At 68.7% G+C, this 115343-nt stretch carries 104 protein-coding genes, 4 tRNA genes and 1 riboswitch; of the genes, 53 read left to right on the top strand and 55 right to left on the bottom strand.

Going from position 1 to position 115343, the window contains the following annotated elements; all coding sequences use genetic code 11:
• Positions 1–81: 81 nt before the first annotated feature.
• Genes AC792_RS06505 through AC792_RS06495 form a run of 3 tightly spaced genes read right to left on the bottom strand, consistent with a single transcriptional unit; the run spans position 82 to position 3317 of the window.
• On the bottom strand, positions 82–1434 hold the full coding sequence (locus AC792_RS06505; RefSeq protein WP_049829751.1) for an ABC transporter substrate-binding protein: 1353 nt from the start codon (positions 1432–1434) through the stop codon (positions 82–84).
• A gap of 51 nt (positions 1435–1485) precedes the next feature.
• Positions 1486–2343: a carbohydrate ABC transporter permease gene (locus AC792_RS06500; RefSeq protein ID WP_049829750.1), complete on the bottom strand. Its 858-nt coding sequence runs from the start codon at positions 2341–2343 to the stop codon at positions 1486–1488.
• The gene (locus AC792_RS06495) at positions 2343–3317 is read right to left on the bottom strand and encodes a carbohydrate ABC transporter permease (RefSeq protein WP_049829749.1); all 975 of its coding nucleotides are present in this window, start codon (positions 3315–3317) and stop codon (positions 2343–2345) included. Before AC792_RS06495 ends, AC792_RS06500 begins: the two co-directional genes overlap by 1 nt.
• A gap of 891 nt (positions 3318–4208) precedes the next feature.
• Here AC792_RS06495 and AC792_RS06490 point away from each other — a divergent pair.
• Positions 4209–4553 carry a histone-like nucleoid-structuring protein Lsr2 gene (locus AC792_RS06490; protein ID WP_049829748.1) on the top strand — a complete coding sequence of 115 codons (345 nt, stop codon included), beginning with the start codon at positions 4209–4211 and terminating at the stop codon, positions 4551–4553.
• 622 nt (positions 4554–5175) lie between these two features.
• Here the strand turns inward: AC792_RS06490 and AC792_RS06485 are convergent.
• Positions 5176–5724: a TetR/AcrR family transcriptional regulator gene (locus tag AC792_RS06485; protein ID WP_049829747.1), complete on the bottom strand. Its 549-nt coding sequence runs from the start codon at positions 5722–5724 to the stop codon at positions 5176–5178.
• Positions 5725–5893: 169 nt separating this feature from the next.
• Here AC792_RS06485 and AC792_RS06480 point away from each other — a divergent pair, with 169 nt between their 5' ends.
• The 3 genes from AC792_RS06480 (at position 5894) to AC792_RS06470 (ending at position 9034) form a co-directional block, all read left to right on the top strand.
• Positions 5894–6907, top strand: a complete 1014-nt coding sequence (locus tag AC792_RS06480) for an SDR family NAD(P)-dependent oxidoreductase (RefSeq protein ID WP_049829746.1) — start codon at positions 5894–5896, stop codon at positions 6905–6907.
• A gap of 43 nt (positions 6908–6950) precedes the next feature.
• Entirely contained in the window at positions 6951–7889 is a 939-nt protein-coding gene (locus AC792_RS06475; protein ID WP_049829745.1) for an alpha/beta hydrolase, read from the top strand.
• Positions 7890–8248: 359 nt separating this feature from the next.
• A complete protein-coding gene (locus AC792_RS06470; RefSeq protein WP_049829744.1) occupies positions 8249–9034 on the top strand; it encodes a hypothetical protein in 786 nt (261 codons plus the stop codon).
• A gap of 146 nt (positions 9035–9180) precedes the next feature.
• Here AC792_RS06470 and AC792_RS06465 read toward each other — a convergent pair whose 3' ends face one another.
• Positions 9181–9636 (bottom strand): VOC family protein, encoded by a 456-nt coding sequence (locus AC792_RS06465; RefSeq protein WP_049829743.1) that lies wholly within the window; start codon positions 9634–9636, stop codon positions 9181–9183.
• Positions 9637–9734: 98 nt separating this feature from the next.
• Between AC792_RS06465 and AC792_RS06460 the strand changes: the two genes are divergently transcribed.
• On the top strand, positions 9735–10727 hold the full coding sequence (locus AC792_RS06460; RefSeq protein ID WP_049829742.1) for a helix-turn-helix transcriptional regulator: 993 nt from the start codon (positions 9735–9737) through the stop codon (positions 10725–10727).
• Positions 10728–10818: 91 nt separating this feature from the next.
• Here AC792_RS06460 and AC792_RS06455 read toward each other — a convergent pair whose 3' ends face one another.
• Both AC792_RS06455 and AC792_RS06450 read right to left on the bottom strand, forming a co-directional pair.
• The gene (locus AC792_RS06455) at positions 10819–11103 is read right to left on the bottom strand and encodes a DUF427 domain-containing protein (protein WP_049829741.1); all 285 of its coding nucleotides are present in this window, start codon (positions 11101–11103) and stop codon (positions 10819–10821) included.
• Positions 11104–11281: 178 nt separating this feature from the next.
• Positions 11282–12268, bottom strand: a complete 987-nt coding sequence (locus AC792_RS06450) for a DMT family transporter (protein WP_235436429.1) — start codon at positions 12266–12268, stop codon at positions 11282–11284.
• Positions 12269–12393: 125 nt separating this feature from the next.
• On the opposite strand from AC792_RS06450, the gene AC792_RS06445 reads away from it, so the two are divergent.
• The 5 genes from AC792_RS06445 to AC792_RS06425 all read left to right on the top strand — a co-directional run bounded on the left by AC792_RS06445 (position 12394) and on the right by AC792_RS06425 (position 19334).
• The gene (locus AC792_RS06445) at positions 12394–12930 is read left to right on the top strand and encodes a CGNR zinc finger domain-containing protein (RefSeq protein WP_049829740.1); all 537 of its coding nucleotides are present in this window, start codon (positions 12394–12396) and stop codon (positions 12928–12930) included.
• A 230-nt stretch (positions 12931–13160) separates the two neighbouring features.
• Positions 13161–14501, top strand: coding sequence for an ABC transporter substrate-binding protein (locus tag AC792_RS06440; protein ID WP_152916066.1), 1341 nt, complete (start codon positions 13161–13163; stop codon positions 14499–14501).
• Positions 14498–15451, top strand: coding sequence for a carbohydrate ABC transporter permease (locus AC792_RS06435; protein ID WP_049829738.1), 954 nt, complete (start codon positions 14498–14500; stop codon positions 15449–15451). The genes AC792_RS06440 and AC792_RS06435 overlap by 4 nt, the downstream gene beginning before the upstream one ends.
• Positions 15448–16377 (top strand): carbohydrate ABC transporter permease, encoded by a 930-nt coding sequence (locus AC792_RS06430; protein ID WP_049829737.1) that lies wholly within the window; start codon positions 15448–15450, stop codon positions 16375–16377. The genes AC792_RS06435 and AC792_RS06430 overlap by 4 nt, the downstream gene beginning before the upstream one ends.
• Positions 16378–16433: 56 nt before the next feature.
• Positions 16434–19334: a glycoside hydrolase family 2 TIM barrel-domain containing protein gene (locus tag AC792_RS06425; RefSeq protein WP_082177527.1), complete on the top strand. Its 2901-nt coding sequence runs from the start codon at positions 16434–16436 to the stop codon at positions 19332–19334.
• Positions 19335–19408: 74 nt separating this feature from the next.
• Here the strand turns inward: AC792_RS06425 and AC792_RS06420 are convergent, their stop codons facing one another.
• Genes AC792_RS06420 through gcvP form a run of 4 tightly spaced genes read right to left on the bottom strand, consistent with a single transcriptional unit; the run spans position 19409 to position 25554 of the window.
• Complete coding sequence (locus tag AC792_RS06420; RefSeq protein WP_049829735.1) at positions 19409–20215, bottom strand: methylenetetrahydrofolate reductase; 807 nt, start codon at positions 20213–20215, stop codon at positions 19409–19411.
• Between the two features lie 6 nt (positions 20216–20221).
• Positions 20222–21595 (bottom strand): L-serine ammonia-lyase, encoded by a 1374-nt coding sequence (locus AC792_RS06415; protein WP_049829734.1) that lies wholly within the window; start codon positions 21593–21595, stop codon positions 20222–20224.
• Positions 21592–22722 carry a glycine cleavage system aminomethyltransferase GcvT gene (gene gcvT / locus AC792_RS06410; protein WP_049829733.1) on the bottom strand — a complete coding sequence of 377 codons (1131 nt, stop codon included), beginning with the start codon at positions 22720–22722 and terminating at the stop codon, positions 21592–21594. The genes AC792_RS06415 and gcvT overlap by 4 nt, the downstream gene beginning before the upstream one ends.
• Positions 22723–22737: 15 nt before the next feature.
• Positions 22738–25554 (bottom strand): aminomethyl-transferring glycine dehydrogenase, encoded by a 2817-nt coding sequence (gcvP, locus tag AC792_RS06405; RefSeq protein ID WP_049829732.1) that lies wholly within the window; start codon positions 25552–25554, stop codon positions 22738–22740.
• 207 nt (positions 25555–25761) lie between these two features.
• Positions 25762–25864, bottom strand: a riboswitch (glycine riboswitch).
• A gap of 225 nt (positions 25865–26089) precedes the next feature.
• Here gcvP and AC792_RS06400 point away from each other — a divergent pair.
• The 3 genes from AC792_RS06400 to AC792_RS06390 all read left to right on the top strand — a co-directional run bounded on the left by AC792_RS06400 (position 26090) and on the right by AC792_RS06390 (position 28929).
• Positions 26090–26815, top strand: a complete 726-nt coding sequence (locus tag AC792_RS06400) for a pullulanase X25 domain-containing protein (RefSeq protein WP_049829731.1) — start codon at positions 26090–26092, stop codon at positions 26813–26815.
• Positions 26816–26929: 114 nt separating this feature from the next.
• The gene (locus AC792_RS06395; RefSeq protein WP_049829730.1) at positions 26930–28006 is read left to right on the top strand and encodes an LLM class flavin-dependent oxidoreductase; all 1077 of its coding nucleotides are present in this window, start codon (positions 26930–26932) and stop codon (positions 28004–28006) included.
• 482 nt (positions 28007–28488) lie between these two features.
• A complete protein-coding gene (locus AC792_RS06390; protein ID WP_049829729.1) occupies positions 28489–28929 on the top strand; it encodes a hypothetical protein in 441 nt (146 codons plus the stop codon).
• Here the strand turns inward: AC792_RS06390 and AC792_RS06385 are convergent.
• The 6 genes from AC792_RS06385 to AC792_RS06360 all read right to left on the bottom strand — a co-directional run bounded on the left by AC792_RS06385 (position 28899) and on the right by AC792_RS06360 (position 34808).
• Positions 28899–29696 (bottom strand): response regulator transcription factor, encoded by a 798-nt coding sequence (locus AC792_RS06385; protein WP_049829728.1) that lies wholly within the window; start codon positions 29694–29696, stop codon positions 28899–28901. The two genes, AC792_RS06390 and AC792_RS06385, sit on opposite strands and share 31 nt — an antisense overlap.
• A gap of 129 nt (positions 29697–29825) precedes the next feature.
• The gene (locus AC792_RS06380; RefSeq protein WP_049829727.1) at positions 29826–31265 is read right to left on the bottom strand and encodes a phytoene desaturase family protein; all 1440 of its coding nucleotides are present in this window, start codon (positions 31263–31265) and stop codon (positions 29826–29828) included.
• Positions 31266–31328: 63 nt separating this feature from the next.
• Complete coding sequence (locus tag AC792_RS06375; protein WP_049829726.1) at positions 31329–32459, bottom strand: lipid II:glycine glycyltransferase FemX; 1131 nt, start codon at positions 32457–32459, stop codon at positions 31329–31331.
• On the bottom strand, positions 32456–33109 hold the full coding sequence (locus tag AC792_RS16920; protein WP_049829725.1) for a hypothetical protein: 654 nt from the start codon (positions 33107–33109) through the stop codon (positions 32456–32458). Before AC792_RS16920 ends, AC792_RS06375 begins: the two co-directional genes overlap by 4 nt.
• Positions 33106–34047: a glycosyltransferase 87 family protein gene (locus tag AC792_RS16915; RefSeq protein ID WP_049829724.1), complete on the bottom strand. Its 942-nt coding sequence runs from the start codon at positions 34045–34047 to the stop codon at positions 33106–33108. Before AC792_RS16915 ends, AC792_RS16920 begins: the two co-directional genes overlap by 4 nt.
• Positions 34048–34157: 110 nt before the next feature.
• Complete coding sequence (locus AC792_RS06360) at positions 34158–34808, bottom strand: MerR family transcriptional regulator (protein ID WP_049829723.1); 651 nt, start codon at positions 34806–34808, stop codon at positions 34158–34160.
• Positions 34809–34895: 87 nt separating this feature from the next.
• Between AC792_RS06360 and AC792_RS06355 the strand changes: the two genes are divergently transcribed.
• On the top strand, positions 34896–35396 hold the full coding sequence (locus tag AC792_RS06355) for a DUF2306 domain-containing protein (protein ID WP_049829722.1): 501 nt from the start codon (positions 34896–34898) through the stop codon (positions 35394–35396).
• Positions 35397–35405: 9 nt separating this feature from the next.
• Here the strand turns inward: AC792_RS06355 and AC792_RS06350 are convergent, their stop codons facing one another.
• The 5 genes from AC792_RS06350 to AC792_RS17260 all read right to left on the bottom strand — a co-directional run bounded on the left by AC792_RS06350 (position 35406) and on the right by AC792_RS17260 (position 40583).
• Positions 35406–37073, bottom strand: a complete 1668-nt coding sequence (locus tag AC792_RS06350) for a formate--tetrahydrofolate ligase (RefSeq protein WP_049829721.1) — start codon at positions 37071–37073, stop codon at positions 35406–35408.
• 25 nt (positions 37074–37098) lie between these two features.
• The gene (locus AC792_RS06345) at positions 37099–37869 is read right to left on the bottom strand and encodes a phosphatase (protein ID WP_049829720.1); all 771 of its coding nucleotides are present in this window, start codon (positions 37867–37869) and stop codon (positions 37099–37101) included.
• A 47-nt stretch (positions 37870–37916) separates the two neighbouring features.
• Positions 37917–39170: a D-inositol-3-phosphate glycosyltransferase gene (mshA, locus tag AC792_RS06340; RefSeq protein ID WP_049829719.1), complete on the bottom strand. Its 1254-nt coding sequence runs from the start codon at positions 39168–39170 to the stop codon at positions 37917–37919.
• 145 nt (positions 39171–39315) lie between these two features.
• Positions 39316–39651 (bottom strand): hypothetical protein, encoded by a 336-nt coding sequence (locus AC792_RS16910; RefSeq protein WP_152916064.1) that lies wholly within the window; start codon positions 39649–39651, stop codon positions 39316–39318.
• Positions 39652–39947: 296 nt separating this feature from the next.
• Positions 39948–40583, bottom strand: coding sequence for a hypothetical protein (locus AC792_RS17260; protein ID WP_082177523.1), 636 nt, complete (start codon positions 40581–40583; stop codon positions 39948–39950).
• 89 nt (positions 40584–40672) lie between these two features.
• Here AC792_RS17260 and AC792_RS16315 point away from each other — a divergent pair, with 89 nt between their 5' ends.
• A complete protein-coding gene (locus AC792_RS16315) occupies positions 40673–41185 on the top strand; it encodes a DUF418 domain-containing protein (RefSeq protein WP_082177522.1) in 513 nt (170 codons plus the stop codon).
• On the opposite strand, the gene AC792_RS06325 is transcribed toward AC792_RS16315, so the two are convergent.
• Together AC792_RS06325 and AC792_RS06320 are read right to left on the bottom strand one after the other, a co-directional pair.
• Positions 41182–41832 carry a histidine phosphatase family protein gene (locus AC792_RS06325; protein ID WP_235436428.1) on the bottom strand — a complete coding sequence of 217 codons (651 nt, stop codon included), beginning with the start codon at positions 41830–41832 and terminating at the stop codon, positions 41182–41184. The two genes, AC792_RS16315 and AC792_RS06325, sit on opposite strands and share 4 nt — an antisense overlap.
• Positions 41829–43274: a CCA tRNA nucleotidyltransferase gene (locus AC792_RS06320; protein WP_049829716.1), complete on the bottom strand. Its 1446-nt coding sequence runs from the start codon at positions 43272–43274 to the stop codon at positions 41829–41831. The genes AC792_RS06325 and AC792_RS06320 overlap by 4 nt, the downstream gene beginning before the upstream one ends.
• 180 nt (positions 43275–43454) lie before the next feature.
• Between AC792_RS06320 and AC792_RS06315 the strand changes: the two genes are divergently transcribed.
• From AC792_RS06315 to AC792_RS16905, 6 genes are all read left to right on the top strand, one after another.
• Entirely contained in the window at positions 43455–43934 is a 480-nt protein-coding gene (locus AC792_RS06315; protein WP_049829715.1) for an NUDIX hydrolase, read from the top strand.
• An 85-nt stretch (positions 43935–44019) separates the two neighbouring features.
• The gene (murJ, locus tag AC792_RS06310) at positions 44020–45747 is read left to right on the top strand and encodes a murein biosynthesis integral membrane protein MurJ (protein WP_049829714.1); all 1728 of its coding nucleotides are present in this window, start codon (positions 44020–44022) and stop codon (positions 45745–45747) included.
• A gap of 74 nt (positions 45748–45821) precedes the next feature.
• Positions 45822–47408 carry an ABC transporter substrate-binding protein gene (locus tag AC792_RS06305; protein ID WP_152916063.1) on the top strand — a complete coding sequence of 529 codons (1587 nt, stop codon included), beginning with the start codon at positions 45822–45824 and terminating at the stop codon, positions 47406–47408.
• Positions 47409–47620: 212 nt separating this feature from the next.
• Entirely contained in the window at positions 47621–48616 is a 996-nt protein-coding gene (gene trxB, locus AC792_RS06300; protein ID WP_200903379.1) for a thioredoxin-disulfide reductase, read from the top strand.
• Positions 48617–48636: 20 nt separating this feature from the next.
• Positions 48637–48966: a thioredoxin gene (gene trxA, locus AC792_RS06295; RefSeq protein WP_049829712.1), complete on the top strand. Its 330-nt coding sequence runs from the start codon at positions 48637–48639 to the stop codon at positions 48964–48966.
• A 160-nt stretch (positions 48967–49126) separates the two neighbouring features.
• The gene (locus AC792_RS16905; RefSeq protein WP_152916062.1) at positions 49127–49528 is read left to right on the top strand and encodes a hypothetical protein; all 402 of its coding nucleotides are present in this window, start codon (positions 49127–49129) and stop codon (positions 49526–49528) included.
• A 2590-nt stretch (positions 49529–52118) separates the two neighbouring features.
• On the opposite strand, the gene AC792_RS06290 is transcribed toward AC792_RS16905, so the two are convergent.
• From AC792_RS06290 to rpmH, 8 genes are all read right to left on the bottom strand, one after another.
• Positions 52119–53486, bottom strand: coding sequence for a ParB/RepB/Spo0J family partition protein (locus AC792_RS06290; protein ID WP_049829711.1), 1368 nt, complete (start codon positions 53484–53486; stop codon positions 52119–52121).
• A gap of 83 nt (positions 53487–53569) precedes the next feature.
• Entirely contained in the window at positions 53570–54445 is an 876-nt protein-coding gene (locus AC792_RS06285; RefSeq protein WP_082177521.1) for a ParA family protein, read from the bottom strand.
• 297 nt (positions 54446–54742) lie between these two features.
• Positions 54743–55408, bottom strand: coding sequence for a 16S rRNA (guanine(527)-N(7))-methyltransferase RsmG (gene rsmG / locus AC792_RS06280; RefSeq protein ID WP_049829710.1), 666 nt, complete (start codon positions 55406–55408; stop codon positions 54743–54745).
• Positions 55401–55961, bottom strand: coding sequence for a Jag family protein (locus AC792_RS06275; protein ID WP_049829709.1), 561 nt, complete (start codon positions 55959–55961; stop codon positions 55401–55403). Before AC792_RS06275 ends, rsmG begins: the two co-directional genes overlap by 8 nt.
• On the bottom strand, positions 55958–56920 hold the full coding sequence (yidC, locus tag AC792_RS06270; protein WP_049829708.1) for a membrane protein insertase YidC: 963 nt from the start codon (positions 56918–56920) through the stop codon (positions 55958–55960). Before yidC ends, AC792_RS06275 begins: the two co-directional genes overlap by 4 nt.
• A gap of 15 nt (positions 56921–56935) precedes the next feature.
• Complete coding sequence (gene yidD, locus AC792_RS06265) at positions 56936–57286, bottom strand: membrane protein insertion efficiency factor YidD (protein ID WP_049829707.1); 351 nt, start codon at positions 57284–57286, stop codon at positions 56936–56938.
• Positions 57270–57674, bottom strand: a complete 405-nt coding sequence (rnpA, locus tag AC792_RS06260) for a ribonuclease P protein component (protein ID WP_235436427.1) — start codon at positions 57672–57674, stop codon at positions 57270–57272. Before rnpA ends, yidD begins: the two co-directional genes overlap by 17 nt.
• 91 nt (positions 57675–57765) lie before the next feature.
• Positions 57766–57903, bottom strand: coding sequence for a 50S ribosomal protein L34 (rpmH, locus tag AC792_RS16310; protein WP_022892375.1), 138 nt, complete (start codon positions 57901–57903; stop codon positions 57766–57768).
• A gap of 460 nt (positions 57904–58363) precedes the next feature.
• Between rpmH and dnaA the strand changes: the two genes are divergently transcribed.
• The 12 genes from dnaA to AC792_RS06205 all read left to right on the top strand — a co-directional run bounded on the left by dnaA (position 58364) and on the right by AC792_RS06205 (position 71225).
• Complete coding sequence (dnaA, locus tag AC792_RS06255; protein ID WP_049829705.1) at positions 58364–59776, top strand: chromosomal replication initiator protein DnaA; 1413 nt, start codon at positions 58364–58366, stop codon at positions 59774–59776.
• A gap of 462 nt (positions 59777–60238) precedes the next feature.
• Positions 60239–61363 (top strand): DNA polymerase III subunit beta, encoded by a 1125-nt coding sequence (dnaN, locus tag AC792_RS06250; protein ID WP_049829704.1) that lies wholly within the window; start codon positions 60239–60241, stop codon positions 61361–61363.
• A gap of 64 nt (positions 61364–61427) precedes the next feature.
• Positions 61428–62324, top strand: coding sequence for a phosphogluconate dehydrogenase (NAD(+)-dependent, decarboxylating) (gnd, locus tag AC792_RS06245; protein ID WP_049829703.1), 897 nt, complete (start codon positions 61428–61430; stop codon positions 62322–62324).
• A gap of 10 nt (positions 62325–62334) precedes the next feature.
• A complete protein-coding gene (recF, locus tag AC792_RS06240) occupies positions 62335–63636 on the top strand; it encodes a DNA replication/repair protein RecF (protein ID WP_082177520.1) in 1302 nt (433 codons plus the stop codon).
• Entirely contained in the window at positions 63629–64195 is a 567-nt protein-coding gene (locus AC792_RS06235; protein WP_049829702.1) for a DUF721 domain-containing protein, read from the top strand. The genes recF and AC792_RS06235 overlap by 8 nt, the downstream gene beginning before the upstream one ends.
• A 267-nt stretch (positions 64196–64462) precedes the next feature.
• Positions 64463–66475, top strand: coding sequence for a DNA topoisomerase (ATP-hydrolyzing) subunit B (gene gyrB / locus AC792_RS06230; protein WP_152916067.1), 2013 nt, complete (start codon positions 64463–64465; stop codon positions 66473–66475).
• 131 nt (positions 66476–66606) lie between these two features.
• Positions 66607–69276 carry a DNA gyrase subunit A gene (gene gyrA, locus AC792_RS06225; RefSeq protein ID WP_049829700.1) on the top strand — a complete coding sequence of 890 codons (2670 nt, stop codon included), beginning with the start codon at positions 66607–66609 and terminating at the stop codon, positions 69274–69276.
• The gene (locus tag AC792_RS06220) at positions 69273–69809 is read left to right on the top strand and encodes a DUF3566 domain-containing protein (protein ID WP_049829699.1); all 537 of its coding nucleotides are present in this window, start codon (positions 69273–69275) and stop codon (positions 69807–69809) included. The genes gyrA and AC792_RS06220 overlap by 4 nt, the downstream gene beginning before the upstream one ends.
• A gap of 85 nt (positions 69810–69894) precedes the next feature.
• Positions 69895–69968: transfer RNA gene (locus tag AC792_RS06215), tRNA-Ile, on the top strand.
• A gap of 32 nt (positions 69969–70000) precedes the next feature.
• Positions 70001–70120, top strand: coding sequence for a DLW-39 family protein (locus tag AC792_RS17715; protein ID WP_235436422.1), 120 nt, complete (start codon positions 70001–70003; stop codon positions 70118–70120).
• 38 nt (positions 70121–70158) lie between these two features.
• Positions 70159–70231 (top strand) — tRNA-Ala (locus tag AC792_RS06210).
• Positions 70232–70307: 76 nt separating this feature from the next.
• Entirely contained in the window at positions 70308–71225 is a 918-nt protein-coding gene (locus AC792_RS06205) for a DMT family transporter (RefSeq protein WP_049829698.1), read from the top strand.
• A gap of 78 nt (positions 71226–71303) precedes the next feature.
• Here the strand turns inward: AC792_RS06205 and AC792_RS06200 are convergent, their stop codons facing one another.
• Positions 71304–72407: a hypothetical protein gene (locus tag AC792_RS06200; RefSeq protein WP_152916061.1), complete on the bottom strand. Its 1104-nt coding sequence runs from the start codon at positions 72405–72407 to the stop codon at positions 71304–71306.
• Positions 72408–72588: 181 nt separating this feature from the next.
• On the opposite strand from AC792_RS06200, the gene AC792_RS06195 reads away from it, so the two are divergent.
• Positions 72589–73131, top strand: coding sequence for a peptidylprolyl isomerase (locus AC792_RS06195; RefSeq protein ID WP_049829696.1), 543 nt, complete (start codon positions 72589–72591; stop codon positions 73129–73131).
• Positions 73132–73136: 5 nt separating this feature from the next.
• Positions 73137–74009 carry a rhomboid family intramembrane serine protease gene (locus tag AC792_RS06190; RefSeq protein WP_049829695.1) on the top strand — a complete coding sequence of 291 codons (873 nt, stop codon included), beginning with the start codon at positions 73137–73139 and terminating at the stop codon, positions 74007–74009.
• 294 nt (positions 74010–74303) lie between these two features.
• Here AC792_RS06190 and AC792_RS06185 read toward each other — a convergent pair whose 3' ends face one another.
• Positions 74304–74561 carry a cell division protein CrgA gene (locus tag AC792_RS06185; RefSeq protein ID WP_049829694.1) on the bottom strand — a complete coding sequence of 86 codons (258 nt, stop codon included), beginning with the start codon at positions 74559–74561 and terminating at the stop codon, positions 74304–74306.
• 218 nt (positions 74562–74779) lie between these two features.
• On the opposite strand from AC792_RS06185, the gene AC792_RS06180 reads away from it, so the two are divergent.
• From AC792_RS06180 to AC792_RS06175, 3 genes are read left to right on the top strand one after another with little or no spacing between them, the layout of a single operon-like run.
• Positions 74780–75574: a class E sortase gene (locus AC792_RS06180; RefSeq protein WP_200903378.1), complete on the top strand. Its 795-nt coding sequence runs from the start codon at positions 74780–74782 to the stop codon at positions 75572–75574.
• 5 nt (positions 75575–75579) lie between these two features.
• Entirely contained in the window at positions 75580–75747 is a 168-nt protein-coding gene (locus tag AC792_RS17435) for a hypothetical protein (protein ID WP_162838431.1), read from the top strand.
• Positions 75744–76388: an anthranilate synthase component II gene (locus tag AC792_RS06175; RefSeq protein WP_049829692.1), complete on the top strand. Its 645-nt coding sequence runs from the start codon at positions 75744–75746 to the stop codon at positions 76386–76388. Before AC792_RS17435 ends, AC792_RS06175 begins: the two co-directional genes overlap by 4 nt.
• 120 nt (positions 76389–76508) lie before the next feature.
• Here the strand turns inward: AC792_RS06175 and pknB are convergent, their stop codons facing one another.
• Genes pknB through AC792_RS06140 form a run of 7 tightly spaced genes read right to left on the bottom strand, consistent with a single transcriptional unit; the run spans position 76509 to position 86121 of the window.
• On the bottom strand, positions 76509–78563 hold the full coding sequence (gene pknB / locus AC792_RS06170; protein ID WP_082177518.1) for a Stk1 family PASTA domain-containing Ser/Thr kinase: 2055 nt from the start codon (positions 78561–78563) through the stop codon (positions 76509–76511).
• Between the two features lie 31 nt (positions 78564–78594).
• On the bottom strand, positions 78595–80391 hold the full coding sequence (locus AC792_RS06165) for a protein kinase domain-containing protein (RefSeq protein ID WP_082177517.1): 1797 nt from the start codon (positions 80389–80391) through the stop codon (positions 78595–78597).
• Positions 80388–81830, bottom strand: coding sequence for a peptidoglycan D,D-transpeptidase FtsI family protein (locus tag AC792_RS06160; RefSeq protein WP_049829691.1), 1443 nt, complete (start codon positions 81828–81830; stop codon positions 80388–80390). Before AC792_RS06160 ends, AC792_RS06165 begins: the two co-directional genes overlap by 4 nt.
• A complete protein-coding gene (locus AC792_RS06155; protein ID WP_049829690.1) occupies positions 81827–83251 on the bottom strand; it encodes an FtsW/RodA/SpoVE family cell cycle protein in 1425 nt (474 codons plus the stop codon). The genes AC792_RS06160 and AC792_RS06155 overlap by 4 nt, the downstream gene beginning before the upstream one ends.
• Positions 83244–84857, bottom strand: a complete 1614-nt coding sequence (locus tag AC792_RS06150; protein ID WP_082177525.1) for a protein phosphatase 2C domain-containing protein — start codon at positions 84855–84857, stop codon at positions 83244–83246. The genes AC792_RS06155 and AC792_RS06150 overlap by 8 nt, the downstream gene beginning before the upstream one ends.
• 44 nt (positions 84858–84901) lie before the next feature.
• Entirely contained in the window at positions 84902–85384 is a 483-nt protein-coding gene (locus AC792_RS06145) for an FHA domain-containing protein FhaB/FipA (protein WP_049829689.1), read from the bottom strand.
• Positions 85381–86121, bottom strand: coding sequence for an FhaA domain-containing protein (locus tag AC792_RS06140; protein ID WP_049829688.1), 741 nt, complete (start codon positions 86119–86121; stop codon positions 85381–85383). The genes AC792_RS06145 and AC792_RS06140 overlap by 4 nt, the downstream gene beginning before the upstream one ends.
• 317 nt (positions 86122–86438) lie before the next feature.
• Between AC792_RS06140 and AC792_RS06135 the strand changes: the two genes are divergently transcribed.
• Positions 86439–86521 (top strand) — tRNA-Leu (locus AC792_RS06135).
• A gap of 53 nt (positions 86522–86574) precedes the next feature.
• Here the strand turns inward: AC792_RS06135 and AC792_RS06130 are convergent.
• The 4 genes from AC792_RS06130 to AC792_RS06115 form a co-directional block, all read right to left on the bottom strand.
• A complete protein-coding gene (locus AC792_RS06130) occupies positions 86575–90006 on the bottom strand; it encodes an error-prone DNA polymerase (protein ID WP_049829687.1) in 3432 nt (1143 codons plus the stop codon).
• Between the two features lie 88 nt (positions 90007–90094).
• Positions 90095–91687, bottom strand: coding sequence for a DNA polymerase Y family protein (locus AC792_RS06125; RefSeq protein WP_326947805.1), 1593 nt, complete (start codon positions 91685–91687; stop codon positions 90095–90097).
• Positions 91684–92484, bottom strand: a complete 801-nt coding sequence (locus AC792_RS06120; protein WP_049829686.1) for a hypothetical protein — start codon at positions 92482–92484, stop codon at positions 91684–91686. The genes AC792_RS06125 and AC792_RS06120 overlap by 4 nt, the downstream gene beginning before the upstream one ends.
• A 148-nt stretch (positions 92485–92632) precedes the next feature.
• Positions 92633–93025 (bottom strand): DUF5997 family protein, encoded by a 393-nt coding sequence (locus AC792_RS06115; protein WP_049829685.1) that lies wholly within the window; start codon positions 93023–93025, stop codon positions 92633–92635.
• A gap of 54 nt (positions 93026–93079) precedes the next feature.
• Here AC792_RS06115 and AC792_RS06110 point away from each other — a divergent pair, with 54 nt between their 5' ends.
• Entirely contained in the window at positions 93080–93802 is a 723-nt protein-coding gene (locus AC792_RS06110) for a LysR substrate-binding domain-containing protein (protein ID WP_049829684.1), read from the top strand.
• A 57-nt stretch (positions 93803–93859) separates the two neighbouring features.
• Here the strand turns inward: AC792_RS06110 and AC792_RS06105 are convergent, their stop codons facing one another.
• Positions 93860–95260: a GntP family permease gene (locus tag AC792_RS06105; RefSeq protein ID WP_049829683.1), complete on the bottom strand. Its 1401-nt coding sequence runs from the start codon at positions 95258–95260 to the stop codon at positions 93860–93862.
• A gap of 42 nt (positions 95261–95302) precedes the next feature.
• Positions 95303–95821 carry a gluconokinase gene (locus AC792_RS06100; RefSeq protein WP_049829682.1) on the bottom strand — a complete coding sequence of 173 codons (519 nt, stop codon included), beginning with the start codon at positions 95819–95821 and terminating at the stop codon, positions 95303–95305.
• A gap of 151 nt (positions 95822–95972) precedes the next feature.
• Here AC792_RS06100 and AC792_RS06095 point away from each other — a divergent pair, with 151 nt between their 5' ends.
• Positions 95973–96692, top strand: coding sequence for a FadR/GntR family transcriptional regulator (locus tag AC792_RS06095; RefSeq protein WP_049829681.1), 720 nt, complete (start codon positions 95973–95975; stop codon positions 96690–96692).
• 174 nt (positions 96693–96866) lie between these two features.
• Here the strand turns inward: AC792_RS06095 and AC792_RS06090 are convergent, their stop codons facing one another.
• Positions 96867–97361: a Dps family protein gene (locus AC792_RS06090; RefSeq protein ID WP_049829753.1), complete on the bottom strand. Its 495-nt coding sequence runs from the start codon at positions 97359–97361 to the stop codon at positions 96867–96869.
• Between the two features lie 208 nt (positions 97362–97569).
• Between AC792_RS06090 and AC792_RS06085 the strand changes: the two genes are divergently transcribed.
• Positions 97570–98118: an SRPBCC family protein gene (locus AC792_RS06085; protein WP_049829680.1), complete on the top strand. Its 549-nt coding sequence runs from the start codon at positions 97570–97572 to the stop codon at positions 98116–98118.
• Positions 98119–98203: 85 nt separating this feature from the next.
• Here AC792_RS06085 and AC792_RS06080 read toward each other — a convergent pair whose 3' ends face one another.
• The 4 genes from AC792_RS06080 to AC792_RS06065 all read right to left on the bottom strand — a co-directional run bounded on the left by AC792_RS06080 (position 98204) and on the right by AC792_RS06065 (position 100135).
• On the bottom strand, positions 98204–98425 hold the full coding sequence (locus AC792_RS06080) for a hypothetical protein (protein WP_049829679.1): 222 nt from the start codon (positions 98423–98425) through the stop codon (positions 98204–98206).
• 117 nt (positions 98426–98542) lie between these two features.
• Entirely contained in the window at positions 98543–99340 is a 798-nt protein-coding gene (locus tag AC792_RS06075; protein ID WP_049829678.1) for an SDR family oxidoreductase, read from the bottom strand.
• Between the two features lie 105 nt (positions 99341–99445).
• Complete coding sequence (locus AC792_RS06070) at positions 99446–99889, bottom strand: Hsp20/alpha crystallin family protein (protein ID WP_049829677.1); 444 nt, start codon at positions 99887–99889, stop codon at positions 99446–99448.
• A gap of 172 nt (positions 99890–100061) precedes the next feature.
• Positions 100062–100135, bottom strand: a tRNA-Val gene (locus AC792_RS06065).
• Between the two features lie 183 nt (positions 100136–100318).
• On the opposite strand from AC792_RS06065, the gene AC792_RS06060 reads away from it, so the two are divergent.
• The 4 genes from AC792_RS06060 to AC792_RS06045 all read left to right on the top strand — a co-directional run bounded on the left by AC792_RS06060 (position 100319) and on the right by AC792_RS06045 (position 103941).
• A complete protein-coding gene (locus AC792_RS06060) occupies positions 100319–100564 on the top strand; it encodes a DUF2630 family protein (protein WP_049829676.1) in 246 nt (81 codons plus the stop codon).
• A complete protein-coding gene (locus AC792_RS06055) occupies positions 100561–101232 on the top strand; it encodes a haloacid dehalogenase type II (protein WP_152916059.1) in 672 nt (223 codons plus the stop codon). Before AC792_RS06060 ends, AC792_RS06055 begins: the two co-directional genes overlap by 4 nt.
• Before the next feature lie 174 nt (positions 101233–101406).
• Positions 101407–102834, top strand: a complete 1428-nt coding sequence (gene nhaA, locus AC792_RS06050) for a Na+/H+ antiporter NhaA (RefSeq protein ID WP_049829675.1) — start codon at positions 101407–101409, stop codon at positions 102832–102834.
• Between the two features lie 63 nt (positions 102835–102897).
• Positions 102898–103941, top strand: a complete 1044-nt coding sequence (locus tag AC792_RS06045; RefSeq protein ID WP_049829674.1) for an NAD(P)-dependent alcohol dehydrogenase — start codon at positions 102898–102900, stop codon at positions 103939–103941.
• A 139-nt stretch (positions 103942–104080) separates the two neighbouring features.
• Here the strand turns inward: AC792_RS06045 and AC792_RS06040 are convergent, their stop codons facing one another.
• Both AC792_RS06040 and AC792_RS17900 read right to left on the bottom strand, forming a co-directional pair.
• On the bottom strand, positions 104081–104350 hold the full coding sequence (locus AC792_RS06040) for a hypothetical protein (RefSeq protein WP_049829673.1): 270 nt from the start codon (positions 104348–104350) through the stop codon (positions 104081–104083).
• A gap of 30 nt (positions 104351–104380) precedes the next feature.
• Positions 104381–104512, bottom strand: coding sequence for a hypothetical protein (locus AC792_RS17900; protein WP_268753351.1), 132 nt, complete (start codon positions 104510–104512; stop codon positions 104381–104383).
• Between the two features lie 99 nt (positions 104513–104611).
• Here AC792_RS17900 and AC792_RS06035 point away from each other — a divergent pair, with 99 nt between their 5' ends.
• From AC792_RS06035 to AC792_RS06015, 5 genes are all read left to right on the top strand, one after another.
• Positions 104612–105106, top strand: a complete 495-nt coding sequence (locus AC792_RS06035) for an SRPBCC domain-containing protein (RefSeq protein WP_049829672.1) — start codon at positions 104612–104614, stop codon at positions 105104–105106.
• Positions 105107–105296: 190 nt separating this feature from the next.
• Entirely contained in the window at positions 105297–105761 is a 465-nt protein-coding gene (locus tag AC792_RS06030) for an SRPBCC family protein (RefSeq protein ID WP_049829671.1), read from the top strand.
• Positions 105762–105941: 180 nt separating this feature from the next.
• On the top strand, positions 105942–107306 hold the full coding sequence (locus tag AC792_RS06025) for an SLC13 family permease (protein ID WP_049829670.1): 1365 nt from the start codon (positions 105942–105944) through the stop codon (positions 107304–107306).
• A 49-nt stretch (positions 107307–107355) separates the two neighbouring features.
• Positions 107356–108585, top strand: coding sequence for a CaiB/BaiF CoA transferase family protein (locus AC792_RS06020; protein WP_049829669.1), 1230 nt, complete (start codon positions 107356–107358; stop codon positions 108583–108585).
• Positions 108582–110141, top strand: coding sequence for a carboxyl transferase domain-containing protein (locus AC792_RS06015; RefSeq protein WP_049829668.1), 1560 nt, complete (start codon positions 108582–108584; stop codon positions 110139–110141). The genes AC792_RS06020 and AC792_RS06015 overlap by 4 nt, the downstream gene beginning before the upstream one ends.
• Here AC792_RS06015 and AC792_RS06010 read toward each other — a convergent pair.
• Entirely contained in the window at positions 110090–111226 is a 1137-nt protein-coding gene (locus AC792_RS06010) for a GTP pyrophosphokinase (protein ID WP_049829667.1), read from the bottom strand. The genes AC792_RS06015 and AC792_RS06010 overlap by 52 nt on opposite strands.
• A 429-nt stretch (positions 111227–111655) precedes the next feature.
• Between AC792_RS06010 and AC792_RS06005 the strand changes: the two genes are divergently transcribed.
• Together AC792_RS06005 and AC792_RS06000 are read left to right on the top strand one after the other, a co-directional pair.
• On the top strand, positions 111656–113872 hold the full coding sequence (locus AC792_RS06005; RefSeq protein ID WP_160317618.1) for a beta-galactosidase: 2217 nt from the start codon (positions 111656–111658) through the stop codon (positions 113870–113872).
• A gap of 44 nt (positions 113873–113916) precedes the next feature.
• Positions 113917–115343 (top strand): DUF5107 domain-containing protein (locus AC792_RS06000; protein ID WP_235436420.1); only part of this gene is annotated, 1427 nt, incomplete at its 3' end.

Raw genomic sequence — 115343 nt, 5'->3', positions numbered from 1 at the left:
CGGCGGGGCGGTCCGGCCCCCCGGGCCGTCGGCGGCCGGAACCCGCCCCGGCCCGGCCGGTGCGGGCCGGGCCCTCGCGCGTCAGAGGTAGGGTTGCACGTTCTGCTCGTAGGACCGCTCGATCGCGCGGCTCGCGATGGCGAAGGCGGTGGCGGGGTCACCCTGCTGGAGGATGATGCTCTCCAGCGCCACGGTGAGCTCGCGGTCCCCGCCGGGCACGAAGACCCGTCCCCAGTCCTGCACGCGGGTGGTCCCCAACTGGTCCACGGCCGTGCGGAACTGCGGTGCCGTGCGGTAGACCTCCTGCATGGTCCCGCCCTCGAGCGCCGAGGTGCGCACGGGCATGTACCCGGTGTTGGAGGAGAAGTAGGAGGTGCTCTCCGTGCCGGTGAGGAACTTGAGGAACATCGCGGAGGCGAGCTGCTGCTCCGGTGTGCGGTCCGCGTTGATGGCGATCCCGGTACCACCGGTGGGGCAGGCCGGGCCCTCGGGGCCCTCGGGCAGGAAACCCGTACCCACTTCGAAGGACGAGGCCTCCAGGATGCCGCTCAGCGCACCGGTGGAGGCGATGGTGCAGCCCGTGAGGCCGGCACCGAAGTCGGCCACGTGGTCGCTCGCCGCCACCACGGCGATCTTCTCCTCGAAGATCATGGACTGCACGTACTCCGCGGCGGCGAGCGCTTCGGGGGTGTCCAGGGTCATGGTCCACCCGTCGGAGTAGGTGCCGCCGTGTCCCCACAGGAAGTTGTAGAACCACCAGGCACCCCAGGAGGTGCCCGCACCGAGGCCCAGCGGCGTCGTCGTCCCGGCCGCGAGCGCGGGTGCCCATTCCCTGAACTCGTCCCAGGTGGCGGGCGAGCGGTCCGGTAGGCCTGCGGCGGCCCAGGCGTCCTTGTTGTAGTAGAACAGCGGTGTAGAGCGCGCGTAGGGCACGGCCCAGTGGGAGGCGTCGAACGAGTAGTCGTTGTAGAGGGTCTCGTTGAAGTCGGCGGTGTCGAACTCGAGGTGCTGTGCCAGCTGGTCCAGCGGGAGGATCTGGCCGTTGACCATGTAGCGGAACCACCACACGTCACTGGCGATCACCACGTCGGGGCCGTTGGCGGTACCCGTGGTGGCCTGGAACTTCTGCGCCACCTCGTCGTAGTCCGCTCCCGCGGTGACGAGGGTGACCCTGATGCCGGTCTCGGCGGTGAAGCGCTTGATCAGCTCCTCCTCGACGGGGCGCGAGGCGCCGGGGTGGTTGCTCCACCAGGTGATCTCCTCGGCCGGGGTCACCGAGCCCCAGTCCGTGGAGTCCTCCGTGAGGGCACCACCGGAGACGTCCGAGCTGACGGTCGGTCCACCGCAGGCGGCGAGGGCTGCGGCACCGCCGACCATGGCGGCGAACTGGAGGAGCTGGCGGCGGTCGAGGGTGAGGTGCGGGCGCGGTGACATGGGGACTCCTGGGTCGGTCGGGGATGCCGGGTGGATCGGGGGAAAGATGGGTCAGCCGGTGACGGCGCCGGCGGTGAGGCCGGAGACGATGCGTTTCTGCAGCGCGAAGAAGGCGATGAGCACGGGGGCGGTGACCAGCACGGTGGCCGCCATGAGCACACCCCAGTTGGTGACGCCGTCGTTGTTCTGCAGGAGCGTGAGCCCCACGGGGAGCGTCATCATCTCGGCCCGGTCCACCACCAGCAGCGGCCAGAGGTACTCGTTCCACTCGCCCACGATCGAGACGAGGGCGACGGCGGCGATGGTGGGTGCCGAGATGGGCACGATGAACCGCCACAGGCGCGTCCAGTGCCCGGCGCCGTCGAGCGCCGCGGCCTCCAGGATGGACGCCGGGAGGGTGAGGAAGTGCTGGCGGAACAGGAAGGTGCCGAACGCGCTCGCCAGTCCGGGCACGATGATGCCCTGGTAGGTGTTGATCCAGCCGAGCGAGGCCACCAGCGTGTAGTTGGGGATGATCACGATCTGCTGCGGGACCAGCAGGGCGAAGATCACGATGCCGAACACGAGTTTCTTCAGCGGGAACTCCAGGAACACCAGGGCGTAGGCGGTCATGAGACCCAGGAGCATCTTCAGGCCCGCGCCGATCACCGTGGTGATGGCGCTGTTGAGGAAGAAGTTGCCGAACGGCACGGTGTCCAGCGCCTGCGCGTAGTTGGAGCCGTCCACCGTGGCGGGCAGCCACTGGATGGGCGAGGTGTAGATCTCGTCGCGCCCCTTGAATCCGGCGAGCACCATCCACACCAGGGGCAGGACCATGACGGCGACGGCGAGCAGGAGGGTGAGGTAGCCGCCCCAGGGGGTGGGCCGGCGTCGTGCGGTGGTGGGGAGGTGCGTGGTCGCGATGCCCATCAGTAGTGCACCTTCCGGTCGACGTACTTCAGCTGCACGAAGGTCATGAGCAGCAGGGCCAGGAAGAGGATGGTGGCGACGGCGGACGAGTAGCCGGCGCGGCCGCTCCGGAAGCCCTCCTCGTAGATCTGGTACATCATCGTGGTGGTGCCGCCGAGCGGGCCTCCGCGGGTCATGGCGTGGATGAGGTCGAAGGACTGCAGCGAGGTCAGCAGCGTGGTGATCGCGAGGAAGAACGTGGTGGGTCCGAGCAGCGGCAGCACGATCGAGCGGAACGAGCGCAGTGTCCCGGCGCCGTCGATGGACGCTGCCTCCACGAGGTCCCTGGGCACCGACTGCAGCGCGGCCAGGTAGATGAGGGCCACGTAGCCCACGTTCTTCCACAGGTACACCACGATGATCATCACGAGCGCCCACGCGGGGTCGGTGTACCAGTTGGGCGAGGTGACGCCGATCATGCGCAGGAGCGCCGAGGTGACCCCGAAGTTGGGGTCGAAGACGAAGAGCCAGAGGAGCCCGACGGCGACGCCGGAGAGCACGTAGGGTGCCACCACGATGGTGCGTGCGGCCCCGGTGAACTTCAGCCTGCGGTTGAGCAGGAGGGCCAGCAGCAGGCCGATCACCATGCCGCCGCCCACCGTGGCGAGGGTGAAGATCACGGTCACCGTGACGATCCGCGGCGTGGTGGGATCGGTGAACCAGTCCACGTAGTTGCCCAGCCCCACCGGCCTGGCGACGGGCGAGCCGATGTTCCACTGCAGGGTGGAGTACTGCAGCGACTGCAGCAGCGGCTTGTAGGTGAAGATCACCAGCAGTGCCACATTGGGCCCTGCGAACAGCAGGAACAGCAGCCAGGCCCTGTAGGGCCTGCGGCGCTTGCGCTGCACGGGAGCGGGCCGGGCCGGAGGCGCGGCCGACGCCGTGGCGGGAAGCACCTCGCCGGGAGTGGGGGCCGGCCGGGTCCCCGCGGTCACTCGGTTGCCGCCTGTCGCATGTCCTGCCTTCCGCTTCTCGCCTGCTCGAACGCTTTCGAGGCTAGGGGCGGGGGGGGGCGGGAAAGCACGGAAACGGGGGTTCGGACGGAGTTGTGCGGCAGTGTTCACCCGGCATTAAGAGCTGATACCTGCTGTTCTCCGAGATGTCGCCCCGGGTGAGTGGTGATCCGGTCGGCGGGTGATAGGGCGTCAAGCGGTGCCGTAGCGGGAGAACACGGTACCGGCTGTTCGTGCCCGCCGTGAGACACCTCTCGTGGACCTGTGCACCAGGACGCTCCTACGGACGACGGCGGGGTCCACGACGGTCACCCGGTCGAAGGGCACCCGTCCGGGCGGGTCGATCGCATGCCGGGCACCGGGAATCGCGGGGGCCGGACCGTGATCCGAGAAACAGGGAGACGTGCCCTCGGAGAGGGCGATGCTGTCCGGGTTCGCTGGCGCCGCGGGTGCCGCCGTCGACGTGAACTTCGGTTCCAGCGAGCCCTACGTCGACGATCTCCTGCAGCACGAGGGATCCATCGCACCCCGTCGAGAACCTGCCGACTGTCGAGGTTGTCGCGATGACCGGTGCATCCGTCGTTGAGTGGGTGGCTGGCCCGTGAAGTACCGGATCCGACCGCGCCCTCGACGTCCGCCACTCCCCTATTGGGTGGACAAGCCCTTTCGCCGGAGGTCGCATCATGTATTCGCCGAACCGGACAATCGTCATATGAGTAGGTTGCACGTGCATAGCGCCGTCGAATACACGTAATCTCCCGGAAAATGCGGAGCGTCATGTACTCGGTGAAGTTTTTCACTTAATGAATCTGCGCTAGAGTCGATAGTAGGGGATGAAAACAATGAAACCGCAAAGATTCGGAGTAAAACGCCATGGCGCAGAAGGTTCAAGTACATCTCGTCGATGACCTCAATGGTGAAGAAGCCCACGAGACGGTACGTTTCGGGCTCGACGGAACCAACTACGAGATCGATCTCACCACGGACAATGCGAACAACCTTCGCTCCACTTTGTCCGAGTACGTGGACAAGGCCCGGAAGTCGAACACCGGTGGACGCAGGAACCAGGGCGGACAGAAGACCACCGCCTCGGGCTCCGGCCGGTCCAAGGAAGAAACCCAGGCCATCCGCCAGTGGGCCCAGGACAACGGCCACAACCCCAGTTCGCGCGGCCGCATCACCCAGTCCATCATCGACGCCTACAACCAGGCTCACTGAGCAGCGCTCCGGCTACCGGTCCGCGGTGACCGGTAGTCGGAGGAGCACGGTCCACCGGTGTCACTGCAGGACGTGCGCGTCCTCGCAGCTCGCTGCCGCGGCTCGGTGACCTGATCAGAGCACCTGCAGATGCTCTGATCAGGTTTTTTCAATTCTGCGCCACCTTTGTGCCCGGGAATCCGGAGGACACCCGACTGATCATCGGGATGCTGCTCATGGAGGTCTTCCGTCGAGGCGTCGATGAAACAAGTACGGGTCGCCGGAGGAGGGATCACGGTGAAGCATTCCGCTGTACGGTGACAATTAATCTGGTGAGCGCCGCGTCGAGCGGATGCAATGGTGATATCACCACGGAGTCATCAGCACCACCGGCGCTGCCGCTCGGAAGTACATGGACCGGAGATGTCTTCCGAGGAGGTGTCGGATCCTGTACCGTCCGCGTCGCTTTCTCCGAGGACACGGACCGGATCGAGGAGAGCACCGCATCGCCCGGTGGAAAGGCATTTCGGACTCGATCCTGATGTGCGGCGATTCCTCGGTGCCCCTGCTCCTTCACGGGAGCTGTCCGATGAACGGTCGTGCCGCCCTCGGCGTCATTTCCTACTACGGCGCGACGTCCCGCTCAGAGCCGATCGTCGATGAGGTGCTGCAGGAGCGCTCCGTACCGGCGGATGATGTCATCCTCACCCTTCGCCAGCAGCTGATCGTCCCCCACGACCCACAGCGCGTACATCAGCCCGCCGACCACGGCCGCGGCCAACCGGGCACGGAGCTCCGCATCCTGCCCCGCCAGCCGGGACTCCAGCGGCGCGACGAACGTCGTCTCGTGCAGGTCTCGCAGCTGCTCGCCGACAGCCCCGGCATCACTGGCCCGCAGGAGCGTGAGGTAGAGGGGCCGCAGGTGCCCGTCCTCCTCGAGGACGTACCGGACGAAACGCTCGCCCAGATCGTCGGGATCCCCTTCGAGCAGGGGTTGGTAGTCGGGCATCGACGGCAGTGCCTCGAGGAACAGGGCCTGTTTCGTCCCGAAGTAGTGGATGGGGAGGGCCGCATCCACGCCGGCGGCGGACGCCACTGATCGCACGGATGCCCCTGCGTACCCCCGCTCGAGGAAGAGGGTCCGCGCTGCACGGAGGATCGCCGTGCGCGTCTCCATCCTGCCTTCGATCATGACCCAACCCTAGCTCCAGGTGCCGAGGGTACTGCTGACCTCCGACAGGATCCGCCGAGTCCGCCCGGTGAGAACGGATCTCCGGAGCATGCCTGGTCATTCAACAGTGTTGAATGTAGCCTGCTCGAACAGAACACTCTCGGAAAGCCCTCCGCCGGAAGGACCAGCAATGACGCAGTCACCCGTCACCCTGACCGCCCACAGCACCATCGAGCAGTGGCTCGGCCACGCGGAAGGAGGGCCCGCACTGCGCGGCTTCCTGGCTCAGATGGGTACCACCGAGGACGCCCTGGGACCGGCCAGATCCATGCCGCTGCAGCAGCTCGTGGTCCTGAGCCAGGGCGCCCTGCCGCAGAGCGCCGTGGACGGGCTCGTGCTGCAGGTCAACGGTGGTGTGATGCCGGACGCCGATTCCTCGGCGTGGCAGGAACGCATCGTCCCGGGCCGTTTCGACGGACGCACCGTGATCGTCACGGGGGCGGGATCGGGCATCGGCCGGGCCACGGCGTCACGGATCACCCGGGAGGGCGGACGCGTTCTCGCCGTCGACATCGCCGCCGACCGCGTCGAGGATCTCGCCGCGTCCCTGGAGGGATACCAGGTGGTCCCGATCGTGGCGGACCTCACCGACACCGCAGCTGTGGACCGGATCGTCTCCGGCGCCGAAGGGCGCATCGACGCGCTGGCCAACATCGCCGGCATCAACGACGACTTCAGCCCGCTGCATGAAGTGTCCGACGCCATGTGGTCCCGTGTCTTCGCGGTCAATGTGGACGGGCTCATGCGCCTCAGCCGCGCGGTCATCCCGGTCATGCTCGAGGCCGGCCGGGGCTCGATCGTCAACATCACCTCGGAGGCGGGCCTGCGGGGCTCGGCCTCCGGGGTCGCCTACACGGCGTCGAAGCACGCCGTCGTCGGTATCACCCGCAGTGCCGCGTTCATGTACGCGAAGGAAGGCCTGCGCATCAACGCCGTGGCCCCGGGTGGGGTCGCCACCGGCATCCCGATGGCCGGTGATCCGTCCGCCTACGGCTCCTCCCGCCTGGAGGCAGCGCGCGTGAACATCCCTAGCATCGCCGATCCCGCGCACCTCGCGTCCACGATCTCCTTCCTGCTGAGTGACGACGGCGTGAACATCAACGGCGCCATCCTGCCCTCCGACGGCGGCTGGTCGGCCGTATGATGCTCCGTCCCAGCCGAGACCCCTCCGGGCGAAGGACCCTCCGATGAGTGTCTTCCACCCCGACCTGTCAGCAGGACGATGGATCCCGAAGTTCTCCTTCGGGCCCCGGCTGGCGCGCCTCGCGAACAGGCCGCGAGAAGCGACCGCGGATGTCCCCGCGGATCTGCTGGTCGAGGACATCGCCGTTCCCGGGCCGGAGGGCGCCCCGGACGTCAACCTGCGCCTGATCAGGCCGAGGACGTCGAAGGGAGCAGCTCCCGCGCTCCTCTGGCTCCACGGGGGCGGCATGATCCTCGGGACCAACGCCCAGGACGACGCGACGAACTTCGCCTTCGCCCGCACCCTGGGGATCACGGTGGTGTCCGTCGAGTACCGGCTGTCCCCGCAGCACGTCGCGCCGGCCGCCCTCGAGGACGCCTACACCGCCCTGACCTGGTTGGTGGCCCACGCCGAGGAACGTGGGGTGGATCCTGACCGCATCGCCGTCGGAGGGCAGAGCGCGGGTGGCGGGATCGCTGCCGGACTCGCCCTGCTCGCCCACGACAGGGGTGAGGTGCACCCCGCGTTCCAACTCCTGGTCTACCCGATGATCGACGACCGCACCGTCACGCGAACCGACCTGGACACGCGCAACGTGCGCGTGTGGACCCCGGGCAGCAACCGCTTCGGATGGACGTCCTACCTGGGTCGGGCTCCCGGAAGTGCCGGGGTGTCCCCGTATGCCGCCCCCGCGCGGAGGGAGGACCTCTCCGGTCTGCCCCCGGCATGGATCGGGGTCGGTACCCTCGACCTCTTCCTCGACGAGGACACCACCTACGCCGCGAGACTGGAGGAAGCAGGCACTCCCTGCGAGCTGGTCATCGTCGAAGGCGCGTTCCACGGCTTCGACGCCCTCTTCGGGAAGAAACCCGTCTCGAAGGAATTCCGGGCGGCCCAGATCGCGGCTCTGCAGAACGCCCTCTTCGCAAACTCCGACAGGTGAGGGTGAACGCCTCCTGAAGCAGACACGACTGGTTCCAGCGGTCGGGATCGGCCACTCCGATCTCGTACGCACAGGTGGACACGGCCGTCGGCGAGCCGGAGCGAAGCCGGGGCCGAGTTCGCGGAGGGTGTCGGCGATGCGGTCGATGGGAGCTGCTCGAGGTCCCGTTCGACGTGCTCGTCGGGAAGTGCCACCTGGGAGTGTGTCATGTCCTCCGTCCTTCCAGGTGGTGTGCCGGTCGGACCCGCCGACCAGAACACCGAGCGGGACATGCGCACCTGTCCGCAGCACCGAAGCGGACACCGCCTTGTAGGGTGTGGCAGAGGCGCTTTCCGCCTCACAGAACTCTGGGGGTCTCCATGTCTCGTTCTTCGTCTCTGTCCGTCCTCGCCTTCGGCACATTCCTTCTGCTGACCGCCTGCAGTGGTGGTGATGAACCCGCCACCGACGCCGAATCGGCTCCTGCATCGGCGTCCGCCGAGGCCTCTGCCGAGGCGTCCACCGAGAGCGGGTCGACGCCGTCGGCCGAGGCGGAGGCCGGGACCGGGACCTACACCGACGAGGAACTGGCCGCGCTTCTCACGTCCATCACCGCTCCCGACGGGTCGGCACTGACCGTGGTCCCGGCAAGCCAGCTGGATCCGCTGATGGACCAGGGCATGCAGGCGCTCGACGGCGTGGCCGTCACCCCCGCCGAGTGCGACGTCTTCAACGAGACCTCACTCGCCCCTCCCGAAGGTGCCACGTACGCCGTGGGGGTGGCCCTCTCCGCCGACGGCGCTCCGGAGACCACGGTCACCGTGGTCAGCGTCGAGGGTGCCGAGGACCTGATGCGGACGCAGGCGGAGGAGTCGACGGAACTCCTCGAGACCTGCAGCTCCTACGAGATGGAGGTGGAGGGCGTGACGCTCACGGCACAGACCGAGCTGATCGACACCACCACGGAGGGCAACGAGTCGCAGGGGGCCCGATCCACGATCACGCTTCCCACCGGGGAGACCCTCCGGACGACGACGATCAGCGCCGCGAGCGGGGACTTCACCGTGACGGCGATGAACCAGCAGGCCGGTGCCGAAGGGGCCTCCGTGGACGGTGAGCTCGAGCAGCTCGTCAACGACGTGCTCGCAGCCGCCGACCAGGGCTGATCCGAGCACCACTCCGGCACTCGAGGTCCTGGGACACACAGGGGGCCCGGCGCGTACGCGACCACCTGTCGCGTGGTGGCGCCGGGCCTCGAGTGACGGTGCTGCTGCTGCGGGTCCGTGGACCCCGCGCCGCGGCAGGAGGGCACTCAGTCGGTGGTGACGCTGATGCTCCAGGTCACGCCGAAGCGGTCGGTGAGCATGCCGGAACCGGCGCTCCAGGCCGAGGCGGCCAGCGGTTCCACGATCACGGCGTCGACCACCAGTGCGTCCCAGTAGCCCTGGAGCTCGTCGAGGGAGTCCGAGCCGATCGAGACGAACAGTGCCTGGTCCGTCACGGTGGTGTTGTTCTCGCGGTGGGTCGAGCCGCCACCGGCGAGGGAGCCCTCGGTCCGCCCCGGGATGTCGTACCCCATCACCCGGAAGCCGTTCTCGGCGGCGACGAGCCCGAACACCACCCTGTCGGCACCGGGCAGGTCGGCCGGCATGCCGACGTCGGCATAGGTGTTCACGACGACGTGCCCGCCGAACACGGACCGGTAGAACTCCAGTGCCTGACGCGCATCGCCGCGGAAGTTGAGATGGGTGGTGGTCCGAACGGTCATGGTCACTCCTGGGTCGGGTCGGCCCCGGTGGCCGATGGCTCCACCCTCCCACCCGTCTAGGTCAGTTCTTGTCCTATACAGGATCTACGCTGGACAGCATGACGACGACCTCGCGACTGCTCGAGCTGTTGTCGCTGCTGCAGACACGCCGGGACTGGCCGGGGTCGCTCCTGGCCTCTCGCCTGGACACGAGCGGCCGCACGATCCGCCGGGACATCGACCGGTTGCGGGAGCTGGGGTACAGCATCCGGACCACCATGGGCCCGGACGGCGGTTACCGCCTGGATGCCGGCAGCGAACTGCCACCGCTGCTGTTCGACGACGACCAGGCGGTCGCCGTGGCCATCGCACTGCAGGCCGCCCCCGCCGTCGGCGCCGGGATCGAGGAAGCCGCGATCCGCGCCCTCGGTACCATCCGTCAGGTGATGCCCCCGCGGCTCCGCCACCGCCTCGACGCATTCGAGATCACCGCCATCGGCCGCACCGGGAGGTCGCCGCTGTCGGCCGCCTCGCTCGACGTCCTCATGATCCTCGCGACCACCCTCCGCGACCGGAGAATCCTCCGGTTCGACTACGCGGCCCGCGCCGCCGCCGACGCTGATACGGACCTGTCGCCGCGCCGCACGGAGCCGCACCACCTGGTCACCTCGTCCGGGCGGTGGTACCTCGTCGGGTGGGATCTCGACCGCGAGGACTGGCGGCTCTACAGCGTGGACCGCATCCGCCCGCGCACGCCCGACGGCCCGCGGTTCACCCCGCGCACCGTACCCGGCGGCGACGTCGACGCATTCGTGTCCGCGCGTTTCAAGGGCTCCGACGTCGACAGCTGGCCCTGCCGTGGGACCGTCCTCCTCCACCTCCCCGCGCGCGACGTCCTCCCCTTCGCGGGTGACGGGACGGTCACCGGCATCGACGAGCACACCTGCACCCTGGAGCTGGGTTCCTGGTCCTGGGGGGCACTCGCCGCGTCGTTCGGGAGGTTCGAGGTGGCCATGGAGGTGATCAGCCCTCCCGAACTCGGAGCCGCCTTCGCCACCCTCGCCGCGCGCTACGCGGCAACGAGCACGACGGCGCCGATCCGCCCCCTGTGATCCCCGACCGTCCGGTCGAAGGGCAGCTGCCCCGTGCGCACCGGACACGGGGAAGGGCGCCGTCCTGCGACGGCGCCCTTCCGCGGTGAACTCACTCGCTGATCGTGACGCCCTTCCAGAAGGCGTAGTGGCCGCGGATGTTCTCCGCCGCCTCCTTCGGCTCCGGGTAGCTCCAGGCGGCGTCGGTGTTCTGCTCGCCGTCGACCTCCAGGCTGAAGTAGCTCGCGGTCCCCTTCCAGGGGCACTGCGTCTGTGTCTGCGTCGGCGTGAAGAACTCCTCCGAGATGGAGTCGGACGGGAAGTAGTGGTTCCCCTCGACCATCACGGTGTGCTCGGACTCCGCGATGACCTGATCGTTCCAGATTGCTTTTGGCATGATTCCTCTTCCTCGTTGTCCTTCGGGCGCAGGGGCGCGGTGATCGGCCGGAGCGCCGACCCGGCGCAGCGGGCGTCGGTCCCTGGTGCAACCGCACCACTGACCCCGGCATTCCGGCCGGCGGCCCTCCCGTCGATGCGTCCGTCGGTCGACGTCGTCGTCGTGGCGTGGATGGCACTCACCGTGCTCCGCGGCGGCTCCTGCTCAGGGGCAGCTTGATGCGTCCGTGGCTGACGAGGACGGCGAGGACGACGACGACTCCCCCGACGATCTCGTTCCACGTGATGTGCTCCCCCAGGATCACGACCCCGAGGATCACCCCGGTGAGGGGCGTCAGGTAGGTGACGGTGGAGGCGGCCGTAGCACCCCAGGCGCTGATGACGTTGTTGTACCAGATGTAGGCCACCCCGGTTCCCACCATGCCGAGCAGGAGGATGCTCGTGACGACGGCGGGTGTCAGGTCCACGGGCCCCTGCCCGATGAAGGGCGCGAGGAGCGCGATGACCACGGCGCCGGCGCCGATCTGTCCGGCGGCCACGGTGGTGGAATCGTAGGTACCGGCGCGGAAGAAACGCCGGGTGTAGGTGAACCCGAGCCCGTAGCAGGCCGTCGCACCGAGGCAGGCCAGTTGTGCGGGCAGGTTCGCGCCCTGCAGATCCGCCAGGAGCCGCCAGGGACCGAGGACGACGACGATACCGGCGGCGGCGGCGAACAGGGCCAGTGTCTTCAGTCTCGTCAGGCGCTCCTCGGGCAGGACGGCCAGGGCGATGATCATGGTCGCGATCGGCGTCGTCGCGTTGTAGATGCTCGACAGCCCCGAGGGCAGGAACTGGGCCGCCCAGGAGAAGAGGAGGAAGGGCGCCACGCACAGCAGGATCCCCAGCGCGCCCAGGTGCAACCAGGTGCTCACGCCCGTGGGCCACCGGCGGCGCGTGATCGTCATGATGAGCGCCAGCAGGACCGCTCCTCCCAGGAGGCGACCCAGGACCACCTGCGCCGGGGAGAGTCCTTCGATCGCGATCTTGATGAACAGGAAGCTCGCTCCCCAGACCAGAGCGGCCCCGAGGTACTGCACGCCTACGGACAGGGGCGCCCTCGCCGGCTGGAGGGTTCCTCCTGCAGTCGTGTTCGATGCTGCTCGTCCGGGCACGGCGCGCTTCGTCACGGTTGCTCCTGTCATCGGACCTCGGATGGTGCGGAGGAAGGCGAAGCACGGGAACTCGTTCGTTTCGTCATGGTTCAAATGCCTCGTCGACCATGACGCTATTCGTCGTGACGTAAGCTGTCAACGTGTCTTTCGACCCTGACGTGAACGAGTGCCTGACCGCCGCCGCCTGGCTGGTGAACTCGGTGGGACCACCGGACCGGTTGCAGGAGGTGGCCGATCTCGAGCGCTTCCTCGACGAGCACCACTACACGGGACGCCTCGATCGCGACCGGGCCGAGCTGGAGTCCGTGCGCGCCTCCCGGACCGAGCTGCGCCGACTGCTCACCACTGAACGCGATGAAGCACCCGAGGTGATCAACACCGTGCTGCGTACCGGTGGAGCGGTACCCCAACTGGTCCGCCACGCACCGAGGGGGTGGCATCTCCACGCGGTCGATGCGACCGAACCGCTGGCGACCCGCCTGCTCGTGGAGACGGCACTGGCCATGAGTGCCGTGGTGATCTCCGGCGAGACCTCACGCATCAGCACCTGCGCGGCCTCCAGGTGCGAGAACGTCGTCGTCGACCTGACCCGCAACCGCACGAAACGCTTCTGCGGCGTGACCTGCGGCAACCGCGCCGCTGCGGCCGCCTACCGGCTGCGGCAGAGCACAGGCTGACGCTGATCGACCAGCAGCACTCGACCGACTTCATGTCCTGAGCGCGGGACGTCACCCGATCCATCGGGCGACCTTTCCCACCCATGACCCACCCACGCCAGGGTCCACTCGGCCCGGGCATCCCTCTCGCACGAAGCGATGCAGTGCGCTCCGACATTCACGGCCGAACATCAGGTGAATAGCGGAATTCTTCTGTTAGCGTCGTCACATCACGACGAAGTGAGAGGCGGATCATGGCTTTTTCTCGAAGACATTTCCTGACGGCAGGACTGGGAACTGCCGCGCTCGGCGCGCTCAGCGGCTGTGCCACTCCTGGTACCACCTCGATCAATTCGGCTCCGGTGATCGAGCCGGTGGCTGCAGGCGAGAAGATCACGCTGCAGTACTGGGCATGGCTGAAGGACCTGCAGAACGTCGCCGACGTCTGGAACCGCCAGAATCCGAACGTCCAGGTCGAAGCGGTCTGGATCCCCGGAGGTAACGCCGGCGGTTACCAGAAGCTCTACTCCGCCCTTGCCGCCGGTGGGGGCCCCGATATCGGTCAGGTCGAGATGCGCTCGCTGCCGGAGTTCATGCTCGTGAACGGTCTCGTCGATCTCTCCCGTTACGGGGCGCAGGACTTCGCCGACCGCTACGACCCGACGCTGTGGGGTCAGGTCAGCTACACCGGGGGCGTCTACGGGATCCCGCAGGACTCCGGACCGATGGCGTTCTTCTACCAGCCGGAGGTGCTCGACCAGGTAGGTGCAACTCCGCCGGCCTCCTGGGACGACTGGGCTGCGATCGCCACCGAACTGCGGGGGGTCGACTCGTACATCGACTGCTTCCCCCTCGCGGACGCCTCTGTCTTCTGCGCCTTCGCCACTCAGGCAGGCGCCCAGTGGCTGCGGACGGAGGAGGGCGGTTGGGTCATCAACATGACCGATCCCGCGACCCTGCAGGTGGCCGAGTTCTTCGACAGGGCCATCGATCAGGATCTCGTGCAGACCGGCTACGGCGCATACTCGCCGGCATGGTTCGCGGCAGCCGCGTCCGGGGGCATCGCCTCCTGCACCACGGGGAGCTGGGGGGACGCCCTCATCCAGGGCGTGAACGGCGGCTCCGGCAAGTGGAGAGTCGCGCCCATGCAGACCTGGAGCGGGACGGGTTACGGATCCAGCTTCCTCGGCGGATCGACCGCCGCGGTGTTCGCGAACAGCAAGCACCCGAGGGAGGCACTCGAGTTCGCGGTCTGGATGACCACGAGTCAGGAGGGCATCGATGCGATGATTGCCAACTCCGGCATCGGCTGGTCACCCGCCGTGGGGGAGATCGGAGCCTCCCGCCGGGGGCCGAGTGAGTTCTTCTCGGGCGAGAACTACAACGAGGAGATCCTGGTGCCCGCCGCGGCCGACCAGAACCCCGACTGGTCCTGGTGGCCGGTCACGCAGCAGTCGTTCAACATCCTCAGCGACGGTTTTCGTCAGAAGGCCGGTGGTCTGGCCCTCGTCGACGCGGTGGCGCAGGCCGAGCAGCAGATCATCACGGTCTTCGAGAACAAGGGTCTGAGTATCAGGAAGGAATCGGCATGAGCACCGCGGCAAGCACCCCATCCGCCGTCCGCTCCGACTCCCGTGGTGGAGTGAGGCGTACCAGCCGCTCCAACCCGATCAGACGCGCCCCATGGATCCTGCTGGCTCCCTTCCTGGCCCTGTTCATCTTCACCTTCCTGGTACCCATCGTCGTGGCGATCGGCTCCAGCCTCACCAGCGTCACCCGCTCCGGCCTCTTCGGCGAGGAGGGCGTCACGCAGAGCTTCGCCGGATTCGACAACTACGCCCAGGCTCTCTCCGACGGCAACTTCATCGCCTCGATCGGCCGGATGTTCCTCTTCGGGATCGTGCAGGTGCCGGTCATGATCGCCCTGTGCACCCTGCTGGCACTGATGCTCGAATCCGCATCCGCACGCTGGCCGGGCTTCTTCCGCGCCGCGTACTTCCTGCCGTACGGAGTGCCGGGGGTCATCGCGACCATCCTCTGGTCCTTCCTCTACGTGCCCGGTCTCAGCCCGATCATCGACGTGGCGAACCTCGTGGGTCTGCAGCCCGATTTCCTGGCCGCGAACACGGTGCTCTGGTCGATCGCGAACATCTCGCTCTGGAGCTATACGGGTTACAACATGCTGATCATCATCGCTCAGCTGAAGTCGATCCCGGTCGAGCTGTACGAGGCTGCCAGAGTGGACGGCGCATCCACCTTCCGCGTCGCGACGAGCATCCAGCTGCCCCTGATCCGCCCGGCTCTCGTGCTGACCACGATCTTCTCGATCATCGGCACGCTGCAGCTGTTCGCGGAGGCGCAGGTGCTCCAGACCGTCGCGCCGGCAATCGACAGCCAGTACACACCGAACCTCAGTGCCTACACGACGGCGTTCGCCTACAACGACTACAACGTCGCCGCTGCGCAGGCGGTACTGATCGCGGTCGTCGCGTTCGCACTCTCCTTCACCTTCCTCTCGCTCACGAATCGGAAGAGCTCATGACCGACACCCTCAGAACCAGGACCGACACCACCGCGACCGTCGACCCCGAGGTTCCGGTGAAGAACCGGAGGTCGGACCGCTCTGCCGGTCACAACCGCGGCACTCCGATCATCGTCACCGGGATCCTGGTGATCGTCGCGCTCTACTTCCTCGTCCCGGTCTACTGGGTGGTCGTCGCGGCGACCAAGAGCACCGAGGACCTGTTCACCACGCACGGCTTCTGGTTCGCGCCGACCTTCGCACTGTGGGACAACCTGGGTCAGGTACTCAGCTACGACGGCGGTATCTTCATCCGCTGGTTCCTCAACTCCGTGCTCTACGCGGGCGTCGGCGCACTGCTCGCGACCTACATCGCCGCGGCCGGTGGATACGCCCTCGCCAAGTACGAGTTCCGGGGCAGCAAGCTCGTTTTCGGTACCATCCTCGCTGGAGTGCTGGTGCCGGGGACGGCCACGGCGCTGCCGTTGTTCCTGCTGTTCAGCCAGATCGGCATCGCGAACACCTACTGGAGTGTCCTGATCCCCTCCTTGGTCTCGCCGTTCGGTCTGTTCCTCTGCCGGATCTACGCGCAGGCTACGGTGGACACGGCCATCATCGAGGCGGCCCGGATCGACGGCGCGAGCGAGTTGCGCATCTTCCACACGGTCGGGCTGCGGATCCTGACCCCCGCACTGGTCACGGTGTTCCTCTTCCAGCTCGTCGGGATCTGGAACAATTACTTCCTACCGCTGGTGATGCTCAGCGACACGGAGCTCTTCCCGATCACCCTCGGGTTGAACAACTGGCGCAGCCAGGTCGATCGGCTGCCCGAGTTCTACGAACTGACCACGGGCGGTGTTCTGCTGTCCATCATCCCGCTCGCCATCGCCATGATCGTCCTGCAGCGTTTCTGGCGAGGGGGTCTGACCGAAGGATCCGTCAAGTGACCCTTGTCTCCACCGGCACCCTGCCGGCCCGTTCCTGGCTGCGTTCGAGTGCGCCGATGCTGTCACTGGACGGTGACTGGAAGTTCCGGCTGCTCGCCGGTGATCCCCACGCACCTGGATCCTCCGCTGTGCTGCCCGTGGGCGAAGCGGCGGACGCGGTGGCGGACCCGGATTTCGACGACTCCGCGTGGGACACGCTCCCGGTACCGGCGCACTGGGTACTGCACGGCCACGGCGCACCGATCTACACGAACGTGCAGATGCCCTTCCCGATCGACCCGCCGCACGTACCCGACGACAATCCCACCGGTGACTACCGGCGCACCTTCACACTGCCCGAGTGGCCCGACTCGGCGGGGGTGGTGCGCTTCGCCGGGGTCGAGGCCCCGTTCGCCGGCTGGGGGGACGGCGCGCGCGTCGGCACCGGGGGCGGTAGCAGGCTCGCGCACGAGTACGACGTGACCGCGCTGGTCCGTCCCGGTGAGAATCTGATCGTGGTGCGGGTGAACCAGTGGTCGGCCGCCTCCTACGTGGAGGACCAGGACCAGTGGTGGCTGCCGGGGATCTTCCGCTCGGTGACGTTGCAGGCGCGGCCCGCGGGCGGGGTGGACGACGTCTGGCTGCGCGCCTCCTACGACGACGGCGGCGGGGTGCTCGGCACGGAACTGCCCGGCGGAACCTTCCCGGTCACCCTGCGCGTACCGGAGCTGGGCATCGACGTCACCTGGAGCTCGACCGGTGAGGTGGCGCCCGTCGAGATCGACGACGTCGAGCCGTGGTCGGCCGAGGTTCCACGGCTCTACGAGGTGACCGTCGCGAACGCCGTCGAGACGATCGAGCTGCGGATCGGCTTCCGCACCGTCGAGATCCGCGGCGACCGCTTCCTGGTGAACGGCCGCCAGGTCACGTTCCACGGCGTGAACCGGCACGAGACCCATCCCGATCGCGGCAGGGGGTTCGACGAGGACTTCGCCCGCGAGGACCTGATGCAGATGAAGCGGTTCAACGTGAACGCGATCCGCACCAGCCACTACCCGCCGCACCCGAGCCTGCTCGACCTCGCGGACGAACTGGGCTTCTGGGTGGTCCTCGAGTGCGACCTGGAGACGCATGCCTTCGAGAAGCGTGGCATCGCACACGAGGAATGGCGCGGCAACCCCAGCGACGATCCGGACTGGCGGGAGGCGTACCTCGAGCGTATCGAGCGCACCGTCGAGCGCGACAAGAACCACCCGTCGATCATCCTGTGGTCGCTCGGCAACGAGTCCGGCAGCGGAGCGAATCTCGCCGCGATGTCGGCGTGGGTGCACGAGCGCGATCCCGGGCGTCCGGTGCACTACGAGGGTGACTACACCGGTGCGTACACGGAGGTGTACTCGCGGATGTACTCCTCGATCGCCGAGACGCGCGCGATCGGTCGGGACGACGACCGATCGTTGCTGCTGGGGTGCTCGGCCGCCGAGTCGGCCCGCCAGCGCTCCAAACCGTTCCTCCTGTGCGAGTACGTGCACGCGATGGGTAACGGGCCGGGCGCCATCGACCAGTACGAGGGCCTGGTCGACGAGTATCCGCGCCTGCACGGCGGCTTCGTGTGGGAATGGCGTGATCACGGCCTGCGCACCAGGACCCCCGAGGGGGTCGAGTACTACGCCTACGGCGGCGACTTCGGAGAGATCGTGCACGACGCCAACTTCGTCATGGACGGCATGGTGCTCTCGGACGGCACCGCGACCCCGGGACTGCACGAGTGGAAGCACGTGGTCTCGCCCGTGCGGATCCGGTTCCACGGCGACGAGATCATGGTCGAGAACAAGCGGCACACGGCCGACGCCGGTGACCTCGAGTTCCGCTGGACGGTGACACACGACGGGCACCTGGGAAACTCCGGTGTGCTGGAAGACATCGGGCACCTGGACGCGGGCAGCATCGCCCGGGTCCCACGCCCGGACACCACGATCCAGGGGGAGACCTGGCTCACGGTGGAGGCCGTGCTCCGGGCGGAGGCGCCGTGGGCCCCGGCCGGACACGTGATCGTGGCCGAGCAGCTCGAGCTGGCGGCAGCTCCTGCCGTGTCCTGGCCACGATCGGGTCCCGCCGTCGAGGGCGTGACCCAGGGCCGGGTCACGGCCCTGGCCGGACTCCCCGTTTCCGGCCCACGCGCCGAGCTGTGGCGTGCGCCGACCGACAACGACGAAGGCGGGTCCGCCCTGCACGAGGGCGGCTTCGGTAGCTACGATCTGGCTGATCCGTGGTCGAATCGCGGCCTCGGCGCGCTCGCCCCCTCATCCGCGGATCTGTGGCGGCACGCGGGCCTGGACCGGTTGAGCGCACGCGTCGCGGAGATACTGCCCGCAGGGCGCAGGGTGGTCCACGCCGCTGCCGACTCCAAGCAGGCACTGCTCTCGCACGAACGGTGGAGCCGCGACGGTGACGCCCTGGTGCTGCGGGTGGACCTCGTCCCCACCGGGGACTGGCGGATGCACTGGCCGCGGATCGGCATCCGCTTCCAGTTGCCCGGCTCCGTGGACCACGCGGAATGGTTCGGTACGGGCGAGCGTGAATCGTACCCGGACAGCCGGCGTTCTGCGCTCGTGGGCCGTTACGCCGCCGACGTCGACGACCTCGTGGTGGACTATGCCCGCCCGCAGGAGAGCGGGCACCGCACCGAGTTACGGGAACTGACGATCTTCGAGGACGGATCGCCGTGGTTGCGCATCGAGACGGCACCGGATGCGCAGGGCCGCCGGCCCGGCTTCACCCTGCGCCGGCACACCGCCGAGCAGGTCGCGGCCGCCGCTCATCCGCACGAGCTGCCCGCATCCGATGCGGTGTACCTCTGGCTCGATGCCGCCCAGAACGGCCTCGGTTCACGCGCCTGCGGGCCCGACGTCTGGCCGGACCACATCCTGCGCCCCGAGGCGCGCAGCTTGGTGGTGCGCTTCGACCCGCTGCGGTGAGGCCCGCTGGCAACCTGCCCACATCCGACGGACGAGGCAGTGAACCGCTGGGGGCAGGGCACCGCTGGGGCGGCTCAGCGGGATCCACCCACCAGCCCCGACCCGGCGAGCCCCGCGAGGTCGTTGAAGCTGTACACGTGCAGGCCCGCATACCCCGCACCCTCGATCGCACGTACCAGCGGCGAAGGATCGTAGGCAGCACTCGAGAGCAGTTGCCGCACCGCCGACCCCGTCCGTGCTCCTCCGGCGGAGCGCCGGAGGAACCCGAGGGAGGAGCCCACCCCGATCCGGCCGGCCAGGGTGAGCAGCTTCGTCATGTGCACGGGACCCGGGACACCCGCCCAGACGGGCAGGGTCACGCCATCGGCCCGGAGCCGCGCCGGGAACCCGGCGAGGATCTCGGGCGAGAAGCACAGCTGAGTCACACACCACGAGGCGAGCTCCTGCTTGGAACGGAGATCCTCGGCCAGCACGTCCGGCGCCGTGTCCGGGTGCCCCTCGGGGTACGCGGCGACGCCGAGCCGGAGGGAACCCCCGCCCAGCTCGGCGAGATCCTCCAGCAGGCCCCCGCTCCAGGCATACGGTCCGGCCTGCTCGCCGGCCTCGCCGCCCACCACGAAGACGCCGGTGATCCCGGCGTCCCGGAAGCGGGACACGTACTCGGCGAGCTCCCGCCGGCTCGCCCCGGAGCGCGCCGCGCGGTGCGGGACGGCGGGCGACCCGGCGCCCACCAGCCCCACCGCCGTGTCCACGGTCCTGGCGGGGCCGTGCTGCGGGAGGCAGGTGACGGCGAGGACGGCGGAACCCGGCAACCGGTCGCGGAGGCGCGCGACGAGCCCCCCGGCCGGGACCACCTCGATGCTGACGGGCAGCTCAGCCACGCAGCGTCAGCATTCCACCACGTTCAGGGCCAGCCCGCCCCGTGCGGTCTCCTTGTACTTGTCCATCATGTCCGCACCGGTGTCGCGCATGGTCTTGATGGCAACGTCGAGCGAGACGTGGTGCTGCCCGTCCCCCCGTACCGCCATCCGGGCGGCGGTGATGGCCTTCATGGCTCCCACGGCGTTCCGCTCGATGCAGGGGATCTGCACCAGCCCGCCCACCGGGTCACAGGTGAGCCCGAGGTTGTGCTCGATCCCGATCTCCGCGGCGTTCTCCACCTGCTCGGGAGTGCCGCCGAGCACCTCGGCCAGTGCGCCGGCGGCCATCGCGCAGGCGGATCCCACCTCGCCCTGGCACCCCACCTCGGCCCCGGAGATGGAGGCGTTCTTCTTGAACAGGGACCCGACGGCCGTGGCGGCCAGGAGGAACCTGACCACCCCGGCCTCGTCGGCGCCCGGCACGAAGTCCACGTAGTACTTCAGGACCGCGGGGATGATCCCAGCCGCGCCGTTGGTGGGTGCCGTGACCACCCGGCCACCGGCTGCGTTCTCCTCGTTGACGGCCAGCGCGAAGAGCGTGACCCACTCCATCGTGCCGAGGCGGTCCTCGGGGTCGTCCGCCTTCTCCAGGAGCTGCCGCTGGCGTTCCGCCCGGCGTCGCACACTGAGGCCCCCGGGCAGGATGCCGCCCGTGGTGGTACCCCGGCGGATGGTGTCCTGCATGACGGACCAGATCTCCAGCAGTCCGGCGCGCACCTCGTCCTCACTGCGCCAGGCGAGCTCGTTCGCAAGCACCACATCGGAGAAGGAGCGCCCCGTGGTCCGGCAGATGTCCAGGAGCTGGTCCGCGGTGTCGAAGGGGTGCAGTACCGGAGCAGGATCCATGGCGATGGTCTCCGCACCGATCTGGTCCTCGTCGAGCACGAATCCGCCACCCACGGAGAAGTATTCCCGCTGCAGAATGCACTCGGATGATGCATCATATGCAGAGAAACGCATACCGTTCGTGTGGTAGTCCAGACGCTGACCGCGGTGCAGGATCACATCCGCCCCCGGGTCGAACGTGATCCGGGAGCGCCCTGCCAGCTCGAGGGAGCGGAGCTCGCCGATCGACGCGACACGGGCGTCCGCCGTCGTCGGATCCACCAGGTGGGGTTGCTCCCCCTCCAGCCCGAGCAGCACGGCCTTCACGGTGCCGTGCCCGTGACCGGTGACGCCGAGGGACCCGAAGAGGTCCACCTGGACGCGCTGCACCTCGTCGAACCGTCCGGAGGACCGGAGCAGCTCGGTGAAGAGGTACGCGGCGGTCATGGGTCCGCCGGTATGGGAGCTGGAGGGGCCGATGCCGATCTTGAAGAGGTCGAAGGCGCTGATGCTCACGCCGGGACGACCACGGGGACGCGCCGGTAGAACGGGGTGGGGATCACCGTGAACGGTTCGGGCCGCCCACGGAGGTCCACCTGCACCTCGGTACCGAGGTCCGCGTACGCGCTGTCCACGTAGGCGAGCGCCACGGGGTACCCGAGGGTGGGGCTCGGCAGACCGGAGGTCACCGTGCCCACCCGCGCACCGTCCACGACGACGTCGTACCCGGCGCGCGCCGACCGCCGCCCGGCGGCTCGCAGACCCACGAGGCGACGCGCGGGCTCCACGGTCTTGAGGGGTTCCAGGACGGAGCGGCCCACGAAGTCCTCGGTCTTCTTGACGCTGACCACGGGGCCGAGGCCGGCCTCGAACGGGTTGGTGTCCAGGCCGAGCTCGTTCCCGTAGAGCGGCATCCCCGCCTCGAGGCGCAGGGAGTCGCGCGCGGCGAGTCCGCAGGGCAGGAGTCCGTGACCGTCCCCCGCCTGCAATGCGGCCTCCCAGAGGCGTGCCGCGAAGCTGGTGCCCACGAAGATCTCGAAGCCGTCCTCACCGGTATACCCGGTGCGGGCCAGGAGCACGGGGATGTCCGCGAGCTCGATCTCCACCGCGGCGTAGTACCTCAGCTCCCGCACGCGATCGGCGTCCTCCGGGCGGGCGAGGCCGAGGAGCACGGCCTCCGCCGTCGGGCCCTGGACGGCGATCAGCGCGGTGGTCTCCGACTGGTCCTCCACGGCCACGTCGAAGCCCTCGGCACGCTGCCGCAGCTCCTCGGCCACCACGTCCGCGTTGGAGGCGTTGGGCACCACGAGGAACGAGTCCTCGGCGAGGCGGTAGGTGATGAGATCGTCGATCACACCCCCCTCGGGGGTGCAGATCAGCGAGTACTTGGCCTTGCCCACGGGGATCACCGCGAGGTTGCTCACCAGCGCGTGGTTGAGGAACTCCCCCGCCCGCGGTCCACTCACCAGCACCTCGCCCATGTGGGAGAGGTCGAAGAGACCTGCGGCCTTCCGGACGGTGTGGTGCTCCTCGAGCTCGCTGCGGTACTTCAGGGGCATCTGCCACCCGCCGAAGTCCGTGAAGGAGGCGCCGTGCGCCTGGTGCTCGCTGTACAGGGCGGTGTGCTTGCTCTGCTCACTCATGGGAAAGACGTGGTCCTAGTTCTCGAAGGCTTCGATGGGCGGGCAGGAGCAGATCAGGTTGCGGTCGCCGTGGGCGCCGTCGATCCTGCGCACCGGCGGGAAGTACTTGTCCTGCCGGAGGCTCCGCAGCGGGTACGCCGCGAGCTCCCGCGGGTACGCCTGCGTCCACTCGTCGCTGACCAGTGCCTGGGCGGTGTGCGGCGCCTGCCGCAGCGGGCTCTCCTCGAGGCCGAAGTCGCCGTTCGCCACGCGGTCGATCTCACCGCGGATGGCGATCATCGCCTCGACGAAACGGTCCAGCTCGGCGAGGTCCTCGGACTCGGTGGGCTCCACCATGAGCGTGCCCGCCACGGGGAAGGAGAGCGTGGGCGCGTGGAAGCCGTAGTCGATCAGGCGCTTGGCCACGTCCTCGGCCGTGACCCCGGTGGCCGCGGTCAGCGGGCGCAGATCCAGGATGCACTCGTGCGCCACGAGACCCTGCACGCCCGTGTAGAGCACGGGGAAGTGCTCGGTCAGGCGCGCGGCCACGTAGTTCGCGGCCAGCAGCGCGTGCGCCGTCGCACTGGTGAGCCCCTCGGATCCCATCAGCGCCACGTACGCCCAGGAGATGGGTAGCACGCCGGCCGAACCGTACATGGACCCGGACACGGGGGTGCCTCCCGCGGCCTCCGGACCGCCGTCGGTGGCAATGTCGCGGTTCGCGTTCCCGGGCAGGAACGGTGCCAGGTGCTCGGCCACGGCCACGGGTCCGACGCCGGGACCGCCACCGCCGTGCGGGATGCAGAACGTCTTGTGCAGGTTCAGGTGGGAGACGTCCCCGCCGAATTCACCGGGCTGCGCGAGTCCCACGAGGGCGTTGAGGTTGGCGCCGTCGATGTACACCTGCCCGCCGGCTGCGTGGACCTGCTCGCAGACCCAGCGGACGTCCTCCTCGAACACGCCGTGCGTGGAGGGGTAGGTGATCATGATGGCCGAGAGGTTCCCGGCGTGCTGCTCGATCTTCGCCAGGAGGTCGTCGTGGTCGATGTTGCCGTTGTCCGCGGTGGCCACCACCACCACCTTCATGCCCGCGAGCACCGCGGACGCAGCATTGGTGCCGTGCGCGGAGGAGGGGATGAGGCAGACGGTGCGGTTCTCGTCGCCGCGTGAGCGGTGGTACCCGCGGATGGCCAGCAGTCCCGCGAGCTCACCCTGGGAGCCCGCGTTGGGCTGCAGGGACACGCGGGCGTACCCGGTGATCTCGGCGAGCCGGTCCTCGAGGTCGGTGATCAGCTCGCGCCACCCCTCGGTCTGGCTCTCGGGCGCGAACGGGTGGATCGAGGCGAACTCGGGCCACGAGATGGACTCCATCTCCACGGTGGCATTGAGCTTCATGGTGCAGGATCCCAGCGGGATCATGGTGCGATCCAGTGCGAGGTCCTTGTCCGAGAGCCTGCGCAGGTAGCGGAGCATCGCGGTCTCGGAACGGTGCAGGGAGAACACCGGGTGCGTCATGAAGGAGGACGTGCGGTGCAGGTCCCCGGGGATGCGCTCGCCGTGCTGTGCTGCATCATCCACCGTGCCACCGAAGATCCCGGCGAGCGCGGCCACGTGCTCGGCCGTGGTGGTCTCGTCGCAGGAGATGCCGAGGGTGTCGGCGTCCACGCGGCGGAGATTGTAGCCCTCCGCCTCGGCGGCATCCGCGTACTCCGCGGCCCTGCCGGGCACCCGGACCAGGAGGGTGTCGAAGAACGCACTGTGCACCACCTCGGCGTCGCTCCCCTCGAGGGCGGCGGCGAGGTCGACGGCGCGCCGGTGCACGGTGCGTGCGATTGCCGTCAGACCCTCGGGCCCGTGGTAGACGGCGTACATCGAGGCCACGATGGCCAGCAGGGCCTGCGCGGTGCAGATGTTGCTCGTGGCCTTCTCGCGGCGGATGTGCTGCTCGCGGGTCTGCAGGGCCAGACGGTAGGCGGGTGCGCCGTCGGCGTCCTTGGACACCCCGACCAGGCGGCCGGGGAGCATGCGCTCGAGGCCCTTGCGGACGGCCAGGTAGGCGGCGTGCGGCCCGCCGAAGAACAGGGGCACACCGAAGCGCTGGGCGGAGCCGACGGCGATGTCCGCGCCCTGCTCGCCCGGTGCGGTGATGAGGGTGAGGGCCAGGAGGTCCGCGGCGACGGTGACGAGGGTGCCGCGCTCCTTGGCCGCGGCGATGACGCCGGCGTGGTCGCGCAGCGCACCGGAGGCGCCGGGCTGCTGGAGGACGATCCCGTTGATGTCGTCGCCCTCGGGCAGGCCGGCCGAGAGGTCGGCGATCTCGACGTCGAACCCGAGGGCCTCGGCGCGCCCGCGGACCACGGCCACGGTCTGCGGGAGGGCGTCGGCGTCGATGACGGTGCGGCCCTTGTTCTTGCCGGTGCGGCGCATGAGGAGCACGGCCTCGGCGACCGCGGAGGCCTCGTCCAGCAGGGAGGCGTTGGCGATGTCCAGGGCCGTGAGATCCTGCACCATGGTCTGGAAGTTCAGCAGCGCCTCGAGGCGACCCTGGGAGATCTCGGGCTGGGACGGCGTGCACGCGGCGTACCCGGCGGGGGACTCGAGCACGTTGCGGCGGATCACCGGCGGTGTCACGGTGTCGAAGTAGCCCTGGCCGATCATCTGGACGGCGGTACGGTTGCGTCCGGCGATCCGGCGGAGCTGCGCCAGGACCTCGGTCTCGCTGAGCGCGGCCGGCAGGTCCAGGGCCCTGTCGAGGCGGATGCTGGCGGGGACGGCCAGGTCCACGAGCTTCTCGAGGCTCGGGTAGCCGAGCACCTCGAGCATCTGCCCGGCGTCGGAGGTGCGCGGGCCGATGTGGCGGGCGGCGGGGGGGGGCGCCGGGGGGGGGGGGGGGGGTGGGCGAGGCCTGGGAACTCCGCACGTGGAGGGAGCGCGGGCGCGCGGGCCTGGTCGGGTTCCTCCCCGCTCTGTAGGGGACCTGAGAGTTTCCGCAGGGCTCCGTGCCTGCTTGCACCGTCGGTGAGCGCCGGATGCGAGTCCGGGGCTGCTTTCCAGAGTTGCCTAACCGCAGCGGTACTTTCGCCTGAGAGATTCCTGGGGAGGATTTGCTCCTACGGCGCCTGCCGGTGTTGCGTCAACGGCAGAGCTCTCCCGCTGCAGATCGAGGGCGTATTCAGTTGGGTGGTGTGAGCCGTCCCACAGCTTACCGCGCGGTGCCGGGACGGGGCAAAGGACACGGGAGCACAGGAGGCGCACGGTGGGTGCACCTTCCCGGCCGTCCACAGAGAGAATCACAATGCGATCACAGCGGTTGATCGGCCATCTTCAGCCTGCTTACGGTTGATTCCCACCACCCACCTGCATCCGGCCGACCCTGGAAGGAACTGCCATGCGTGATCTCACCGCGCGTCGGCTCCGCACCCTCGTCCACCTGATGGCGGAGCACGCACCGGACCGCACCCCCTGCATGCCCGGCACCCTCCTCGAGGAGGTCATCACCGCCGTACCACGCGAGGTCGGGGACCACGAGGAACCACGGGGCGGTCTGTTCGAGGAGTTCCTCAAGGCCACCGACTCGCTCGAGGACAGCGGCCTGCTCGCCAAGGGCGACGCCGGCTGGTCCCTCACGGCATCCGGCCGGGCTGCCGCCACATCGCCGTCCGCCCTGGGCGAGGCGCTGGGGCGGATGGAGATCTCAGGTGCCGTGAGCCGTGCGACCGATCCCGAGCCGCACCCGGCTCCACCTACCCGGACGTCCGCCACCGGTTCAGAGAAGCCTTCCCGCTCCGTGGGTCTGGCGGGGGGTTTCCTCCCCGCCGGCAGCTCGACGGGCGCCACCGACCAGCAACCGTTCGGAGCGGCACTCCGCCCGGCGTGGGCGGCCGACGATCCCGGGCTGCGGCTCTCCCACGACGCCACCGAGGACCTGTGGTCCCTGACCCTCGCCCTGGATCCGGGACACTACGAGTACAAGGTGATTCTCGGTGCCTCCTGGAAGGAGAACTACGGGGTCCGCGGGATGCGGAGCGGACCGAACCTGGTGCTGGACCTGCCCCTCCCCCGGGAGGTCACCTTCACGTTCGACCACGTGAGCAAGCTCGTGACGCTGGTGTGAGAGCAGCATCCGGAGAAGTTATATGCTTATGCATGGAATATTGCCGGATGCGCCCCGGTTCTTCCCAATAGGTCCAGGAGGGCCGCGAACTCGGCACAGGAGTGGTGGATCATCATGGCACGGACAGTGGAATTCGGACTCGACACCTTCGGTGACGTCACCCGGGGGCAGGACGGCAACCCCGTCCCCTACCCCCAGGTGATCCGCAACGTCATCGCCGAGGCCGTCCTCGCCGACGAGGTGGGCGTCGACTTCATCGGTCTCGGTGAGCACCACCGCGACGACTTCGCGATCTCCGCCCCCGAGACCGTCCTCGCCGCGATCGCCGGGCAGACCAGGCGCATCCGGCTCGGGTCCGCCGTCACCGTGCTCAGCTCGGACGACCCCGTGCGCGTCTACCAGCGGTTCGCCACCCTCGACGCCGCGTCGAACGGCCGCGCCGAGGTGATCCTGGGGCGCGGCTCCTTCACCGAGTCCTTCCCCCTCTTCGGCTACGAACTCTCCGACTACGAGCGCCTCTTCGAGGAGAAGCTCGAGCTCTTCGCCGAACTGCTCAAGGAGGAGCCGGTCACGTGGTCCGGCACCACCCGGCCCGGGCTCAAGGACCACGAGGTGTACCCGAAGACCTCGAGCGGGCGCCTGAAGACCTGGATCGGCGTCGGTGGCAGCCCCGAGTCCGTGGTGCGGACGGCCCGCTACGGGATGCCCATGATGCTCGCCATCATCGGTGGTGACCCCGCGCGCTTCGCCCCGTACGTGGACCTGTACCACCGGGCCCTGGACCAGCTCGGGCAGCCTCCGCTGCCCATCGGCGTCCACTCCCCCGGATACATCGCCGACTCGGACGAGCAGGCGCGCGAGGAGCTGTGGCCCGACAACCGGATCATGCGCGACCGCCTGGGCCGCGAGCGCGGCTGGGGTCCGACGTCGCGCGCCGAGTTCGAGCGCGAGGCGGACCACGGCTCCCTGTACGTGGGGTCCCCGGAGACCGTGGCCAGGAAGATCGCCACCACCGTGCAGACCCTCGGGATCGACCGCTTCGACCTCAAGTACAGCGCCGGTCCGCTGCCGCACGAGAAGCTCATGCACAGCATCGAGCTGTACGGCACCGAGGTGATCCCGCTGGTGCGGGAGATGCTCGCCCAGGCGGACACCGGACGCACGCAGGAACCGGCGGTCCCGGGCCGGTAGGAGCATGGGCGGCGTCCGGGCCCGGCAGTGCCGCGCCCGGACCGCGACGGGGCGCCGCCGGCCGTACGGCCTCGGCGTCCGGCTCGAGTTCTGCCGTCAGCGGGGACGAGGGCTGCGTGACGGCGCGGCGTGCAGGATGCCGACCTGCACAGCACATGGCCGCAGACCCTTCCCGGGTGGTCCCCGTACCTTCTCCCGAGTGGTCGGCCGGCACGGACGCCGCCGCACCCGGTGACCTTCGCCGTTTCTTCGGTTTTCTTTCGGGTTTGCCCGACGGCCCATTTCATCCGCGTGGTACACAGTGGAGTTCTGGGACACCCCATCCCGGACCCACCCGCGGAGGTGCACCGCGGAGAACCCATGACGGCGAGAGGAGCAGGTATGAGCACGATCGGCTTCCCGCCCGCGACCCCGGCGAGCCGGTGCGCCCACAGCACCCTCCGTACCCCGGACCACTCGGCGTACTCGTGGGGGAGATGCCCATGATGCTCTGGAACCGGCCGAAGCACGACGACGCGAGGACACACGTGCACCACGGCCCCGACCATGCACGGTCCGACGCCCTGCACGGTGAGCACCTGCTCCCTCTCCCCGTCCTCGACCGGGGCGTCTACGACAGCCTCGCGGAGGAACTGGACAACCCCACCGGAGCCCTCCAGTTCGCCACCCTCTTCGCCCGGATGCTCCCGGAGCGTATCGCGGGCATCGAGGAGGCCTTCAGGTCGCAGGACTCCGAGGCTGCCGTGGTGGCCATCCTCAGCCTCAACGTCAGTGCGTCCATGGTGGGCGCGCGCCGCCTGGCCGAGTACTCGTCGGTGGCCCTGGACCTGGTCACCGACCCCACCTCCCACGCGGCGCTCGTGGACCGCCTGCGCGCCCTCGCCGGTGAATTTCAGTCGGCGCTGGCCGGCATCATCCGGTAACCCACGCCGCGTACGGTGCGGATGAAGCGCGGGGCCTTGGTGTCCTCGCCCAGTTTCTTCCGCAGGTTGCGGATGTGGACCTCCACGAGGTGCTGGTCGTTGACCCAGCCGTCACCCCAGATGCGTGAGAGCAGGGTCTCCCGCTGCCAGACGCGTCGCGGTCCGGAGACGAGGGCGGCCAGGAGGTCGAACTCGATGCGCGTGAGCGGGAGCTCCACGCCGTCGAGCAGGGCGATGCGGCCCTCCTGGTCGATGCTGAGGGGGCCGTGCCGCAACAGCCCCTCGACGTCGTCCTGTTCGGGGGACACCGGTGGAGCGGAGGGCGCCTCGGGTGCGCTCCGCTCCGTCCCCGCCTTGATCAGTGGCTGGGTCACGTTGCGCACGGTGCTCCGAGGACGCCGGAACATGGCATTGACCCGTGCGCCCACCTCACGGGGGCTGAAGGGTTTGACCACGAAGTCGTCGGCGCCGATCTCCAGGCCGATCAGGCGGTCGATCTCGTCCTGGCGTGCGGTGATCATGATGACGTAGGCGTCGGTGAGGGGGCGGATCTGCCGGCACACCTCCACGCCGTCGATGTCCGGGAGATTCAGGTCCAGGGTCACGAGATCCGGCTGGTGCTCCCGGACCAGCGCAACACCCTGGCGCCCGTTCGCCGCCTCGAAGATGGTGAACCCGTTCATGCCGAGGGTCATGACCAGCAGTTGGCGCACATCGGCGTCGTCCTCGATGACGAGGGCCACGCGTGCATCAGGTTCGGAAGTCATGTCTCATACAGTGCCAGATATCACGATCACCACCGAGTGCATCCGCCGTTGCGTGCGAATTCCTGCGGAGGCCCTGATCCAACGGTTCGGTGAGCACCTCCACAGCCGGGGGATGCGCGGTCGGGACGGTCAGGGCCCGAGTGCGGGGACGGGCAGCCCGAACTCCCGTCCCAGGGCCAGCCTCGCGGCGTTGAACCCGGCCATGCCGTGCACCCCCGGACCCGGGGACGTGGACTGGGAGCAGAGGTAGACGCCGTCGAGCGGCGTGGCCCACGGCTGGAGGGACGGCACGGGGCGGGCGATGATCTGGCGCAGGTTCACCGCCCCGCTGCTGAAGTCGCCGCCCACGTAGTTGGAGTTGTACGCCTCGAGCTCCTGCGCGGTGGTGGTGTGGGTGCGGACCACCACGTCCCGGAAGCCCGGCGCGAAACGCTCGATCTGCGCGGTGATGGCCTCGGCCATGTCGCGGGTGGACCCGCGGGGCACGTGGCAGTACGTCCACAGCACGTGCCTGCCCTCCGGTGCCCGGGTGGGATCGAAGGAGGACGGCTGGGACAGGAGCACGTAGGGGCTGTCCGGGTGCCGCCCCTGGTTCACCGACTTCTCCCCCGCCGCGATCTCCTCCCGGGGACCCCCGAGGTGTGCCGTCCCGGCCCGGTGCAGGTCCGGGTGGGTCCACGGCACGGGACCGGAGAGAATGAAGTCCACCTTGCAGGCCGCGTTCCCGTAGGTGAAGGCCTTCAGCGCCGCGCGGTACCCGGACGGGAGGCGGCCACGGGACATGGCCCGGAAGGTGGACGGCGCCACGTCGAGCAGGGCCACGCGTGCGTCGGAGACCTCGGCGAGGGAGTCGATCCGGCTGTCGGTGACGATCACCCCGCCGTGCTGCAGGATGTCGAGCGCCATGGCATCCGCGATGGCCTGCGAACCGCCCACCGGGATGGCCCAGCCCACCGTGTGCGCCAGGAGGTTCAGTGCCAGCCCGGCGCCCGCGCCCGCGAAGGAGGGCAGCGTGCCCACGGGATGCGCCATGACGCCCGTCACGAGCGCCTTTGCCTCGTCCGTGGTGAAACGCCGGTTCCAGGTGGGCAGTCCCTGGTCCAGTACCGCGAGGCCGAAGCGCACCGCGGCCACGGGGTTCCTCGGGATCCGGAGCACCGAGTTCAGGGTGAACTCGAGAATGTCCTCGTCGAGCCGGCTCAGCGGCTCCACGAGCCTCCGGTACACCTCCCCGTCCACGCCCAGCCCCTCGACGGTCCTGTCCATGCTGCGGTGGGCGATCCCGGCCCGGCCGCCGTCGAGCGGGTGGGCGAAGGAGACCTCCGGGACGGCGAACCCGATCCGGCGGCTCAGTCCGAAGGCGCGGAAGAAGGGTGAGGCGAGCGCCATGGGGTGCACGGCGGAGCAGAAGTCATGGAGGTGGTCCTTCTCCATCAGTTCCACGGTGCGCGATCCACCACCGATGGTCGGCGCAGCCTCGTGGACGCGCACGGACAGCCCCGCCCGCGCCATCACGACGGCGGCCGCCAGACCGTTGGGTCCGGCGCCTACGACCTCGACATCGGGCATGGTGCGTCCTTTCGTGGGAGCGGGACGACGCCGGGTCGGAACGGCACACCGCCCGACCCGGCGTCAGCTCGTCGAGCTGTCCTGTGCGGTTCCTCGTGGTGTGAGCTGTGCTGCGCCCTCTCCTGCTGCGGCGCCGCGCACCAGCCCGCCGGCACGCCGTACGGCAGCCCGTACCAGGGTGGGCGCGGTGCGCCGTGCCCGCAGCAGGGCGGCCACGGCGCGGTACCGCCGCGGGTGGAGCGGGACGTCGTAGGTGGTGGGAACCACCACCACCTGCTTCGAGAAGTTCCGCTTGAACGTGGTCACGTTCGCCAGGCCGGGATAGTTCTCGCTCACGATGCCGGTCAGGCCGCATGCGGTGTTCCCGGCGCTCTTCAGCGTCCGGAAGGTCTCCCAGAGCAGCAGGTACGGCGCGAAGGTGGTGCGGGCCGCGTGCGTGCTCCCGGCGAAGTAGTACACGGAGTACCCGCGGTACTCCGTGGTGATCAGCCAGCTCAGCGGGGTTCCGTCCTGGTACGCCACCAGGAGCCGGAGATGGTCCCCGAGCACCGTGAGCAGGGTCTCGTAGTAGGAGGAGTCGAAGGACACGAAGCCGTCGCGTTCCGCGGTCTCCTGCATGATCGGGTACAGCTGGGTGGCGAACACCCCGGCCCATTCCTCGCGGGGAACATGCCGGACCTCCACCCCGTTCCGCTGCGCACGGCGGATGCTGTTGCGTGCATTGGGCCGGAAACCCTTGAGGATCTCACCCTCGGACGGCGTGAGATCCACCACGATCTCGCGTTCGTACCAGCCGTGCTCGATCGGGCCGGTGGCCGGGGGCTGGGGCGTGGCCACCTGCAGCCGCACGTAGAGCGGGTCCATCCCCGCCCGGTCGAGGAACTGCTGCCTGATCGTCCCGAGGAGGAGCCGCTCGGCGGCAGGAGTGCGCTCGCCGAACCACACAGGTCCGTTCACCACCACCACGGACTCGCGGAGCCGCCGCACCACGTGGAGGAAACTCGCCGTCGCCACGAGGGAACCCGCCGCGTCACGGTAGGCCCAGATCCCCAGCGGGGTGCGTCCCAGGGCGTTCTCGAACTCCACCCAGTGCGGGCTCTGCTCGAGGGGGATGACAACCTCCGGGTGTGCGTCCGCGATCTCCTCGAAGGCGGTGCGATCGAGCCGGGTGTAGGTCAGGGGTGGTGCACTCACTGGACATCTTCCGCTGGTGGGGACGGGGTTCCGCTCGGTCCGGGACGGGACGCCGTCCCTCCTCGCGGGCCCGGGGAGGCCGGGAGGCGCGGAGTCCCCTCGCGATCCTGCCAGCCTAGCGGAGCCGCGCGCCCCGGACCCCGTCCGGTCGCGCTCGCCGCCGTCGTACCTACGCGACGCGGGCGACGGTCGGGTCGGCCGTCGAAGGGGCCTCCCTGCGGATCGTCGATGCCGATCCGCCGGACGACGTCACGGTGGGGCCGGACGATGTCCCGTACCACCACGGCCATGATGTATGCCGTTGCAAGAATATGGACTGCCACGGCGAGTGCGTAGACGTCCAGGCCGAGGTTGTGCTCGGGAAGCCCCCCAGCCGTCCGTCCGGCGAGATAGAGCCAGACCGCCCACCAGTGCAGCACCTCGGCGAGCTGCCAGAGGAGCACCACGCGCCAGCGCGGCACCGCGAGCGCGACGAGGGGGATCAACCACAGCGCGTACTGGGGCGAGTACACCTTGTTGCAGAGCACGAATGCCCCGACGATCAGCAGCGCGAGCTGGGCCAGACGCGGGCGCCGTGCGGCTCGGAGCGTGAGGACCGCGATCGCCCCGCAGGCGAGCAGGAACAGTCCCAGGGCCCCGCCGTTGATCACGGACGGGGACAGGACGGCGGGCCCCGCTGGCCGGCCAGCTGGGTGAAGACGTACCACCCGGGGGAGACCCCCGCCGGTCGTGTCTCGGAGAAGGTGAGGAAGTAGGCCCAGGCAGTGGGATCCCTCAGCAGGAACGGCAGGTTGACGGCGCACCAGGTGAGGGCCGTACCTCCGGCCGCGAGGAGCAGGGGCCGGTACAGGCCGGGGCGCAGCGGCAGCACCAGGACCGCCCCGAGCAGCAGTACCGGATACAGCTTGACGGCGGTGCCGAGACCCCAGAGAGCACCCGCGAGGAGTGGGTGGTTCCGTGCGAAGGCCAGCATCCCCACGGTGGCCAGCAGCACCGCCCACAGATCCCAGTTGATGGTGCCGGCGAGGATGACCACCGGCGAGACGGCGACGATCGCGGCGTCCCACGGGCGCCGGCTCGACAGGCGGAGCGTGGCGAGGACGGTCAGGAGCCAGACCACGGCCAGGAGCACCGCGTTGACGTCGAAGTAGAGGAGCGTCCGCGCCTCCGGGCCCGTCCCGCCGCCGAGCAGGTCCACGAGCAGCGCGGTACCCGAGGCCAGCAGACCCAGCAGCACGGGGTACTCGAACAGTGTGCCCGGGGTGATGAAGGGCAGCACCCCGTCACCGAACCCCCTGCTGCGGTACAGCTCCGCCCAGTCCGAGTAGCAGGCGCGGTAGAAGTAGTCGGGCGAGGACCACCCGTCCACGCGGCACGGGTTCTTCACGAGGACGGCCAGCACCACGGCACCCGTGGTGAGGAGGATGAGCACGCGCTGCACCGTGAACCAGGCGGGAGCCGTCCGGCCCGGGTCCGCGTGCCGGCCCAGCGGACCTCCGACACCCTCCACCAGCTGCTTCAGCACGGGGTCCGCACGGGAGGGGACGCCGATGCGGAAGGGTCCGCGCCTTCCCGTACCTGAGGCCATCCACCGAGCCTAACGGCCCGCTGCCCGCTGCTGTGGGTCGAGAAGGGTCCGGGCGCGTCCGCGGGCGGGTGGGCGAGGAGCGGTCCGGCGGATCCTTCGGAGAGGACGCCTCAGGGCCGTCCCGGTCCTGGCCCGGCGTGGTCCCCGGGGCCGTAGCGCCGGATCGAGTGGCTCGCCTGGGCGAGGCCGAGGATCGTGAGGATCAACCGCTGGTGCATGTGCAGGCCCACGGCCGCCATGAGGATGAAGTCCTCCAGTTCCGCCCGGGCATCCGTCTCGGAGAGCTGGACGTCGGCGACGAGGTCGGCCGCCCGCCCGTACACCGCGAGGGTGGTCCGGTCCACGGGCACTCCGGCCGCTTCCATCTCCGCGAGGTGCCGGTCCACCGCGCTGCGCGCCTCGCTCGGCGCGTCGGGCCAGTCCAGATCCCGCAGCAGGGCGTCCACGGCGGGGGAGGCGTCCGGCTGCTCGTCCCCCAGGCGGAGCACCACCGACTGCACCGTCCCCAGCAGGGCCAGTCGTCGTCCGGGCAGATCGTCCGCACCCACCGCGGCCTCGATGATCCTCCGTACCTCCGGAAGGCCCAGCCCCACCACCGAGCGCAGCCCGGTGATCAGCCGGAGGCGCCGCACGTGCTGCTCGCCGTAGGAGGCGCGGGTGGAATTCACCCGCTCCCCGGCGTCGAGCAGTCCCTCCCGGAGGTAGAACTTGATGCTCGCCGGGCTGACACCGGACACGTCACTGAGTTCGGCGAGTCTCATCGGGTTCCCTCTCCTCCGCACGGATAGTCCGATACCCCGTGGATATCCAGGTATCCAGGAGTGGATACCTACACTATCCTGACGTCCATGGACTGGACCCCCCTCATCGCCACCCACGTGGTCGCGGCGCTCTACGCACTGACGATCGGCCCCGTCAACATCCTGCGCAGGCGCCGTGACCGGACGCACCGGATGCTCGGCTACACCTGGGCGGCGGCGATGTACTACGTGTGCCTGAGCAGTTTCTGGATCGTGAGCGACGGTCACTTCAGCTGGCTGCACGGCCTGTCCGCCTTCACCGTCGTCACGGTGACCCTCGGCATCGTGGGTGCCGTGCGCGGTGACCGGGCCTCCCACGTCGGGAACATGGTGGGCAGCTATCTCGGCCTGCTGATCGCCTTCGGGTTCGCCGCGACGGTGCCGTCACGGCTCATCCCGAGACTCCTGGCCTCGGACCCCGCCACCGCCTGGTTCGTCGGCGGCTTCGTTGCCGCCAGCGTGGCCGCCCTGTACCTGACCCTGCGGCCGCACCGTTCCGGGGTGCGGGCACGACGACGGGCGCGATCCCTGCGTCCCGACCCCACCTGAGAGCAGGGCTCAGAAGAGCCCCACCGCGTTGCCCTCCCGGTCCACGTCCATGCGCAGGGCGGCCGGTTCCCTGGGGAGACCGGGCATGGTCATCACCGAACCGGTCAGCGCCACGACGAAACCTGCCCCCGTCTTCGGGATCAGGTCACGGACGTGCACGGTGAACCCGCTGGGGGCCCCGAGCAGGCTCGCGTCGTCGGAGAAGGAGTACTGCGTCTTCGCCATGCACACCGGGAGTCCGGACCACCCGTTGGCCTCGATCTCGGCCAGTCGCCGCCGTGCCTGCGCGGAGAACTCGACGTCGTCCGCCCCGTAGATCTCCCGCACGATGGTCCGGATCTTCTCCTCGACCGACAGCTCGAGGGGGTAGAGCGGGGTGAAATCGACGTCCCGGTCCAGAGCGGTGAGCACCTTCGCGGCGAGCTCGTCGCCCCCCGGACCCCCGCCGCCCTGACCCCAGACGTCGGCCACCGCGGCCTCGATACCCGCCTCCGCACACCAGTCGAGGAGCCACGCGAGTTCCTCGTCCGAGTCCGTGGTGAACCGGTTGACCGCCACCACGGGGGAGATCCCGAACTTCTCGATGTTGCGGACGTGGCGCAGGAGGTTCGCCGTCCCGGCCTGCAGTGCTGCGGTGTCGGGGACGTCGAGGTCCGTCCGGGTCACCCCGCCGTGCATCTTCAGGGCACGGACGGTCGCCACGAGCACCACGGCGTCGGGTGGGAGATCCGCCGCACGGGCCTTGATGTCCATGAACTTCTCGGCACCGAGGTCCGCGCCGAACCCTGCCTCGGTGACCACGACGTCGGCGAGCTGCCGGGCGGTCCGCGTGGCGATCACCGAGTTGCAGCCGTGGGCGATGTTGGCGAACGGACCCCCGTGCACCAGCGCGGGCGTGCCGGCGATGGTCTGCACGAGATTGGGCTTGATGGCGTCCTTGAGCAGCAGAGCGAGTGCGCCCTCGACCCCGAGCTCCCGGACGGTGAGCGGCATGCGGTCGTAGCTGTAGCCGAAGGTGATGTTCCCGAGGCGTTCCCTGAGGTCCTCGCGGTCCGTGGCCAGGCAGAACACCGCCATGATCTCCGAGGCCACCGTGATGTCGAACCCGTCCTGGCGCGGGGTCCCCTGGATGGGGCCGCCGAGGCCGATCACCACCTCGCGCAGTGCGCGGTCGTTGACGTCCAGCACCCGTTTGAAGGTGATGCGGCGCGGGTCAATCCCGAGCTCGTTGCCCTGGTGGACGTGGTTGTCGATCAGGGCCGCCAGCACGTTGTTCGCGGAGGTAATGGCGTGGAAGTCGCCCGTGAAGTGCAGGTTGATCTCGTCCATGGGGAGCACCTGCGAGTAGCCCCCACCGGTGGCACCGCCCTTCATCCCGAGGACGGGTCCGAGGGACGGCTCGCGGAGGGCGATCATCACGGACTGCCCGGCACGTGCCAGGGAGTCGGCGAGTCCCACGGTGCAGGTGGACTTGCCCTCCCCGGCCGGGGTGGGGCTCATGGCGGTGACCAGCACCACCTTGCCGGACCGCCCTGACCGGACCGGCAGCAGATCGGGGTCCAGCTTGGCCTTGTACCGGCCGTGGAACTCGAATGCCTCGCGCGGAATACCTGCGGTGTCGGCGATCTCCTCGATGGGACGGACCACGGCTGCGCGGGCGATCGCGAGATCATTCATGGGGCAAACCTACCAGCGCCCCGCTTCACCCCCGCGGCAGGCCGGCGCGCTCCAGCACGTAGGTGATGAGCGGCTCGTAGAGGCCCGGACACACGTTGTCGTCGAGGGGTACGGCCACCTCCACCTGGCCCTGCGCCTCGGAGACGAACAGCCCGGGGTCGTTGCAGTCGGCGAAGCCGATGGTGGGGATCCCCGCGCTGGCCGCCTGCCCCGCCCAGCCGTGGTCCGCCACCACGAGATCGGGTGCCGCGAGCCCCTCCGCGGCGAGGGTCTCGAGACTCAGTCGCATCGGATCGGGGGAATGCGTGTGCCGAAGGCCACCGTGCTGGTGCCAGACGAGCACCTTGAAGAGCTGCCGGATGTCACCGGCCTCGAAGCCCCTGCCCTCCGGGACGTCCACCACGGTGGCTCCCCCGGCGGAGGCGGCGCGTGCGAGAGCGGCGTGGACGGGCAGCAGACCTGCGGGGTGGCCCGTGGCGAAGAGGATCCGCTCCCCGTCGCGGACGGATCTGCCCAGCCGGTCCGCGAAACGGTCCAGCGCGGCGACGCACAGGGCGGCGTCGATGGTGTCCTGTCCCTCGAGGAATCCGCGGTCCGCCCGGATGCCCACGCGCTCGTGCATGAGGTCGAACACCTCGTCGAAGGTCCAGGGGCGTGTCCGGGTGACCCCGAAGTGGAGATTCTCGTTCCCGTCGAGGAACAGCTCGATGTGCCGCAGGTTGTCCTGGCGCGGGGTGGCCACGGCCCCGGTGATCCGGACGGCATCGAGGTACTCGGCGAGTTCGGTGGGGTTCATCCTCCTCATCCTAGGCGAGCACCCCGGGTGGTCCCTCGGGTGGACCCTCAGGAGGGCAGCGCGGACGCCGTGGGAAAGCGATCGACGGCGGTCCGGTAGCTCCCGGCCGTCAGCAGGGCGGTGCGCCTCCATCCGAACCCGCGTGCGTGGACGGCCGCCGAACGCCCCAGGGCAGTGCGCAGCGGGGCGTCGTCGTGCAGTCGCTCCAGGGCCTCGGCCCACTCGGCGGCGCCGTGGCCGTCCACCAGCAGCCCTCCGCGGCCGGCGTCCACGGCCTGCGGCAGACCACCCACGTTCGCCGCGACCACGGGGGTGCCGCACGCCTGCGCCTCGAGCGCCACCAGCCCGAAGGACTCGCTGAAGGACGGCATCACCACCACGTCCGCGGCCCTGAACCACTGGGCCAGACGGGTGGGCGTGACCGGGGGGTAGAGGCGTATCTGCTCCCGCAGACCCGCGGCGGCGATGAGGGGCTCCAGTGCGAGCGCCTCCGCCCCGCTGCCGGCACCGAGGATGCTGACGCACAGGGGGATGTCCGGCCGCCGCCGGTGCAGCTCCTCGGCCGCGGCCACCAGCACCTGGGGGCCCTTGAGCCGCTGGATGCGTCCGGCGAACACCACGTGGAACTGCTCGGCGGGGAAGGCCAGTGCGGCCCGTGCTGCCCGGCGGTCCCCCGGGTGGAAGGTCTCCAGGTCCACGCCCGGGGACACCACGTCGATGCGGTCCTCGCCCGCCCCGTACAGCGACACCAGCTCGGCGGCCTCGGTGCTGGTGTTGGCCACGAGCCGGGCCGCTCCGTCCACGATGGCCTGCTCCCCGTCGATCCGCTCCACGGGCTCCGGTGACCCCAGCGCCCCCGACCGGAGGTTCTTCACCTTGGCCATCGTGTGCATGGAGTGGACCAGGGGCAGTCCCATGGCCTTGCTCAGCACCAGACCCACGGCCCCGGAGACCCAGTAGTGGGAGTGCAGGACGTCGAAGTGGCCGTCGGCGAGGAGGTCGGCGACGCCGGTGATGGCAGCGGCGAAGCTGTCCACGAGGCCGGGGAGCGCTTCCTTGGGCAGGGGGCCGTGCGGACCGGCGGTGAGGTGGTGGACCACCACGCCGTCGCCGAGGACCTCGCGGCGGGGCCTGCCCTGCCCGGTCTCCCGCGTGAAGATCTCCACCTCGATGCCGAGCTTGGCCAACTCCAGGGCGGTGCTGCGGACGTAGACGTTCATGCCACCGGCGTCGCCCGCCCCGGGTTGTTCGAGCGGTGAGGTGTGCAGGGACAGCATGGCCACACGCCGTACGCCGGACACGGCCGCTCCTTTCCGGCCGGCTCCGGGGTCAGGGGCCGGTCCATGACCATCTTCGACCCTATAACGCACCGCTCCGGCGTCACATTCCGTTCCCGGGACGGCGCCGGGGAACGGGAGGTGACGCCGGGAGCCGCGACGGCCCCTCCTATCTGATGTAGGTGGTGTGCTGCGGCAGGATGAACCGCTCCGCGTTCTCACGGGCACCCGGTGCGGAGCTGCCGCGGATCTGCCCGCAGAGCGAGAGTCCGTTGCGCCACCTGCGCAGGAGCACCTGGACGTGGGTCCGGAGGTGGAACCCGGGCATGGGAACCGCCGGAACACCTCCGAGGTCGTGGGAACGGTCCGCGCCCGGCCCGGGGAGAACGGGTGGGGTCAGGGAACCGCTCAGGATGAACTCCCCCTGCCTCCGGGCGGGGGCCGGTGGGGGCGACGGCGGGTGGTCCTGCGGTGAACGGGCAGGGAGGTGCTGGGACTCGGGCATGGGAGGACTCTCCGTAGGTGAGCGAGGGCAGGGGTGCCGGGAGGCAGCGCTGCGGGAGGACGGGAGCCGCGCAGGGCGCGGGGTGTGCTCGGACAACCGGCGGGAACCGGTGCGCGGACTCCCTAGTGCGTACGGATGACGAAGGCAGGATTGGTATGACGGGTGAACACTCCGCCGAGTTCGATATTCACAATCCTCACCTCCGTTCTCGTTGCTCGTACCTACGATGGGCCGGCCACGGCTCCCCGATCGAGTTGGGAAGCCCCAATGGCATACAGGCAAAGCTACCGTATGGACTACGGGCAGGCATAGACCGTGGCGGAACCAATTGTGCAGTTCTGCAGGAAAGGATGGACATGCCCGCTCCGACGGGGAAACAGCGGGTGATGGAGGTGGATGCGCTGAGGGGGTTCGCCCTGCTCGGCATCCTCCTGGTCAACGTCTGGTTCTTCGCCGATTCCGGCACCCTGTCCGGCGGCCCGGATCCCGGGACCGCGACCACCACCACCCTGGTGGTCCGTTTCCTCGTCTCCACCTTCCTCGAGGGGAAGTTCTCCCTGCTGTTCTCGCTCCTGTTCGGGTACGGGATCGCGGTCTCGCTCGCGGCCGGGGAGTCCGGGGGAGCACAGCACGACGCCGTCCGCCGCACCACCCGCCGGCTCGGTGTCCTGGCGGTGCTCGGGATCCTCCACGGTGCGGCCCTGTTCTACGGTGACATCCTCCTGACCTACGCGGTCATGGGCGCCGTCCTGCCCGCCTTCCGTCCTGCATCGGCGACGACGGCGCTGCGCACCGCCGTTCTGATCACGGTGGTGGTGGCCCTGCTCCTCGCCGTCTCCGCCGTCGTCGTGCTCCACGACGGCGGCGCCGGCACGGCGGGCCCGGCGCCGGCCGCGCCCCCCGCGGATGCCGCCGCCGCGCTCGCGGCGCACGCCCGCGCCTACGGGGGGGTGCTGCCCTCCGTGCTGTTCTTCCAGGGACCCCTGGCGCTCCAGCCTTCTACGCCGGTTACGCGCTGGCGATGCTGGGGGTCCTCCGGCCCACGGTCCCGGCCCCGCGCGTCCTGCGACGCGTGGTCCTGGGAACGCTGCCGCCGGGGCTCGCGGGCTCCGCCGTGCAGGCGTGCCTCGCCCCCTGCGGCGGTACCGGCGGGGCGGCGCCGCGCTCCCCCCCCCCCCCCGGGCTGGTGTCTCCGCTGGGGACCGTCGGCTACGTGGCGGCGGTCCTGCTGCTGCTCGGTGCCCGCCGGGGAGCGCGTGTCGGCCGAGCCCTGGCGCCGGTGGGCAGACTGTCCCTGACCAACTACCTCGCCCAGTCCGTGGTGCTCGGTGTGGTGTTCACCGGGTACGGGCTGGGGCTGATGGACCGGCTCGCCTCCCCCGTGGTGGTGCTGGTGGTCCTGGCCCTGTTCGCGGCGCAGCTCACCACCAGCACTCTCGTGCTCCGCCGGTTCGGTACCGGCCCGGCGGAGTGGGTGGTGCGGCGCGTGGTGTACGGGACGCCGCGGCGGACCTCACGGCCCGGCGGCGCCTAGAGGTTCCAGTGCACGATCGCGGGCGTCCGCTTGTCCCAGCCCAGCGCGCACACCGCGGCGGTACCGAGGACGAACCGGCGTCCTTCGATGCCACCGAACTGCAACCAGCGCGCCGCCACGATCCGCAGGAAGTGACCGTGGGCCACGAGCAGCGCGTCCTGCACCGGCGTCGCACCCGGGTCGCGGTCCGCGGGGGTGCCGCAGCCGGCCTGGACCCGGGCGATGACGCGGTCCGCGCGCTCGGAGACCTGGTCCAGGGTCTCGCCGTTCGGCACGCCGTCGTCCCAGATCAGGTAGCCGGGGTTCTCCTCGCGCACCGTGGCGCTGTTCCTGCCCTCGTTGTCCCCGTAGTCCCACTCGTGGGCGAACGGCAGCACCTCGGCGTCCGGGAAGCCCGCGAGTTCCGCGGTCCGTACCGCGCGCTGCAGGGGTGAGGTGAGAACCAGGCCGAAGTCCACGCCCTCCAGGTGCTGCCGTGCGGCGAGCGCCTGCTCCTCGCCGTGCTCGGTGAGCGGGAGATCCGTGAGGCCCGTGTACCGGCCGTCGCGGGACCACTCGGTCTCGCCGTGCCTGAGGAGCCACAATCGCGGGAGCGGCGTGCCGGAGGGGGTGAGATCCGGTGCTGCCGCGCCTGACATGGGTTTCATGCTGTGCTCTCCTGGGATTCGGGTTGTTCGCTCCACCAGCGGCGGAGGGTGGTCTCGGCGTCGGCCGGGTCCTGCGGGCCGCGCTCCATCCGCTCCTCGAGGAGGAAACGGTAGGCGCGGCCCACGAGGGGTCCGGGTGGGACGCCGAGCAGTGCCATGATCTGCTGGCCGTCGAGGTCCGGGCGGATCGCGTCCAGCTGCTCCTGCTCGGCGAGGGCACTGATGCGCTCCTCGAGGTCGTCGTACGCGAACGCGAGCCGCTCCGCCTTCCGGCGGTTCCGCGTGGTGACGTCGGAGCGGGTGAGCCGGTGCAGGTGCTCCAGCAGCGGACCGGCGTCGCTGACGTACCGCCGTACGGCGGAGTCGCTCCAGCCCGCCTCCCCGTACCCGTAGAACCGCATGTGGAGTTCCACGAGGCGGGCCACGGCCTTGATGGTGTCGTTGTCGAAGCGCAGGGCGCGCAGGCGCTTGGTGGCCAGCTTGGCCCCCACCGCGTCGTGGTGACGGAAGCTCACCGCCCCTCCGGGCTCGAACCGCCGCGTGGCAGGCTTGCCGATGTCGTGCAGCAGCGCGGCGAGCCGGAGGACGACGTCGGGGCCCGGCACCGCGCCGTCGTCGTCCGTCTCCAGGGCACAGGCCTGCCGCAGCACGGTGAGCGAGTGCTGGTAAACGTCCTTGTGGCGGGGGGGCCCGTCCGTCTCGAGCCGCAGCGCCGCGACCTCGGGCAGCACGTGGTCCGCGAGTCCCGTGCCCACGAGGAGGTCGATCCCGGCGTCGGGTGCCGGACCCCGCAGCAGCTTGACCAGCTCGTCGCGCACCCGCTCGGCGGAGATGATGGTGATGCGCTCCGCCATCGCCGTCATGGCCGCGGACACCTCCGGTGCCACGGTGACGCCCAGCTGGGACGCGAAGCGGGCGGCGCGCATCATGCGCAGCGGGTCGTCGGAGAACGACGACGACGGCGTCCCGGGGGTGCGCAGCACCCCGTCGTGCAGGTCCTGCACCCCGCCGAACAGGTCCACGAGTTCCATGGACGGCAGGCGCAGCGCCATGGCGTTGATGGTGAAGTCGCGGCGCACCAGGTCCTCGTCGAGGGCGGTCCCGAACGCCACCGCGGGTTTCCGCGACCCGGGGTCGTAGGCCTCGGCGCGGTACGTGGTGATCTCGATCTGGTACCCGTTCTTCCGCAGGCCGATCGTGCCGAACGCGCGGCCGATCTCCCAGTGCGCATCCGCCCAGCCCCGGATCACGGCGAGGGTGCCGTCCGGATCGGCGTCCGTGGTGAAGTCCAGATCGGGCGACACCCTGCCCAGGAAGAGGTCCCGTACCGGGCCGCCCACGAGCGAGAGTTCGTGGCCGGCGGCTTCGAAGAGCCGGCCTACCTCGAGGACCACGGAGGGGAGGTTCGCGGTGAGGGTCGAGGTGTCCGGCTGGTGCTCCATAGTCCTTCAAGGGTGCCAGATCCGCGCCTGTTCTCCACACCGGTGATGGCGGGAAAGCGGCCTCCCACGGAACTCCCCGGACGGATCCGACCGTCATCGCCACCGGTTAAAGATCGTTAGAGTGGGTTCATGGACCGACCCGTTCCAAGTGCACCGAAACGCACCCCCTTGACCGTGTCAATGGGAACCACGGGCATGCCTGCAGTGCAGCAGCAGCTACCCACCGTGGAGGAGGTCTCCGCCGGCGGGATCGTGGTGGATGCCAGCACGGAATCACTCGACGTCGCCATCATCGCGCGGTTCAATCGCGGTGGACGCCTGGAGTGGTGCCTCCCCAAGGGTCACCCCGAGGGTGCCGAGAACAGTGAGCAGGCCGCGGTCCGCGAGATCGCGGAGGAGACCGGGATCGAGGGCAGGATCGTGTCCGCTCTCGGGAGCATCGACTACTGGTTCACCGTCAGCGGTCACCGGGTGCACAAGACGGTGCACCACTTCCTCCTCATCAGTACGGGGGGTTTCCTCACCATCGAGAACGATCCCGACCACGAGGCCGTGGACGTCGCGTGGGTCCCGCTGCAGGATCTGGGCCGTAGGCTCTCCTTCCCGAACGAACGCCGCATCGCCGATCTGGCGCGGGAAGTACTGCCCGAGCACCTCTGACCGGTCCGCAGGGCACGCGGTTCCGCGCCGCCGTCGTCCATCATCCGGCGCCGCCGTCGTCCCACGGATGAGAACATGGGGAACGATGTCGGACACAAACACAGCCTCGGTCCCCCAGCAGGACGTCGCGCAGAGCACCCGCCCGGACCCCTCGGCACCACGGAGCGGATCCACGGCGCGGTCGAGCGCGATCATGGCCGCGGGCACCCTGGTCTCGCGGCTCCTCGGGCTCGTCCGCGTGTCCCTGCTGGCCACCGCGATCGGTGCATCCGGGCAGGTCTCGGACCTCTTCACCTCCGCGAACAACCTGCCGAACTTCCTCTACCTGATGCTCGCCGGTGGCGTGTTCAACGCCGTCCTGGTGCCGCAGATCATCCGCGCCAGCAGACTGCCCGACCGCGGGGCGGACTTCGTCAGCCGGCTCCTCACCCTGGCCGCTGCGGCCCTGCTGGTCCTCACGGTCCTCGTGACGCTCGCCGCACCGCTGGTCGTGAATCTCACCACGAGCCTCACGGGATCCAACCTCGCGCTCACCACCGCGTTCGCCTACTGGTGCCTGCCGCAGATCTTCTTCTACGGCATGTACGCGGTGATGGGGCAGATCCTCAACGCCAACGGCTCCTTCGGCCCGTACATGTGGGCGCCCGTGGTCAACAACATCGTGTCCATCGGTTTCCTCGTGGTCTTCATCGCCCTCATGGGTACCGAGCAGGTGGAGCGGCACAGCCCCGACACGTGGACCTCGCAGCAGACGCTCCTGCTGGCGGGAGGCACCACGCTCGGCATCGTCATCCAGGCGCTGGTGCTGTTCATCCCGCTCAAACGCCTGAACCTCGGCCTCCGGCCCAAGTTCGGTGTCCGTGGTACGGGGCTCGGCAGGACCGGCAGGCTGGCCTCCGTGACGATCGTGACCATGCTGGTCGGCAACGGCCTCTATCTCGTCAACCAGCGGATCGCGACGATCGCCACCGACGCCCGCACTGCCCTTCTCGCCCAGGACCCTCCGGTGCAGATCGCGGGTTCCACCAACCTCGACTTCGGGGCCATGGTCTATCAGCTGCCGCACGCGGTGATCGCGCTGTCCCTGGCCACGGTCATGTTCAACCAGCTCTCCTCCGCCCACGCGGACAACAATCTCGCCGCCGTCCGCGCCACGCTGTCCCAGGGGTTGCGGATCATCGGAGTCGCCACCGTCTTCGGGTCCGCAGCCCTCCTCGCCTTCGCCGGTCCGCTCGGCAGACTGTTCAGCGAGTCGGCGGAGAGCGCCGCCATCAACGGCGTGATCATCGCGATCCTCGCCGTCGGGGCGCCGTTCCTCAGCGCCAACTTCTTCCTCAACCGTGTCTTCTACGCGAGTGAGGACGTGAAGACGCCCCTGAAGATCCAGCTGATCCTCTCCGTCATCGGCGTGGCCCTCGCGTTGGCCGCGGGCCTGTTCGACCCGCAGTTCATCGTGCCGATGCTCGCGGTCGCCTACTCGATCGGCAACGTCGCCGCCGTCGTCATCAGCCACGTCTTCCTGACCCGGAAGATCGGTTCCTACGGCGCGGGGCACATCTTCGACGTGCATGTGCGACTGGTGCTCGCCGGGATCGTCGCCGCCGTCGCGGGGTCCGTGCTGTGCTGGGTGTTCGGCGGCTACGAGGCCGGCGGGTACCTGTGGCAGTCCAAGGTGAACTCCGTCCTGGTCCTCGCCCTCGGGGGGATCACCATGTCTGCCGTCTACCTGCTCATGCTCAAACTGCTCCGGGTGGAGGAACTGGATCAGCTCGTCCGGCCCCTGCTCTCGCGATTCCGGCGCCGCACGGCGTGACACCGCACCCCGTGCGGCAGTACGTGCCGGGTAGCATGGGGAGAAATCGGCCAGGGTTCTTTCGGGAGGAACACGTGTCAGAAGCAGTAGACGTCGGCTCCGTGCTGGGCGGCCGGTACAAGGTGACCGCCTACGTCCTGGCATCTGCTGACGAGGATCTGGTGCTCGAGGGCATGGACCAGGTGCTGAACCGACCCGTGAGCATCCTCGTGGCGTCGGAGGACAACGCCTCGCAGGTGATCGCCACCGCGCGGGAGCTCGCGTCCGGGGAGCGGGACGAGAACATCCAGGTCCTGGATCTCAACATCAACGATTCGCGCACCTACCTGGTGACCAACCGTGCCCCCGCGGCAGACATGCTGGACCTGATCGTGCAACGCGAGGTCCGGCCCGGGGAGGACCTCCACGAGGAGCCGTTCTTCACGGAGACCCTCGGTTCGGAGATCTTCGGCCGGTCCCGGTCCGACGAGTCCGGGGACGGCTACGACGACGGTTACGGTGACGGCTACGAACCCGAGGACGACGAGCAGCGCCGCCCGTCGCGCCTGGCAGGGCTCGCACGCCGTTTCGGACGTAGGACCGATGATGACTACGTTCCCGACGACGACACCGACGATCCGTACGACGCCCCGCCGGCTGCGGCGTCCACCCCGCGACCGGGCACCCACACGGTTCCACCGCCCCCCGACCGGCGTCCCGGTGGGTCCAGCCCCGCATCCCCCTCGGGGAGTTCGTCGCAGGCAGCGCCTCCGGCCACCTCCTCGGACCGGTCCTGGCAGGATGCCGAGCCGGATCACGACGGGAACCAGCGCCTCGGAGCGGGCCCGGCTGCGGCCGCGACCGCCGGCGCAGTGGGTGCCGGCGCAGGTGCCGCATCCGGGCGTACCGCTTCCTACTTCCCGCTGTCCGAACCCCAGGACGACGATCCGGACAGTTACGGGGACGACGTCGATGGTCCCGAGGAGTACTACGAGGAGAACGACGGCGGTGGGCGCCGGTTCACGCGCCTGCTCGTCGGCGGGATATTGACCGTCGGCATCATCGTCGCGGTCGTGTTCGCGGCCACGACGCTCGGCAACCTCAACAACGGGGAGACGCCCGTGGCCGACCCCCAGGGTCAGGTCACCTCCGAACCCGCACCGGCCCCCGAACCCACAGCGGCCCCGGTGACTCCGTCGGCAGAGCCCGCACCGGCCCCGGTGGCGCCGGTGGTCTCAGGTATCAGCCGCGTGGTTCCCGACAATCAGGGACTCGACGCCGGCAATGACGGCACCCTCCCGCTGATCATCGACGGGGACCCCACCACCTTCTGGGGCAATCAGGTGTACGCGAGCGACACCTTCGGTGGTCTCGCCTCCAACCTGGCACTCGTCCTGGAGCTCGAGGAGGAATCCACCGTCTCGGACGTGTCGATCACACAGATCAGCGGCTCCGGTGGCGCCTTCTCCGTCCTGCTCAACTCCGAGCCCACTCTCCAGGGTGCGGAACAGGTTGCGCAGGGCAGTTTCACGGCGCCCACCGTCACCGTGCCGATCCCCGAGACCGCCGACGGGCAGCCGACGGCACAGTACGTGATCGTGAACTTCACCCAGCTGCCGAGGCTGGCCATCCAGGCGCCGTTCCCCTTCGGTCTACGCATCGCCGAGATCGACGTCAGCTGACCCACCCGGTGCCCGTGGCCTCCGGGTTCCGCGTGCCCGGCAGAACGGAATATCTACTCCTGATGCGTGGTTCTGGAGGGTAGTCCGCTGATACACCCAGTAGTGCAGTACCGGCGCAGGAAAAGACAGGAAGGTCTTCCGACAACGTGACAACGAACACCGAAGCCCGCGTGGACACCCCCACCGCAGACACCTCAGCCACGGAGCCCAAGATCCACGATGTGATCATCGTGGGTTCCGGCCCCTCCGGCTACACGGCCGCCGTGTACACGGCTCGGGCGAATCTCAAGCCCATCATGCTGGCGAGTTCCGTCAAGGCCGGTGGGGAGCTCATGAACACCACCGACGTCGAGAACTTCCCAGGGTTCCCCGAAGGGGTCATGGGTCCGGACCTGATGGAGCAGTTCGAGAAGCAGGCCCGCCGATTCGGCACGGAGATCCTCTTCGAGGACGTGGTCTCGGCGGAACTCGACGGCGACATCAAGAAACTCACCATCGGTACGGGGGAAGAGTACCTCGCCCGCTCGGTCATCATCTCCACGGGATCGGAGTACCGCGAGATCGGCCTGGACGACGAGAAGCGCTTGTCCGGACGAGGAGTGAGCTGGTGCGCCACGTGCGACGGCTTCTTCTTCCGCGACCAGGACATCGCCGTCGTCGGCGGTGGGGACTCCGCCATGGAGGAGGCGCTCTTCCTCACGAAGTTCGCGCGCTCCGTGACCGTCATCCACCGTCGCGACTCACTCCGGGCATCGAAGATCATGCAGGATCGTGCATTCGCGCACGACAAGATCCGCTTCCTCTGGAACTCGGAGGTCGTGGGCATCCATGGGGCCGACAAGGTCACGGGCGTCAAGATCTCGAACACGCAGGACGGCAGCGAGACCGACCTCGAGATCACCGGGCTCTTCGTTGCCATAGGCAACGATCCCAGGGTGGATCTCGTGAAGGACCAGCTGGAGCTGACATCCGAGGGCACCATCGCGGTGCAGGGCCGCACATCGAAGACCTCCCTCCCCGGAGTGTTCGCCGCCGGAGACGTCATCGACCCCACCTACCGGCAGGCCATCACGGCCTCGGGCAGCGGGTGCGTCGCCGCTCTCGATGTCGAGCACTACCTCGCGGACAACGTGAGTGCCGCCAACACCGCCGCACGGGTCCCCACACCTGCAGCGGAAGCCGTGTCCGAAACCGCCTCCCTCTCATAATCAACGCAAGGAGTACCGCCATGAGCAACGCAAAGGATGTGACCGACGCATCGTTCGATGCCGACGTCCTGCAGGCCCCCAAGCCGGTCATCGTCGATTTCTGGGCAGAATGGTGCGGCCCCTGCCGCATGCTCTCGCCCATTCTCGACGACATCGCCACCGAGCACGCCGACAGCGTCGACGTGGTCAAGGTGAACGTCGACGACAATCCGGCCATCGCCGCCAAGTACGGGATCACCTCCATCCCGGCGGTGTACGTGTTCAAGGGTGGCGAGGTCGCAGCCACCTCGATCGGCGCCAAGCCGAAGCAGGTTCTCGAGCAGGAGTTCGCGGCCTTCCTCGGCAAGTAGCTCCCTCCGGGACGGCAGCACCTTCCGACGGTCGCCGCCCGAAGAACAGAAGGCCCATCGCCATGCGGTGGGTCTTCTGTCATCCTGTGGGGACGAGGTCCTGGTGCTCGGCGTGTTCCCTCCCCATGTCAAGGGAGGGAGCGGAAGTACTCAGCCCACGGTGTCCGGCAATTTCCGCGCACCCCCGCTGCAGATGCGCATCGTCGGGCACACGACACCCGTCGACCAAGCCGCTGACCGAGGGGCAGTTCACCGTTCGAGTAGGCCGGCATTCGACACGCTCTACGAGGCGGTGACGGACGGAATATGTCGGGCGATCACCAGCAGCACTGTTGCTGAGACAACGGCGTGGAGCAGTGGATCGGCGCCGATCCGGGTCACGACGCCGATTCAGGATGCCAGGCGAATCTACTCAGGCATGACGGTGACGGAGGCGGCGCTTGAAGGGCCTGAACCCAATCGCGCCGTCTTTGCGCTCATGGTGATTCTTCCTCCTCGGCGTCGCCTCGGCCAGAAGGGATGGGTGCCTACTGGTGGCGAAAATCTGGACGAGCAAATCTGATGAGATCCGTCCGGCATCGGGCACGACGTGTTTCACGTGAAACAAGGGTTGCGGCATCTCCCCGGTAGAAGCTTCGAACACGGAATGCCCCTCGATCGGTACGAAGACACCGTCCGGACAGAATGATGTGCAGTCTGTCCGCTCCCCAGGGCTACATCGGGTCGCGGACGGACAGGAGCAGCTGAGGTACGCGTCCCCACCGATGCGGATGCGGTGGCCAAGAGAACCGGGGATACAAGGACGAGGACGAACATACGGTGACATGTGGGCCTCGTTACCAAATCCTTCTGCATCGGTGCCCTTCACGGCATCGAGGTGTGTAACTCCGTCGTACCTTTGCCGGAGTCGCAAGCGTTCGTCCGGAGCTCATGAGCATCATCGGGACGTACTTGCGTGTCCCCTACCTGCTGGGTTCTCCTTGGAAAGCGATGAAGGTCGAGGCGTGTTTCACGTGAAACATGAACTCGGCCGCGCGACGCCCCGTCGCCGGCAGGATCAGCTTCATGAACATCGTGGGTAATGCCAGAGAATGACCGGACTGCTTCACCGGTGACCACAGCCGGCCTCCTACCAGCCGGGCGAATACGTTATCGACCGGCCGAGGACGCTGCTGACGTCTCGCTGAAGGCCATGACAGGTCTCATATTAAGTGGGAAGGGTGATCGGGAGCGATATCGGCCGGCCGCGAAAGGTTCGTTCTCAATCCTCGCTCAGCATTCGCATCCGGATCACACCGGATCACACCGGCATCGGCACCGACACCGACACCTCCGTCCCGCATGCTCGGGCTGCCGCGGCCCGACTACTTCACTGAAATTGCCCTTTTGCCAGTGCGTTCACTGCCCTTCGATTTTGTGCAACACCTCGTTTCACGTGAAACATCACGATCTGTGCCGCCATCGACACCACGTGATCACTGGGCTTTCGACAATGCCCTCCCTGAGGTTCTGACCCACATTGTTTCTCGGCCCGTCTCGTCGGCATCAGCCGTGCGAGTGAATCCATGCCATTTCCTCACCCGGGCGCGACGGGCAACGGTGATTTTCCCACCTGAGTGCCGGGGTCGAATGTCGCACTGACCCAGGTGCGACAACCAATCATCGCCCCTTCTTCTCGCTCGCTTTCATCCGTACTCCAACTGAGGGCGCAGTGTGCAGCTTGAGGAAGGTCTTCTACACTCCTGCACGAGATCACGACCTCGTGCGCAAGAAGCGAGCACATGGTGTCACTGTCTTGTCACTGCCCTGTGGGGCTTACGGTCAGCCGGCCTCAAGGGCGTAGAACCAGTGGTGGCGGCTACCTCGGCACACGTGTACATCGCAGGGGGAGGGATTCCGTAGCTCGAAGATGACTCTGTAGGTGCTCGAACGCCATGAACTTCTCCTTCAGTAGCTCCCAGAGTTCGTTTCACGTGAAACCAGACTGTGTCCGCGCCTCCGTAAAATTCATTGATCTTCGTTCTCGGTCGTACTTCAAGCCCGGAAAGCATCGCTTGGTCATTCCAATTGTGTCAATTGCTGCACTGTCGAGCCGTCGTTGAACGCTCGCCATCGAGAGTTTCAGCCGAGAAGATCTCGGTCGAGATCAGCTGGCGGCACCGGACCGCACCTCTCCGACACCGATGAGCTTGCTGGACACCGTCGTTCTCCGTTCGCGCGTGCATATCCCGCTGCATTCCGAACAGGCGTGCTGGGTGCTCCACACAGTGATCTACCCGTGACCCTAGGGGTTACATCTTCGCCCCGGAATGCTGCGAGGTCTGGTCTCGTAACTCGCAGTGCCTTTTCCACTCATTCCATACACCGGCGCCCCCCGCTGACGTGATGCGGCGACGAGACCAGCGCTCACACGTCCAGCAGCATCACAGATAGTCGGCCGAGGGGAGCTGAGTCCGCCAACAACGAGCATTTCTCATGCCGTCCTGATCAGCATCAAACATCCCACAGCTGATACGCCCACACGTCTTCGGGTGATCGTGGCCTTTACGCTGGCACTGTTTCACGTGAAACCGGATGTCGACCATCAGGGGAGGCCGTAATCTTTCACGTGAAACGCGAGGAGAGCTAAGCAAAGGAAGGGGAGTAGCTCGACTTCAGACAAGGCTCAGCGTCGATTCCGTCAGAAACGGAGTTCGATCACCTGGTGGGGCGCTCACTAGTCGTAGCCGATGTCCCACCCTCGGCACTGTGATGGTGCAGGGAGGGCAATGTCCCGACAGCGCCGGACAATTCATGACGTGCGTGCAATTAGCCTGCTGATCGCCTGCCACTCTTGCCGAGGCTGATGGTGAGCGGGTGAAGCGGCGCCCGAGCTGCACGCTGCCTGGTGAGCGCTCTCTGCGACAGCAACATGGATCACCGCTCGCGCGGGGAGGAATAGTCGAGGGGACTTCCAGGTCCCGCCACGGGGACCGGCATGCAGAAGACGAGCTCTCCCAGCACAGCCGAAGGAAGCAACTCCCCATGCCACCTAGCTCACTTGGAGCCGTCTTGCTCGAGTCCCACGGGTTGAGACGCATGTTGTGGATGAAATGACGCAACGGCGAGATGTTTCACGTGAAACATCCAGGCCGGTGACGAGGTGATCGGTGCTAGGAGTCAGCCTTCGGCGAGAGCACGCCCACGATGCGGTTCAGATCATCGACGCTGGCGAACTCGATGCTGACACGCCCCTTCTTCGCGCCCAGTGTGATCTTCACATTGGTGTCCAGGCGGTCCGAGAGAGATGTTGCGAGGTAGTCCAGCCGTTCATGGCGTGCACCTTCTCCCGTTCGAGCAGGCCTGACCGTCTTCCGCAGACCTCCGCTCAACGCCACCACTTCCTCGGTGGAGCGTACCGACAGACCCTCCGCGACGATCTTCTGCGCGAGCTTCTCCATCTCCGCGGCATCGCTGAGTCCCAGCAGTGCACGGGCATGCCCCGCCGAGAGAACTCCTGCGGCCACCCGCCGCTGGACCAGCGGCGGTAGCTTCATCAATCGCAGCGTGTTGGAGATCTGCGGGCGCGAACGCCCGAGGCGACCTGCGAGCTCGTCGTGCGAGCAGCCGAAGTCCTCGAGGAGCTGCTGATACGCTGCCGCCTCCTCCAACGGGTTCAGTGCGCTCCTGTGGAGATTCTCGAGAAGTGCGTCCCGAAGCAGATCATCGTCGAGGGTGGAGCGGATGATGGCGGGAATGCGGTCCAGTCCTGCTTCACGCGACGCCCGCCAACGCCGCTCGCCCATCACCAGTTCATAGGTCTCCGCGCCACCCTCCTGGGAGGGACGCACCACGACCGGTTGGAGAACCCCGATCTCCCGGATCGAGAGCACGAGTTCAGCGAGCTCGTCCTCGTCGAACTCCACCCTCGGCTGCTTACGGTTGGGATGAATCGCATCGAGTTCCAGTTCAGCGAACTCGGCGCCGGGCACGGACACCAGGTCGACGACGGGTTCACCACTGCCCTCGGGATCAGCCTTCGGGCTCGCACCCGGTTCTGTGTGCTGCGTCTGTGCACCGGCGGACACGTCCGCATGCGGAGTGGAGGAGGGGCGGCTGTCCATCGTTGCGGCACCCTGCACGGCCGAAGAGGATTCAACCTCCTTCGATGTGGATGTCGTGCCCGATTTTTCCTCGGCTGACACCGTGCCGGCATTCGCCGGGGTTTCGTCACTCCGGGTTGCGCGTGCGGTGCGTCGTGACGAAGCGGGCTTCGCAGTCCTTTTGGTTTGCGCGTCGCGCATATTGCGCTCGATGCTGCTCTTGAGAGCCGCGGAGTAGGAGCGCGAGGGGTTCGCGACGTCGTCCTCCGTGACGCGCTCGAAGAACAGGTCCGCCGGCCGGCCCTTGCCCGGGGCCTCATCACCGCTTTGCTCGACCGGAGGAGCGATGTCCTCCTCGACAGGTGTCGATTCCTCCGCGGGTGCGCTGGGAATGGGTGCTCCCAGTCCCCGGCCCAGACCTCGCCGTTTCTCGACCATCTTGTCTTCCTTCCACGTGATGGAGGAACCACTCCACCGATAGGTTTCGCCGACCAGGTCCTAGGAGGACGCTGATACGAGGATCAACGGGATGCGATCTCCGCAGCCGCTTCCTGATAGGACAGTGCACCGCTCGACGAAGGATCGTAGGTCATGACGGTCTGCTGGTAACTCGGCGCTTCCGACACCCGGACCGAACGGGGGACCACCGCATCCAGGACCTGATCGGGGAAGTGCTCACGCACTTCCGCCGCCACCTGTGCAGCCAGCTTGGTTCGGCCGTCGTACATCGTCAAGAGGATCGTGGACACCGCCAGATCGGCATTGAGGTGCTTCTGGATCATCTCGATGTTCTTCAGCAACTGGCTCAACCCCTCGAGTGCGTAGTACTCGCACTGGATCGGGATGAGCACCTCCTTCGCCGCCACGAAGGCATTGACGGTGAGCAGGCCCAGGCTCGGAGGGCAGTCGATGAACACGAAGTCGAGTCGGGGCTCACCCTGCTGCTCACGGTGCTGTCCGTAGACCTCGATCGCACGACGCAGCCGTTGCTCCCTGGCCACCAGCGACACCAGTTCGATCTCGGCGCCAGCGAGGTGGATCGTGGCCGGTGCGCAGATGAGGTTGGGTACGTCGGGGCACTGGGCCACCACGTCGGCCAGGGGGACGTCGTCGATCAGCACGTCGTAGATCGAGTCGACCTCGGCACGGTGGTCGATGTTCAGTGCCGTCGAGGCGTTGCCCTGGGGATCGATGTCGATGACGAGGACCTGCAGCCCGGCCGTGGCCAGGGCGGCGGCGATGTTCACCGTGGTGGTGGTCTTGCCCACCCCACCCTTCTGGTTGCTGATGGTCATGATCCGGGTGTTCGTCGGCTTCGGCAGCGAGGTGCCCAGCAGTTTCTCGCGCCGACGTGCTTCACTCGCCAGTTCCCGGCCCAGGGGTGAGGAATCGTCCATCGCTTCGAGGACGTTCCTGGAGCGGGCAACTTTCTTCGCGGACCCGGTGTCCGCCACCTCGAGTGCCCGATCGGCTGATCCCGATGTGCGCTGATCCGGATCCGCCGACCGCAGCGCCGTGTCGCTCCCGGCCGAGCTCTCCCCTGACGAGGGGCTACGAACGGGCTGCGATTCCTGGGGACGGGCGTCCTTGATGGTCACTCAGTAGCTCACTCTCACATGCAAGACGTCGTTAGCTACAAGGGTAGCCGGAAGAAGGCGGGACAGGGTTCGCGTCCGGTTCCGTCCCATGGCCGATCAGACCGGGCGGCGAGGTATCCGTACCACCGTGGTCGGCTCGGCGAGGACATCCCCGCCCACGGCGATGATCTCGGCGGTGTCACCACCGAGTTTGCGGATCACCTTGCGTGCCTTCTCGATCTCGTCGGCGGCGCTGCGTCCCTTGATCGCGAGGACCTCACCGTCACGTGTGGTGAGGGGAAGGGTCCAGCCGGCCAGGGTGGACAGCGCCGAGACGGCCCGTGCCGTCACGTACCGGCCGGCGATCTCGCCGACCACCTGTTCGGCGCGGGCGCGGTGCACGGTCACATTGGTCAGGCCGAGATCGGTGATCACTTCGTCCAGCCAGGTGACGCGCCGCTCCAGAGGTTCGACCAGGTGCAGCTCGAGGTCCGGCCGGGCTATCGCGAGGGCGACGCCGGGAAGACCCGCGCCGCTGCCGACGTCGACCACCGACGCATCCGGCTGCATGAGCCGACCCACGACCGCGCAGTTCAGTACGTGCCGTCCCCACAACCGGGGAATCTCACGCGGTCCGAGCAGTCCACGCTCGATACCCGACGTCGCGAGATGCCGCACGAATCCGCGGGCCAGCTCGAACCGGTCGCCGAAGACCGTGTCGGCGGCGACCTGCTCCTCGGACGTCGGCCGTGGAGGAAGGCTCGGGTCCTGCTGCTCAGTCATCGCTCGGCGAGACCACGATGTGCCGCCCCTGCCCCTCGCCCTCGGACTCGCTGACGAACCCGAGATCTGCCACGACATCGTGGACGATCTTCCGTTCGTACGCGGACATCGGCGCCAGTGCGACGTCGTCGCCCGTCTCCTTGACCTTCTCCACGGCATCCCGGGCGATCTTGCCGAGCTCGCCCCCGCGACGGTCCCGGTACCCGTCGACGTCGAGCACCAGGCGTGAACGCACGTCCGTGGACGTCAGCACGCTGAGTCTCGTGAGTTCCTGAAGAGCTTCGAGGACCTCCCCGTCAGCACCCACGAGGGAGCTCAGCCCGGTGTCGGACCGGTCCTCGGACACGATCGAGATGTACGTGCGGCCGCTGCGGACCTCGATGTCGATGTCACCGTCGATGTCCGCGATGTCGAGCAGCTCCTCGAGGTAGTCGGCCGCGACGTCGCCCTCCTCGTCCAGACGCGAGGACTCGGTCCCCTCCTGGCTCGCGGCGTCGTCGCCCCCGGGGCCGGCGACGGACTCGGGGATCTGGTCCTCGTTCTCTGCGGTCATCGCTTCTTCCTCTTCTTGCGCTGCGGCTGTACCCGTTGGACCCTGGGCTCCGGAGCGGTCTCGACAACCGGTTCCGTCTTGCGCTCACCGAGCAACGGGACCATGGGCAGTCCCTTCTTCGCGCGACGCTCAGCGAGCGCCTTGGCGGCGGGGGAGCCGGGGGTGGGCATCTTGCGGATGACGTAGAACTGCTGCGCCATGGTCCACACGTTGGTGGTGGTCCAGTACACGAGCACACCGATGGGGAAGTTGATGCCACCGATGCCGAAGACCAGCGGGAGGATGTACAGCATGATCTTCTGCTGACGCATGAAGGGGCTCTGCATGGCCTCGTCCGACATGTTCTTGGCCATGATCTGCTTCTGGGTGATGAACTGCGACGAGGTCATGGCGATGATCATGACCAGGGACAGGATGATCACGCTGATGTTCATGTTCTCGCCGAAGCTGCCCAGGAACGTGGAGGAGAGGGGTGCCCCGAAGATCGTGGCGTTGTCGAACTGGCGCACCGACTCGGGGGACAGGGCGCCGATGGTGTCACCCTCCGCGCTGGCCCGCGAAATACCGTTCAGCACCGTGAACAGCGCGAAGAAGAACGGCATCTGGATGAGGATGGGGAGGCAGGCCGCGAACGGGTTGGTGCCGTGCTTCTTGTACAGGGCCATCTGTTCCTGCGTCATCGCCTGGCGCGAGAGCTGGTCCGTCTTGCCCTTGTACTTCTGCTGCAGCTTCCGGAGATCGGGTTGCAGCGCCTGCATACCGCGCTGGGCCTTGATCTGCTTCACGAACACCGGGATCAGGGCTGCGCGGATGACCACCACGAGGCCGACGATCGACAGGACCCAGGTCCATCCCGAGGCCGGGGGCATTCCGAGGAACGTGAAGCCCTCGTGGAACATGAACATGATCCACGACACGAGCCACCTGAACGGTGCCAGGATCGTCTCAAAAAAACCCATATCAGTTAGCTCTCCTCAAACCGCCGGGCGGCTTTCGTCGTCGACCGGGATCACCGGGTGGTTCAACACAACAATCGCGGGGGTCCTCCCCGGCGGGAAGGTCCTGGAACCGGCGGGTACGTGGTCCACACCGCCGTCGTCCCAGGGGTGGCAGCGGACCAGCCGCCGCACGGCGAGCCAGCTGCCGCGGGTGAACCCGTGCACCGTGATCGCCTCGAGTGCATAGGCGGAGCAGCTCGGGTAGAACCGGCACACCTGCCCGTACAGCGGAGAGATCACCTTCCGGTACGCGATCAGGATCCCGATCGCCGCCAGGCGGGGCAGCCCCGCGATCGAGCCGACCGAATGCTCAGCGACCGTCCTCACGATACTCCGACCTTCCTTCCCCGTGCATCGGTTCCCTCCCGGGCGGATCGGATCGTTCCAGCCGGCGGAGCACCGCTGCCACACCGCCGGAGAAGTCCCTGTGCAGGGTGGGCCAGTCGGCGTCGGCCGCCGCGGGCAGGGCCCGGACGACGACGTCGAACCCGCTCGGGTGCACGGCGACCCACTCTGCCGAGGCATGCCGGAGCCTTCGCTTGACGAGGTTCCGCACCACGGCGTTCCCCACACCCTTGCCGACGATGAACCCGACCCGTGAAGGATCCGACGCGGAGGTCCGGAAGGCATATAGCACAACGTTCCGGCGCCCTGATCGGGCGCCGGAACGTACGGTACGTGCAAAGTCCCCGGCCGTTCGCACCCTGTGGATCATCGGTAGCACGGAAGCGTCCCGGTCATCGAGGAGGAGAGGATGCCGGCACCGTCAGGGGGACCCGAGGGCGCACGGCACGGGGTGGAACCGCCTATGCCGAGAGTTCGGTGCGGCCCTTGCCCCGGCGTGCCGACAGGATGGCACGGCCGGCGCGGGTGCGCATGCGAAGACGGAAGCCGTGCTTCTTGGCACGACGGCGGTTATTCGGCTGAAAAGTCCGCTTGCTCACTGTAGTTACTCCAGAACGATCTTGAGATGCGTCCGGCCCATTGCAACAAGGGGGAAGAACAGACTGACGCGATGAAGGTGTACATCCGACATTCGCGTGGAAGCTGTCACGTTCCGAGTCCGCTTAGTCCCCGGAACATCTGTGATGGCATGCAGAATGCAGACATGTTGGACTACATAACGTTAGGCGCAACGCCTCAGAAGCGTCAAACCGGGCCTCGCCGGACCTGTGGGTTCTTTTTTCCCGACCCTGTGGACAACCGGCGCACCAGACAGCCTACACGGGCGGCGAAGACCCCTCGGAACGCCCCTCGGAACCCCTCCGGAGGCGCTCCATTCCGCTATCTTCTGTACTTTGCATCCTCTAGTCTTGGCTCTGGTCCGTTTATCCACGAGCTGTGTACAACTCTGTGGAGAACCGGTGTCGTCGAGGATGGGCAGTACAGCCGGGAGAGGTCTTTGTGGGTACAGATGAGGTAAACGACGTCGGGAGTTCCTGGCGCAAGGTCATCCGGACCCTCGAACAGGACGATCGCGTCACCCCCCGCCAGCGCGGCTTCATGATCCTCGCGCAGGCCCAGGGGCTCATCGGGACCACCATGCTCATCGCCGTACCGAACGAGCTGACCCGCGAGGTGCTCCAGACCCAGTTGAAGGGTGCACTCGACGATGCCCTGCACGACGTGTTCCGTGAGGACATCCAGTGTGCCTTCGTCATCGACCCCGATCTCACCCCCGTTACGGAGGACGTACCGGACAAGGAACCCGAGGAGGTCTCACCGGAGCCCCGGGACGAGGTCAAGCCCTCGCCCACACCGCCGAGCAACTCGCACGAGTTCGGCCGGCTGAATCCGAAGTACGTCTTCGACACCTTCGTGATCGGTTCCTCCAACCGTTTCGCCCACGCGGCCGCGGTCGCCGTCGCCGAGGCCCCTGCGAAGGCCTACAACCCGCTGTTCATCTACGGCGATTCCGGACTAGGCAAGACCCACCTGCTGCACGCCATCGGCCACTACGCCCGGCACCTCTACACCGGCATCCGCGTCCGGTACGTGAACTCCGAGGAGTTCACCAACGACTTCATCAACTCGATCCGCGACGACGAGGGGTCGAGCTTCAAGCAGACGTACCGCAACGTGGACATCCTGCTGATCGACGACATCCAGTTCCTGTCCGGGAAGGACAGGACCATGGAGGAGTTCTTCCACACCTTCAACGCACTGCACAACCACAGCAAGCAGGTGGTCATCACCTCGGACCTGCCACCCAAGCAGCTCATCGGCTTCGAGGAACGCATGCGCTCGCGTTTCGAGTGGGGGCTCCTGACGGACATCCAGCCGCCGGAGCTGGAGACCCGCATCGCGATCCTCCGCAAGAAGGCCATCAGCGACAGCCTCAGTGCACCCGACGACGTCCTGGAGTACATCGCCTCGAAGATCGCCACGAACATCCGGGAGCTGGAAGGCGCCCTGATCCGGGTCACGGCGTTCGCGAGCCTGAACCGGCAACCCGTGGACGTCAACCTCGCGGAGATCGTGCTGAAGGACCTCATCTCCGACGACGGCGCGCGGGAGATCACCTCGACGGTGATCATGGCGCAGACCGCGGACTACTTCCAGATCAGCCTCGAGGAGCTGTGCAGCAAGTCACGCACCCGGACCCTCGTGACCGCACGGCAGATCGCGATGTACCTGTGCCGGGAGCTCACCGACATGTCCCTGCCGAAGATCGGCCAGGAACTGGGAGGGCGCGACCACACCACGGTGATCCACGCGGACCGCAAGATCCGGGAGCTCATGGCCGAGCGCAGGGCGATCTTCAACCAGGTCACCGAACTGACCAACCGGATCAAGCACAAGCAGCGCGAGGGCTGAACAGCCCTCGTCACCGCCGCTGTAATTAACAGGTGTGGACACAACTGTGGATAACTCGGTGAACATCGGTGCCGCGCTGGGGGAAAACCCCCTGCTGCCTGTGGATCCGCGAAATGACAAGGATTCTGCCCACAGAGGGTGCTCGCGGACCGTGCTGCGCGCCCACACCTTTTCCACAGGCGAAATCCGCGCGGACATCAGCCCCAGCGGACTTATCCACAGAATCCACAGCAGTTATTAACACTACCGACCTTAAATCCCAAAAGTTCTTCAAATAACATTCCACGTCCCGCCCACCCGTGCTCCGGCCCTCCGGCCCGGCCGAAAAGCCTGCTATCCGGCGGACCTTTCCCCCGGTAGGGTGAGAGTTCACCGTGCCCGGACCTCCGTGGACGACGTCCGACCCACCGATCCGCTGACCGTCCCGTCAGTGGCTGTTTTTTTGAAAGGCGGCATTGATCCGTGAAATTCAGAGTTGAGCGGGATGTCCTGGCAGAGGCCGTGTCCTGGACCGCTCGTTCCCTGTCACCGAGACCCCCCGTCCCCGTCCTGGCCGGTCTGCTGATCAAGGCCGAGAACGGGAGCCTCAGTCTCGCGAGTTTCGACTACGAGATCTCGGCCCGCCTCGAGATCCCCGCGGAGGTCCTGGAGGAAGGCACTATCCTCGTGTCGGGCAGACTGCTCGCGGACATATGCCGCAGTCTTCCTTCTGCCCCGGTAGAGGTGTCGACGGAGGGTTCGAAGGTCACCCTCACCTGCCGCAACAGCCGTTTCAACCTGGCCACCATGCCCGAGGGGGAATATCCCGAGCTGCCGAAGCTCCCCGTCGTGAGCGGTGTGGTCGACGGCGATGCCTTCGCCCAGGCCGTCTCCCAGGTGATCATCGCCGCGAGCCGCGACGACACCCTCCCGATCCTCACCGGCGTCCGGATGGAGATCGAGGACGAGCTCATCACCCTCCTCGCCACCGACCGTTACCGGCTGGCGCTGCGCGAGGTCTCCTGGCGGCCGACGACCCCGGGGATCTCCACGACCGCGCTCGTGAAGGCGAAGACGCTGAACGAGGTGGCCAAGACGCTCGGTGGTGCCGGGGACCTGAACATCGCGTTCTCCGACGACTCGGAGCTGATCGGCTTCGAGAGCGGGGGTCGACGCACCACGTCGCTGCTCGTGGACGGCGACTACCCGAAGATTCGTTCCCTGTTCCCGGAGACCACCCCGATCCACGCGACCGTCCGCACCAGCACCCTGGTCGAGGCGGTGCGCCGGGTCTCCCTGGTGGCCGAACGCAACACCCCGGTACGTCTCGCCTTCACCGAGGGGCAGGTGACCCTCGACGCCGGGACCGGGGAGGACGCACAGGCCTCGGAGGCCATCGAGGCCATGCTCGACGGCGACGACATCACCGTGGCGTTCAACCCGCACTACCTCAGCGAGGGCCTCGGCGCCTTCAGCAGCCCCTTCGTCCGGTTCTCGTTCACCTCGCCCCCCAAGCCCGCGGTGCTCTCGGCCCAGGATGACGCCTCGGGTGAGGACAGGGAAGACTACAGGTACCTGCTGATGCCGGTGCGGCTCCCCAACCAGTAGCCGTCACGGCGTCGGTATCGGCCGGCCGATCGTCGGCCGGCCACAACGTCAGAAAGAGAAGCTCATGCACATCGGCCTCATCGGACTCGGAAAAATGGGATTCAACATGAGGGCCCGGCTCCGCGAGAAGGGGATCGAGGTCACCGGTTTCGACCGCGATCCCGCGATCTCGGATGCGGCCAGCCTCGAGGAGATGGCCTCGAAGCTCTCGAGCCCCCGCGTCGTCTGGGTCATGGTGCCGGCGGGGGAGATCACGCACACCGTGGTGAAGGACCTCGCGGAGATCCTCGACGAGGGCGATCTCGTGATCGACGGCGGCAACTCGAAGTTCACCGACGACCAGATCCACGCGGCACTCCTGGCCCAGCAGGGCGTCAAGTTCCTGGACTGCGGTGTCTCCGGCGGCGTCTGGGGACTCGAGAACGGGTACGGGCTGATGGCCGGTGGCAGCGACGAGGACGTGGAGACCGTCCTGCCGGTCTTCGACGCCCTGCGGCCCGAGGGTGATCGCGCCCAGAGCTTCGTCCACGTGGGCGACGTCGGTGCCGGGCACTACGCGAAGATGGTCCACAACGGGATCGAGTACGGACTCATGCAGTCCTACGCCGAAGGGTACGAACTGCTCGAGGCGAAGGACATCGTCAAGGACGTCCACGGTACGTTCGCCGCATGGCAGGAGGGCACCGTGGTGCGTTCCTGGCTGCTGGACCTCCTGGTCAAGGCGCTCGAGGAGGATCCCGGCCTGGAGAAGATCGCCGGCTACGCGGACGACTCCGGGGAGGGGCGCTGGACGGTGGAGGAAGCCATCGCCAATTCCGTCCCCGCACCCGCCATCACCGCGGCGCTGTTCGCCCGTTTCTCCTCGCGCCAGGACGACTCCCCCACCATGAAGATGGTGGCGGCGCTCCGCAACCAGTTCGGTGGTCACCCGGTGAAGCCGGCTCGGCAGAAACCGGAGTAAGCGGTGAGCGGTGTACGTTGAGCACCTCTCGCTCACCGGGTTCCGGAGCTACGAGCAGCTCGACATCCGGATGGAACCGGGCATCACGGTGTTCGTGGGTCCCAACGGCGTGGGGAAGACGAACATCGTCGAAGCCGTCGGGTACCTCGCCGCGCTGTCCTCGCACCGGGTCGGTAACGACAGACCGCTCGTCGGGTTCGGTGCGGACAGGGCGATCATCCGGGGCGGGCTGGTCCGGGGGGAGCAGCGCACCAGCGTCGAGGTGGAGATCAACGCCGAGACCGCGAACCGTGCGCGGATCAACAGGTCCAACCCGGTCCGGGCGAGGGATGCGGCGGGCATCCTGAAGACGGTCCTCTTCGCACCGGAGGACCTCGCGCTCGTGAAGGGCGATCCCTCCGGCCGGCGCCGGTACCTGGACGAGGTGCTCGTCTCCCTCCTGCCCCATCGGGCGGCACTGCGTGCGGACTACGAGCGGGTCCTCAAGCAGCGGAACGCACTGCTGAGATCCGCACGGGCGGCGGGCAGGCTCTCCACGGCGCACGAGGCCACGCTCGACGTGTGGGACCAGCACCTCGCCGAGGCCGGCGCACGACTGCTCTCGGCACGGCTCCTCCTCGTGGACCGGCTCCGCCCCCACGTCCAGCGGGCGTACCGGGAACTGACGGACGGGTCGAAGGAGGCGAACATCGTCTACGCCTCCACCGTCTCCTCCTCGGCGGATCTCCCCACCGAGGAGGACGGCGCCGGTGCCCCGGGGAGTCCGCTCCAGGAGGGCCTGGCGGAACTGACGCCGCCCGAGCTGACGGAGTTGTTCGTGGCCGGGCTGCTGCGTCACCGCCGGAAGGAGCTGGAGCGCGGGATCTCCCTCGTGGGCCCGCACCGCGACGAACTCGCCGTGCTCCTGGGACAGGCTCCCGCGAAGGGCTACGCATCACACGGCGAGACGTGGTCCATGGCGCTGGCCCTGCGGCTGGCCAGCTACTACCTGCTGCTCGAGGAGGACACCACTCCCGGCGGGGACCCGGTGCTGATCCTCGACGACGTCTTCGCGGAGCTCGACGCGCAGCGCCGGGCCCGCCTCGCCTCGATCGTCGCCTCCGCGGAGCAGGTCCTGGTGACCGCCGCGGTGGGCGAGGACATCCCGGACGCCCTGAGAGGACGCCGGATCCTGGTGGTCCCCGGCGGCATCGCGGAGGACGGGACGACCACGACGGCCGAGGATGCGATGGGTGCCGCAACCGGTGCGGACGCCGGAAGTGCCCCGGACGCCGGGGTCACGGACCAGCCACCGGAGGACGATCGTGCCTGAGGACCGGCAGCCCGGTGGGGAGGACCCGCAGGAGGGTCCGGAGCGGACGGCGGATGAGGTCCTCCCCGCTCAGGATGCACCGCAGGCGCTCCTCAACAGGCTGCGCGACGCGTCCCAGGCGCGTGGCACCCCTCGTGAGGCGCCGGCGAGACGCACCGCGAAGACGTCCCGGCGGCGGTACACCCCGGATGCCACCTACGGCGGACGCGACCCGGAGGGCGTGGGCACGGTGTTCTCGAAGATGCTCGCCGAGCGGGGGTGGAAGTCACCGGTGGCCGTCGGGTCCGTGCTCTCCCGCTGGGGCGAGATCGTGGGCGCGGACATCGCCGCGCACTGCGTCCCCGAGAGCTTCGACGCCGACACCGTCCTGGTGCGGTGCGACTCCACGGCCTGGGCCACCCAGCTGCGCCTCATCACCCCGCAGGTGCTCCGGCGTTTCGAGGCCGAACTGGGCGCCGGTGTGGTCACCCGGCTCTCCGTCGTCGGCCCCGCTGCCCCCAGTTGGCGCAAGGGCGGACGCTCGGTGAAGGGCCGGGGTCCGCGGGACACCTACGGGTAGGGGCCCCGATCTGCCGGGCACGCTGGAGGGCCTGTAGCGGAACTGAGGGTGTGCCGCCCGTATCCGTCCTCATGGGAGGACCCGTCGTGGGCTCTGAAGCGGGTTTATTGGCCGATGAGGGCCTGTTCATGCGAGATCGTGGCGTGCTACGAGGTAGAATGGGACAGAACTGTTTCTGTTCATCCACCTGAGGAGCCGTCTACGCCTGTGGCACACGAGAACGAGTTGAATGCAAGCGACGTCAGGATCGGCGAGGACGAGTCCCCGATCCTGGAGGCGGTCGAGGAGAACGCGTACGGCGCCAGCGAGATCACGGTGCTGGAAGGCCTCGAGGCAGTTCGCAAGCGGCCCGGCATGTACATCGGATCCACCGGCCCGCGCGGTCTCCACCACCTCGTGTACGAAGTGGTGGACAACTCGGTGGACGAGGCCCTCGCCGGCTACTGCGACCACATCCGCATCACGCTGCAGGAGGACGGCGGCGTGAAGGTGGTGGACAACGGACGTGGCATCCCGGTGGACATGCACCCCACCGAGGGCAGGCCCACGGTGGAGGTGGTCATGACCATCCTGCACGCGGGCGGCAAGTTCGGCGGTGGCGGCTACGCGGTGTCCGGTGGCCTGCACGGTGTGGGCATCTCCGTGGTCAACGCCCTGTCCGCGCGGGTGGAGACCGAGGTGCGCCGTCAGGGGTACGTGTGGAACCAGTCCTTCGCAGACGGCGGCAAGCCCGTGGGCGAGCTGCGCAGGGGCGAGGCGACGTCGGCGACGGGCACCACGCAGACCTTCTACCCCGACGGCACGATCTTCGAGACCACCGAGTTCGACTTCGAGACCCTCCGTGCCCGTTTCCAGCAGATGGCGTTCCTCAACAAGGGTCTGCGCATCACCCTGACGGACGAGCGCGTCCTGGCCGTGGAGACGGACGAGGTCGTCGAGATCGAGAACGCCCAGGAGTCCGACGGCGAGCCGAAGCACCGCTCCGTGGAGTACCTCTACGAGAACGGCCTCCTGGACTACGTGCACCACCTCAACTCCTCGAAGCGCGTGGAGGTCATCCACGACGACGTCATCGCGTTCGAGACCGAGAACACGGACAGGAAGATGGCGCTGGAGGTGGCGCTGCAGTGGACCTCGGCGTACTCGGAGAGCGTCCACACCTACGCGAACACCATCAACACGCACGAGGGCGGCACGCACGAGGAGGGCTTCCGCGCTGCGATGACCTCGCTCATCAACAGGTACGCGCGCGAGAAGAACATCATCAAGGAGAAGGACGACAACCTCACCGGTGACGACATCCGTGAGGGCCTCACCGCCGTCATCTCCGTGAAGCTCTCCGAACCGCAGTTCGAGGGGCAGACCAAGACCAAGCTCGGCAACTCCGAGGTCAAGGGATTCGTGCAGCGCGTGGTGACGGACCAGCTCGGTGACTGGCTGGAGCGCAACCCGGGCCCCGCCCGCGACATCATCCGCAAGTCGATCCAGGCCTCCCAGGCCCGGCTCGCCGCCCGCAAGGCACGCGAGTCCACCCGGCGCAAGGGGCTCCTGGAGTCCGGCGGCATGCCCGGCAAGCTCAAGGACTGCCAGTCCAAGGACCCGGCGCGCTCGGAGATCTACATCGTGGAGGGTGACTCCGCCGGGGGCTCCGCCGTCCGCGGACGGAACCCGGAGACCCAGGCGATCCTGCCCCTGCGCGGCAAGATCCTCAACGTGGAGCGCGCCCGGCTGGACCGCGCCCTCGGCAACAGCGAGGTCCAGGCCATGATCACCGCGTTCGGTGCGGGGATCGGCGAGGACTTCGACGTGGAGAAGGCGCGGTACCACAAGATCGTGCTCATGGCCGACGCCGACGTGGACGGCCAGCACATCACCACCCTGCTGCTCACCCTGCTGTTCCGCTACATGCGGCCCCTGATCGAGAACGGCTTCGTGTACCTGGCGCAGCCGCCGCTGTACCGGATCAAGTGGTCCAACGCGCGGCACGACTACGTGTTCAGCGACCGCGAACGGGACGAACTGATCAAGATCGGCCTGGGCAACAACCAGCGGCTGCCCAAGGACAACGGGATCCAGCGGTACAAGGGTCTCGGTGAGATGGACTACACGGAGCTGTGGGACACCACCATGGACCCCGACCACCGCACCCTGCTCCAGGTGACCATGGACGACGCCGCCGCCGCGGACCAGGTGTTCTCGGTGCTGATGGGCGAGGACGTCGAGTCCCGCCGCAACTTCATCCAGCAGAACGCCAAGGACGTGCGGTTCCTGGACATCTAGGTGTGCGTCCCCGGCATTCTGCCGGCGCAGCGGGAGTCCACCCGAGCGCCTGCACGGAGATGCCGGAACCACCCATGGCTCGGTCACGCCGGTAGCGCGGGACACACGACTTCACGAACGGAAACTGATTCATGAGTGACGACATCACCGGCAACGGACCCGAGACGCCCATCGAGGGCGAGGTGCTGACTGACCGCGTGGAGCAGGTGGACCTGCAGACCGAGATGCAGCGGTCCTACCTGGACTACGCCATGGCGGTGATCGTGGGCCGTGCGCTGCCCGACGTCCGGGACGGCCTGAAGCCCGTGCACCGGCGCGTGCTGTACGCCATGTTCGACGGCGGCTACCGTCCCGAGCGCTCGTTCAACAAGTGCGCCCGCGTGGTGGGCGAGGTCATGGGCCAGTACCACCCGCACGGTGATTCCGCGATCTACGACGCCCTGGTGCGCCTGATCCAGGACTGGACCATGCGGTACCCGCTGGCCCTCGGCCAGGGGAACTTCGGCTCGCCCGGCAACGACGGCGCGGCCGCCCCCCGGTACACCGAGACGAAGATGGCACCGCTCGCCATGGAGATGGTGCGCGACATCGACGAGGAGACCGTCGACTTCCAGGACAACTACGACGGCAAGAACCAGGAACCGACCATCCTGCCGTCGCGTTTCCCGAACCTGCTGGTCAACGGCTCCTCCGGCATCGCCGTTGGCATGGCCACGAACATCCCGCCGCATAACCTGCGCGAGGTGGCCGACGGCGTCCAGTGGTACCTGGAGAACCCGACGGCGTCGAAGGAGGAACTGCTCGAGGCGCTGATCCTGCGGATCAAGGGACCGGACTTCCCCACGGGCGCGCAGATCCTCGGGCACAAGGGTATCGAGGACGCGTACCGCACGGGCCGCGGCTCGATCACCATGCGCGCCGTGGTGAACGTGGAGGAGATCCAGAACCGCACCTGCCTCGTGGTCACGGAACTGCCATACCAGGCGAACCCGGACAACCTGGCCATCAAGATCGCGGAGCTGGTCAAGGACGGCAAGGTCAGCGGCATCGCCGACCTCCGTGACGAGACCTCGGGCCGTACCGGCCAGCGCCTGGTGATCGTGCTCAAGCGCGACGCCGTGGCCAAGGTGGTGCTGAACAACCTCTACAAGCACACGCAGCTGCAGGACAACTTCAGCGCGAACATGCTCGCGATCGTGGACGACGTCCCCCGCACGCTCAGCCTCGACGCGTTCATCCGCCACTGGGTGACCCACCAGCTCGAGGTCATCGTCCGCCGTACGCGGTACCGGCTGCGGAAGGCGGAGGAGGAGGCGCACATCCTCCGCGGGCTCCTCAAGGCGCTCGACGCCCTGGACGAGGTGATCGCCCTGATCCGGGCGTCGTCCACCACCGAGCAGGCCCGCGACGGGCTGATGGAACTCCTGTCCATCGACGAGCTGCAGTCCACCGCCATCCTGAACATGCAGCTCCGGCGCCTCGCGGCCCTCGAACGCCAGAAGATCCAGGACCGCCACCTGGAGCTGGAGTCCATGATCACCGAGTTCAACCGCATCCTCGCCTCCGAGGACGTGCAGCGCGGGATCGTGAGCACGGAGCTCGGGGACATCGTGAACAAGTACGGCGACGACCGCCGCACCGAGATCCTCATGGGCTACGACGGCGACATGAGCATGGAGGACCTCATCCCCGAGGAGGAGATGGTGGTCACCATCACCCGCGGCGGCTACGTGAAGCGCACGCGCAGCGACAACTACCGCCAGCAGGCACGTGGCGGCAAGGGGATCAAGGGCGCCCAGCTGCGCGGCGACGACGTCGTCGAGCACTTCTTCGTGACCACCACCCACCACTGGCTCCTGTTCTTCACCAACCTGGGCCGGGTGTACCGCGCGAAGGCGTACGAGCTGGTCGAGGCGGCCCGCGACGCGAAGGGGCAGCACGTCGCGAACCTGCTCGCCTTCCAGCCGGACGAGACGATCGCCCAGGTCCTGGACCTGCGCGACTACCAGCAGTCGCCGTACCTGGTCCTCGCCACCAAGCGGGGCCTGGTGAAGAAGACCCGGCTCGAGGACTACGACACCAACCGCAGCGCCGGTGTGATCGCGATCAACCTGCGCGAGGACGACGAACTGGTCTCCGCGCAGCTGATCTCGAGCGACGACGACATCATGCTGGTCTCCCGGAAGGGCCAGTCACTCCGGTTCACCGCGAGCGACGACGCCCTCCGGCCGATGGGCCGCGCGACCTCGGGCGTCACGGGCATGAAGTTCCGCGAGGAGGACGAACTCCTGGCCGCCAAGGTGGTCACGGACGACTCCTACGTGTTCATCGTGACCGAGGGCGGGTTCGCCAAGCGCACGAAGGTGGACGACTACCGTGTGCAGGGCCGCGGAGGCCTCGGGATCAAGGTGGCCAAGCTGGCCGAGGAGCGCGGCGACCTGGTCGGCGCACTCGTGGTGCAGGAGGAGGACGAGGTGCTCGTGGTCATGGGTGGGGGCAAGGTGGTGCGCTCCGCCGTCGCCGGTGTCCCCGCCAAGGGCCGCGACACCATGGGTGTCATCTTCGCGAAGCCGGACAAGAGCGACCGCATCATCGCGGTGGCCCGTAACAGTGAGCGCAGCGTGGCGGTCGAGGAGGGCCTGATCGACGATCCTGCCGAGGCGAGCCCCGACGTCGACGTCATCGGTACCGTTCCGCCCGCTGACGGAGCTACGGACTCGTCAGCCGATGAAGTACGGTTGTCGACAGAGGAAACGACTGAGCCTGACGCTGGCTCGCCGGAACACGGAGGTAGCGAGTGAGCTCGGGTAACACCAATCCGCGGTCGTCGAGCGGGCAAGTGAGGACGCCCGGGTCCACCCCGCGGGTCAATGCACCCGCACGGCCCGCCCAGCGACCGGCGTCCGCCGGGGGACAGGCCCCTCGTCCCGGGCAGCGCCCGGGACCCGCCCGCCCCGCCCCGAAGGCCAAGGCCCGCAAGGCCCGCCTGCTGGTCAGCAAGGTGGACCCGTGGTCGGTGCTGAAGATGTCCTTCCTGCTGTCCGTGGCCCTCGGGATCGTCACCGTGGTGGCATCGTTCGTGATCTGGACGGTGCTGGATCTCACCGGGATCTTCGACGGCGTGAACGAACTGCTCAGTGAGATCGCCGGCTCCGAGAACGGCGGCTTCGATCTGCGCCAGTTCGCCTCGCTGGCCCAGGTGCTCTCCTTCACCACCATCCTCGCCGTGGTGAACGTGGTGCTCCTCACCGCACTGGCCATGCTCTCGGCCGTGCTCTACAACATCGCCTCCACCCTCGTGGGTGGCATCGGGGTGACCCTCACCGACGATTGATGCGACCACCTCTTCGGCGCCCCGGGCGATTTGAAGAAATCCGAGCTCCTACGGTACAGTCGGTTCTCGGCCCGAAGAGGTATCGGGGCGTATAGCTCAGGCGGTTAGAGCGCTTCGCTGATAACGAAGAGGTCCCAGGTTCAAGTCCTGGTACGCCCACGGATCCACCATCGCAGGGCAAGGAGGACGGCGTGAAGAAGTTGCTCATCGCGGCAGCGGCTGCAGCGGGTGTCGTCCTGTACAAGCGGTGGCAGGATTCTGAGAGAAGTAAAGCTGTCTGGAGCAACGCGACGGACACGATCTCCCAGTAGGGACGTCCGGTGCAGGTATGCTGGACACGTCCTGATTCGGGGGCATGGCGCAATTGGTAGCGCACCTGCTTTGCAAGCAGGGGGTTCGGGGTTCGAGTCCCCGTGCCTCCACCGAACAGAAGATCCCGGTCCCCGACCGGGATCTTCTGCGTTAACTGCCCGTTCGACGGTGCACTAGTGTTGCCGGGTGATCATCTTCCTCTCGATCCTGGGCGTGATCGGGGTGTCCGCGTCCGGACCGATCATGGCCGCGACAGCGGCTCCCGTCCTCGCCATCGCATTCTGGCGGAATCTCATCGGCTCGCTCGTGATGGGCGGCCCCGCAGCCGTCTCGAAACGGGACGAGTTCGCCTCCCTGACGGCCGTGGACTACCGGCGGATCGCCCTCGCGGCCACGGCCCTGGCCCTGCACTTCGCCTGTTTCATCACCGCGCTGAAGCTCACGTCGGTCGCCGCGGCCACCGCGCTGGTCTGCCTGCAGGTCGCGTGGATCGCGCTGTTCACCACGTTCCTGGGATCGCGACCCCACCGTGCGGTGGTGCTGGGGCTGGGGGTGGCCTTCGTGGGCGTCATGATCATCACCGGCTTCGACCTCTCCCTCTCCCGGGACGCGCTGATCGGGGACCTCTTCGCCCTCGCCGGTGGCGCGCTGGCCGGCGTGTACCAGATGACCGGAGCCGTGGCACGGCGCACCATGTCCACGGGGACCTACACCACCCTCTGCTACGGTGCCTGTGCCGCGATCCTCCTGGTGCTGTGCGCCGTGACCCGCCAGCCGATCACCGGGTTCGATTCCTCGGCGTGGATCGGGATCCTCGCGGTGACCGTGATGGCACAGATCCTGGGGCACTCGGTCTTCAACCACCTGCTGGCGGTGATGAGCCCGCTCGTGGTGTCCATGATCATCCTGCTGGAGATCCCCGGGGCGGCGATCCTGGCCGCCGTCTTCCTCGGTGAATCACTGCCGGCCGGAACCTACGGTGGGCTGGTCCTGATCCTGATCGGGCTGGCGGTGGTGGTGCGCGGACAGCAACGACGGCGGACGTCGTCGCGTCCCCTGGTGGAGGGGGAGACGGCGCCTCCGCCTGCCCTCGGCGGCGACTGAGCCCGCGGCCGGTGCCACCCACGAAAAGGACCCCCGGCCTGTGGCCGGGGGTCCTTTCCATCATCCGTGCGGAGGGTGCTACTCCTTCGGCCGGTCCGAGGGGTTGCCACCGGGCTTGGCGGAGGCGTTCCCGGCGGACGTGGTCGAGGAGGTACCGGCCGGCTTGTCCGAGGACTTCGCCGCGTGCTTCGCCTCGGTGGTCTTCTCCTCGGCCTTGGCGGTCGCGGTCTCCGCCGCACCTGCGGTTTTGTTCCTGGCCTCGTCCGCCTTGTCGGAGGCGGCGTCGACGACGTCGGACGCCTTGTCCTTCACCTCTGCGGCCTTCTCCTTGGCCTTGTCCGCCACCGTCTGGGCGGCACCGGCTGCCTTGTTCTGGGCCTCGTCGGCCTTCTGCCCGGACGTGGTGCCGGTCGTGGACGTGGTGCCGGTCTTGGACCCGGCTGCGGCGCGGTCGGCGGCGTCCTTGATGTTCGCCACCACCTCCTTGGCCTCCTGCGACTTCTCGCTCGACACCGGAGCAGGGGTGGTCCGGATGGGAGCGGGGGTCTTCCAGGGATCCTCCACGGGCTTGGAGGCGCGCCAGGCTGCGACGCCGGCCACGATCGCGGAGGCGATGATCCCGAAGATCAGCCACCCCTTGCCCGACTTGCGGGGCTTGGTCTTCGTCAGGTCCTTGGACACCTGCTTCGTGGCGTCGGCGAGGCGCTTCTGAGCGTTGGAGACGGACTTCTTGTCCCCCGTGGTCTTCTCCACGACCTTCTCCACAGCCGGCGGGACGCTGATACCGGCGAGCGTGCGGGAGGCCGAGTCGGCCACTTCACCCAGGCGGGTGGAGAGCGTGGGGAGGTAGTCGTCGACGACCTTGCCCTTGGCGGAGTTCAGTGCGGGGGTGGCCTTGTCCAGGGTGTCCTGGATCTTCGGGGCGGTACCGTCGATCACCTGCGAGATGCGCGGGCCCACCTTGTCCAGACCGTCCTGGATCCTGGGGGTGACGACGGCGATGCCACCCGAGACACCGGCGGCGGCCTTGCGTGCGGAGTCCTGCAGCGCGGGTCCGGCGGTGTCGATCCCCTTCTCCCACCGCGGCTTCACCCAGCCGTAGGCGGCATCCACGTGCGGCTGTGCCCAGTCGCGCACGACTGCCACGCCGTCGACCAGGTTCTCCTCGAATTCGTGTGTCACGCGTTCGTTCTTCTTCACAAAAGCCTCCAGACGGTGGTTCCTCGTTGTCATCAGCCTACTTCGCATGGGCTGGGCGTGCTATTTGTGCCCCCCGTTCCCTTTACCGTGCACATGCATTTCACTGTGCGCTGAATGGGACCCCACCAGCTTATTGTCAGGGCCTGCGTGGAAGAATGGCCTGATGAGTGCTATTCCGACAGCTAAAGCAACCATCCACACCAATCAGGGCGACATCGAGGTGAATCTCTTCGGGAACCATGCGCCGAAGACCGTGGAGAACTTCGTGGGCCTCGCGACCGGCAAGATCGCCTGGACGCACCCGCAGACCGGCGAGAAGAGCAATGCGCCCCTGTACGACGGCACCGTCTTCCACCGCATCATCAAGGACTTCATGATCCAGGGCGGGGACCCGCTGGGCCAGGGCATCGGCGGACCCGGCTACAAGTTCGACGACGAGATCAACCCCGACCTCGACTTCCGTGAGCCCTACAAGCTCGCCATGGCCAACGCCGGGCTCCAGGGCGGCCGTGGGACCAACGGTTCGCAGTTCTTCATCACCTCCGTGCCCACCACCTGGCTGCAGGGCAAGCACACCATCTTCGGCGACGTCACCGACGCCGCCTCGCGCAAGGTGGTGGACGACCTCAACGCCATCGCCACCGACATGAGGGACAAGCCCCTCGAGGACGTCGTGATCAACAGCATCACCGTGGAACAGCTCTAACAGGGATGTCCTACGGTGTCCCCGCGCCCGACGCCGGTGGTCAGCCGGCGCCCGTCTGCCCGCGACACCCTGATCGCGTCAGCTACGTGCGCTGCCAGCGGTGCGAGCGGCCGGCGTGTGCCGAGTGCCAGCGTCCGGCCGCGGTCGGCTTCCAGTGCGTGGACTGCGTCCGCGAGCAGGCAGCCAATGCGCCGGTACACAGGAACGTGTTCGGCGGCGTCGCGCGCGGGGGCACCCCCAAGGTCACCTACACCCTGATCGGTCTCTGCGCGCTGGTGTACCTGTTCCAGCTCGTGGTACCGAGTGTGACCCAGCTCTTCTCCTACGCACCGGTGTTCACGGCCGGTGCGGGCGGGGTGATCCCCGCCGAGCCGTGGCGCATGGTCACGGCGGCGTTCCTGCACTCGCAGGGTTCGTTCGTGCACATCGCGTTCAACATGTACGCCCTCTTCATCCTGGGGAGGGTGCTCGAGCCGGCCATGGGCCGTGCGCGCTTCCTGGCGCTGTACCTGATCTCCGCGGTGGCCGGGTCCGTGGGCGTACTGCTGCTGAGCAGCCCCCTGCAGTACGTGGTCGGTGCCTCCGGTGCGGTCTTCGGCCTGTTCGGTGCCCTCCTGATCGTCCAGCGCAAACGGGGCGGGGACATCCGCCAGATCGTGGTGCTGCTCGTCATCAACGCCGTGCTCGGCTTCGTGGTGCCGGGCATCGCCTGGCAGGCGCACGTCGGCGGATTCGTGGCCGGTGCAGCCTGTGCTGCCGTGATCGCGTATGCGCCGTCGGGGGAGCGGCAGGCCCGCCTGCAGTGGCTCGGGCTCCTCGGCGTCGTGGTGCTCCTCGGCCTCCTCACGTGGCTCGGGGTGGCACTGCTTCCCATCTGACCTCGCGTGGACCGCGGGAGGGGCCGGTACGAGGGGGGAACTCATACCGGTCCCTTCTTTTTGTCCACACTACTTATCCACAGCGGGGATAACTTACACACATGTAATTCCACACCTGTGGATAAGCGGGGCCCGGAATTCCGCCGTCGTCCCTGAACCATCAACAATCTTGTGCACACCTGTGGATAACTTTCTGCACACCGTGTGCACAGCGGCGGACGACCGGTCACCGGGCATGCAGGACCGACCCGCCTACCCGTGGGCCGAGGACGGGGCCGGTGTCAGGAGCGGGTACTACCGCCAGCGGGTGGTCATGAGGAACCCGACGATCGCGATGCCGAAACCGGCGAAGATGTTCCCGTTGCCCCAGGCCTCGACGGGGAAGCGTGCCTCGGAGATGTAGAACGTGACGATCCACAGCAACCCGACGATCATGAGCCCGAACATCACCGGCTTGTACCAGGCGGGGTTCGGCTTGGGCTGCGACGACGTCGTGGTCGGTCTGGTCGGCTCGGTGGGCTTGGTTCGCTTGCGGGGCCTGGACTCGGGCATCGGATCTCCTCGACGGGGCATGATCGCGGATCAATCACACCTATGGTCTCGCTGGCCTCCCGGGACGTCCCATCACCCAGGGTTATCCTGGGGGGAGAAATCATCCGGTGGCCCGGTTCTGGGAACGATTCTAGCCAGGACCTCCCGAGAGCGGTGCATCCCGAGTGGCAGGAGCGGCAGTGTCCAGGTCAACGCTCGACGCCGCGCCCAGCCGGCAGGTGACGGGCACGGGACGGAAGCGACGCCGTCGTACTCCCTTCCAGGTGGTGGCCCAGGTGCTGGGTGAGCTCCTGATCACCGCGGGCGTGGTGCTGCTGCTCTTCGTGGGCTGGGAGCTGTGGTGGACCAACATCGAGTCCAACGTCAAGCAGGAACAGGCCCTCGGCGAGTTCTTCTCCGACGCCCCACCGGTCCTCGCGTCCCCGGCCCCCGCCGAGGTCCCGGCCTCCCCCGGCTCCGACGGGGCCGCGCCTGCGGCGGAGGACTTCGGTGAACCGGCCGTCCTGGCGCAGGGTGATCTCGCAGGCACCTTCGGCGTGGTGTACATCCCGCGGTTCGGTGAGAACTACTCGCGTCCCGTCACCTCGGGCGTCGGGTCCGACGTCCTCGACAACCTGGGTCTGGGCCACTACCCGGACACCGGTGCACCCGGGCAGGTGGGGAACTTCGCCCTCGCCGGTCACCGTCAGACGCACGGGCAGGTGCTGGACCAGATCCACACGCTCGTACCCGGTGACCGGATCTACGTGCAGACCCGGGAGGGCTACTACACCTATGTCTTCCGGAACACGGAGATCGTGCTCCCGGACCGCGGTGACGTGATCGCCCCCGTACCCACGCAGCCCTCGGCCGAGCCGGTGGACCGCATCCTCACGCTGACCAGCTGCAACCCGCGGTTCGGTGCGCAGGAGCGCATCATCGCGTACTCGGTGCTGGAGTCCTGGCGTCCGGCGGATGCCGGGCCGCCCGCCGAGATCGCCGACCGGGTGGCCCGTGCCGCCGGACAGGGGTAGCCACGATGTACGCCTGGATCTTCCGGACGCTCCCGGGACCGCTGTGGCTGCGGATCATCTTCTCCGTGATCCTGGTCCTCGCCGCCGTGGCAATGTTGATGCTCTACGTGTTCCCCTGGGTCTCCCAGTTCAATCCGCTCACAGACTCGACGATCGGTTCGCCTGACTCATGACCTCCCCCACACGCATCCTCGTGATCGACAACTACGACAGCTTCGTCTACACCCTCGTGGGATATCTGCAGGAGCTCGGGGCGGAGACGACGGTGGTCCGCAACGACGACGTCACCCTCACCGAGGCGCAGCAGATGGCCGCCGAACGGGACGGCGTACTGATCTCGCCCGGTCCCGGGACCCCGGCAGAGGCCGGTTTCTGCGTGGACCTGATCAGATGGTGCGGGGACCAGGACAAACCCATGCTCGGGGTGTGCCTCGGTCACCAGGCGCTCGCCGAGGCCTACGGGGGAACGGTCACCCACGCCCCGGAGCTGATGCACGGCAAGACCTCGCTCGTGGAACACGGCTCCACGAGCGTGTTCGCCGGGCTGCCCTCCCCGGTCACCGCCACGCGGTACCACTCACTGGCTGCCGTGAGCGACGACGTCCCCGCCGATCTCCTGGTCACCGCACGGACGGCCAGCGGGATCATCATGGGGCTCGAGCACCGCACCGCACCCCTCTGCGGCGTGCAGTTCCACCCCGAGTCGGTCCTGACGGAGGGCGGCTACCAGATGCTGGGCAACTGGCTCGAGTCCCTGGGACTGGACGGCGCAGCCACCACGGCGGCCGGGCTCAGCCCGCTCATCGCGCGCTGAGCCGACCCTGATCCGCCGCAGGCCGACCCAGATGGTCCCCGGCCCTGCCCGGTCAGGGCTCGGTCGCCGACCGCGGCGGCCGGCCTCGACCTCCGGCTGTGCCCCGTTGGTCGCGCCCGGCTAGTCGTCCTCGGTCCCGTCGTCGCCCGCCTCGTCGGGGCCGGTGGTGGGCCGACCCTCGGAGCCGTCACCGGGTCCGGGAGCCGGCGACGAAGAAGGTCGTGGCTGGGCCGATTCAACCGGTCCGGGGGTCTCAGGTGCAGGAGCCCGGGTCTCGGGTTGCTCCGGCTCGGGTTGCTCGGGCTCGGGCTCGGGTTCCGGGGCCGGTGGCGCCACCGCCACGGTGAGCACGATCTCCGTACCCTGGTCCACCTCGTCGCGGGCGCGTACCGACTGGGCCGTGACGATGCCCGGCTCCACCACGCTGTTGTCCGAGAACACGATCCGGGACGGCAGCCCGACTGCTTGATCCGCGAGTCGTGCCTCCGCCTCCTGCTGCGTCAGATCCGTGAGCAGGGGGACGACCACCCGGCCGGTGGAAAGCACCAGATCCACGGCACTGTCCGCGGGTGCTGACTCGCCGAGCTGGGGGCTGGTGCGGAGTACCTGCCCGGCTGCCACAGTGGCGCTGCTCTCCTGGCTGACCCGACCGGTCCGCAACCCGGCTCGTTCCAGGGCATCCCGGGCCGAGGCCTCCGTCATCCCCTCGAGGGAAGCGGGGACGGTGACGTTCGCAGGTCCTCGGGACACCAGGAGGTTCACCCGGGAGTCCGGCGGCACGGACGCCCCGGAGGAGGGATCCGTGCTGATCACCAGACCGGCATCCACGGAGTCGTGGTAGTCCTGGTCAGAGGACGCCCGTAGACCGGCGTCCGTGACGGCGTCCGAGGCCTCCTCCACCTCCATGCCCACGAGATCATCAGGTACGACGACCTCGGGAACCGCCTCCGTGCCGGGGTCGGAACCGAGATCGCCGATCACGAAGAAACCGGTACCGAGCACGATCAGCACGGCGGCGAGGAGCACGGTGATCCAGGCAGCGCGTGACAATCGCCGCCGGTCCTCCCGGCCGTTCCTGGCGTCCTCCATGTCGTCGGTGTCGTCCGTGCCGTCCAGGTGATCCAGGTCGTCGTCGGATACTCCGTCGAAGGCGTCCGGGGCATCGAACACGTCCGGTGCGGGATCCTCCGCCACCACCCGGTCCATCGCCGTGGTCCGCAGATCCCGTCCCGGGAGCCCGGCAACGGAGGCAGCAGCGGCGCGGGTGGCCGGGGCGGAGACGTCCAGGGCCTCCGTGGGTGTTCCGGCACCGTCCGCGAGGACCGTCCCGCGCGCGGCGTCGAGCAGCGCCGCGCGGAAGGACGGTGCGTCCTGGAACCGGTGCTCCCGATCCTTCGTGAGGGCCTTGGCGAGCACCGAGTCCAGGGCGGGCGTGACCGAGGCGTCGATGCTGCTCGCCACGGGTGGTTCCTCCCGGACGTGCTGGTAGGCCACGGACACGGCGCTGTCGCCGACGAAGGGCGGGCGTCCGGTGAGGAGCTCGAACAGCAGGCAGCCGGCGGAGTACAGATCGCTCCTGGCGTCCACGGTCTGGCCGAGCGCCTGTTCCGGGGAGAGGTACTGGGCGGTACCCAGCACGGCCTGCGTCTGGGTCATGGTGGCCTGCGAATCCGCCAGGGCACGGGCTATGCCGAAGTCCATGACCTTGACCGTGTCCTCGGGCGTGATCATCACGTTCGCGGGCTTGATGTCGCGGTGCACAATCCCGGCGCGGTGGCTGTGGTCGAGGGCGCTGAGCACCCCGGCGAGGTACGCGATGCTCCGCTCGGGCGTGAGTTCACCGGATCGCACGTGATCCCGCAGGGTGCGGCCGGGAACGTACTCCATCACGATGAACGGGATCCGCACCTCGTGCTCCGGACGGTCCAGGACCTCCTCGTCACCGGTGTCGTAGACCGCGACGATGGTGGGGCAGCTCAGTCCGGCCACGGCTTGCGCCTCCCGCCGGAAGCGGGACCGGAACAGGGGGTCCCGGGCGAGATCCTGCCGGAGGAGCTTGATGGCCACCCTCCGGCCGAGCTTGAGGTCGCGCCCGAGGTGGACGTCCGCCATGCCTCCCCGACCGATCAGCTCGAGGACCTCGTAGCGTCCGTTGAGCACACGTCCGGTGGTCAACGGACGGCTCCTCGGCACGGACCGGGCACGATCACTGCCCGGTGGTGGCGGACGGGGACGAGCTCGGGGCGGTCGTGGGGTCGGAGGGCGCCTGCGGGGTGGTCGCCGCAGGTTCCGGGCTCGGTTCCTCGGAGGGCGGTGGACCGGAGGAGACGACGATGCCGACGTTCGACCCGAGAGGAAGCACCGTACCGGCACCCGGATCCACCCGGAGCACTGTCCCCTCCTGCTGCTGTGACTCCTCACTACCGCCGTCGACGGGAGTCAGCCCGGCGTTCACGAGAAGGGTACGGACGTCACCGGCGCTCCGCCCCTGAAGATTCTCAGGCACCGTCACCACCTGTCGTGCCACCGTCACGTTGATGGTGGTCCCGGGAGTCTGTGGACCACTGGGGTTGATGTCCAGGACGGTACCATCGGCCTCCTCCGAGTCCTGGGTGATGACGTTGACGCCGAAACCGAGACCGATCAGCTCCTGCTGTACCTCGTTCAGTGGCCTCCCACGGTAGGAGGAGGGCGAGACGATCTCGCGGTCGTCCGCCTCCGTGGTGACGGGATCCGGCGTCGGCGTCGGCGACTCGGAGGGTTCGGACGGCGGTGTACTGGTTCGGGTGGGAACGGGTGCCGCGGAGGTGGTCTCCACCGGGGTAGTGCCCGCATCGTCCGTGTCCAGCAGTGGCTGGAGGATCAGGAAGGCGATCGCGCCCAGCGCCAGCAGGAGCAGCACGATCAACGGGATCAGCCAGGGGCTCCGCCGGGTCTCCTCCTCCTGCCCGTAGGCCGCGGGCTGTTCGGCGTCGGCGTCCTCCTGCGACCAGTCGCGCGACGCGGCGATGCCGGCGGCCGCACCGGCGGCCGCCGGGCCCGCGACGGTGGGCAGGGCCGACGTCGACGGCGCGGGGATCGCGGTGGTGGCCCGGGTGTCCTGGCGGGGGACCGCCTGGGTGGGAGCTCCCGAGTCCGCGGGGAAGGCGAGCATGCCCGGCACGGCGGCCTGGGCCGCACGGATGTCCCCGAGGCGGATCGCCTCGACGGCGGTGGCCAGGCTCTCGGCGTCGCCCGGCCGGTCGGCGGGATCCTTCGCGAGCATGGAACTGATCAGCGCGCGGACAGGATGCGGGACGCTGGTGGGCAGGGGAGGCGGGGCGTCATTGACCTGCGCCAGGGCGATCGCGATCTGCGATTCCCCCGAGAACGGCCGCCGCCCGGCGAGCAGTTCGTAGCCGATCACGCCCAGGGCATAGATGTCCGAGGAACCGGTGGCCGGCTGACCCGTGGCCTGCTCGGGGGCGAGGTACTGGGCCGTGCCCATCACCTGTCCCGTGGCCGTCAGCGGCACCTGGTCGGCGAGACGCGCGATCCCGAAGTCGGTGATCTTCACCCGGCCGTCCGGCATCACCAGGATGTTGCCGGGTTTCACGTCACGGTGCACCAGACCCTGGTTGTGCGCCACGGCGAGAGCGGTGGCCGTCTGACCCACGATGGACAGCGTGCGGTCCGGTGGGAGCACCTGCTCCTTCTCGATCACGGCCGACAACGGCTGACCAGGGACGAGCTCCATCACGAGGTAGGCGGAGCCGCCCTCCTCGCCGTAGTCGAAGACGTTCGCGATCCCCTCGTGGTTGAGCAGGGCGGTGTGACGCGCCTCCGCCCGGAATCGGTTGAGGAACGCAGGATCGCCGGAGTACTCCTCCTTGAGGATCTTGATCGCGACGACGCGGCCGAGGATCCGGTCCCGTGCCTTCCACACCTCGCCCATGCCGCCGATGGCGATGCGCTCGGTCAGTTCGAATCTGCCGCCCAGGGTGATTCCCGACGTGGGCCTCATCTGTTCAACACCGCCTCCATGAGTCTGCTGGCACTGGGTGAGGTCAATTGCTGACCAGTGGGGATGTCCACGTTCTCCATCACGATCGATACTGCTACCCGCGGATCGTCCGCGGGTGCGAATCCGGTGAACCAGGCGTTGTCCCCGGTCTCGGAGACCTCCGCGGTCCCTGTCTTGCCGGCCACCCGGACGCCCGGGATGGCGGCACCCCTGGCCGTGCCGTTCTCCACCACGTTGACCATCCAGTCCGTGAGCTGGGCGGCGGTGTCCTCGCTCACGGACCGGCGCAGCACCTCCGGCTGGGGGGAGTCGATGAGCTCGAGGTCCGCCGCGCGCACGGATCGCACCAGCTGGGGCTTCATCTGCTGACCGTCGTTGGCGATCGCCGACGCCACCATGGCCATCTGCAGCGGGGTCACCCGGGTGTCGAACTGCCCGACGGCGGACTGCGCGAGCTCCGGGTCGGTCAGGTCCGAGGGGAACACGCTGGCCTCCACGTGCGTGGGGATGGCGAGCTCCTCGCCGAACCCGAACCGCTCGGCCTGCTCCCGGATGGCGTCCTCGCCGAGATCCAGGGCGATCTGGGCGAACGGGGTGTTGCAGGACTGCTCGAGCGCGAACCGGAGGTCCGCCGTCGTCCTGCTCGCACACCCACCGGTCACGAAGTTGGGCAGTGCGTAGTCGATGCCGGGGAACTGCAGTGCGGGAGGATTGGGGATCTCCGAGCGCTCGTTGTACTGGCCGGACTCCAGGGCTGCCGCCGCATCGACGAGCTTGAACACCGACCCCGGTGCCACCAGCGATTCCGTCGCCGGGTTGGCGTAGATGGACAGTCCCGGTTCCTCGCCCAGCGCCTCGGCGTTCTGCAGGGCCACGGAGGTGTCGTGGACGGAGAGCAGATTGGGGTCGTAGCTGGGCTTCGAGACCATGGCGAGGATGTTCCCCGTACCGGGTTCCATCACCACGATCGATCCCCGCTGCCCGTCCGGGATGAGATCCCAGGCGAGCTGCTGGAGCTGGGGATCGATGGTCAGCTCCACGGACGCACCCTGGGCGTCCACACCGGAGAACAGCTGGACCATGCGGTCGTAGAACAGGGAACTGCTGGTGCCGGCCAGGATGGAGGACTCACTGTCCTCAAGTTGCGTGGACCCGAGGGAGAGCGAGTAGTACCCCGTCAGGTGGGCGTACAGCTCCGGGTCGCGGTAGGTGCGCTGGTAGTTGAACTGGTCGTTCGTGGGGACCGACTCCGCGACAGCGCGGCCGTCCACGAGGATCGCCCCCCGCTGGCGGCCGAACTCCTGGTACAGCTGACGGTTGTTCCAGTCGTTGTTGGCCAGGGCCTCCGCCTGGAAGAACTGCACGTAGGTGAGCGAGCCGAGCATGAGGGCGAACATGCCGATGGCCACCACCCAGGCGCTGCGGATGGCCTGGTTCATCGGGTTCCCTCCTTCGACGTCCGCTTCCTGACAGGCTTGCCATTGGCCCCCACGGGCTCCGGGAACGAATCCTTCATGGGGTCGGTGGGCGCGGGTCTGCGCGCCGTCTCGGAAATGAGCAGGAGCAGGGCCACGATGAGCCAGTTTGCCAGGAGGGACGAGCCACCGGCGGACATGAAGGGCGTGGTGAGTCCGGTCAGCGGGATCAGGCGGGTGATGCCGCCGATCACCACGAAGCACTGGAGCGCGATGGTGAATGATAGTCCGCAGGCCAGGAGCTTGCCGAAACCGTCCTTGGTGCCCAGCGCCGCGCGGATCCCGCGGGAGACCAGGATCACGAAGAGCAGCACGATCGCCGTCAGCCCGATCAGCCCGAGTTCCTCCCCGAGGGCCGCCACGATCATGTCGCTGTTGGCATAGGTGACCAGATCCGGCCGGCCCTCGCCGAGCCCCGTACCCACGAGCCCGCCGTTGGCCAGGCCGAACATGCCCTGCACCACCTGAGCGCTCCCGCCGGGGAACCTGTTGTACACCTCGGGGTCGAAGGCATTGATCCAGGAGTCGAAGCGCAGGGCCACGTGCGGGAACAGCTCGAGGGCCACGAACACGCCCACACCGATCATCGCCAGGCCGATCAGCACCCAGCTGACCCGGCTCGTGGCCACGTAGATCATCACCATGAAGAGACCGAAGAAGAGCACCGAGGAACCGAGGTCGCGCTGGAACACCAGCACGCCGATGCTCACCAGCCACGCTGCGGCCATGGGCGCGAGGTCGCGGAACCGGGGCAGCTGGAGCGGGCCGATCTTCTTCCCGGCCAGGAGGATCAGATCGCGGTTGGTGGATAGATACCCCGCGAAGAATATGGCGAGGGTGATCTTCGCGATCTCGCCCGGCTGGAAGGTGCCGATGCCCACCGAGATCCAGATCCGTGCACCGTTGATCTCCAGCCCCAGCGGCGTCAGCGGGAGCAGGAGCAGCACCGCGCTGACGATCAGGGAGATGTAGGTGAACCGGCGCAGGAGCCGGTGGTCACGGAGGAGCAGGAGGAAGACGGCGGCGGCCGCCATGGCCACACCGGTCCACTGCACCTGCGATGGTGCCACCGGGACGAAGTTCGGGTTCGCCGCGGCGGAGGAGAAGTCCAGCCGGTGGATCATCGCGAGGCCGATGCCGTTCAGCGTCACGACCACCGGAAGGATGATCGGATCGGCATACTTGGCCCTGATCCGCAGCACCACGTGGATGAACAGGCCCATCAATCCGAGGGTGAGCACCTGCGTGTAGAAGTAGTCTCCGAACGCCTCCTCGTTGTCGAGCCCCGCGAGGTAGTTGGCCAGGCAGACCACGACGAGGGCCACCAGCAGCAGGACGAGCTCGATGTTCCGCCGCGACCGCGGGACCGTCATGACATCACTCATCGGACGTACCTCCGCAGTCAGCGGCCGCCGCGGCGTCGCCCGGTGAAGCAGTGGTGTCCGGCGAGGGTGCGGCCTCCGGCGTGGCCGAGGTGCCGGGCGATGCCTCGCCCGTTGTTCCAGCCGCTGCCCCGGGGCTCGCGCTCGCGGACACCGTGGGAGCAGCCGTCGGCGTACCCGGCGTCGGGGTGCCGGATCCTGGGGCGGTGGCGGGCGCGGTCGGCCGGGAGGTCGGGCCAGCGGAGGGGGCGGGCCCGGCGTCCGCGGGGGCGCAGGCGATGGCGCGCAGCTCGCTCCGGAGGTCGCCGACGATCCGCTCGGCCTCCTCGAGGCTGGCCGCGGGCAGGCTGGTGGTGACCTGCGATCGCTGGTACTCGGGCAGGTTGGAGACCGGGATGTCCGTGGTCTCGTAGAGCTTGCCCAGGCTGATCGGACCCAGCGACTGCGGTACGCCCGTGAAGATGGCCACGCGGTTCTCCGCCGCCGCCACGTAGTACCGGGTCTGCGTCCAGGTGTAGCCGAACCCCAGGACCGCGACGAGGATGAGGGTCATGAGCGAGAGGAACGCCGGGACGAGCCAGCGCCGTCCGCGGGAGGAGGCGGTGGTGTCCTCGATGTCCTCGGTGCCCTCGCTGACGGGATCTCCCCCGTGGGTCAGCAGCATGGCGGCCCGGCGTTCCGTGGAGCGCTGCGTCACGATGGGGATCTGCCCCGTCTCGGTGGCCAACGCGGCGGATCCCACCAGTACGTGGGGGCGGGTCAGCAGGTCACGGCGGATCACATCGGCCCGAATGGCTGCTCCCGGGAGGTCACCGTTGCCGTCGATCTCCCGGGACGCGGCGGAGCCCTCACCGGCCGGGGTGTCGCGTTCCCCCGCCGCCTGACGCGCCGGCGGGATGACAGCAGGGGGTGCGGCGTCGTCGTCGTCCGCCTCGGCCACCTCCACCACGGCGATCGTGATGTTGTCGGGCGACCCACCGGCGAGGGTCATGTCCACGAGGGCGTCGACGCACTCGCGGAGATCGTCCGTGGTGCGCATGATCTGCTCCACCATGCGGTCGCTGAGCACCGCGTTGAGTCCGTCGGAGCACAGCAGCCAACGTTCCCCGGGTTCGGCGTCGAAGGACTCCAGGTCCAGTTCGGGGCTGGCGTCCACGTCCCCGAGCACTCGCATGAGGACGTTCTTGTGCGGGTGGACCTCCGCCTCCTCCGGGCGGAGCCGCCCCTCCTCGATGAGGCGCTGCACGAAGGTGTGGTCCGTGGTGATCTGCTCGAAGGCCCCGTTCTTCAGCCGGTAGGCGCGGGGGTCGCCGATGTGGGCGAGCCGCAGCCGATCGTCCTCGAGCAGGATCGCCGTGACGGTGGTGCCCATGCCGGCGAGCTGCGGGTTGGAGGCCACGAGTTCCGAGAGCAGCGAGTTGGCGGTCTGGATCTCGTCCGCCAGATGCATGGCCGCGGCTCCGCCGTGCTCGCCGTGGTCCAGGTGGACGAGGTCCAGGACGGTGGAGGCCGAGGCGACGTTGCCGCCCGCGTGCCCACCCATGCCGTCGGCCACCACGGCGAGGTAGCGGCCCACGTAGGCGGAGTCGTCGTTCTTCGCACGCACCATGCCCACGTCGGAGCGGGCGGCGAATCTCAGGGCGAGCGGCACGCCTACGGCCTCAACTCGATGACGGTCTTGCCGATCCTGATCGGGACGCCGGGTTCCACCGGCAGGGCACGCGTGAGCTGTGCACCGCCGAGGTAGGTGCCGTTCGTGGAGCCGAGGTCCTCGACGAACCAGCGGCTGCCCTGCGGGAACAGGCGTGCATGGCGTCCCGAGGCGTAGTCGTCCTCGAGCACGAGCGTGGCCTCCTGGGCCCGGCCGAGGAGGATGGGGCTGGCGGCCAGGTCCAGGGACGTCCCGGTGAGCGGACCCTCCGTGACCACCAGCTGCCGAGCGGGTGTGCGCGCGGGTTCCTCGACCAGCTCCGGGTTCTTCCGGAGTTCGCGCGCCGTGGGAGTTCCCACCTTGTTCCGGCGCCCCACCACCAGGTCCCGGCGCAGTGCACCCACGGCGCTGAGGACGAAGATCCACAGCAGCGCGAGGAACCCGTACCGCAGCAGGGTGACCGTGAGCTCGCCGGCGTCGCTCATCGCTGGGAGCCCCCGCCCTGCGCGGGCAGCAGACGGAAGGTGAGCCGGGACCGTCCCATGGTGATGGTGGAGCCGTCCGTGAGCTCGACCTGGCCGTCGACCCGCTGGCCGTTGACATAGCTCCCGTTCGTGGATCCGAGATCCACGGCGTAGCTGCGCCCGGAGGTGGTGCGGATCTCGAGGTGACGGCGGGACACTCCGGTGTCGTCCACGAGGATCCCGGCCTCGGAGGACCGCCCGAGGATCACCGAGGAGGAGGTGATCGGGTGGCGGTGGCCGTCGAACTCGATGACCGGCTGGTAGCGGGTGGGTTGCCGACGCGGTGCCGCCGGTGCGCTGGGTCCTGCGGCGCGGGAGGGTTCGGTCTGCTTCTCGATCGACGAATCGATCTCGAACACTCCCGGCCTCAGGTGCGGATCATGCTCGAAGGAGACCCGTACCGGCCCCTGGAGACCGTACTGCTGACTGTTGACGTGGGCTATCACGACGTCGCACAGCTCCTCGGCCAGCGGGGACCCCCACTGCCGGGCGAGCTCGAAGTCGGAGTCCGAGAGCCGGGCGGTGAACACGTTCGGTGCGAGGGTGCGGCCCTGCGAGAGGACGAGGGAGCGGTTGTCGAGCTCCTTGCGGAGGGCGCTGGCGATCTCGAGGGGCTGGACCTGCGAGCGGGATCCCGTGGAGAAGGCACCGCGGACCAGTTTCTCGAGTCCACGCTCCACGTTGTCGAGAATGCCCATGCGCTGCCTCCTCCCTCCGATCCGGAGATCTCGGGCCCGGCAGCGGTGTGCCGCAGGGCGTTTCCCGGTGCTGCGGACGGCAGGGTCCAGCCGGGCATGTTCTCTCCGATAGTACTGGGGTGCTCTGGTAAAGGGCTTCAAGCAGGTGTCCGTGGGGTCACTTTGTCCTAACGATCCGGGCGCAGGGGGTGCTGCCGCGATCGGTGCTGCCGGAGCCCGTCGTCGGACGGTTTAGGTGATTGGGCCCGCGCTCCGTTATGCTTGCTTCTGCTGTTCACAACGGTCCGCGTTCCGCGCGGGGCGGTGGATCTCGAATTGCGCGAGTGGCGGAACGGCAGACGCGCTGGCTTCAGGTGCCAGTATCCGAAAGGGTGTGGGGGTTCAAATCCCCCCTCGCGCACAGATGAGAAGGGCTCCCGCACCGCGGGGGCCCTTCCTGCGTTCCACCGCCCGTCAGCGGAAGTCCCGTGAACGGGTGGTGGCCCTCAGCCGCAGCACCTCCAGGCGGTCGGCCACGATGTTCACCACGCCCTCGGCAGAGCGCTCCAGGATGCCCCGGACGATCATGCTGCCGGCCTCCCGGGCCACCCGGCGGTGGCGCTGCCACACACCCACCGAGCAGATCACGTTGACCAGTCCTGTCTCGTCCTCCAGGTTCAGGAACGTGATGCCGCTGGCGGTGGCCGGGCGTTGCCGGTGGGTCACCACCCCGGCCACCTCGACCCGCCGGCCGGGAGCCGCGGTTCTCAGCTCCACCGCCGTCAGGGCACCACGACGCCGCAGCCGGTCCCTGGCATGGCGTACCGGGTGGTCGTCCGGGGTGATCCCGGTGGACCACAGGTCCGAGCCCACCTTGTCCACGTCCGAGAGTTCGGGCAGCAACGGTGGTTGGACGTAGACGCCGGTCCCCCTGATCTGGCCCTCGCGTTCGGTGGATGCCGGACCGGCGTTCCACAGGGCCTGCCTCCTGCTGAGGCCCATCGAGTCGAAGGCCCCCGACGCCGCCAGGGCCTCCAGTTGGGCCGAGGTGAGCCCGGTGCGCCGCGCGAGATCCGGCATGTCCGCGAACGGTCCGTCCCGCTCCCGTTCCGCGACGATCCGCTCGGCCGATCGGACACCGACCGACTCCACGCCGGCCAGGCCGAGGCGCACCGCGTAGTTGGCGTCGCGCCGGTGCACGGTGGAGTCGAAGGGGGCGTCCGGGTCGAAGGGTCCCACCGGTTGCTGCACGTCCGCCACGCAGCAGTCCATCCCGCTGACGCGGGCGGAGGGATCGGCGGGAGGGGCGTACCCCTCGAGCGGTTCGAGATCGGCGTGCACCCCCGAGTGCAGGATGTCCGGCCGGAGCACGACGACGCCGTGCCGCCGGGCGTCCGCCACGAGTGTCTGCGGGGAGTAGAACCCCATGGGCTGGGCGCGCAGGAGCGAGGCGAGGAACGCCCCCGGGTAGTGCAGGCGCAACCAGGCGCTGACGTAGACCAGCAGGGCGAAGCTGATCGAGTGGCTCTCCGCGAAGCCGAAGTTCGCGAAGGCGTGGATCTTCGCGTAGATGGTGTCCGCCGTGTCCCCGGTGATCCCGTTGGCCGCCATGCCCTCGTACAGCGTGGCCTTCAGCGAGTCGATGCGCTCCTCACCGCGCTTGGAGCCCATGGCGCGGCGCAGCACGTCGGCGTCCGCCGCCGAGCAGTTGCCCACCACCATGGCCATCTGCATGAGCTGTTCCTGGAAGAGCGGCACACCCAGGGTCCGCTCGAGCACGGGCTCCAGTGCCGGATGGAGATAGCGGACCTCCTCCTCCGCCGTCCTGCGTTTGACGTAGGGGTGCACGGCCCCGCCCTGGATGGGCCCGGGCCGCACCAGGGCCACCTCGATCACGAGGTCGTAGAACCGGCGGGGCTGCAACCGGGGGAGCATGCCCATCTGCGCACGGCTCTCCACCTGGAAGACCCCCACCGAGTCGGCGAGGCACAGCATGTCGTACACCCCCTGCTCCTCCTGGGGAACGGTGGCCAGCGTCCAGCTCTCTCCGAAGTGCCGCTCCACGAGGTCGAAGTTGTACTGGATGGCGGCGAGGATGCCGAGCCCCAGGAGGTCGAACTTCACCAGCCCCATCCAGGCGCAGTCGTCCTTGTCCCACTGCAGCACGGTTCGCCCGGCCATGCGCCCGTGCTCGATCGGGCACACCTCCCCGACGGGGCGGTCCGTGAGCACCATGCCCCCGGAGTGGATGCCCAGGTGCCGCGGGAACTTCAGGACCTCCTGCGCCAGGCCCACCACGGAGTCCGGGATGTCGTGGTCCGTGCTCGAGACGAGCCCGCCCCACTGCTCGATCTGCCGGGACCAGGCATCCTGCTGACCCGGACCGTGGCCGAGGGCCTTGGCCATGTCCCGGACGGCGAACCTCGGGCGGTAGGTGATCACGTTGGCCACCTGCGCCGCGTTGTACCGCCCGTACGTGCGGTACACGTACTGGATCACCTCCTCCCGGCGGTCCGAGTCGAAGTCCACGTCGATGTCCGGTTCCTCGTCGCGCATGCTCGAGAGGAACCGTTCGAAGGGGAGCTGGTACCTGATGGAGTCCACCGCGGTGATCTCCAGCAGGTAGCAGACCGCGGAGTTGGCCGCGGAACCTCGCCCCTGGCACAGGATCCCCTGCCGGCGCGCGAAGTGCACCAGGTCGTGGACGATCAGGAAGTACCCGGGGAAGCCCTTCTCCTCGATGACGTCCAGTTCCCGTTCGATGCGCTCGCGGACATCGGTCCTCCCGGCGTAGAACCGGTCCGCCCCCTGCCACACGAGTTCGCGCAGGTAGCTCATCTGCGTGTGCCCCGGGGGCAGCTCGATCCTCGGCAGACCGGGTCTGACGCTGCGGAGGGTGAAGGAGAGCTCGGCGGCGAGGTCCATGGTGCGTTCCACCGCTCCGGGGTGGTCCCTGAACCTCCGGGCCATCTCCGCACCGCTGCGCAGGTGGGCCACTCCGGCGGCGGGGAGCCAGCCGTCCATCTGGTCCAGGCTCCGGCGTGCCCGGACCGCGGCCAGGGCTGAGGCCAGCCGGTGCTGAGCGGGGGTCGCGTAGTGCACGTTGTTGGTGGCCACCGTCGGCAGCGCGAGGCGTCCGGCGAGATCGGCCAGGGCGTGGTTGTGCATGGTGTCCAGCGGGTTGCCCTGATCCGTGAGCTCCACGGTCACCGAGTCCCGGCCGAAGAGCTCCACGAGCTTCCGGAGTTCGGCCTCGGCCGCCGGTTCGCCGCCGGTGGCGAGCGCCGAGCGCACCGCCCCCTTCCGGCATCCCGTGAGGACCATCCAGTGGCCGTCCGCATGGCCGGCGAGTTCCCCTGGGTCGTAGCGGGGCCTGCCCTTCTCGGCGTCGTCCTTCAGCTGGGCGTGGGTGATGGCGGCGGACAACCGGTGGTACCCGGCGGTTCCGCGGGCCAGCACCAGGAGGTGGTGTCCCTCGGGGTCGGCCTCCCCGTTCTGCGGCCCGGACAGTCCGAGGGAGAGCTCCGCACCGTAGAGGGTGGAGAGGCCCGGGTACTTCTCCGCGGCCTCCGCGAAGCGCACCGCCCCGTACAGGCCGTCGTGGTCTGTCAGGGCCATGCCCGCGAGTCCGAGCCGCTGCGCCTCCTCCACCAGGTGCTCGGGGCTGGAGGCGCCGTCGAGGAAGCTGAAGTTGGAGTGGACGTGGAGCTCCGCGTAGGGCACCACGGGCCCCTCCGAGTCCCCGGGGGCCGTGGCGTCGGCCGGCGCCGCGTAGGGCTGCCGTTTCCGCGACCAGGCAGGGCTGTCACCGCCGTCGGCCCCCGCCGGTGGCGCGCCGGGCCGCGTGGTGTCGGACAGCCCCCGTTCGAGATCGGTCCACGGGATCGGCGGATTGCTCCAGCCCACGGTGTTCCCCCTGCCCCGGCCGTACCGGTGATGTGGTGCCCTCGGTCATCGGTGTGCTCCCGGCAGCCGCTCGATCGGCGGCCCGGGCTCAGTCGTAGCCGGCCTCCACCCACCACGCGTGGTCCTCGAGCAGCAGCAGCCAGGCGGATCCGTCCCGGTCCACGAGCTGGAAGCGGTTGAGCACCCGGCCTCCCGGGTCCCACCACCGCTCGTCGATCGGCCAGGGTCCGGCCCAGGAGTGCACGGCCCGGCGCTCGGCATCGATGCCGAAGAAGGCGGGGTCGGCGCTGAGGAGGCCGCGGAGGTCCACGTCCACCGGGTTGCCGCGGGCATCGAGGACGACGGCGGCCACGGGAGCGGCGAACACGGTGGCGGGGGCGGGCCCGGGCACCCGGCCGGGCCAGGGCCGGTCGCGGTTCCTCGCGCCGGCCGGACCCGGAGGAGGGTCCCCCCAGGGGATGAGAACACGGCGGTCCGCCAGGAGCCTTCCGCCGGCGATGATCGCGGTGAGGACGGCGCCGTGACCCAGCATGCCCTGTACCCGGGCGAGGCCGTGGTGGACCTCTTCGTCCGTTCCCGTTCCCCACAGTCCGTCCGCGTGGTCGGCGAGATCCTCCGTGACGTCCGGGACCACCTGCACGCGCGTGATGCCGGAGGTGAGGGCGGAGTCGGAGGTGCTGGTGCCCTGGAGCTGCCAGCGCACGCGGTCCACGACGTCGTCGGCGTCGAACCAGCGCGGGTGCCGCCAGCTGCGCTCGGACGTCTCCCCCGATTCCGTGGAGAGGAGCATCCGCAGCACCGTGCACACCAGCCCGGCCCCGCGCAGCGCCTCCACGAACTCCTCGGCGCGGACGCGGAAGGCGAAGGCCAGCTGGTCGATCCGGGTAAGGGGTGGCTCGAACTCGGACGCGGTGTCCAGCCGGGGTGGTGGTGTCCGGGCCCGCACGTCCCGGTGGTCGAGACCGCTCGCCTTCCGGTGGGCCAGGGCGCCCTCGAGCCCGAACCGGTTGCGGACGTCGGAGGCGGGCAGTGCCGCGAAGTCGCCGAGGGAGCGGATGCCGAGCCGCTTGAGCAGCACGGTGAGCGCGGGGTGCTCGAGGATCTCCAGGGGGTACGCGCTCAGGAACCAGGCCGAGCGGCCCGGGGGGATCACCACCACCTGCTCGGTGCCGGTCTCGCCCGCGGCCCGGGCGGCCTGTTCGGCGGCGAACGGGCCGTCGGCCACCCCCACGCGGGCGTCGGTGAGGCCGATGGCCGCCAGGGTCCTCAGGAGCACGTCCGCCGCCTCGTCCTCACCGCCGTAGTAGCGTGCGGGCCCCTTGGCCCTGATGACGCCCATGCCCGGCCGGATCACCTGCACCCCGGGCATGATGGCCTCCACGGCGGTGACCACGGGTTCGAAGGTGCGTGCGTCGAGTGCGGGGTCGTGGAGCAGGCACACCAGCCCGGTGCTGCGGGCCTGCGCCTCCCTGGTCCGCAGCCCCCGCTTCACGCCGTCCTGCCGGGCCGCGGGGGAGCATGCGAGGACCTCGCCCCGCTCCGTCAGCGCCAGTGGCGTGTCCGCGGGAAGGGCGTGCTCGCGCAGGGCCGCGGTGACGGGCCAGTCCGGACACCAGAGCAGCATGGTCCGGGTGGCGGGTACACCGGATGCGCCGCGCGGTACGGGCGGGACGGCCGTCACGAGGAACGGACCAGGTGCGCTCCGAAGAGGGCGTCGGCGGGCCCGGTGGTCCCGGAACGGGTTCCTGCACCTGAGGCGGTGTACGACGACGTCGGGCCCGGGCCGGTGGAGCCCCGCAGGTCCGCCGGCTCCACGTAGGCGTGGCGCAACCGGCCGGAGGGCTGGGTGGCGGTGATCTTCATCCGGCGGCTGCGCAGGTGCCCGGTCCCGGCTCCGAGCCCCTCCCAGGCGCTCTCCGCCACGCCCAGGAGGGAATCGCTCTGCTTCCAGGCGCCCAGCGTGATCAGGGCGGCACCACGCCGGCGGAGCCTCGCTCGGAGACGTTCACCCTCGGTGGGGGCCAGGTGTTCCGGGGCGCGGGTCAGGACGATCGGGACCACGTCCACGAGGGCGGCCGTGACGGTGAGCCACTGGGACCCGGGGTCGGGGACCAGGACGAGGCGCTCGAGGTTGATGCCGAGACCCTGTGCCGCCTCCACGCCGAAGTCCGGTATGCCGACGACGCCGCACCACGCACCCGTGGCCGAGGGGCCGGCCAGCAGGGCCATGGCGAGGGTGGCGGAGTTCCGCACGGAGTAGGAGCCGCCGGCCTGCAGGCCGCCGCCGGGCAGGATCCGGGCCAGGGCGGGGACCGTGGGCAGGTTCCGGGAGCCGAGCCTGCTCGTCTGCAGGGCGTCGATGCGGGTCTGGAGACCGAGCGCCACCTCCGCCGGGGAGCGGCCACCGGCACGCGGGAGGCCCTCGGCGTCGCCGGAGGGCTCGTCCTCTTCGGGGGCAGGACCGGCGGGGAGAGGCATCACCCGTCAATGTTCGAATACGTGTTCTATTAAGTCAATCACCTCGAAGTGGAGGTGGGACGCGTGTTCGAGGCCGGACGGCGCGAGAATTGCCGCGGCCCAGGGGAGATCCGTCGAGGATCCTGCGGGAATCCTGCGGATCGGGGAGTCAGGCGTCCGCGGACCCGCGAGTGGCGTCCCGCTGCTTGACCCGGGTCGCCTCGGCACGCACCGCGGCCTGCGTGGCCCGCTCGGACACCAACCAGGCGGGCGGGTCCTGCAGCAGGGTGGTGATCTGCTCGGTGGTCAGGGGCTCGGTCACACCTCCGCGGGCCAGCCCACCGATGGAGACCCCCAGCTTCTGGGCCACCACAGGGCGCGGGTGCGGGCCGGTACGGCGCAGTTCGGCGAGCCACTCCGGAGCGGACTGCTGCAGGGCGTCGAACTCCGCGCGGGTCAGCTCCGTGTCCTGGAAGTCCTGGGGAGTGGCGGGCAGGTAGATTCCCCGCTTGTTGGCCGCTGGGGGGGGTTTGGGGGTCTGGGGGGTCTTCGCGGGGGTCATGGTGCAAGCCTAACGGCCCGCTCAACGGTCGAGGCCAGGAGCTACTGTGATCAGATGCCCGCCGACCAGCCCGATCGATCCCCCCACCCCCGCGTCCTGTCCGTCGGCTTCGTGCCGGGTGTGACGCCGGGCAAGTGGGTGGCACGCTGGCGTGAACGGCACCCCGCGGTGCCCCTCGAGCTGCAGTCGTACGACGACGCCCTACCGCCTCTGCGGGACGGTTCGGCGGACGTGGTGCTCGTCCGGCTCCCGGTGGACCGGGCGGGGCTCCACCTGATCCCCCTCTACGAGGAGCAGCCCGTGGCCGTCATGTCCCGGGAGGAGGAGCTCTCCCTCTACGAGGAGATCCCGTCCGAGGAGCTCGACGCCGTGGTGCTGCTCGACGTCGCGGCGTGCGGCGGCCCCGCGGCGGCGGTGGAGGTGGCGGCGTCGGGTGCGGGCGTGGTGGTGCTGCCCATGTCCCTGGCCCGCCTCCCTGCGCGGAGGGACTCCGTGCACCGGCCCGTCCAAGGTCTTCCTCCCACCACCATCGGGATCGCCTGGCGCGTGGACGACGACTCGCCCGAGGTGGAGGAGTTCATCGGGATCGTGCGCGGACGCACAGCCCAGAGCTCCCGCCAGCCGTCCCGGCGGGAGGCCCCGAAGCGGACCGCCGCGCAGAAGGCGGCGGCGAAGAAGGCTGCCGCCGGCGGCACCGAGGACCGGAAGGGTGCCCGGAGGGCCCCGGCGCCCCGGAAGGCGGCACGCCCCTCCGGATCGCGGGGGAAGAAGCGCTGACGCGGCCCCCGTCCCGCCGCCCGGACCAGGTCCGCCGGTCGGATCGGGCGGAAGGGCTCAGACCAGGGAGGCGAGGCTGAAGACGGCCGCGGCGATCGCGAAGCCCATCACGCCGATCGTGGTCTCCATGACGGTCCAGGTCTTCAGGGTGGTCTTCACGTCCATGTTGAAGAAGCGCCCCACCAGCCAGAAGCCGGAGTCGTTCACGTGGCTCACCACCACGGAGCCGGCGGCCACGGCCACCACGAGGGCCGCGACCTGGAGGGCGTTGTAGTCCCCGGCGAGGATCGCGGGGGAGATCAACCCGGCCGCGGTGGTCAGTGCCACGGTCGCCGAGCCCTGGGCCACGCGCAGGATCGCCGCGATGAGGAACCCGGCGAGGATCAGCGGGATGCCGAGGTCACCGAGGACGTCCGCGAGCGCGGCACCGATCCCGCTGGTGCGCAGCACACCGCCGAACATGCCGCCCGCACCGGTGATGAGGATGACGGAGCAGACGGGGCCGAGCGCCGATTCGAGGGTGCTCTCGAGCACGGTCTTGTCCACGCCCCGGCGCCGACCGAGCACATAGGCCGCCACGAGGAGCGAGATCAGCAGTGCCACGGGCGTCTCCCCGAGCACCCGCAGGAGCTGGAACCACGTCTGATCGGTCAGGCCCTCGTCGAAGGACCCGGAACGTGCAGCGGTGTTCAGCCCGGTGTTGAGGAAGATCAGCACGAGGGGCAGCAGCAGGATGCCCACCACGGTGCCGAACTTCGGCGGGTTGGCCTCGGCGTGCTCGTCGGCGGTGCCCAGCAGTTCGGGGACGGGCAGGACGAACTTCCTCCCCGCCCGGAGACCGTACAGGTAGCAGGTCACGTACCAGGTGGGGATGGCCGCCACGAGGCCCACCAGGATGACCACTCCCACATTCGCGCCGAAGAACTCCGAGGCCGCCACGGGCCCGGGATGCGGCGGGACGAAGATGTGCATCACCGAGAATGCACCGGCCGCCGGGAGCCCGTACCGGAGTACGCCGCCGCCGAGTCGCTGTGCCACGGAGAAGACCACGGGCAGCATGACCACGAGTCCGGCGTCGAAGAAGATGGGGAAGCCGAAGAGCAGGGAGGCGACGCCGAGCGCGAAGGGCGCCCGCTCCTCACCGAAGACCCGCACGAGGTGGTCCGCGAGCACCTTGGCGCCACCGCTGGTCTCCAGCAGCCGGCCGAGCATGGCGCCGAGCCCCACCAGCAGTGCCACGGCCCCGAGGGTGGACCCGAAGCTGTTCACGAGCACGGTGACGATCTGCGAGGTGGGGATGCCCGTGGCGAACGCCGTGGCGAGGCTGATGAGGATCAGCGCCACGAATGCGTGGATCCGCAGTTTGATGATCAGGAAGAGCAGCACCAGGATGGCCGCCGCTGCGATCAGGAGGAGCGGACCGGCCGTGAGGCTCTGGGTCCATCCTTCGATTGTCATGTCTTCTCCATTGAAAGGCGGTGCGGGTCGTGGGGCGCCGGGCTAGGGGGTGCGCAGGTGCAGTTCGTCGATGATGCGGTCCGTCACGTCGTCGGGTTCCCCCGTGTTGTCGATCCTCAGACCCGGTTCGTCGTCCTCCAGCGGTTCGAGCGTGCTGAGCTGGGACGGAAGCAGGGACTCCGGCATGAAGTGCCCGCTACGGGTGGACATGCGGTCCAGGATCAGTTCCTCCTCACCCATCAGGTGGACGAACAGGACGTCGCCGCCGGCCTGGACCAGGACGTCGCGGTAGGCACGCCGGAGGGCCGAGCAGGTCACCACGGTGTCGGTGCCGGTCGCGGTCCTGCTGCTCATCCAGTCGCGCATGGTCTCCAACCAGGGCCAGCGGTCCTCGTCGGTCAGCGGGGTGCCGCTGGTCATCTTCTCGATGTTCGCGGCCGGGTGGAACTCGTCGGCCTCCGCGAAGACCCATCCGAGCTTCTCCGCCAGGAGGGTCGCGATGGTGGTCTTCCCGGATCCGGAGATCCCCATGACCACTACGTGGCGTGACTGGTTGTCCATCCGACTTCCTTGTCCTCGGTGTGCTGGATCACGGTATCGAGCCAAGGTAACACCTTTTCGACCTCAAAGGTATTACCTTTCGAGCCACCCTTCGCCGGGCCTACAGTGGACGGACCGGCCATCCCGCCGGACGCGCTCGACAGGGAGGATCATGACGGTGCAGCCGGCTCGTGCGGTGGTGCCCGCAGGAACAGCGGCGGTCCTCCACACCCGGATCATCGACACCCTGGGGCAGGACATCGTGGACGGCGTGCTGCCGGAGGGCACACGCCTGACCATCGAGGGGCTCCAGCGGCGGTTCGGTGTCTCCCGCACGGTGGTACGGGACTGCATGCACGTCCTGGAGGCCATGCACCTCATCGTCCCGAGGCGGCGCGTGGGGCTCGTGGTGCAGGGCCCCGGGTGCTGGAACGTGTACGAGGCACGGGTGATCCGGTGGCGGCTGAACGGACCGGGCAGATCGGCCCAGTTCCGCTCCCTCACCCAGCTCCGCCGCGCCGTGGAGCCCGTGGCCGCGGCGCTCGCCGCCCACAACGCCTCCTCCGCCGAGCGCCTGCGCATCGTGGAGCTGGCGCAGGACCTCCGGCGCCTCGGCGAGGAGGGGGAGCTCGAGCACTTCCTGGCGGTGGACATCGAGTTCCACACCCTGATCCTCCGGGCCGGTGGCAACGAGATGTTCGCGACCCTGCACGGAGTGGTGGCCGAGGTGCTCTCCGGCCGGACGCACCAGGGGCTCATGCCGCACCGGCCCGAGGAGAGTGCCCTCACCGCCCACACCCAGGTGGCAGCGGCCATCCGGGACGGGGACGCCGGCACGGCCGAGGCGTTCATGGGCTCGCTCCTGGCCGAGGTGGGCGACGCCATCGACTGACGGACGCCACCGATCGATCAGGGGCTCGGGTGCCGACGTACGTCCCCGGTCCGGCCGATCGGGGCGACCACGGACGCGGCGATCATCGCGGATCTTCCCGTGGCGGCTGCCGGACACCGTCCTCGGGACGGCGGAGGAGGCGCTCGCCTCCTCCGCCGTCCCGAGCGGGACCGGTCAGACGGTGGCCCGCTCCGTGCCGACCGGGGTGACGACCTCGGCGGTCGGCTCCATGTTCTCGGCGTCGACCATCCACGCGTACTGCTCGAGCTTGGCGATGAAGCCGTGCAGGAGGTCCGCGGTGGTGGGGTCCTCATCGTCGATCTGGTCGTGGACGTCGCGCATGGTCTTCACGGCGGCGTTCAGCATGGCGACCACGAGGCCCACGGTGTCCTTGGTGGAGACGAGTCCGGCCGGGAACGGTGCGATCCTGGTGCCCTCCGCGACGGCGATGCTGCGGCCGTCCGGGACAGCGTGGAGGGCACGCATGCGCTCGGCCATCTCGTCGGCGAAGGCGCGGGCGTCCTCGATGATCTCGTCCAGCTGCAGGTGCAGGTCGCGGAAGTTCTTGCCGACCACGTTCCAGTGGGCCTGCTTGCCCTGCAGGTGCAGCTCGACGAGGTCGACCAGGACGGCCTGCATGTTGTCGGTGAGAGTGGGTGATGCCTTCATGGATCCTCCGATGTTGAAGAGATGCAACTCCTCCCGGGAGGGCGCGGAGGCCCCGATTCCTGCTGGGAGGACTGCTTTCACCCTAGACCCGCCTGTTGGTCAAATCCACCCGATCTGCCTACGCTAAGGGAACTTATGGTTTGGCCGTACCATGGCCCCCGCAGGGGGCCCCGGACGGCGCCAGGGTCTCGACGAAGGAGGAACCGCAATGGCTTCAGTACAGGAATCTATCGACGTGGCAGTGCCGGTCAGCACGGCCTACAACCAGTGGACCCAGTTCGAGACGTTCCCGGAGTTCATGGGCGGGGTGGACACCGTCACGCAGACCTCGGACACCATGACCCACTGGGTCACGAGCATCGGCGGTGTCACCCGCGAGTTCGACGCCGAGATCACCGAGCAGCACCCGGACGAGCGCGTGGCCTGGAAGAGCACCGACGGCGAGTCCCACGCCGGCGTGGTCACCTTCCACCGGATCGACGACACCACCACGCGTCTCATGGTGCAGATCGACTGGAAGCCCGAGACCTTCACGGAGAAGGTGGGTGCGGTGGTCAACGCCGACACCCTCCAGGTGAAGGGGGACCTCAAGCGCTTCAAGGAGTTCATCGAGAAGAGCGGCGGCGAGACCGGTGCGTGGCGCGGGAACGTGGACGCCCCCACCAGCGGGGAGGCCTCCGAGGGGCTGCCCGCGAACAGCTCGCTGCCGGACACGGCCACGAACGATCCCGATTCGGGCGGACCGCGCATCGGCTGAGGCCCCACCGAGTTCCACGCCGTGAGGCGGATCCCACTGCGGGGTCCGCCTCCCGGCGTCTCCGGGTCGGGTGAGGGGCGCCCGGTCAGCCGCGGCTGAGGTGGTAGCCGTCGGCCCGGTGCACGAGCCGACGGCCACCGCCGTCGTGGAGCTGGATCCAGAGCACCGAGGCGTCGTCGGTGCGCATGTCGAGGACGCCGCACAACCGCATGCCCGCCGGGTGCTGCAGGGTCACGTGCTCCCCGCGTGCGAAGTCCGTCCAGCTCTCGGGTGCGGCGTCGTCGAGGGAGGTGGTGAGCGTGTCCATGGGGGGCCTTTCACTGGGGTGTCCGAGGATCTCCCACGCTAACGAGGAGCCCTGAACACCACGTGAACGTCGCCTGAAGAACGGCGGGACCGGATCACCTTGCGTACCGGCCGGAGGTCAGAGCGAGCGCCAGTCCCCGCTGGTCAGGTGCGAACCGGCCTGGGGGCCCATCAGCAGCATGCCGCCGTCCACCACGAAGGAGGCCCCGTTGACGTAGCTCGAGGCGCCAGAGGCCAAAAAGGCCACCACGTCCGCGATCTCCTCCGGGGCTCCCGGCCGGCCCACGGGGATACCCGGACGGTCCATCGCCTCGGGGTCCTGGTCCTCGGAGTCGTTCATGGGGGTGTTGATCTCACCGGGGAGGACGGCGTTGGCAGTGATCCCGCGGTCTGCGAGCTCGAGGGCGATCGTCCGGATCAGTCCGCCGAGCCCGTGCTTCGAGGCGTCGTAGGCCGCCGATCCGACGCGCGGCTGCTCCTGGTGGACGCTGGTGACCGCGATGATGCGCCCGCCCCTGCCGGCGTCGAGCATCAGGCGTGCAGCCCGCTGGAGGCAGACGAACGCGCCGTCGAGGTTGGCTCCCACGGTGCCGCGCCAGGTGTCCCAGTCCGTGTCCATGAACATGGTGCCCCCGTTGATGCCGGCGTTGTTCACGAAGACGTCGAGGCCCCCGAGCTCCTGCGCGAGCTGCTCGACCACGTCTCCACAGGCAGGGGCGTCGGTGGTGTCGAGCTGGGCCACGGCGGCCTTGCGGCCCTGCTCGCGGACCATGCGGGCCGTCTCCTCGGCGCCCTCCCGGTCTGAGTGCCAGGTGATGCCGACGTCGCATCCGGCGCGGGCGAGGGCGATGGCGCTGGCCCGGCCGATGCCGGAGTCGGAGCCGGTGACGATTGCTTTGCTCGGTGTGAAGTCCATACGGCCATCCTTCGCGCCTTCCGGTCGGATCCGCAAGGCGTGTGTGGCACGCGGAGGGGCAGGACCCCGCAACTTCCGGGGTCCTGCCCTTCGAACGGTGGGGGACTAGGCCTCCACGGCCTCCTGCGACGCCTTCACCGGGGCGGAGGTACCGGCGTCGAGCACCTGGATCTTCCGCGGCTTGGCCCGCTCGCTGACCGGGATCATCACGCTGAGCACGCCGTTCTCGTAGCGGGCGGAGATGCCGTCGGTGTCGATGCCCTGACCAAGGTTGAGCTGGCGGAGGAAGGATCCGCTCTCGCGCTCGCGGGTCAGCCACTTGACACCCTCGGCCGCCCCGAGGGTGCGTTCGGCACGGATGGTCAGGAGCTGACCGTCCACGTCGATGTCCACCGACCCCGGGTCGATCCCCGGGAGATCGGCGGCGAGGACGTAGTGGTCCTGCTCGCGGTAGAGGTCCATGGGCATGAGCCGAGGGCCGGGACGGCCGTTCAGCAGGGCACCGGTAACGCGGTCCAGGTCACGGAAGGGATCGAATTTCATGGTCATCGAAAACAACTCCTCTGTGGTTGCCACCGGCAGGTGGGGTGAAAAGGTTGAGCGCCCTTCGCTCAACTAGAAAAATATTAGCACTCTCCCCCTGCGAGTGCCAGACATCTCACCCCTCCGGGCATGAAGAAGGCCCGCATCGGATCCGATGCGGGCCTTCCGTGAATCCTCGTGCCTGCGCGGGGCCTCGATCCCCGGGCCTTCCGCGTGTGAAGCGGATGCTCTACCAGACTGAGCTACACAGGCAGATGGTTCTCCCACAGCTTAGGGCATCCGGGCCTCCCGCCAAATTCGGGGGAGGGATCGAGCAGGGGGATCGAGCAGTGGAACGGGCTCCTGGTCTTTGTGGCGGCACCTCAGTAGCCTGATGGAAAGCCTGCTGATCATTGTTCGGTCCCGCCCCGCGGGCCACGACGAGAGGAACACATCATGGACGATCAGGACATCCTGCAGCGCATCCAGGCACTGGTCCAGGAGGAGCACGAGCTCCGCACACCGCAGGACGCCGTGGACGGCGAGGGCCAGGACCGCGCCACCCGGCTGAAGCGGGTGGAGGAGGACCTGGACCAGTGCTGGGACCTGCTGCGCCAGCGGCGGGCCAAGGCCGACGCCGGTGAGGATCCCGCGGAGGCCGACACCCGTCCGGTGGGCCAGGTGGAGGGGTACCGCCAGTGACGGATCTGCCGCTGGTGCTGTTCGACGTCAACGGGACGCTCTCCGACATGGGCCGCATGACCCAGCACTTCGAGGAGATCGGTGTGCCGCCGCAGCTCTCGGCCCACTGGTTCGCCGCGGTGCTGCGGGACGGCTTCGCCCTGGCACTCGCCGGCGGTAATCCCCCGTTCGTGCAGGTGGCGGAGGACGCCCTGCGGAGCGTGCTCGTGGGACAGCTCCTCAACCGTGACCTCGACGACGCCGTGGCCCACGTGCTGCACGCCCTGCGGGAGCTCCCCGTCCACGAGGACGTGCCCGACGGCATCCGTGCGCTGGCCGGTGCCGGGTTCGAGATCGCCGCCCTGACCAACGGGTCGGCATCGACCGCGGAGGGGCTCCTGGAGCGCGCGGGTGTGCGGGAGCAGTTCTCCGCCGTGCTGTCCGTAGAGGGCGCGCCGCGCTGGAAGCCCGCCCCCGAGTCCTACGCCCATGCGTTGCAGGCCCTGGGCAGGGATGCGGACGACGTCGTGCTCGTCGCGGCGCACCCGTGGGACCTCCACGGTGCCGCGCGGGTGGGGTTCCGCACTGCATGGGTGGATCGCGCGGGATCGCCCTACCCGGATGCCCCGACCCCACCGGACCTCCGGGTCACACGCCTCACCGATCTGGTGGACGCCCTGGCCCGCTGAGCGGACCACCGCCCGCAGAACCGCACCGCCGGCAGGAGGACATTCCCGGACGGTGTCCGAGCGCGGATCCGCGATGCGGCTGTCTGCGAGCGAGGGCACGGGTTAGGGTAGGACACTGGTGAGCCGGGAAGTCTGGTCGGCGCTCCCATCCGCGCGACCAGACGAAGGACCCCGATGACCGACCACCCGCATTCCACCTCGACCCCGAACTCCTCCGCCGCCGGGGACCATCCCGGGAACACCACCGGGACCGGGGACGGCTCCCCGCAGCGGCCACGGATTCCCGAGATCCTGCGCAGGGAGACGGTGGGCGGGGCCCTGCTCCTCGTCGCCACGATCGCCGCACTGATCCTCGCCAACACCGGTGCCGCGGACACCTACTTCGCCGTCCGGGACCTCCGGTTCGGGTACGCGCCCTGGCACCTGGAACTGAGCGTCGGCGCCTGGGCGGCGGACGGTCTGCTCGCCGTCTTCTTCTTCCTCGCGGGCCTGGAACTCAAGCGGGAGTTCGTGGCCGGGGACCTCCGGAAGTTCGACCGCGCCGTCGTCCCCGTGGCCGCGGCCGTGGGCGGCGTGGTCGTGCCCGCCCTGATCTACGTGGCCGTCACGATCGGTGCCGGGGCCGAGGCACTGCGGGGGTGGGCGGTCCCCACCGCCACGGACATCGCGTTCGCCGTCGCCGTGCTCGCCGTTGTCGGCTCGAACCTGCCGAGCTCGCTGCGCATCTTCCTGCTGACCCTCGCCGTGGTGGACGACCTCCTGGCCATCACCATCATCGCGTTCTTCTACTCGGAGGACATCCACGTCTCGCCGCTGCTCATCGCGATCCTGCCGCTGGCCGCCTTCGCCTTCCTGGCGCAGCGGTTCGCAGCCCTCTTCCAACGCCGGGCCTGGGCGGGCTGGGTACTCCTGCTGCCCCTCGCCGTCGTGGTGTGGGCGCTGGTCCACGAGTCCGGCGTCCATGCCACGGTGGCGGGCGTGCTGCTCGGCTTCACCATCCCCGTGCTCCCGCGGAGTGTGGACACCACGGACATCGAGGACCCCGGGCACCCGGCCGACGCACCCCCCGCCCAGGACACACCCAAGGCCCACGACGTCCAGCCCCATGGCCTGGCGGACACCCTGGAACACCGGATCCGCCCGCTCTCCGCAGGGTTCGCGGTACCCATGTTCGCCTTCTTCTCGGCCGGCGTGGCGATCGGCGGCTTGGAGGGGCTGGCAGCGGCGGTCAGCGATCCCATCGCGATCGGGATCATGGTGGCCCTCGTCCTCGGCAAGCCGATCGGGATCGTGCTCGCCACCCTGGTGGTGACCCGGGCCACCAGGGCCACCCTCGATCCGGGCCTCACCTGGCCCGACGTCATCGGTGTGGCGATCCTCGCCGGTGTGGGCTTCACGGTGTCGCTGCTGATCAGCGAGCTCGGGTTCGGTCAGGGAACCCCCGCGGACGACCACGCGAAGGTGGCCATCCTGGCCGGGTCGCTCATCGCGGCGGTGCTCGGTTCCGTGCTGCTCTCGGGCCGCAACCGGGCGTACCGGCGGGCCGCGGCACTGCCGCGGCCGGGTGCCGGCGGCGCCGCGGATGTCGTCGAGGACCGTTAGGCTGAAGCTCCCAGACTTCCGGCGCGCCTCCTGTGCGCCACCCGCTCCCGTAGGAGAAACCCCATGAAGACCGTTCAGGCCTATGCCGCCACGTCCGCCACCGAACCCCTCGTCCCCACCACGATCGAGCGCCGCGACGTCGGCGCCAAGGACGTCCTGATCAAGATCGCGTACGCCGGGATCTGCCACTCCGACATCCATACCGTCCGCGGCGAGTGGGGCCAGCAGCAGTACCCCCTGACCGTGGGCCACGAGATCGTGGGCGTGGTCGAGGAGACCGGCTCCGAGGTGATCCGTCACAAGGTCGGTGACCGCGTGGGCGTGGGCTGCATGGTGAACTCGTGCCGGGAGTGCGAGAACTGCCTCCAGGGTGAGGAGCAGTACTGCCTCGAGGGCAACATCGGCACCTACGGGGCCAAGGACGTGGACGGCAGCATCACCCAGGGCGGGTACTCCACCCACGTGGTGGTGGTGGAGGACTTCGTGCTCTCCGTGCCCGAGAGCATCCCCTACGACGCCGCCGCTCCGCTGCTCTGCGCCGGGATCACCACCTACTCACCGCTGAACCACTGGAACGCCGGGCCCGGCAAGAAGGTGGCCGTGGTGGGACTCGGCGGGCTCGGCCACATGGCCGTGAAGATCGCCGCCGCCATGGGCGCCGAGGTGACCGTGCTGTCGCAGACCCTGAGCAAGCAGGAGGACGGCAAGCGTTTCGGGGCCACGGACTACTACGCCACCGGTGACGCCGGCACCTTCGAGAAGCTGACCAACACCTTCGACCTCATCATCAACACCGTGAGCGCGAAGATCGACCTCGATGCCTACCTCTCGCTGCTCCGGCTCAACGGGACCATGGTCAACGTGGGCGCCCCCGCGGACGCCCTGCCCCTGCACGTGTTCACGCTGTTCAACCAGCGGCGCTCCTTCGCGGGATCCAGCATCGGCGGTATCCGCGAGACCCAGGAGATGCTCGACTTCTGCGCCGAGCACGGGATCGCCCCCGAGGTCGAGGTCATCGGGGCGGACGCCATCAACGAGGCCTACGACCGCGTGCTGTCCTCCGACGTGCGCTACCGCTTCGTCATCGACACCGCGACGCTCGTCTAGACCCGAGCTTCCCACCGGTCGGCCGTCCACCCTGCGGGGAGGGCGGCCGATCGTCGTCCCGGGGGCGGCACCGTGCCCTGGACGCGGTCGAGCGCCGCGATCATCAGCGGCACCCGAGCGCCGATGGTGAGGTCGCGACTCAGCCGCGGAGCGCCGGGACGAACCGGCGCCAGAGCCAGGTGAGCGTCAGCGCCCCGGAACTCCGGCGGAAACCACTGTGACCGGTGAGCAGCTCCAGCGCCGCCCAGAGGGCCAGGCTCACCGAGCTCGCGACGCGCAGGCGCTCGCGGTTCTCGTCCTCCAGGGCCAGGAACGACGCCGCACCCAGCAGCGCCCACCCGAGGATCGGGGCGTTCGGCTTCTGGAACACGGTCTGCCGACCCAGGCTGTCGGTGAAGAATCCCATCATGCACCCTTCGTCTCGCGGTTCTTCCCCACACTACGGCGCAGGGCCGCCACGGAGCCCGGGCCCGCCGTCGTCGTCCTCGTCCTTGACACCGGGGGTCTCCTCGGTGCCGACCGGACCACCCTCCGCCGCCTCCCTGCGGACCACGATCGGCACCTCCACCATGCACGCCGGTGCCCTCCCGGGCGCTCCTGTCCGTCCGGTGGACGCCGGGCCGACCCGGGTGTGCCGGACCCCGCCCGGTACCCGGCCTAGACTTGGGGTGTGACTTCCGAGAACGTAGAGCCGATCGTCAGCAGGACCACCAGCGACGACGGCGGTACCGTCCTGCGGCTGGAGTTCCAGTTCGCGTTCCCGCCAGTGGTGCTGTGGAAGCACCTGACGGAAGCGGACAAACTCCTGTACTGGTTCCCGTGCGAGCTCGAGTTCGAGCCCCGGAAGGACGAGGAGATCCTCTTCCGGTACGCCGACCAGAAGCCGTTGCGCGGGGTGGTGCTCGAGGCGGAGCGGCCCTCGGTGCTCGCCTACACCTGGGAGAAGGACACCCTGCGCTGGGAGCTGACGCGCACCGGGGACAACGGGACGAGCCTGGTGCTCCTGCTGACACCGGGCAGTCCGCGCCACTCCGCCACCATGGCTGCCGGCTGGCACCTGACCATCGCGGGCCTGGACGACTTCCTCAACAAGCGGGACCTCGGCCAGGACCCGGCCCTCTGGGACGTGTACGTGGACCGGTACCGCGAGCAGTTCGCCGACTAGACAGGGCTCCGGATCCGCAGGCGGGAACCGGGTCCGTGGCCGCTCCCCGCCGCACTGCGGGGCCAGCCGCCGGGAAGTGGATCATGATTCCGCAAGACGTGGCAGGGTGGAGCGGGGGAAGGGTTCGCACCGTAGCTCCTGACATGGGACGCGGGGAACCCGTCACCACGAAACGAAGGAGCACATCGACATGACCGAGACGAGCATTTCCGCCCAGCGCACCATCGACGCCCCGGCGAAAGCAATCTTCCACTTCCTCTCCAACCCCGAGAACCACGCGGCCCTCGACGGCTCCGGCATGGTGCAGTCGGACAGCAAGTCCAACCGCATCACGGGTGCCGGCCAGAAGTTCACCATGAACATGAACTGGGACAAGATGGGCGGTGACTACCAGACGGACAACCACGTGATCGGCTACGACGAGAACAAGCTGCTCGCCTGGAAGACCGCCCCCGCGGGCGAGGAGCCCCCGGGATGGGAGTGGGTCTGGCGCCTCGAGGCTGCCGGCCCCGATTCCACCGACGTGTCCGTGACCTACGACTGGTCGGGCGTGACGGACAAGGAGCTCCTCAAGAAGATCAGCTTCCCGGCGGTGCCCCAGGAGGATCTCGAGTCCACCCTCGCGAATCTCGCGGCGCAGGTGTCCGAGGCCTGACGCCCACACTGCCGAGCACGGAAGGCGGCCGGTTCCCGCACAGGGGGCCGGCCGTCGTCATGTCCGGGTTCACCTGCCCTGCGGGTCACGCGCCCTGCCCGGATGCAGTACCGATCTCCAAGGTCGGGCCGGAACGCTGTAGCGTACCTCACATCACCTGCTCCCTCCCGAAGGACGACGATGTCTGCTCCGCTCCTGTCGATCATCATCCTCGCGGCGATGTTCCTGATCGCCACCGTGCTCCCCATCAACATGGGGGCGCTCGCCTTCGTCGGCGCCTTCCTGCTCGGCGCCGTGGTCCTCGGCATGGAGACCGACGACATCATCGCGGAGTTCCCGGGCGGGCTGTTCCTCACCCTCGTCGGCGTCACCTACCTGTTCGCCATAGCGCAGAACAACGGCACCATCGACCTGCTGGTCTCCGGTGCCGTGAAGCTCGTCAACAACAGGGTGGCATTGATCCCGTGGGTGATGTTCCTCATCACCGCGGTCATCACGGCGGTGGGGGCACCCGGGCCGGCCGCCGTCGCCATCATGGCTCCCGCCCCGCTCGGCCTCGCCGCCCGCCACAAGATCTCACCACTGCTCATGGGCATGATGGTGGTCCATGGGGCCCAGGCGGGGGGTTTCTCGCCCATCGCCGTGTACGGGGTGATCGTCAACGACATCGTGGGGCAGTCCGGATTCGAGTCCAGCCCGCTCGCCATCTTCCTCGCCAGCTTCGTCTTCAACCTGGTCATCGCCGTCGTCCTGTTCCTCGTCCTCGGCGGACGCTCACTCCTGTCCTCCCGCGTCTCCCAGTTCGTCGAGGAGGCCGCGGAGGCCCGTCTGGATGCCAGTCCCGGGATGCGCCGGGCCGACGTCGCCTACAAGGGCACCGGGAGCGGCACCTACGGTCCGCGCGACCCGGCGGGCGACGGCGTCGTCGCCACCCGGTCCCGCGAGGACCGCATCTCGCAGGGCGCCACGATCCTCGGTCTGGTGGCGCTCGCGGTGATCGCCCTCGGGTTCAGCGTCGACGTCGGTTTCGTGGCCATCACGGTGGCCGTGGCCCTCGCCCTCATCTCGCCGAAGGCACAGAGCGGTGCGGTCAACAAGATCGCCTGGTCCACGGTGCTGCTCATCTGCGGGATGCTCACCTTCGTGGGCGTCCTGCAGGCCGCCGGCACCATCGAGTACGTCTCGGACGGCGTCGCAAGCCTCGGCATGCCGCTCCTCGCTGCGCTGCTGATCTGCTACATCGGTGCGGTGGTCTCCGCCTTCGCGTCCTCGACCGCCATCCTCGCGGCCCTGATACCGCTCGCCATCCCGTTCCTCGAGACCGGTGCCATCGGCGCCGTCGGGGTGGTCGCGGCGCTCGCCGTGTCCTCGACCGTCGTCGACGTGTCGCCGTTCTCCACCAACGGCGCCCTGGTGCTCGCCAATGCGCCCGAGGGCACGGACAAGGACCGCTTCTACAAGCAGATCCTCGGCTACGGCGCCATCGTGGTGGTCGCGGGCCCGGTCATCGCCTGGCTCGTCCTCGTGGTCCCCGGGTGGCTGTAGAACCTCCACCGATCAGCCGATCGACCCGTACCACCGACCGGAAGGAACCATGAGCACCGAGACAACCGAACCCGTCAGCCCGAGTACCGAGGGCGGTGGTGGTCCCCTGGCCGGACGGCTCGTGGTCGATCTCAGCCGGGCACTGGCCGGCCCGCATGCCGGCATGATGCTCGGCGACCTCGGTGCGCGCGTCATCAAGGTGGAGACCCCCGGTACGGGGGACGACACCCGCGGCTGGGGCCCGCCCTTCGTGGGCCCGGAGGACGACCGGCAGGCCACCTACTTCCTGTCCTGCAACCGGAACAAGGAGTCCATCGCCCTGGACCTCAAGAGCGACGACGGAAGGGGTGTCCTCACCGAACTCCTGCGGCGGGCCGACGTGGTGGTGGAGAACTTCCGCCCCGGCGTGCTGGACCGGCTCGGGTTCTCCACCGAGGCCATGCACGCGCTGAACCCGGGACTGGTGATCCTGTCCATCACCGGCTTCGGCCACGACGGCCCGGAGGCGAAGCGCAGCGGCTACGACCAGATCGTCCAGGGCGAGGCAGGCCTCATGTCCCTCACCGGGCCCGACGCCGACAACCCGCAGCGCGTGGGTGTGCCCATCGCCGATCTCCTCTCGGGCATGTACGGGGCGTACGGTGCCGTCGCCGCACTCCTGGAGCGGGAGCGGACCGGTAAGGGACAGGTGGTCCGCACCTCCCTGCTCGCCTCGGTGATCGGCGTCCATGCCTTCGAGGGCACACGTGCCACGGTGGCCGGGCAGGTACCGCGGGCACAGGGGAACCACCACCCCTCGATCGCCCCGTACGGCCTGTTCACCTGCCGCGGCGGCAAGGTACAGATCAGCGTGGGCAGCGAGAAGCTCTGGGCCACCTTCACCGCGGCGTTCGGCATCGATGCCGGGCCCGGGTTCGCCACCAACGCGGACCGCGTGCAGCACCGCGAGGCGCTCATCGGCGTGATCGAGGACGCCTTCTCCGCCTACGAGGCCGGGCCGCTGCTCGCCAAGCTCGACGGGGCCGGGATCCCCGCCGGCAAGGTCCGCACCCTGGACGAGGTGTACGCGTGGGACCAGGTGCACTCCCAGGGCCTGCTCCTCCCCGTGGACCACCCCGTCCTCGGGAGGATCGAGCTGCCCGGTCCACCCCTGCGGTTCTTCGACGACGCCGGCGAGACCACGCCCACCGACCACACGGCACCGCCGCTGCTCGACGGCGACGGCGACGCGATCCGCGCCTGGCTGGCGGAGACGCCGTCGGGGGACGGGCGCGGATGAGTGCGGAGGGTCGCACCCCGCGCCTGACCGCCCGCGGGCTCATCGACGTCGTGCTCGATACGGGCTCCTTCACCTCGTGGGATTCCCCGGTGCCATCCCCGGGACCGGACGTCGCCGAGGCCTACGCCGAGGAGCTGCGGCGTGCACGGGAGAGGAGCGGTGAGGACGAGTCCGTGCTCACCGGGTCGGGGCTGATCAGAGGCCGGCGGGTCGCGGTGATCGTCTCCGAGTTCACCTTCCTCGCCGGGTCGATCGGTGGTGCGGCCGCCGATCGCATCACCGCAGCCGTGCTGCGGGCCACCGAGGAGCGGCTGCCCCTGCTGGCCGGCCCCGCCTCCGGTGGCACCCGCATGCAGGAGGGCACGCCCGCCTTCCTGTCCATGGTGGACATCACCGGTGCCGTGCGTGCGCACCGGGAGGCGGGGCTGCCCTATCTCGTGTACCTGCGGCACCCCACCACGGGCGGCGTGATGGCGTCCTGGGGGTCGCTCGGCCATGTCACCGTCGCCGAGCCGCAGGCGCTGCTGGGCTTCCTCGGTCCGCGCGTGTACGAGGCGCTCTACGGCCGTGAGTTCCCTGCGGACGTCCAGACGGCGGAGCACCTGTTCGAGACGGGGCTGATCGATGCCGTCGTGCCGCCCGAGGACCTCGCGGGGATCGTGGACCGTGCGCTCTCCGTACTCCTCGCCGGACCCGCCGGACGCCCCGTGGCGCCGTCGACCGTCTCCGTACAGCCCGGGATCCACACGGCCTGGGAATCCATCCTCATCTCCCGGGATCTCCGGCGTCCCGATCTCCGGCGCCTCCTCGCCCACGGTGCCCGTGACGTGCTGCCCCTCAACGGCACGGGGCAGGGCGAGAGGGATCCGGGTGTGCTGCTGGCGCTCGCGCGCTTCGGCGAGCAGCCGTGCATCGTGCTCGGGCATCAGCGCCCCCGCCGGCCACAGGAGGCGGGCATGGGACCGGCGTCGCTCCGGGAGGCCCGCCGCGGCATGAAGCTCGCTGAGGAGCTCGGGCTGCCGCTGCTCACCGTGATCGACACAGCGGGAGCGGACCTCTCGAAGGAGGCCGAGGAGGGTGGGCTGGCCGGGGAGATCGCGCGGTCCCTCTACGACCTCATCGGGCTGGCCTCTCCCTCCGTCTCCGTGCTCCTCGGCCAGGGAGCCGGCGGTGGGGCGCTCGCGCTCCTGCCCGCGGACAGCACCATCGCCGCCGAGCACGCCTGGCTCTCGCCGCTGCCCCCGGAGGGCGCCAGCGCGATCGTGCACCGCACGGTGGACCGTGCCGCCGAGATGGCCGAGGCCCAGGACGTCAAGATCGCCACGCTCGTGGCCCGCGGCGTCGTGGACCACGTGGTGGACGAGCGCCCCGACGCCGCGGAGGAGAACCGTGCCTTCTGCGAGCGCATGGCCGCCGCCGTCGAATACGAGCTCGCACGGGTCCGGGAGCTCCCGGCGGACGGCCGCTCCGCCCGCCGCTCGCGGAAGTACCGGGCGGCGCTCGGTCAGCTGCGGCTCCGGGCCTCCCGGCCCGCGTCGGGGTGCAGCGAGCGGTAGCTCTCCATCTGACCGCGACGGCGTTGCAGGCTGTCCCGCCGCGGCGTGCTGTCCGCGTCCCGCGGCTCGGCGGTGAGATCGATGTGGCGCTCGCCGAAGTGCCACAGCAGCATGTCGTCCAGGAGCCGGTCGGGCCCCGGGGAGTACCGGTGGTCCAGGGCCTTGCGGACGGTGGTGATGGTGTCCGCCTGCAGCAGCGATACGAGTTCGATCGTGGTGCGCAGCCCATGGGCCGCGAGGAGTTCGGCGGCCCACCCCCAGTTGTCGTCGGACTTCCGGTCCACGTGGGGGAGCAGCGTCTGCCAGATGTCGCGGATGCGGTTCGGGGTCAGCGGTGCACTTCCCTCGCCGTCCTCGTCCCAGAAGCCCGTCACGGTCTCGTACCGCTCGTGCAGTTCGGCGAAGGTGGTCTCCACGGTCTCCAGCATGGCCGCGGTACCGGTGAACTGGCGGTCGAAGTAGGGGCTCCAGGCCTTCGGGTTCGCGGCCTTGAAGCGGATGTCGTGCTCGATCTCGGACCACGCGTGGGCCAGGACGGTGCGGATCTGCACCTCGAAGAGATAGCTCCCCGCGGCCCTGGAGGCCGGGTCCACCACCTGCTGGAAAGCGCGCACCACGTCGTTGTGGATGGTCCGCATGATCAGGTGCCGGCTGGAGTACCCGTAGGTCCCGGATTCGATGGACCCGATGTCCTTCTCCCGGTCACCCCGGCAGTCGAACTCCTGGCGCTGACGCTTGAGCAGGTTGGCCGCCAGATCCACCTCGTGCGGCAGCGTGGTGATCACCCGCACCCCCACCAGGTCGGTGAGGTTGCGCATGGGTTCGGGGAACACCAGCACGGGCGGTGCGCCCTCCTCGGGGGAGGGCAGGGTGCGGGAGGCCTTGTCGCGGAAGGACTCGACGGTCTTGGTCCGCGAGGTGACGAAGAGGGGATCCAGCTCGTCGGTGCCGCTGAACACCGCCTCGATGCTGTTCCGCATGGCCGTGGTGACGCGATCCAACACCGGCCGCACACGCTCGTACTCGCGTACGTTCGCCTCGACGGCGGGGCGCAGCCTCTCGTCCAAGTTCTCCCATGCACCCATGTGCCCTACCTTCCCACGACGGATCTCATCGTATCGGCAGCCGCGGACGTCATCTCTGCCCGAGGACGCCCGGAACGGTGGCGGTAGTTCCTTCTCGGTCCCTCGTCGGACGCGGCGCCGGCGGAACGGACCTCACGGGAGTCACGGACCGGGGCGGACGCTCCCGACACCATGCCGCACCCATCACTGCATCGGTGGATCATCCAGGTGGACAGACCACCCGTCCATGGTGGAGTGCTCATGGTCCTCCCTAGGCTGGAGTTCTGTCCCAAGACCGGCCGGCATCGACCCGAGAGACCCAGGACCGCCTCCATGATCCACTCCCTGACCGCTACCGAGATCCCGTCACCCGATCACCGTCCGGCGGCCGAAGCCCGCCTGGGCGACCCGGCCGGTCACCCCGGAGGCATATCACTTACCGATCGGTACGTGACCCTCGACGGGGAGCCCTGGTTCCCCGTCATGGGGGAGTACCACTTCAGCAGGGATTCGGCGGAGCGCTGGGAGACAGAACTGCTGAAGATGAAGGCGGGTGGCATCACCGTCGTCGCCACGTACCTGCTGTGGATCGTGCACGAGGAACGGCAGGGGGCTCTCCGCTGGGACGGTGACCGCGACATCCGCCGTTTCCTGGAACTCGCGCGGGCCCATGGACTCTTCGTGATGCTGCGCATAGGGCCGTGGGCGCACGGCGAGACACGCAACGGAGGTTTCCCGGACTGGCTGCAGCACTCGGGCATCCCGCTGCGCTCGAACGACCCCCGGTACCAGGCCGTCGTGGCGCGCTGGTACTCCGCCGTCGCAGAACAGGTCGTGCAGTTCTGCCGTACGGAGGGGATGCCGCAGAACCCGATCATCGGCGTCCAGGTGGACAACGAGCTGTACGACCAGCCCGATCACCTCGCCTGGCTCCGCTCCAGTGCGGAGTCGGCGGGCATCGTCGCTCCGTTGTGGACGGCCACCGGGTGGGGAGGCGCGCTCCTTCCGCCGGACCTGGTACCCATCTACGCCGGGTACTCGGACGCCTTCTGGGAGGAGTCCGATGTCCGGTGGCCGAGTTTCGCGCACACGCACTTCGAGTTCTCGGGGGTCAGGGATGATCTGACGGTCGGGGCCGATGTCCGCACCTCCGAACTGGTGCACCGTGATCAGGACGAGCGGTTTCCCTGGGTGACCTGCGAGCTGGGCGGCGGGATGGCCATCGCCTATCACCGCCGCCCGATCGTCACCCCCGACGACGTCGCGTCGCTCGCCCTCGTCAAGCTGGGCAGCGGTTCGGCCTGGCAGGGCTATTACCTCTACCACGGCGGAACACACGTCAGCGGGGAGGAGACGACCACGCAGGAATCGCACGCCACCGACTACCCGAACGACATGCCGGTGCGGGACTACGATTTCTACGCGCCGATCGGGGCGCACGGACAACTTCGCGAGCACTACCACCTGCTGCGTCGGCAACACCTGTTCGTGCAGCAGTACGGGCGCTCGCTGCTCGCGTCGTCCACTGTGATCGCACCCCTGCAGGAAGGTGCGCCCCGGTGGTCCTTCCGCGGGAACCGGGAGGGCGGGTACGTCTTCGTGAACAACCATCAGCCGGCCGCCGCCCCCCTGCCGGATCTCGCCGGTGTGCAACTGCGCGTGGAGCTGGCGGACGGTGACGTCACCCTTCCGAGCACGCCGTTCGTCCTGGACCGGAGCGCGTATTTCGTCTGGCCCGTCCGCCGGCCCTTCGGCTCGCTGGCATCGGTGAGCGCCACCGTGCAGCCCGTCACCGAACTGCACTCCGCGCAGGGGCACACCGTGATGTTCGCGGCGATTCCGGGTGTCCCCGTGGAGTTCCTGCTCGAGGGGGTCGCACCCGACCGGATCGAGGGCGCGCGGATCCTCTCCTCCGAGGGTGGGCGGACGCTGATCACCGTCGAGGAACCCCCCGGTCTTAGCTGCGCGGTGGTGATCGGGGACACCACGCTCGTGGTCCTCGACGCGTACACGGCGAGTCGCCTGTGGCGCGGGGAGGTCGGAGGCGTGGACACGCTCGCCGTCTGGGACGAGGGACTCCTGTTCGACCGCGGCCACCTCCGCCTGCTCACGGGCAGACCCGGGCAACTGCTGCACACCTACCCCCCGCTGCCGCACCACGGAGAGCTCACCCGTGCCGAGCGTGGTGCGTCGGTCTTCGAGAGCTACGTCGTCACCGGCCCGGAGGAGCCGGGCATCGACCTCCCGGTGAGTACCGTGAGGGAACCCGCGGGAGCCGTCCCGCGCCGGACGGGCGGATCGGCCGGACGGCTGTCCGCTCCGAAGGACGAGGAGTTCACCGGAGCGGCGATCATGGAGGTCGTGGTGCCGAGATCGGAGGCCGACGACGAGCACGTCCTCCTGTCCGTCCGGTGGACCGGTGACGTCGCGCGGGCGGAGATCGAGGGGTCCCTGGTCTCCGATCAGTTCTGGTACGGCCGGGAGTGGGACATCGCCCTCCCGCCCCGATCGACCGGGCAGACACGCGTCCGCCTGCAGATCTTCCCCTTCGACCCTGACACCGGGGTCTTCGTCGACCCTGCGGTGCGCCCACACCTCGAACGACCGGAGGTGCGCATCCACGAGGTCCGTCTCACCCGCACCCGTACAGTCACCGTCTCGTCATGACGCTGCTCCCTCCTCGAACCCCGCCCGGCAACGGATCGGACCGCGTGACGACCACGGCTGACCGACGCATCGAGCTACCGGATGCTCCCGCGCATCTGCGGGCCCGGCTCGACGCCGGTCACGCCGTCGCCTGGAGCGAGCGCATCGTCATCGACACCTACGCGCCTGCCGAACCGTCGACCTACCCCATGTATCTCGACCAGCGCGTGTACCAGGGGTCGAGCGGTCGCGTGTACCCGTTGCCCTTCTACGAGCGCATCGCGTCGGAGCCGGAACCGCGCGCATGGGAGGCCATCCATCTGGAGAATCGTTTCATCAGGCTGGTGATCCTGCCCGAGCTGGGCGGGCGCATCCACATCGGTCACGACAAGACCACGGGATACGACTTCTTCTACCGCAACAACGTGCTGAAGCCCGCTCTCGTGGGGCTCGCGGGTCCCTGGATCAGCGGGGGGGTCGAGTTCAACTGGCCACAGCATCATCGCCCGGCCACGTTCATCCCCGTCGAGACGCTCATCGAGGAGAGCGCCGACGGCAGCGTCGTGGTGTGGTGCAGCGACCTCGACCCCTTCGCCCGCATGCAGGGCACACACGGGGTGCGTATCCATCCCGAGACCTCGGTGGTGCAGGTCGACGTGCGGCTCCACAACCGAACAGCTGATCGTCAGACCTTCCTCTGGTGGGCGAACGCCGCCGTCCGGGTCCACGACGACTACCAGTCGTTCTTCCCGGAGGACGTGCGGTACGTGGCCGATCGCGCCCGCCGTGCCATCACGACCTTCCCGGCGGCCGATCGACCGTACTACGGGGTGGACTACGCATCCCGGGCAGCTGAGCAGCCCGGGTCCGACCGCATTGACTTCTACCGCAACATCCCCGTCCCGACCTCCTACATGGTGGTGGACACCGAAGACGATTTCTTCGGTGGATACGACCACGCGGCGTCGGCCGGCTTCGTCCACTGGGCCGATCACAGGATCGCCCCCGGCAAGAAGCAGTGGACGTGGGGCGATGCGCCGTTCGGACACGCGTGGGATTCCCACCTGACCGACGACGACGGGCCATACGTGGAACTGATGGCCGGTGTCTACACCGACAACCAGCCCGACTTCTCCTGGTTGGCACCGGGCGAGACCAAGTACTTCAGCCAGTACTGGTATCCGATCCCGGGAATCGGGGTCGTTCATCAGGCCACGCCGAGGGCAGCCGTCCACGTGGACCGGTCCGGCGACGTCATCACCGCGGATTTCGCCGTCACCTCGCCGCGGTCCTTCGCGCACGTGCTCGTCCGAGGTGCGGATGGGAGGGTCGAGCACGAGGAGACCGGGCATCCTGTTCCCGGCGAGGTGTGGCGGGTCACCGGGACCCTCCCGTGGTCCCCCGGAGTCGTGATCGAACTCCGGGGCGCCGACGGCGAGGTGCTCGTGGCGTGGGAGGCGAAGTCGGGTGACGAGGCCGAACCGTGGACGGC

The sequence above is a fragment of the Arthrobacter sp. RIT-PI-e genome (genome assembly GCF_001187915.1).
Classification (GTDB): Bacteria; Actinomycetota; Actinomycetes; order Actinomycetales; family Micrococcaceae; genus Arthrobacter_D.
The sequence above is the reverse complement of the archived record's forward strand: the minus strand, read 5'-3'. Positions and strand labels throughout refer to the sequence as shown.

Excerpts from the sequence above, each read along its gene's own strand:
- AC792_RS06425 (WP_082177527.1), top strand. The coding sequence starts at position 16,434 with ATGCTGTCACTGGACGGTGACTGGAAGTTCCGGCTGCTCGCCGGTGAT.
- AC792_RS06395 (WP_049829730.1), top strand. The coding sequence starts at position 26,930 with ATGGCACGGACAGTGGAATTCGGACTCGACACCTTCGGTGACGTCACC.
- AC792_RS06085 (WP_049829680.1), top strand. The coding sequence starts at position 97,570 with ATGGCTTCAGTACAGGAATCTATCGACGTGGCAGTGCCGGTCAGCACG.
- rnpA (WP_235436427.1), bottom strand. The coding sequence starts at position 57,674 with ATGATCCACAGGGTGCGAACGGCCGGGGACTTTGCACGTACCGTACGT.
- AC792_RS06030 (WP_049829671.1), top strand. The coding sequence starts at position 105,297 with ATGACCGAGACGAGCATTTCCGCCCAGCGCACCATCGACGCCCCGGCG.
- AC792_RS06020 (WP_049829669.1), top strand. The coding sequence starts at position 107,356 with ATGAGCACCGAGACAACCGAACCCGTCAGCCCGAGTACCGAGGGCGGT.
- AC792_RS17900 (WP_268753351.1), bottom strand. The coding sequence starts at position 104,512 with ATGGTGGAGGTGCCGATCGTGGTCCGCAGGGAGGCGGCGGAGGGTGGT.
- AC792_RS06060 (WP_049829676.1), top strand. The coding sequence starts at position 100,319 with ATGGACGATCAGGACATCCTGCAGCGCATCCAGGCACTGGTCCAGGAG.
- AC792_RS06080 (WP_049829679.1), bottom strand. The coding sequence starts at position 98,425 with ATGGACACGCTCACCACCTCCCTCGACGACGCCGCACCCGAGAGCTGG.
- AC792_RS16315 (WP_082177522.1), top strand. The coding sequence starts at position 40,673 with ATGCTGGGGGTCCTCCGGCCCACGGTCCCGGCCCCGCGCGTCCTGCGA.
- AC792_RS06350 (WP_049829721.1), bottom strand. The coding sequence starts at position 37,073 with ATGAATGATCTCGCGATCGCCCGCGCAGCCGTGGTCCGTCCCATCGAG.
- gcvT (WP_049829733.1), bottom strand. The coding sequence starts at position 22,722 with ATGAGTGAGCAGAGCAAGCACACCGCCCTGTACAGCGAGCACCAGGCG.
- AC792_RS06070 (WP_049829677.1), bottom strand. The coding sequence starts at position 99,889 with ATGACCATGAAATTCGATCCCTTCCGTGACCTGGACCGCGTTACCGGT.
- AC792_RS06140 (WP_049829688.1), bottom strand. The coding sequence starts at position 86,121 with ATGGGCATTCTCGACAACGTGGAGCGTGGACTCGAGAAACTGGTCCGC.
- AC792_RS06430 (WP_049829737.1), top strand. The coding sequence starts at position 15,448 with ATGACCGACACCCTCAGAACCAGGACCGACACCACCGCGACCGTCGAC.
- AC792_RS06095 (WP_049829681.1), top strand. The coding sequence starts at position 95,973 with ATGACGGTGCAGCCGGCTCGTGCGGTGGTGCCCGCAGGAACAGCGGCG.
- yidC (WP_049829708.1), bottom strand. The coding sequence starts at position 56,920 with ATGGGTTTTTTTGAGACGATCCTGGCACCGTTCAGGTGGCTCGTGTCG.
- trxA (WP_049829712.1), top strand. The coding sequence starts at position 48,637 with ATGAGCAACGCAAAGGATGTGACCGACGCATCGTTCGATGCCGACGTC.
- nhaA (WP_049829675.1), top strand. The coding sequence starts at position 101,407 with ATGACCGACCACCCGCATTCCACCTCGACCCCGAACTCCTCCGCCGCC.
- AC792_RS06480 (WP_049829746.1), top strand. The coding sequence starts at position 5,894 with ATGACGCAGTCACCCGTCACCCTGACCGCCCACAGCACCATCGAGCAG.
- AC792_RS06455 (WP_049829741.1), bottom strand. The coding sequence starts at position 11,103 with ATGCCAAAAGCAATCTGGAACGATCAGGTCATCGCGGAGTCCGAGCAC.
- AC792_RS06185 (WP_049829694.1), bottom strand. The coding sequence starts at position 74,561 with ATGCCCGAGTCCAGGCCCCGCAAGCGAACCAAGCCCACCGAGCCGACC.
- AC792_RS06160 (WP_049829691.1), bottom strand. The coding sequence starts at position 81,830 with ATGAACCAGGCCATCCGCAGCGCCTGGGTGGTGGCCATCGGCATGTTC.
- AC792_RS06145 (WP_049829689.1), bottom strand. The coding sequence starts at position 85,384 with ATGAGCGACGCCGGCGAGCTCACGGTCACCCTGCTGCGGTACGGGTTC.
- AC792_RS06110 (WP_049829684.1), top strand. The coding sequence starts at position 93,080 with ATGCCCGCCGACCAGCCCGATCGATCCCCCCACCCCCGCGTCCTGTCC.
- AC792_RS06120 (WP_049829686.1), bottom strand. The coding sequence starts at position 92,484 with ATGCCTCTCCCCGCCGGTCCTGCCCCCGAAGAGGACGAGCCCTCCGGC.
- AC792_RS06165 (WP_082177517.1), bottom strand. The coding sequence starts at position 80,391 with ATGAGGCCCACGTCGGGAATCACCCTGGGCGGCAGATTCGAACTGACC.
- AC792_RS06355 (WP_049829722.1), top strand. The coding sequence starts at position 34,896 with ATGGACTGGACCCCCCTCATCGCCACCCACGTGGTCGCGGCGCTCTAC.
- AC792_RS06315 (WP_049829715.1), top strand. The coding sequence starts at position 43,455 with ATGGGAACCACGGGCATGCCTGCAGTGCAGCAGCAGCTACCCACCGTG.
- AC792_RS06290 (WP_049829711.1), bottom strand. The coding sequence starts at position 53,486 with ATGGTCGAGAAACGGCGAGGTCTGGGCCGGGGACTGGGAGCACCCATT.
- AC792_RS06105 (WP_049829683.1), bottom strand. The coding sequence starts at position 95,260 with ATGACAATCGAAGGATGGACCCAGAGCCTCACGGCCGGTCCGCTCCTC.
- rsmG (WP_049829710.1), bottom strand. The coding sequence starts at position 55,408 with ATGACTGAGCAGCAGGACCCGAGCCTTCCTCCACGGCCGACGTCCGAG.
- AC792_RS06025 (WP_049829670.1), top strand. The coding sequence starts at position 105,942 with ATGTCTGCTCCGCTCCTGTCGATCATCATCCTCGCGGCGATGTTCCTG.
- AC792_RS06115 (WP_049829685.1), bottom strand. The coding sequence starts at position 93,025 with ATGACCCCCGCGAAGACCCCCCAGACCCCCAAACCCCCCCCAGCGGCC.
- AC792_RS06040 (WP_049829673.1), bottom strand. The coding sequence starts at position 104,350 with ATGATGGGATTCTTCACCGACAGCCTGGGTCGGCAGACCGTGTTCCAG.
- AC792_RS06320 (WP_049829716.1), bottom strand. The coding sequence starts at position 43,274 with ATGGAGCACCAGCCGGACACCTCGACCCTCACCGCGAACCTCCCCTCC.
- AC792_RS06010 (WP_049829667.1), bottom strand. The coding sequence starts at position 111,226 with ATGGGTGCATGGGAGAACTTGGACGAGAGGCTGCGCCCCGCCGTCGAG.
- AC792_RS06360 (WP_049829723.1), bottom strand. The coding sequence starts at position 34,808 with ATGAGACTCGCCGAACTCAGTGACGTGTCCGGTGTCAGCCCGGCGAGC.
- gnd (WP_049829703.1), top strand. The coding sequence starts at position 61,428 with ATGCACATCGGCCTCATCGGACTCGGAAAAATGGGATTCAACATGAGG.
- AC792_RS06475 (WP_049829745.1), top strand. The coding sequence starts at position 6,951 with ATGAGTGTCTTCCACCCCGACCTGTCAGCAGGACGATGGATCCCGAAG.
- AC792_RS06385 (WP_049829728.1), bottom strand. The coding sequence starts at position 29,696 with ATGACTTCCGAACCTGATGCACGCGTGGCCCTCGTCATCGAGGACGAC.
- AC792_RS06285 (WP_082177521.1), bottom strand. The coding sequence starts at position 54,445 with ATGGACGATTCCTCACCCCTGGGCCGGGAACTGGCGAGTGAAGCACGT.
- AC792_RS06390 (WP_049829729.1), top strand. The coding sequence starts at position 28,489 with ATGATGCTCTGGAACCGGCCGAAGCACGACGACGCGAGGACACACGTG.
- AC792_RS06150 (WP_082177525.1), bottom strand. The coding sequence starts at position 84,857 with ATGGTGCGTGCGAAGAACGACGACTCCGCCTACGTGGGCCGCTACCTC.
- AC792_RS06400 (WP_049829731.1), top strand. The coding sequence starts at position 26,090 with ATGCGTGATCTCACCGCGCGTCGGCTCCGCACCCTCGTCCACCTGATG.
- AC792_RS06015 (WP_049829668.1), top strand. The coding sequence starts at position 108,582 with ATGAGTGCGGAGGGTCGCACCCCGCGCCTGACCGCCCGCGGGCTCATC.
- AC792_RS06490 (WP_049829748.1), top strand. The coding sequence starts at position 4,209 with ATGGCGCAGAAGGTTCAAGTACATCTCGTCGATGACCTCAATGGTGAA.
- AC792_RS06470 (WP_049829744.1), top strand. The coding sequence starts at position 8,249 with ATGTCTCGTTCTTCGTCTCTGTCCGTCCTCGCCTTCGGCACATTCCTT.
- AC792_RS06155 (WP_049829690.1), bottom strand. The coding sequence starts at position 83,251 with ATGAGTGATGTCATGACGGTCCCGCGGTCGCGGCGGAACATCGAGCTC.
- AC792_RS06325 (WP_235436428.1), bottom strand. The coding sequence starts at position 41,832 with ATGAAACCCATGTCAGGCGCGGCAGCACCGGATCTCACCCCCTCCGGC.
- AC792_RS06465 (WP_049829743.1), bottom strand. The coding sequence starts at position 9,636 with ATGACCGTTCGGACCACCACCCATCTCAACTTCCGCGGCGATGCGCGT.
- AC792_RS06380 (WP_049829727.1), bottom strand. The coding sequence starts at position 31,265 with ATGCCCGATGTCGAGGTCGTAGGCGCCGGACCCAACGGTCTGGCGGCC.
- AC792_RS06100 (WP_049829682.1), bottom strand. The coding sequence starts at position 95,821 with ATGGACAACCAGTCACGCCACGTAGTGGTCATGGGGATCTCCGGATCC.
- AC792_RS06435 (WP_049829738.1), top strand. The coding sequence starts at position 14,498 with ATGAGCACCGCGGCAAGCACCCCATCCGCCGTCCGCTCCGACTCCCGT.
- AC792_RS06190 (WP_049829695.1), top strand. The coding sequence starts at position 73,137 with ATGTCCTACGGTGTCCCCGCGCCCGACGCCGGTGGTCAGCCGGCGCCC.
- AC792_RS06175 (WP_049829692.1), top strand. The coding sequence starts at position 75,744 with ATGACCTCCCCCACACGCATCCTCGTGATCGACAACTACGACAGCTTC.
- AC792_RS06345 (WP_049829720.1), bottom strand. The coding sequence starts at position 37,869 with ATGAACCCCACCGAACTCGCCGAGTACCTCGATGCCGTCCGGATCACC.
- AC792_RS06075 (WP_049829678.1), bottom strand. The coding sequence starts at position 99,340 with ATGGACTTCACACCGAGCAAAGCAATCGTCACCGGCTCCGACTCCGGC.
- AC792_RS06045 (WP_049829674.1), top strand. The coding sequence starts at position 102,898 with ATGAAGACCGTTCAGGCCTATGCCGCCACGTCCGCCACCGAACCCCTC.
- AC792_RS06460 (WP_049829742.1), top strand. The coding sequence starts at position 9,735 with ATGACGACGACCTCGCGACTGCTCGAGCTGTTGTCGCTGCTGCAGACA.
- AC792_RS06500 (WP_049829750.1), bottom strand. The coding sequence starts at position 2,343 with ATGGGCATCGCGACCACGCACCTCCCCACCACCGCACGACGCCGGCCC.
- AC792_RS06505 (WP_049829751.1), bottom strand. The coding sequence starts at position 1,434 with ATGTCACCGCGCCCGCACCTCACCCTCGACCGCCGCCAGCTCCTCCAG.
- AC792_RS17435 (WP_162838431.1), top strand. The coding sequence starts at position 75,580 with ATGTACGCCTGGATCTTCCGGACGCTCCCGGGACCGCTGTGGCTGCGG.
- gyrA (WP_049829700.1), top strand. The coding sequence starts at position 66,607 with ATGAGTGACGACATCACCGGCAACGGACCCGAGACGCCCATCGAGGGC.
- AC792_RS06485 (WP_049829747.1), bottom strand. The coding sequence starts at position 5,724 with ATGATCGAAGGCAGGATGGAGACGCGCACGGCGATCCTCCGTGCAGCG.
- murJ (WP_049829714.1), top strand. The coding sequence starts at position 44,020 with ATGTCGGACACAAACACAGCCTCGGTCCCCCAGCAGGACGTCGCGCAG.
- AC792_RS16915 (WP_049829724.1), bottom strand. The coding sequence starts at position 34,047 with ATGGCCTCAGGTACGGGAAGGCGCGGACCCTTCCGCATCGGCGTCCCC.
- AC792_RS16910 (WP_152916064.1), bottom strand. The coding sequence starts at position 39,651 with ATGCCCGAGTCCCAGCACCTCCCTGCCCGTTCACCGCAGGACCACCCG.
- AC792_RS06090 (WP_049829753.1), bottom strand. The coding sequence starts at position 97,361 with ATGAAGGCATCACCCACTCTCACCGACAACATGCAGGCCGTCCTGGTC.
- AC792_RS06195 (WP_049829696.1), top strand. The coding sequence starts at position 72,589 with ATGAGTGCTATTCCGACAGCTAAAGCAACCATCCACACCAATCAGGGC.
- AC792_RS06275 (WP_049829709.1), bottom strand. The coding sequence starts at position 55,961 with ATGACCGCAGAGAACGAGGACCAGATCCCCGAGTCCGTCGCCGGCCCC.